Genomic DNA, 113,846 nt, shown 5'->3' on the forward strand with positions numbered 1-113,846 from the left:
GCCCCGGTCGTGGGTGTAGATCGTCGGAGGGCCGTCCGCATCGAGCAGCGACAGGTAGAGATTGTGGTAGCGCTCGTCCTCCATGCCTATCACCTTCCACACCACCGTGTTGAAGGGGGCGGCGATGGCGAAGACCCGGTCCGGCACGATCCCGGCTTCCGCGAAGATGCGACTGGCACGCGCCTCCATATGCGCCTGCAGCCCGACCGTCAGCGCCATATAGGCCGTGCTGAGAGCGAGCGCGGCGGCATTCGCCCGCCCAAGGCGCGGCGACCACTCGCGCCGGGCCAGCGCCCAGATCACGACGGCAAGCAGCGGCAACGTGTAGAGCGGATCGATGATGAAGACCGAGCCGACGCCGACCGGATCGGGAAAGATCGGCCAGAACAGCCGCGTCCCGTAGACCGTCATGGCATCGATCAAGGCATGGGTGGCAAAGCAGAGATAGACCGTCAGCCAGACGCGCAGGTGCTGCTCGCGCAACGAGCGGAACAACCGCACCAGCACCTCGCCGAAGACCGGCGCCGCCAGCGCCTGGATGAACAGCGAATGCGTCGCTCCGCGATGCAGCACGAAACTGTCGACCGGATCGGCAAAGGGCAGCAGGACATCGAGATCCGGCAACGTGCCGAGCACCCCGCCGACCAGGGCCGCCCGGCGCGGACCGAGGGTCTTGCCGAGGCAGGCGGTCGAAACGGCTGCACCGAGCACAAACTGGGTGAGAGAATCCATGGGCGGGTCTTGTCCAAGACAGGCACGCGAGCGGCACGGCGGAGGCGATCTCCACCGCGCCGCTCGCGTGGCATTCGGAAGCGTTGCGTTGCGCCCTCACATAGGGCCGGCGCGCACCGCCTGCCAGTGCGAATGACGGCCCGGCAGGGCGAGGCCAGTCTTACAGCGAAATCCACCGGCCGTTCGCGCGCGAGGACCGCACGCAGGCATCGATGAAGGCCATGCCGGCCATGCCGTCCGAAATGCCCGGATAGAGCACCTCCGGCCCCGCCGTCTTGCCGGCACGTGCGGCGCGGATCGCGTGCGCGGCTTCCTGGTAGATCGTCGCAAACCCCTCCAGATAGCCTTCCGGGTGACCGGCCGGCACGCGGGTAACCCGGCCGGCCGCTGCACCGGCTCCCGCCCCGCCGCGGGTGATCAGCCGCTTGGGCTCCCCGAAGGGCGTGAACCACAGGTGGTTGGGCTGCTCCTGCTCCCACTCCAGCCCGCCCTTCTCGCCATACACGCGAAGGCGCAGGCCGTTCTCGTTGCCGGGCGCCACCTGGCTTGCCCACAGCATGCCGCGCGCACCGCCCCGGAAGCGCAGCATCACCTGGACGTTGTCGTCGAGACGCCGCCCCTCCACGAAGGTGGTGAGCTCGGCGGACAGTTCCGCAAGCTCGAGACCGGAGACGAAACAGGCGAGATTGTAGGCATGGGTACCGATGTCGCCGACGCAGCCGCCGGCCCCCGAACGCTGCGGATCGGTGCGCCAGTCCGCCTGCTTTTGCCCGCTCGCCTCCAGCCGCTCCGTCAGCCAGTCCTGCGGATACTCCGCCTGCACCACACGGATCGTGCCGAGCTCGCCTGCGGCGATCATCTCGCGCGCCTGCCGGATCATCGGATAGCCGGTATAGTTGTGGGTCAGCACGAATAGGGCACCGGAGGTCTCGGCAAGCGCCGCCAGCTTCTTCGCATCAGCCATCGTGGACGTCAGCGGCTTGTCACAGATCACGTGGATGCCGCGCTTCAGGAATTCGCGCGCGGCCGGGTAGTGCATGTGGTTCGGCGTGACGATGGCGACCGCCTCGATACCGTCCTTCAGCCGCGCCTCGCGCTTGGCCATCTCCGCGAACGAACCGTAGCTGCGGTCGGGCGCAAGGCCGAGCGCAGCAGCCGATGCCTTCGCCCGTTCCGGGTCGGACGACAGCGCGCCCGCCACCAGCGCGAACTGGCCGTCGAGCCGCGCCGCCATGCGGTGGACGCCGCCGATAAAGGCGCCCTCGCCGCCGCCCACCATGCCAAGGCGGATCGCTCCTCCGCCCCGCGTTTCCTGTCCTGCTTCGATCGCCATCGCTGCCTTCCTCCCGTTGCTGGCGCTCTCGTGGTGCCGTCAGTCGATCCCCAGCATGCGCCGGTTCGCCGCCTCGTCCGCTCCGCCGGCCGCGAAGTCGTCGAACGCCTTTTCCGTCACCCGGATGATGTGGCCGGAGATGAAAGGCGCGCCTTCCGCGGCGCCGTCCTCGGGATGCTTCAGGCAGCATTCCCACTCCAGCACAGCCCAGGAATCGTAGTCGTAGGCCGCAAGCTTGGAGAAAATGCCCGCGAAATCGACCTGTCCGTCGCCGAGCGAGCGGAACCGCGCGGCGCGGTTCCCCCAGGACTGGTAGCCGGAATAGACGCCCTGCCGGCCATCCGGATTGAACTCGGCATCCTTGACGTGAAACGCCTTGATCCGCTCGTGGTAGATGTCGATGAAGGCGAGATAATCGAGCTGCTGCAGCACGAAATGAGAAGGGTCGTAGTTGATGCAGCAGCGCGGGTGGTCGCCGACCGCCTCCAGGAACATCTCGAAGGTCGCCCCATCGAAAATGTCCTCGCCCGGATGGATCTCGTAGCAAAGATCGACACCGGCCTCGTCATAGGCATCCAGGATCGGGCACCAGCGGCGGGCCAGTTCGGCGAAGGCAGTCTCGACCAGCCCCGCCGGGCGCTGCGGCCACGGATAGACGTAGGGCCAGGCCAGCGCACCGGGAAAGGACACGCTGGCGCCGAGGCCGAGCCGGCGAGAAGCTTTCGCCGCCTTGCGCATCTGGTCGGTCGCCCATTCCTGCCGCGCCTGCGGATTGCCGCGCACATGCGGCGCGGCGAAGCCGTCGAAGGCCGCGTCATAGGCCGGGTTCACCGCGACCAGCTGGCCCTGCAGATGGGTGGAGAGCTCGGTGATCTCGACACCCGCCTCTCGGCAGATGCCCGCCACCTCGTCGCAATAGTCCTGACTGTCCGCCGCCCTGTCGAGATCGAACAGCCGTCCGTCCCAGGTCGGTATCTGCACGCCCTTGTAGCCGAGCGAGGCGGCCCAGCCGGCAATCTCGCCCAGGGAGTTGAAGGGCGCCGTGTCACCGGCGAACTGCGCCAGGAAAATCCCCGGCCCTTTCATCGTTTTCATTGGCTTGTCTCCTCCCGTTTCGCAGCCTTGCTGCCTGTCGTCTTGCCCGCCCGAAACCCGCTCCCGCGGCTCTTGCGCCTCACATCCCCCAGCGCAAGGCAGCCGTGTGGACCGGCGCATCCCAGAGCGCCTTCAGCTCCTCGTCCAGCACCGTGACCGTCAGCGAGCATCCCGCCATGTCCAGCGAGGTCACGTAATTGCCGACCAGCGAACGGGCGATGGACAGGCTTGCGGCCTCCAACTTGTCCGCCGCGGCATCGTACATGACGTAGAGCTCCATCGCCGGCGTCGCGCCGAAGCCGTTGACGAAGAGCAGCACCTCGCCACCCGCCGCATCGCCGAGATCCTTGAGGATAGCACCCATCATCTCGGCGGCGATGTCGTCGGCGCTGGCCAGCTTGACGCGGCGGCGCCCCGGTTCCCCGTGGATGCCGACGCCCATCTCCATCTCGTCCTCGCCGATCTCGAACATCGGCTTGCCGGCGGCCGGGACCGTGCAGCTGGTCAGCGCCACGCCCATGGACCGAGTGCGGGCGTTGACCTTGTCGCCCAAGGCCTTCAGCGCTGCGAGATCGCGCCCCTCCTCGGCCGCGGCCCCGACGATCTTCTCCACCACCAGCGTGCCGGCGACCCCGCGCCGGCCCGTGGTGTAGAGCGAGTCCTCCACCGCGACATCGTCGTTGGTGAGGACCGTCGCCACCTCGCCGGAAGCCATCTCGGCCGCCATCTCGAAGTTCATGACGTCGCCCTCGTAGTTCTTGACTATGAAGAGCACGCCGCCGCCGGTATCCACCGCCTCGACCGCCGCCAGCATCTGGTCGGGCGTCGGCGAGGTGAACACCTGGCCCGGGCAGGCCGCATCCAGCATGCCATGGCCGACCAGCCCGCCATGCAGCGGCTCGTGACCGGACCCGCCGCCGGAGACCAGCGCCACCTTGCCGGCTTTAACGTCCTTGCGGCGGACGAATTTCAGCTCTTCGCCGGCAACGAGAATGTCGCCATGCGCCCGGCAGAACCCGTTGAGGCTGTCGGTAAGCACGGTGTCGACGGAATTGATCAGCTTCTTCATCGCTTCCTCCCGAAAGGCTTATTGGGTCGCGGCCTCGTCGCCATCCTCCTCCAGCAGGTCAGCAAGGTCGCGAATGACATTGTCGAGCAGGACGTCCAGCCGCCGGTTGCGTTCCGGGTCGCCGAGATCGGGCAGCAGCAGCGTGCGCGCCCTCAGCTTCGGGCCTCGGTCGACCAGCGACTGGCGCCGCGGATGGGCCACCGCGTAGGCCTCCAGGAAGGCCTCGCGCTCGCGCGGCGAGAAGTGGCAGACTTCCAGGATCGGCTCGATATGGGCCGCCGGGATCGGCGTCGAATAGGCCGGGTTGGTGATCTGCGAGACGAAGCTCCGGTTCTTGCCCAGCACGGCCGCGATCCGCTGCCGCGTCCCGGAGGGGCGCTTGTCCAGCACCTTCTGCAGCACCGCCTTGTAGACGGCGACCAGTTGCGCGCTCTCGGGCGCCGGGGTCTCGGGCGGTCTAGCCATCGTCGCCAAGCCGCATTCCGGCAATCGCCGCCTTGACCCTTGCAAGGGCCGCCGGTGCCACTGAAACCCGCCGCAGCCCGCAGGCGAGCAGCTTCGGCAGAACGGCAAGGTCGCTGCCCGCATCGCCGCACAGGCTGACCGGAAGGCCAGCTGCCGCACCCCCGCGCAAGGTGGAGGCGACGAGCGCCAGCACCGCCGGATCGTCGGCCCGTCCGAGCGTCGCCACGTCCGGCGAATCCCGGCCCGCCGCCAGCACGTATTGCGTCAGATCATTGGAACCGATGGAGAAGAATGCCGCAGCCGTAAACCGCTCGGGCGTCACCGCAACGGCCGGCACCTCGACCATGATGCCGAGCGGCGGACGCACCGCCTCGTGCCCCTCGGAACGAAGCTCTGCGACGCACCCGTCCAGCAGCCGCGCCGCCTCAGCGATCTCCTCCGGTACGGAGACCATCGGCAGCATCACCTGGAGAGTGCCGTGGCAGCCCGCGCGCGCCAACGCCCGTAACTGTACGCGGAACACGTCCGGCCGCCGCAGGGAGAGCCGGATCCCCCGGCAGCCGAGGAACGGGTTTCTCTCCTCGATGGTGAGGCCGGGAACGGGCTTGTCGCCGCCGGCGTCCAGCGTGCGGATGGTGACGCTGCGCCCGCCCGCCCACTCCAGCACCTTGCGATAGGCGCGGTACTGGCTGTCCTCGTCCGGCAGCCCATCGGGGCCGTGAAAGAGGAACTCGGTGCGCATCAGGCCGATGCCATCGCAATGGGCCGGATCGAGCGCGTCGACCTCTTCCGGCGCCGCGACATTGATCATCACCGAGATCGACACACCGCAGGCGGTCGCCGCCGGACGGTTGAGATAGCTCTTCGCCACCTCCGCCTCGCGTGCCAGTGCTTCCGCCCGCTCGGCATGCTGCCCGCGCGCCGCCTCGTCCGGGTTGAAGCAGACGCGGCCGCTGTCGCCGTCGACCAGCGCGTCCTGGAGATCGCTTGTGTCGAACGCTCCGAGCCCGGTCACCATCGGCACGCCGCGCGCCCGCGCCAGCATCGCCACATGGCTGGAGGGGCTGCCTTCCGCCAGCGCGATGCCACCACCGGCGGACCAGTCCGTCTCCAGGAAACGCGTCGGCGTCAGGTCTTTGCCGACGAGCACGGCTCCTGCGGCGGAAGCCGCGCCCTCCTCGCCCGACAGCGCCCTCAGCACCCGCTCGCGGATATCGGCAAGGTCGGCGGAGCGGGCGCGGAAATACTCGTCGTCCGAGGCGCGATAATCGGCAATCGCGGCATCGAGAGCCCCGGCAAAGGCTGCAGCTGCCGAGGCCCCGCCGGCAATCGCCGCGCGCGCCGGCGCGGTCAGTTCCTCGTCTTCCAGCATCGCCAGCTGGAACTCCAGCATCTCCGCCGCGTCCGGCTCCACCGTCTCCATCAGGGCGGCAATCTGCGCGGAGGCGGCATCCAGCGCCGCCGCGAGGTTTGCGGCTTCCGCGTCCGGATCGCCTGCCGTGCGCGTCCCCGCCACGACCTTGTCGACCACCACGACAGGACCGGCCGCGAGGCCGGGCGAGGCCGCCCTGCCGACAAGCTCTGGTCCCGGTGCTGGCGCTCCTGTCATGCCCCTCACTCCGCCTCGCCCGCGGCTCCGGTTTCGAAGTCGTTGCGCACCAGCGCCACCAATGCGTCGAGCGCGCTGCGCGCATCCTCGCCGGCCGCGCGGAAATGCAGGACGGTGCCCTTCGGCGCCCGTGCCGCCATCACCTTGACGATACTCTTGGCATCGATCCAGGGGCCGTCCGCCCCCGGGCTCACCTCGATGCGCGACTGAAAGGTCTTGGCCAGCTTGGTCAGCTTCACCGAGGGACGGGCATGCAGCCCGACTTCGTGTTCCAGCAGGACCTCGGCGGTCAGCGCCACTTCGCTCATGTCCATTGTCCTCAAAGCGCCGAAAGCTCTTCCGCAGTCCGGCGAACATCCTGCAACGACGCGCCGCCCGAAGCCTCGGTCGCGGCAATCACCGCGCCCTCCACGATCGGCGCGTTGCACACCACCACCTTGCCGCCGCGCTCTTCGGGAAGCATCTCGACAGCCATTTCCGAATTGGTCTCGGCGCCGCCGAGATCGACGAGAAGCGCGACGCCTGCTTCCGACCACGCTTTGTCGATGGCCACAAGGATCGCCTCGACGCTGGTGCCGAGGCCTCCATCCGGATCGCCGCCGCACCAGGCGAGCGGCACCTCGTCGCCCACCATCTGGCGCACCATGTCGGCGGTGCCTTCCGCAACCAGGGGCGAATGCGACACGATGACGATGCCGACATTGCTCATTTCACGTCTCCAAGCTGTGCGGCGACCGCCTCGATGATGATCAGGCTCGACCGGGCGCCGGGATCGATATGACCGATCGACCGCTCCCCCAGGAACGAGGCGCGCCCCTTGGTGGCGAGCATGTCCTTCGTCGCCGCGCAGGCCTTGCGCGCGACCTCCACGATCTCGGCCGTCGAGCGGCCGGCGGCCAGCGCCTCCGACACGGGCACCAGCACGTCGAGCATGGTCTTCTGCCCGGCGCTCGCCTTGCCGCGCGCCATCACCGCCTCGATGGCCGCCTTCAGCGCGGCAGCAACGCCCTCGCGCGTCGGCGGCATGTCCAGCGACTTGCCGAGCGTCATGAACAGCGTGCCGTAGAGCGGCCCCGAGGCGCCGCCCACCTTCATCACCAGCTGCATGCCTGCCGCCTTCAGCGCCTCGTTCCACGGCTTGGCACTCAGCACGTCCAGCTCGCCCAGCACGGCCTGCATCCCGCGCTTCATGTTGTGGCCGTGATCGCCGTCGCCGACGGCGGCATCCAGCTCGGTCAGTTCGTCGGCATGGGCAATGATCGCCTGCGCCACCGCCTCGAAAATCTCCCGCAAACGGGGGTCCGTATCGCTCATCTATCTGATCCGGTTTCCGTCTTCATCGAAGTAGAGTGGCGAGACCGCCTCGACGCGGATCGCCTCGCCGGCGGCAAGCCGGCTTGCGGGATCCGCCAGCGTCGTCAGCCGGAAGTCGCCGATCCTGATATGGAGATGGTTCTGGTCGCCCAGATGCTCGACCCAGTCGAGCCGGGCGTTGGCGCTTGCCCCATCCGCGACCTCGATCCGCAAGTGCTCGGTCCGCGCGCCCAGCGAAAAAGCGCCGCCCGGCGCATTCTCCGCCGGGATCACGCCCATCGGCAGGACGTTGATCGCCGGCTGGCCGAGACGGGCGGCAACATAGACATTGTCCGGGTCCTCGTAGATCTGGCGCGGTGTGCCGATCTGCACCAGGCGCCCTTCCGACAGGATGCCGATCCGGTCCGCCATGGTCATCGCCTCGATCTGGTCATGGGTGACATAGAGGATCGTTGCTGCGAGCTCGCGCTGGATGCGCTTCAACTCCAGCCGCAGGTCGGCGCGCAGCTTGGCGTCGAGCGAGGACAGCGGCTCGTCCATCAGGAAGATCGACGGCTGGCGCACCAAGGCCCGGCCGATGGCGACGCGCTGCATCTCGCCGCCCGACAGCTGGGTGGAGCGGTTGCCGAGCTTGTGGCCGATCCGCAGCATGTTCGCCACCGCCTCGACCGTGCGCCGGATCTCGTCCTCGGGCACGCGCCGCGCCGGCGAGCGCAGCGGGAAGGCGAGATTGTCGAAGACGCTGAGATGCGGATAGAGCGAATATTGCTGGAAGACGAAGGCGACATCGCGCCCGGCCGGCGGTACGTGGGTGACGTCCCGCTCGTCGATGTGGATGGAACCGTTCTCCGGCACCTCCAGCCCGGCGATCAGCCGCAGCGTCGTCGTCTTGCCCGCGCCCGTTGGCCCGAGCAGCACGACGAACTCGCCGGACGCGATGGTGAGGGAGAGATCGTCGACCGCCCGGGTGCGGCCGAACTGCTTGGCAATTCCCGACAGGGCAACGCTTGCCATGGTCTCAGCCTCCCGTCCCGTTGCGCAGGACCGCGCCCGCATCGTCGCGCGCGCTCGCCAGCGCCCTTCCGCTTGCCCGGTCGAACAGCGACAGCCGCGCGGTATCGAATGTCAGGCCGACGCTTTCGCCCTCGCGCACGACGACGTCGGCGGCGATCCGCGCCTTCAGCCGCGCCGCCCCGACCGTGACCGTGACGATCTGCGTGGTGCCGAGATATTCCGCGCCGATCACCTCGCCCCGCAGCGCGGACGCATCGTCGAAGCACACATGCTCCGGCCGCATGCCCAGCACCAGCGAGCCGGCGGCCACCTGTTCCCGCAGTTCGGGGACCGGTACCTGCGCACCGCAGAGCCGGACTTCGGCAGCGCCCGTACCCTGCCCGTCCTCCACATCGAGGAAATTCATCGGCGGCGAGCCGATGAAGTCGGCGACGAACATGGTGGCCGGGCGGTCGTAGATCTCCTGGGGATGGCCGAACTGCTCGATGACGCCGTGGTTCATCACCGCGATCTTGTCGGCCATGGCCATCGCCTCCACCTGGTCGTGGGTGACATAGACCGTGGTGGCCTTGATCGAGTTGTGGAGCTCGCGCAACTCGCGCACCATCAGGTCGCGAAATTCGCTGTCCAGTGTGCCGAGCGGCTCGTCCATCATGAACGCCTTGGGCCGGCGCACGATGGCCCGGCCCAGCGCCACCCGCTGGCGGTCGCCGCCGGCAAGTCCCGAGACCGGCCGGTCGAGGATGTGGTCGATGCGCAGCAACCGCGCCGTCTCCTCCACCCGCGCGCGGATCTCCTGTCGCGGCATGCCCTGGCAGATCAGCGGAAATGCCATGTTCCGGCGCACGTTCATGTGCGGATAGAGCGCGAAAAGCTGGAACACGAAGGCGATATCGCGATGCGCTGCGCGGTTGAACGTGACATCCTCGCCGCCGAGGAAGATCCGCCCGGAGGTCGGCAGCTCGAGCCCGGCGATCATCCGCAGCGTCGTCGTCTTGCCGCAGCCCGACGGGCCGAGCATGACGAAGAACTCCCCGTCCGCCACGGTGAAATCGGACTTCTTCACCGCGGTGAAGTCGCCGAAATTTTTCCTGAGGGCTTCGACCCTGATCTCCGCCATGGCTGACTATTCCGGAAAGTGGCTGACGACGATGAACATCACGGTGCCGGTCAGGATCGTGACGAAGGAATAGGTGAAGAGCGCCAGGGCGAAGGGCTGCATCAGCATCACCACGCCGAGGCCGATCAGCACCGTCGCCAGCAGCTCCCACGGACCCCGGCGGAAGATCCGCGGTCCGGTGGAGCCGGCCGCCGCAGCTACCACCCTTCCGCGTCCCGGCGGATGTGCCCGCTGGTGGGCGATGCGTGCGCGCGCCGCCTCAAGGTCCCGGCCGCTTTCGGCCGCCGGCTTGGTTGGCTGTGACCCGGTCATTTGCGCACCGCTCCGAAGGTGATGCCCCTGAGCAGATGCTTGCGCAGGAGGATGGTGAAGACGAGCACGGGAAGCAGGAACAGGGTGACGCCCGCGCCGATTGCCGGCCAGTCGAGCCCGCCCTCGCCGATGATCGTCGGGATGAAGGGCGGCGCCGTCTGCGCGGTGCCGGAGGTCAGCAGCAGCGCGAAGGCATATTCGTTCCAGGCGAAGATCAGGCAGAAGATCGCCGTCGCGGCGATGCCGGTCGCCATCTGCGGCAGCACCACCTTCACGAAGGCCTGCAGGCGCGTGTAGCCGTCGATCAGCGCCGCCTCCTCGTATTCGCGCGGGATCTCGTCGACGAAACCCTTCAGCAGCCAGACGGAAAGCGACACGTTGACGGCCGTGTAGAGGATGATCATGCCGAGATGCGTGTCGGACAGGCCGAGCGTCCGGTACATGAGGAAGATCGGGATCGCGACCGCGATCGGCGGCATCATGCGCGTCGACAGGATGAAGAAAAGGAGATCATCGGCCAGCGGCACGCGGAACCGCGAGAAGGCATAGGCGGCCAGCGTCCCCAGGAAGACCGACAGGAAGGTCGAGCCGAAGCCGATGATCACCGAGTTGAGGAACCGCTCTCCGAACTTCGACGGCCCCGCGATCACCATCTGCCGCGAGCGCACCAGGTCCTCGTACCAGGTCTGCGGCGGCGGCAGGCTCTCCATGTATTCCGGCGTCTGGCGCGTGCGGGTGGTGAACAGGTTGACGTAGCCCTCCAGCGAGGGTTCGAAGACGACCTTCGGCGGATAGGAGATCGAGTCCGGCGGCGTCTTGAAGCCGGTCAGGAAGATCCAGGCCAGCGGCACCATCGTCACCAACGCATAGACGATCACCAGCGTACCGGCGACGGTCCGCGTCAGGCGGCTCGGCGCCACGACCGAATGGGCGGTTGAGGTGCTCATCTGCTCTTCACCGTGTTGAGAGCCTTGACGTAGATGTTGGCCGCGCCGAACACCGTGACGAAGAGAATGATCGCGAAGGCGGAGGAGAGGCCCGTGCGCCACTTCTCGAACGCCTCGCGCTTGAGATTGATCGAGGCGAGTTCCGTGACCGAACCGGGACCGCCGGAAGTCAGCTCGACGACCAGGTCGAACATCTTGAAGTTCTCGATCGAGCGGAACAGCACGGCCAGCATCAGGAACGGCATCACCATCGGCAGGGTGATCGACCAGAAGGTGCGGAAGGGGCCTGCCCTGTCGACCTCTGCCGCCTCGTAGATGTAGTCGGGGATCGAGCGCAGGCCGGCGAGGCAGATCAGCATCGTGTAGGGCGTCCACATCCAGGTATCGACGATGACGATGGCCCAGGGCGCCAGGTTGACGCTGCCGATCATCTGGAAGGACGAGGGATCGACTCCGGTGAAGAAGCTGATGACGTAGTTGAACAGGCCGATCTGCGGCTGGTACAGGAAGGTCCAGAAATTGCCGACAACGGCCGGCGACAGCATCATCGGCAGCAGGATGATCGTCGTCCATACGCCGTGGCCGCGGAAATTCTTGTTGATCAGCCAGGCCAGCGTGAAGCCGATCAGCACCTGGAAGAACATCGTCCAGAACAGGAAATGCGCGGTCACCAGCATGTTGTGCCAGATGTCCGGATCCGTCAGCACCCGCTCGTAATTGCGCAGGCCCACCCACTCCACCGCGCGGTTGAGCCGGTTGGCGCGATAGTCGGTGAAGGACAGGTAGACCGTCCAGATCAGCGGGAAGACGTTGATCGCCAGCAGCAGCACGATGGTCGGCGCGATGAAGAGCCAGGCAATCGCCTTGTCCGACAGGCCGCGCACCTTGCGGGCCACGCCGGGCGGCGTGCTGCGGGCGAGCCGGTCGGCGGCGCGCTGGCTGATCTGCGTTTGAGACATGGTCGGGTTCCGCATGGTCGGCGGCAGGCGCCTTGGCTTGCAGGACGGGGCTTGCCGGACTGGGCTTGCTGGACTTGGGCTTGCAGGACGTGACGGGCGCGGCAGGCACGCAAGGCGGCGTGCCCCCAGGCCTCCTGCCGGACCGGGCGGCGGATGCGGATCCGGGCGGATCCGTCCGCCATCCGGCCTTCCCGCCGCGGGCGCGACGGGAAGACGCGTCGGAAAGGCCTAGAGCTTGCCTTCGTCCTCGAAGGTCTCGGTCCAGTCCTCGATCAGCTTGTCCAGCGCTTCCTGGGCCGTGCCCTGATCGGCAACGATGTAGTCGTGCAGGCGCTTCTGCATGGCCAGCAGCAATTCGGCATAGGCCGGCTCCTGCCAGAAGTCCTGTACCGCGCCCATCGCCTTCAGGAAGTCGGCCGCAAAGGGCTGGCTGTCCTTGAAGCCGGGATCGTTCAGCACCGAGTTATGGGCCGAGTAGCCGCCGAGCGACCACCACTTGGCCTGCACGGCCGGCTGGGCGAACCACTTGATATACTTGAGCGCCTCGTCCTTCTTGTCCGAGTAGGAGATCACCGAGATGCCCTGCCCGCCCAGCGTCGAGGCCTCCACGTTCTGCTTCGGATTGACGAAGAAGCCGATCTTGTCGCCGCCGACCTGCTCGTCCTTGTAAAGGCCGGGGAAGAAGGCGAACCAGTTCATCGCCATCGCCACCTGGCCGGACTTGAAGCTGTCGAGGCTCTCCTGCATGTAGCTGTCGGTGTAGCCCGGCGCCGTGCAGCACTTGTAGAGCTCCTTGTAGAACTCCAGCGCCTCCACCGCCTCGGGCGAGTTCACCGCGCCTTCCATATCGTACTTGCCCGGCGTGTTCTCGTACTTGAAGCCCCAGGCATAGAGCGCGCCGGTCGCGCCCATGGTGATGCCTTCGGAACCGCGCTCGGTGAAGATGTTGATGCCGTAGCGCGTCTGCCCGTCGATCTCGCGGCCCTGGAAGAACCTGGCGATCTCCATCAGCTCGCGCTGCGTCTGCGGCGGGGCGAGATCCCGTCCGTACTCCGCCTTGAACGCTTCCTGGATCTCCGGCTTGGAGAACCAGTCCTTGCGATAGAACCAGGCATTGGCATCGCCCATCGCCGGCAGCGCCCAATAGTTCGGCGTGCCCTTCGGCCAGGTCGAGTAGGCATAGACGGTCGCCGGGGCGAAGTCGTCCATGCTGATGCCTTCGGCCTCGAAGAAGTCGTTCAGCTTGACGTAGTGGCCGTTCTCCGCGCCGCCGCCGATCCACTGGCTGTCGCCGATCAGGAGATCGCAGAGCTTGCCGCCCGAGTTCAGCTCGTTGAGCATGCGGTCGGCGAAATTCGGCCAGGGCACGAACTCGAACTTCATGCCGATCCCCGTCTCGGCGGTGAAGTCCTTGGACAGCTCGACCAGCGCATTGGCCGGGTCCCAGGCGGCCCAGCACAGGGTGATGTCTTCCGCCTGCGCCGATGTCGAGGCGAACCCGCCAAGCATCGTCCCGCACAGGACGGCAGCCCATGTCTTCCGATATCCGTTCACGTGATCCTCCCAAACTTCACGCGGCACTTTTGTCGGAACCGCCCCTCCAGACGGCCGCCGGCCGCACCCGCCTCCCGCGAGAGCGACATCCGTTGTCCGGATGTTTACCGCAGTGTTTAGTAGGAGAACTATAACTAAACAAAGCAAGACAATTCGTTGCTGCAAAGCCACATGCATTCCTTGCATTGCAGCACCGAATACGCGCGAAGGGGGCGTAAAACATCGCCTTGTTTCGCAATTCTATATCAACTCGACAGGATCAATCCTTCGCTGACCGAAATAAACAGCAATCTGATAATAAACATTTTCCCGCGCCGAGGGCGCTGTGCCCGAAAAAAAGCCGGGCCTCGTGGAGGCCCGGCTTCGGCAAAGTCGGCAATCGATCTGGCAGCGCAGCAAGCTGGCGCCAGGAAGGGAAGCCTCAATCGCGCTCGTTGAGCGACGCGAAGGTCTTTCCGTCTTCCGCAAGGCGAACCAGCAGCGGTGCCGGCTCCCAGAAGAACGCATCTTCCGCGCCCAGACGGCGCAACTCGGCGAGCACGGTGTCGAGGCCCAGCCTGTCGGCATAGTGCATCGGCCCGCCGCGCCAGCGCGGGAAGCCGTAGCCGGCCAGCATCGTCACGTCGACATCGAGCGGGCGCAGCGCGATGCCTTCCTCGACGATCTTCGCCGCCTCGTTGATCATCGCCGCCATGTAGCGCGAGACGATCTCCTCGTCGGTGAAGCTGCGCGGCACGATGCCCTTGGCCTCGCGCTCGGCCGCGATGATCGCCTCAACCTCCGGGTCCGGGCTGCCGCGGCGGGCGCCCGCCTCGTAGAGATAATAGCCCCGGCCGGTCTTCTGGCCGAACCAGCCGCGCTCGCAGATGCGGTCGGCGATCCCCACCGTGCGCTCGCGCGGATCGCGCGTCGCCGCCCGCCGCTTGCGCCCGGCCCAGGCAATGTCGAGGCCGGCGAGGTCGCTGACGGCGAAGGGGCCCATCGGGAAGCCGAAGGCAACCAGCGCCGCATCGATCTGGTAGGGGCTCGCCCCGTCCTCGACCATGTAGTCGGCGGCCTTGCGATAGGTGTTGAGCAGCCGGTTGCCGATGAAGCCGTCGCACACGCCGGCGCGCACCGCCACCTTGCGCAGCTTCTTGGCCAGCGCAAAGCCGGTGGCGACCACATCCGCCCCCGTCTTGTCGGCCACCACCACCTCGAGCAGGCGCATGACATGGGCTGGCGAGAAGAAGTGGAAACCGATCACGTCCTGCGGCCGCGCGGTCGCCGCCGCGATCTCGTTGACGTCGAGATAGGACGTGTTGGTGGCCAGGATCGCCCCTGCCTTGGCGATGCCGTCGAGCCGCTTGAACACGTCCTTCTTGACGTCCATGTCCTCGAACACCGCCTCGATCACGAGGTCGGTCTCGGCGAGCGCCGAATAATCCGTCGCGGTAGAGAAGTCGCGCGACAGGATCTGGTCGCGCCGCGCCTCGCTCAGCTTGCCGCGCCGCACGCCGTCGTCGAGCAGCTTGGAAACGATGCCGCGGGCGCGCTCCACGCTCGCCTCGTCCCGCTCCACCAGCGTCACGGGCAGGCCGGCATTCAGCGCAGCAACCGCAATGCCGGAGCCCATCGTGCCGCCGCCGATCACACCGATCGAGGCGACCTCGCGCGGGCTTGCCGCCTCCGCTTCCGGGATCTTGGCAACCGCCCGCTCGGCGAAGAAGGCATGGATCAGACCGGCCCGCTGATCGGAGGCCATCAGCTCCTTGAAGAGCTCGCGCTCGCGCGCCATTCCCTCATTGAACGGCAGGTCGTAGGCCGCCTCGATGGCGTCGATGGCCACCAGCGGCGAGATCTGCCCGCGCGCCGACTTTTTCGTCTTAGCCCGCCAATCCGCGAACAGCGCCTCGTCCTTGGCTCCCGGATCGATCTCGCCCGAGCGCCGGCCGGTCGCCTCGCCCTCGGCAAGACGACGAGCATGGGCAAGGCCGGCGGCCAGCGGGTCGTCCCCGTCGACGACCGCATCGACGATGCCGAGCTTCAGGGCCTCCACCGCGGCCACATGGCGCCCGCTGGTGATCAGGTCGAGTGCGGCGGCAGCGCCCGCAATGCGCGGCAGGCGCTGCGTCCCGCCCGCGCCGGGCAGAATGCCGAGCGTCACTTCCGGCAGGCCGACCTTGGCCGAGGACAGCGCCACGCGGGCGTGGCAGCCGAGCGCGACTTCGAGGCCGCCGCCGAGCGCGGTGCCGTGCAATGCCGCCACCACCGGCTTCCCGCAGGCCTCGATGGCCGCGATCACGTCGGGCAGGAAAGGCTCGGCCATCGGCTTGCCGAACTCGCGAATGTCCGCGCCGGCGATGAAGGTGCGACCGGTGCCGTAGATCACGCCCGCGCGCGCCTGATCGTCTCCGGCGAGCCGGGCGATGGCCTCCGCAAGGCCCGCACGCACCGCTTGCGACAGGGCATTGACCGGCGGATTGTCGACCGCGATCACGGCAATGCCGTCCTGAACGGAATAGCGTACGGGATCGGTCACGGGGCAACTCCTTGGCATGTGGCGAGGGTCCGCAGCCTCTTTTCAGGCTCCGGATTTGAGCCGCAGTTTAGGGAGCGGCCCAACTGTTTCAATCCTAAAATATCTCCGCGCGAACGGCTCCGCCCGCGCACCTCAGCCCGTAAAGGCGATCGCCATGTCGGCAAGCGGCAGCCCGGCGACGCGTGTCTCCCAGGTCTCGCCAGGCGCCACCGGAAAGGCCCGCGTCAGCGTCCCCGTCGTCACCACTTCCCCAGTGGAGACCGTGCTCGCCAGCGCGGTAGCAGGCAGCCCGTCGACCATGGCCTTGAGCGCGCTCAGCGGCCCGCCGAGCACGTTCTCCGCGCGGCCGCTGTCGATGCGCTCGCCATTGCGATGAAGATCCAGCGTGAAGGAGGCGAGCTGTTCCAGCCACTCGGCCCGGTTCACTGCTGTGACCGGCGCGAAGGGGCGGTGGCGCAAAAGGCCGTGCAGGGCGAAGGCGGCGACCGTATCGGCCGCCTGGAACCGCCAGTCCGGATAGATCGACTGGACGATCTCGAAGCCGAGCGCCACCCCGTCGATCCGCTCGAGCAACTGCGCCTCCGAAAGGCCCGCCTGCAGCGGCGCGGCGATCCGGAAGACGATTTCCGGCTCGATTCTCGGCTCGACGAGATGGCCGATGGATGTTTCGGCCGCCCCTTGCGCGGGGGCTTCGGCCAGCGTCGTGTCGTAGACCGGCCCCCAGATCGGCGCATGCACGTCGTATTCGTCCCAGATGGTCCGGTTGGTGAAGCCGATCTTCCAGCCGCGCGGGGTCTCGCCGCGGGCGATACGGGCCGCGCGGATCTCGGCCGAAACCTGATAGGCGCGCGCAAGGCTGAAAGCTTTATCCCCGTCGGTGATCGGCGCGCACGAGCCCACCTCGCCGGCGATCCTCAACAGCGCTGCCGCGTGGGTCCTGTCGCCATCCGAAATCTGCAAGGCCGTTCCTCCCGGTTATCCCCGTTGACCGGCCGACACGATGGCCGCGCGCCGCCGCCATGGCAAGTGGCGTGGCAAGTGGCCTCGTCGGTCCGCACAGCGCCCGCCTTTCCGCGTGGCTGTCCCCGCGCTATCCTCGCCGCCATCAACGCGTGTTATCCTGAAAGACAACCAGATCCGCTAGCGAAAGGCCCCTTCATGCTGCGACTTCTCCAGGCATTTCTCCTGCTGCTGCCGCTGACCCTTGCGGCGCATGCGGAAGAACTCCAGATCCGCGACATCGTCACCGGCACCGGCGAGGAAGCCGTGCCCGGCGCCACGGTGACCGTGCACTACACCGGCTGGCTGATGGACGGCACCAAGTTCGATTCCAGCCTCGACCGCGGCGAGCCCTTCTCCTTCCCGCTCGGCGCGAGCCGCGTCATCCGCGGCTGGGACCAGGGCGTCGAAGGCATGCGCGTCGGCGGCAAGCGCGAACTCATCATCCCGCCGGAGCTCGGCTATGGCGCGCGCGGGGCCGGCGGCGTCATTCCGCCGAATTCGACCCTGCGCTTCGAGGTGGAACTGCTGCGCGTGTCCAAGGCCAATTTCGGCGCGCTCGACACCGAGACCGCCCGCGGCTGAAGACATACGACCGGCATCCGCAGCGATGCCGGTCGACTTCCTCTGGTCCGACTTTTCCGGATTATCTTTTCAAATCAGTCTTTTGCCGCGCCATCCGCAGCCCGCAACAGGGCAACCGCCCGCCGCATCCGCTGCACCGACGTCAGATGCGCCAGCAGCGCGTAGATGCCGAGCCCAACGGCAATCGTCGAAGCCGGCGCGATCCCGGCAAGCGACAGCCCCCCGGCAACCAGGAGCATCGCACTCAGGAAGATGATCCGCTCCAGCCGCTCGAAGAAATCCGGCCACGCCTCGTTGCGGATCGGGATCTCGATGGCCGTGCGCGCCTTGGCATAGCTGGTCAGCACCCCGCCGGAAAAGGCGAGCAGCGCCAACGCCCAAAGGTCGTTGACCGCGGCAAGGGCAGCCAGAACCGCCAGTTCCTGGTAGCGGTCCACCATGGCGTCGAAATAACCGCCCGACTTGGTGCACATCGACCGGCGCCGCGCCACCGCCCCGTCCAGCGCATCGAAGGCGAAAGCAAAGGCCAGCGTCAGTCCGAAGACGGCCGGATTCCCGTGCCACAGATAGAGCGCCGAGGTCAGGCAGATCAGGACGAGACCCGTCGCCGTGACCTGGTTCGGCGTCATCCCCATGCGCACCAGCGGGGTCGCCATGCTCTCCCAGAGCGGGTCGATATGGCGCTTGAACAAGCCGTCGATCATTGGCGCGGTTCCATTTTCGTCAGGATAATCAGCGATATAGGGAAATCAGCTTCGGCCGGTGCCGGTCGAGCAGCGCGGCCCGCCGGTCGGCCCGCGCCATGCCTTCGCCCTCAGGGTCGTAAGTCAGCGCCTCGCCCTGGGTGAGGCTTGCGGCGGCCGCCTCGACGCTCGGATACCAGCCGAGACCGGCCGCGGCGATGGCGCCCGCCCCGCGCACGCCGGCAAGGCGCGGCTGGCGCACCACGACCTGCAGCTTCAAGGCATCGGCCAGCATCTGCGCGAAATGCGGGTTGACCGCACCGCCGCCGACCAGCGGCAGCGGCAGGCCGGTCTTCAACCCCTTCTGCCGGGCCACCTTGCTGAGCGCCCAGCGCATGTTGAGCGCAACGCCTTCCAGCACCGAGCGCAGCAGCGCGTTGCGGTCGTGGCCGACGGAAAGCCCTGTAAAAACAGCGCGCAAGCGGTCGTCGTCAACCGGCACGCGCTCGCCGGAAAGCCAGGGCACGAAGAGCGGATCGCTGTCGCGCAAGGGGCCGATGCCGGCATAGAGCGCCTCCAGCGAGGCGTCGTCGTCGCGCGCCGCGCCGCTCTCCCCGCCGCCGAACAGCCGCGCGGCCCAGGCGAAGGCGGACCCGGCGCTTTCCTGCGTCGCGATCAGCAGCGGCCGATAGTTCACGCTGGAGGATATCGTGGCGTAAGAGTGGAAAATATCGATCCTTCTGGAGGGGAAAAAGCCGCTGAGCCACGCGCTGGTGCCGGCATAGGCGTGCAGTTCTCCGTCGCCCGTCGCACCCGAACCGATGGCCGTCGCCACCACGTCGCCCGCCCCGGCGATCACCGGCAGGCCGGCGGCAAGGCCGAGCTCTGTCCCCGCCTGCGGCAACAGGCCGCCGACGGTATAAGTCCCGTCGACGATCTCCGGCAGCCGGTCGAGCGGGATGCCGAGCCGTCCGGCGAGATAGGGCGACCACCCTTCCCGGCCGGGCCGCGTATCCATCATCCAGGTCAGGTTGGCGCTGTCGGCCGTGGTGACGAAACGCCCCGTCGCCCTGTGCAAAAGCCAGTCCTTGACGTCGAGCAGCCGGGCCGCCGCTTCCCACACGTCCGGCTCGTGCTGCTTCAGCCAGAGCATCTTGGCCGGCGGGTCCATGCCGTTGTGCGAGGGCGCACCGTTGGCGATGCGCGTCCAGGTGTACAACTTGTCGAGCCGGTAGCCGGCGAGCGAGGGAAATCCCCCGTTCATCGCGCGCGACAGGGAGCCTGCCCGCTTGTCCAGCCAGACGATGGCCGGGCGCAAGGGGCGCCCCGAGCGCTCGACCGGAATGACGCCGCACATCTGTGCGCAAAAGACGAGGGCCGAGGCGCGCGCGGATAAATCGGGGATCTGCGCGGCAAGATCGGCGATCCCTTCGCGCAGCGCCGACCACCAATCCTCGGGCTCCTGCTCGGCGCGGTCGGGCCCCGGCAGGCTCAAGGGATAGCGGCGCGTTGCCGTCGCAATGGCGGAAAGGCTGCGATCGAGCGCCGCGATCTTGACGCCCGAGGTGCCGAAATCGGCGGAAATGATCAGGCCGCGCTCATCCGAGCCCGGACCTTTTTCCCCTGCTGCGCTGTCGCCGATCACCTGCCTGCCTCAAGCCTGATGCGGGGGAATTGCCCCTTCGCCGGCAACGGGTTTATAGAGTCCGGGACCAAATGAGAACCGGGAAACGCGCGCGGCGCGCCCCGCAACCGCGTGCCTCGAGGACCGGATGATCGCAGAAACGGGACGGGGACAGGGCGCGGACAAGGGCGAGGCGGTCGACATCGTCTACACCTGGGTCGACGACAGTTTCCCCGGTTATCGCGAGCTGCTGTCCGCCCATGCGGGCACCGCGCATGACAGCAATCCCAACCGCACCCGCGACAATCTCGAGCTTTTGCGCTACTCGCTGCGCTCGCTCGACGCACATGTCCCCTTCGCCCGAAAGATCTATCTGCTGAGCTGCCGGCCGCAGATCCCCGCCTGGCTGGACAGGGATCATCCCGACCTCGTGGTGGTACATCACGATGACATCATGGCGCCGGAGATCCTGCCGACCTTCAACTCCTTCGCCATCGTCAGCCATCTGGCGAAGCTGCCGGGCCTGTCGAGGACTTTCCTCTATTTTGAAGACGATATGCTCGCCTTTTCCCCGCTGAAGCTGGCCGATTTCCGCGGATCGGACGGGCGGGCGAAAGTCTTCCTGACGGGGAAAGCCTCGCCGGTGCTAGCAAGCCTCGACCCGCAGCGCGCAAGCCCCTGGAACCTGGCCATGGCCAATGCCAACCGGTTGCTGGAACAGCGTTTCGGCCCCGGACGGCGGCGCTATCTCGCCCATGGGCCGCAGCTGATCGACGCCGCGCTTTTCGAGGAAATGTGCGAGGATTTCCGCGAGGCGATCGAGGCGACGCGGGCAAGCCGCTTCCGCGCCGGCCACAACGTGCCGCCGGAATACCTCTACCCCCACTTTGCCGCGGAAAGCGGCCGCGCGGTTCCCGTCTCTTCCGCGGAGACCCGGCGCGCGATGGGCTATGCCTCGCTGGAGAATGTCCTGCCCTGGACCTTCGCGCAGCTGCGCTATCTGGAATGGGCGAAACCGCTGGCGGTGACGCTGAACGACAGTTTCGGCAAGGCACCCAACCCGCGGGTCGTCGCCCATATGCGCGCCGTGCTGGAGCGCTGGTTCCCCGTTCCCTCGCGCTTCGAGAAGCGGGGATAGGGGCTCACGGGAGGCCGAGCGCCTCGCGGTAAAGCCTTGCAAAGACGGGACCCGTGCCGCGAATGTCGGCATCTTGCGCGCGGGCATCGGCCCATGCGATGAGCCGCTCGCGGGCGGGCCTGTCCCCGGCAAGGGTGACGATGCGCAGCGCCAGCGCGCCGGCATCGCCCGGAGGCACCAGCAGCTCCGCGCCTTCCCCGCTCATGACGCTGGCATAGCCGGCATTCGCCGCCGCGACCGGCAGCGCGCCCGCCGCCATCGCCTCGACCAGCACCAGGCCGAAGCTTTCGCCGTAAGGGGCAGGCGCGGCGAAGATATCCGCACCCCCGACCAGGGCACGGGCGGTGATGTCGTCCGGCCGGTCGACGAGGCGGATGCGCGCGCCATGAGGGAGGACAAGGGCCTGCTCGACGAGGGGCCGCAACTCGCCGCCGCCGGCAATGGTGAGGCGCGCATCCGGTAGCGCGGAGGCGATCTGCGGCCATGCGGCCAGCAGCACATCGAGCCCCTTACGCGCCTCGAACCGCCCCAGAAAGACGATCTCAAGACTTTGATTCGGCTTCGTCTTTCGCGCCTGCCGCCAGGGCGCAAGGTCGACCGAGGGCGGCACCACCTCCACCCGCGCATCGCGTGCCGCCTCCCCCAGATGCGGCAGCGGCGTCGGCGAGGGAACGACGACGATGCGCGAGTGCGAGAGGAAGTGCCGGGCGGTGATACGCAGCAGCCGCGCGGCAAGTCCGGAGGCATCCGCTGCCGGAAGCGTCGCATGGAAGGTCGTCACCGTCGGCAGGCGCAGCTCCCGCCAGACCTGCCAGGCGACGAAAGGCGTCCAGGGCGTGTGCAGGTGGACGAGATCGGCGCCCCACTCGCGCAGATCGGCAACGAGCCGGCGCCGTTCGGCCCGCGGGGCATAGCTCACCTCGAAGCGGGTGCCAAACATCGACACCATCCGGGATCGACCGCAACACTCTGTTCCGTCAGCGCAAATTCCGTCGGGCGTTGGCGGCGCGACGATGCGCACCTCGTGCCCCTCGCCCCGCAGCCACTGCGAAAGGTCGCGCACATGCGACTGGACGCCGCCGGGCCGGGCCATTGCATAGGGAAGGATCTGAACGATCCTCATGCGCCCTCGCCCGGCCAGTTGCGGAAACTTGTCCACACCGCATCCCCGACATCGAGCAGGGCATAGACCAGAACGAAGACCACCATCGCCGGCAGAGCGCCTGCGAGAGCTGCGATTCCAAGAAAAATCGGCAGGGCACCGCTCATCCCCGCCAGTGCGCGCTCGGCAAGGACGACAAATCCCCCCGGCTGCGCCTCCTGCGGGGGCGGCGCCGCGTCAGCTGCGGGAGAGGCAGGCCGCGCGTCCCGCGCCACCCTCGCATAGAGGCGCAGCCACGCCGCAGCGAGCGCCAGAGGCGTCCAGAAAAAGCCGGTACCGTCCGCCGCGACCATCCGGTCGGCGAGGATGCCGATGCTGGTGTAGAACAGGCCCCATTGCGCCATGTCGATGACGAAATCGAGCGCCGCGCCTTTCGAGGAACTGCGCCCCGTCGCCCGCGCCAGCCCGCCATCGGCGCAATCGAGGATCTGGAAGGCGACGGCGAGCAGCACCGTGCCAAGGACGGCAAACCCCGGCGGCAGCAGCAGGGCGGCGAGCGGCATCGCCAGCGCCACCGGCAGGGCGGCCAGGGTCACCGCGGTCGGAGAAATCCCCGTCGGCACCAGCCGCGCCACCAGCCACAGGCTCGGCAAGCGGTAGAGCACGGCCACCGCCCAGTCGCTGGCGAGCTCGCTGCGGAACCTCTCGCGGCGGTACTCCCGCCAGAGGGTACGAAACGTCGGATCCGGCTGCATGATGTCGAGATAGTCCCTGCCTGCCTGCGCCCTCGGCCCTCCAGCCAGCCGGCTATTGCCCGCGGCCCGGCGCTCCCCTATTAGTGGACCGCCTTTATCACATTCCGGTCGATCCATGCCCACTATCAAAGCAGTTTTCCTGGCCGCCGGTCGCGGCGTGCGAATGGGCGAGCGCGGCCTGCTGACGCCCAAGGGGCTGATCTCGCTCGGCCACCAGAGCTTCCTGGAAGACGCGGTCGACACGCTGGCCCTCCACGGCATCACGGATATCCGCGTGGTCACCGGCCATCTTGCCGAGCATTACCGCGAATTGGCGGCGAACCGGCGGCCCTCGCTCGACCTGCGCCACAACGGCACCTTCGCCACCAAGGGCTCGCTGCAGAGCCTGATGGTAGGGCTCGAGGGGCTGGACGGGCCCTGCCTTGTCCTCGAATCCGATCTGGTGTTCGAGCCGCGTGCGGTCGCTGCCGCCATCGGCGAGCCGGAGACGCCGGCCCTGCTCACCTCCGGCAAGACCGGGGCGGGCGACGAGGTGCATGTGTGGATCGACGACCGGGAGGGGCGGCCCTGTCTGCGCGACATGTCCAAGCTGGTCGACCGCTGGCACGACGCGCCTTATGGCGAGTTGGTCGGCCTGACCTATCTGACCGGCGAAGCGGTGGCGCGGATGCAGGAGATCGGCCCGCAGCTGATCGCGCTCGACCCGATGGCCGACTACGAGAGCGGCGTGGTCGAACTGGCGCAGAGCCAGCCCGTCATCGTGCCGCGGATCGACGATCTCGCCTGGGCCGAGGTCGACAACGAGGCAATGCTCGCCCGTGCCGCGGAGCTGGTTTATCCCCGCATCGAGGCGGCGCGCCGGCAGGGCTGATCCCCGCCCGAAATTTTGCGACGGATTTTGCAAAATTCCGTCTCGAAATCGCGAAACTTCGAGACGGCCCGCGCAAACCGCTCAATGCGGCCGCGACAGCATCCGCTGCGCCACGACCACCCCGATGAGCGCCAGGAAGATCGACAGCCAGCTGCTGGTGAAGCCGGACAGGACGCCGATCTCCCCCATCGCCCAGGAGACCTTGGTCGCGACCAGCGCGAGATATCCCGCAAGCGCCAGGACGAGGATACGCAGGGGCGCGACGACGCGCCCTGCCCCCGCCACCGGAGCAAGGCTCGCCCCCAGCAGCGCGTAGGCGCCGGGAAGGAAGAACGCCGCCCAGCGCCGCCACAGCGCCGCGTCGACATCCGGCCCCTTCAGCGGGTTGCTGTCGCGCGCCAGCACCTCGAGCGGGGCCTGCGGCAGGTAGAAGGCGGCGATGTCGTAATAGGAGAGCGCCTCGGGCACGATATCGAGCCGCAGCTCCAGGCTCGGATACTGGCTGATGAGGTAAAGCGAGGTCTGGGCGTAGGCGGGCGGCGCACCGTCGCTGCGCGACTGGTCCTCGCCCGGCAGCCGCGCCCACAGGTCGACATCCGTGAAGCGCCAGAAGCCGGGCCGGTCGGCCGGCACGCCGTGGCGGGCGACGATCACGTCGCGCAGGTCGCCGGCGACCACGCCGCGATAGAGCTCGACATCGGCGAGCTCGGGCTTGGCGCTGCGGATGACCCGCGCCTTCAGCACCGCGCCGTTGACGACGAACCAGCTCGGCTCGCCGAGATCGCCGTCGGCAAAGCGCCGGCCGTAGCCGCCGAGCTGCAGCTCGGCCTGGGCGAAGACCGCCGCCGGCCGCCACCAGCGCTCCAGCGAGAACTGCAGCGCGCCGGTGACCAGCGCGAAGACGCAGACCACCAAGAGCGTCTGGCGCGGCGACCAGCCGGCGGCGGCGATCACCGTGGTCTCGCGGTTGAACAGGCGCATCAGCTCGGCCGCGAAGACGCCGATGAAGCAGGCGACGGGAAACAGGCGCGTCGCGATGTCTACCGCGCGGTAGCCGAGATAGGCCGCGACCAGAAGGACGCGGGAGCGCCCCAGCTCGTCGGCCCGCGCCAGCACCCCGTCGAGGCTCTGCGCCAGGTCGATGGCGAAGGCAACGATCAGGAACATCGTCATGACCAGCGCCGCCGCCTTTAGGTGCGTTGCCAGGATCCGCCGGCCGATCAGGCCGAAGACGGGCGTGCGCCGCCGGGCGAGCGGCAGACCGCCGGCAGTGAAAAGCGGAAGGGTGGAGCCGGGCGCGCGCATCGATCAGGCCCGCGAACTGACGGGGCGCAGCAGCACGGCGGCGCGGGCGCGAATGCCGGCGACCGCGACCAGCAGAACCAGCAGGGCGGCGGCAAGGCCGACCATCGCCAGCGCCTGCGGTTGGTCCGCTGCCAACCGGCCGAGAACGCCGCGCAGCACGATGTCGAAGGCGAGCAGCGCGCCGCAGGCGAGCGGCAGCGACAGGAAGCCGAAGACGCCGCGTCCGGCAAAGACGCAGGCGAGCAGCGCCAGCAGCGGCGCGACGAAGACGGCAATCGCCCGCGAGACGCGCTCGCCGGCGATCTTCAGCGCCTCCCGCCCGGTCTCGCCGGCACCTTGGCCCTCGCTCAGGGCCTCGAACACGGTCCACTCTCCGGCAACGTCGGTGCGCAGGGCATGGTTGAGGATGTTGTCGAGGCTGACCGGCAGCGACACGTTCTCGACCTTGACCTGGGGGAGCGCGGGAATATTGGCGACGTCCGGCCGGCCGACGGCGAAAAGGTTCGGCCCGCGGCCCTGGCGCAGCATGCCGGCGCCCTCGCGCGCCTCGACCCGGATGAAGTCGTAGGCGATCACCCGGCCGAGCCCGAGACTGTAATTGCCTTCCCCGTCCGGCCCGGCCAGCTTCCAGTCGGCGGCCTGGGTGACGCGCCAGCGGCCCGCCTCGCCCGGCTGGTGGACGAAAAGGCTGTCGTGCGGCGGGGTGACGGACGTGTCGGAGAGGGCGGCGAAGGTCCGCCCGCGAATGGTCTCGACCAGGGTGCCCTCGCTCGGCCCGGTGATGCGGGAAAACAGCAGCTCGCTCTTCAGCTGGAAGATCACCGTGCGGGTGGCGTGGCGGGCCAGCGGATCGATGACGCCGGAAACCGCAAGGCTGGCGACAAAGGCGAGCGCGCCGAGCGACAGCGCGACGCGCACCGGCAGGCCCCAGGAGACGCCGGCCGCCGACAGGGCGACGAGCTCGCGCTCCTCGCGCGCGGCGACGAAGGCGAAATAGCCGCCGATGACGCAGGCGAGCGCCAACGCGAAGTCGAAGATCTCCGGCGAGGTGAGGCCGAGAACCGCGAGCGCGTAGAGAAGGTTGCCGCCATTGCCCAGCACCTCTTCCAGGATGCCGGTCAGCTTCTCGGCGAGGAACACGACCTCGATGATGGCGACGACGAGCACCACCCGGCCGAGCACGCGCGCGAACAGGGACCGCGCGGCGAGAGAGGCAAGCGGTCTCACCTTACCCCGCACTCCGTCCGGCACGTCGCCCCGTTCCGCATCTCGCCCTGCATCGCTCTCCGTCGTGTTTCATGCTAGTCACCCGAATCTGAAGTTCGTCACATTTGGCAGCAAGCTCTGTACGAACTTCAGATTCAAAAGAGTGACTAGTAAGTTTATGTTTCTAGTGTGGTTTTCGAATTTGAAATACGCTCCGACGGTTGCCGCAAAACGAGGCGTATTTCAAATTCACCACACTATAGCCCGGCCTGCCGCGCGGCATCCCGCCCGGCGGTTCCGATTCCGATCCTCATCATAGGCCGGCCGCAATGTCCCGTCTTGTCCATAAGCCCAGCCAGCGGCTCGGTCATGTCCTGGCCCTGTCCTTCGGCGCCGGCCTGTCGCCGGTCTGGCCGGGCACGGTGGGTGCCATCGTCGGCCTCGTCCTGGCCGCCGGGCTGGCGATGCTGTCGGTGCCGCTGCAAATCGCCGGCCTTGCCGCCCTGTTCTTCGTCGGCGTGTGGGCCTCCGGCGTCGTCGCGACGGCGACCGGGACCGAGGACCCGCAGATCGTGGTGATCGACGAGAGCTTCGGCGCCGCCGCCGTGGTTCTGGCGCTGCCGGCCGAGCCGCTGTGGTGGATCGCCGGCTTCATCGCCTTCCGCGCCTTCGACATCCTCAAGCCGTTCCCGGTCAACTGGGTCCAGGACCGCGTGAAGGGGGGCACCGGCATCATGCTGGACGACGCCGCCGCGGCGCTCTACGCGATCCTGGTCCTTGCGCCCATCGCCTGGGTTCTCGCCGGCTGAGGCTGCTTCACGGGGCAAGGCGCAGCAGCAGAACCAGCGCGGGACCTGCGATCAGCCAGGCATCGACGATGTCGAGCAGCCCGCCCTGTCGCGGCAGCACCTGCGGGTAGTCCTTGACGCCGGAGGCGCGCTTCAGCCGCGAGCCGGCAAGGTCGCCCACCACCGCCGCAACCGCAATGACGCCGGCAGCCGCCAGCGACAGGCCGAGCGACCAGCCGAGCAGCAGGGGCCCGGCAATCGCCGCCGTCAGCGCCAGCATGGCCGCGCCGATGGCAAGGCCCTCGACGGTCTTGCGCGGGCTGAGCCGCGGGAAGGCCGGATGCCGGCCGAACAGCTTGCCGCCGAACAGGGCGTAGCTGTCGTAGGTCTCGACCAGCAGGAAGGCGAGCACCAGCACGCCGGCATTGGCCGGCTCGACGCCGGCGGCAACGAACAGCGCCAGCGGCAGGCCGGGGAAGAGCAGCACCTCGGCGACAAGACGCACTGTTCCGGCCGTCCCGCCGGCGCGCAGGTGCCGACGCCAGGCAACGGCAACCGCCTCATAGGCGACGCGCGTCGCAAGGGCGGCCAGCGCCAGCGAGAGCACGAGGCCGCCGGCAACGAAGGGGCCGAGCCCGCCGCCGACGATCACCAGTTCCGTGCCGTAGACCGGCCAGAGCGGGCGCGCCTGCGCTGCCGTTGCGGGCACGAGGCTGCCCAGCGCCAGCAGCACGGCGCCGATGGCAAGGCAGACGAGAACGGCGAGCGCCGCAATGTCGAGGGGAACGAGGGCCGGCATCATGGCAGGGGGCATCATCGCGCCGCGCTCAGTCCCGGTGCGAGCGGGCAACGCGCGCCTGCCACAGCCGGAGTGCGGGCGACAGCAGGCTGTGGCCATGGGCGAGAAGCTGCATCTGCAGGCCGGGCGCCACGGTGAAGCGGCCCTTCTCGGCAGCGAGGATGATCTTTTCCGCCACCCGCTCCGCCTGCCAGAGGCCGCCGCCGGCGGTGATCGCCCGGGTGGCCGCCGGCTTGGTCGCGTTCTCGGCGACAAGCTGCGGCGTGTCGGTGTCCGGCGGATAGGCAAGGGTCACCGAGATGTTGCGGTCGGCGAGCTCCACCCGCAGGACCTCGGCAAGGCCGCGCATGGCGAATTTCGACGGCGCATAGGCGCCATAGCCGTAGATGCCGAAGAAGGCCGCGCCCGAGGAGACGAAGACCATCCGCCCGCCGCCCGCGCCCGCCATCTCCGGTGCCAGCGCATGGGCGACATGCAGCGCGCCGAGATAATTGGTGCGCATCTGCATCAGGTGGTCGTCGAGCGGCTGCTCCAGAAAACGGCCCGGACGGGCAACGCCGGCATTCATCACCGCCCAGCGCGGCACGCCGAGTTCGGTGGTGATGCCGGCAATGGCCTCGCGCGCCTGATCGGCATCGCCGACATCCGCAGCGCGCACTGCGATGCGTGCTTGCGGCACGGCGGTGGAGATTTCGGCGCGGGCGCTTTCAAGCCGCTCGGCCCCGCGCGAGACGAGGGCAAGGTCGAAGCCCTTGCGCGCCAGCGACAGCGCCATGGCGCGGCCGATGCCGCTGCTGCCGCCGGTGATCAGGGCGACGGGGCGCCCGGCGGCGCCGAGCAGCCCTGCGCCCGTCGCACCGCCGGTCATGGTCAGGCCGCCTCGCCGTTGGCGAAGGCGAGCAGGCGGTCGTAGCCTTCCGCATCCTCGATCTGCAGAGGCGGATGCTTGAACAGGAACGCGCTCGCATCCTCGATCGGGCCGGCAAGACCGCGGTCGGCGGCGATCTTGGCGCAGCGGATGGCGATCAGCGCCATGGCCGCGGCATTGGGGGAATCCTCGACTTCCAGCCGCATCTCGACATGGGTGCGCACGCCGCCGAACAGCCGGCCCTCGAGGCGGACATAGGCGACCTTGCGATCGTTGAGCCACGGCACGTAGTCCGAGGGGCCGATGCGGATCTCGCTGTCGGAGAGCCGCGCGTTCATCGCGGTCTGCACGGCCTCGGTCTTGGACTCCCGCTTCATCGCGAGGCGGTCCATGTCCATCATGTTGAGGAAGTCGGTGTTGCCGCCGACATTGAGCTGGTAGGTGCGGTCGACCTTGACGCCGCGCATGTCGGCGAGCCGGGCCAGCGCCCGGTGGGTGATCGTCGCGCCGAACTGCGCCTTGAAGTCGTCGCCGACGATCGGCACGCCGGCCTCGCGGAAGCGGGCGGCCCAGACCGGATCGGAGGCGATGAAGACCGGGATGCCGTTGACGAAGGCGCAGCCGGCTTCCAGCGCGCATTCGGCGTAGAACTGCGTCGCCTCGACCGAGCCGACGGGAAGGAAGTTGATCATCACGTCGGCCTTGGCCTCGCGCAGGGCGGCGACGATGCCGGCCTTGTCGAGCGCCGGCGCGCTGGAGACGACGAAGCTGCGGTCGGGCGCCTGGTTGCGCATGAAGGCGGAAACGCCGTCGAGATCCGGCCCGCGCAGCACCGGCGCGGTCATGCCGGAAAGATCCTTGTGGAAGATCTCGGTGCAGTTCGGCAGGGCGACCGCCGCCTCGCCCACCGTGCGTCCGACCTTGCGTGCATCGACCTCGAAGGCGAGCACGATGTCGACGTCTTCCGGCCTGTAGCCGCCGAGCACCGGGAACGGCACGCCCACCGCCTCGTCGCCCAGCGCCCGGCAATAGGCCACGCCCTGGATCAGCGAGCTTGCGCAATTGCCGGCACCGACAATCGCGGTACGGATCGTTTTCGCGGAAGAAGCGCTCATACTGTCTGGTTACCCCCGAACCCTGCCCGGACGGGGTGACCGTCCGCTTCTCTGGCTGTTGTCGCGCGCGGCAGTCCCGCGCGCCTGATGCCTGCCGCCGGCCTCGCCGACGCGGCAAGCGTTACTCGATCTCGATCCGTTCGACCAGCGGCTTGCCGGTCTCGGCGTCATGGCCCATCACCAGCACCTCGCGCACGCTCGGCATCAGCCCGCTCTCGTCCACATCCGCATAGGCAGAGGCCATGCGCATGGTCCGCCCGCCGACGGGAAGCAGAAGCTCGGCCCGGCCCGGCTCGACCAGGCGCAAGGTCGCCGGCCGCTCGGAATAGGACACGATGTGGATGCGGAAGACATCCGGATCATCGGTCGCGCGCGCCCTGACGCCGAAGGCGAAACTGTCCTCGATCATCTTCAGCGGCAGCTGCTCGCCGGTGGTGTTGAAGCGCCGCCAATAGGCGACGATCGGCTCGCGCGGGTCGAGCCTGCCGTCCTGCGTGAAGCGGGCGGCATAGACCACCGTGTTGGAATTGCTGGACCGCTGGAGATAGAAGACCTGGCCCGGGTCGCTGGGCACCGGAAAATCCGGGCGCACCACCGGCAGGCTCGCGACCTCGGTGACCACGGAGCCTCGCGGCTTCTGCGCGTTGCCCGGCGTGATGCGGGTTCCCTCGATGGCCATGGCCGCCGGCGCCAGGACGACCAGCGCCGCCAGCACGGCACAAAGGAGGCGAAGCGAACGCCCGGCATGGGTCGTCCGCGAGTGACCCGGCTTCATGCCGGCCCTTTCGTCAGCTGTCATGGCGATGCCAACTCCGCTCGGTGCGCGCCCCGTGCCCCGATTGTTCCGGCCCGGCCGGCGTCAGGCGCCGACGACGGCCTGTTGCAGCAGCTCCGCCTGCGCCGAGCCCTCGCCATGCGCCACCGCGGCGGCAATGGCGATGGCCTTGTCCATCTGCTCGTGCGTATGCGCGGCCGACAGGAAGAAGCGGATGCGCGGCTGGTCCTTCGGCACGCCGATCTGGACGATGGGCGGGGCATAGACGCCCTGCTCCAGCAGCACCTGGGAGGCGATCATCGTCTGCATCGGGCTGGAGAACAGGATCGGCACCACGCCGCAACCGATGGCCGGGCCGGTGTTCAGCCCCATGGAGCGGGCGCGATCGCGGAAATAAAGCGAATTCTCGTGCAGGCGGGTGACGCGCTGCGGCTCGGCCTTCAGCTGCGTCAGCGCGCCATGGGCGCTGCCGAGCGTCGCCGGCGACAGGCCGACGCTGTAGACGAAGCCGGGCAGGGTGAAGCGCAGCCAGTCGATCACCCCCTGCTCGGCGCAGATGAAGCCGCCGGAGGAGACGAAGGACTTGGACAGGGTGCCGACCGTCAGCTCGATGCGCCGCGGATCGATGTCGAAATGCTCGCACAGGCCGCGCCCGGTGGCGCCGAGCACCCCGTAGGAATGCGCCTCGTCGACGAGCAGCCAGGCGTCATGGGCTTCCTTCATCTCGACCAGCCGCGGCAGGTCGGGAATGTCGCCGTCCATGGAATAGAGGCCTTCGACGACGATGAGCACGTTGCGATACTGGCCGCGCACCTCTTCCAGCTGGCGCTCCAGATCGTCGAGATCATTGTGGTTGAAGACCCGGTGATCGTAGCGGCCGTTCTTGGCGCCGACGAAGATCGAGTTGTGGGCCAGCTCGTCGATCAGAACGAGATCGCGCGGCCCCATCAGGAAGTTGATGAGCGAGACGTTGACCAGATAGCCGCTGACCAGCGACATCACGTCGCCGACGCCGAGGAAATCCGCCAGCTCGCGCTCGAAAGCGCGGTGGCCGGCACGCTCGCCGCCGACGAGGCGCGAGGCGCCGACGCCGGTGCCGAGCCGGTGCAGCTCGATGCTCGCCGCCTCGATCACGTCCGGGTGGTTGCTCAGGCCCAGATAGTCGTAATGGGCGAAGCTGACGAAGGGAATGCCGTTGCGCTCGCAGGTTTCACGCTGCTGGTCGACGGGGAGAAAATACGGATTGTGCTGCTCGATGATCGCCTTGCCGGCCAGACGAAAGCGGCGCTCAGCGACAACGGAAAAGCTCGGCCGATCAGGCTTCATTCTTGATTACCCCCAAACCCGAACCCGGATCGAAGACCGTTCGAGCTGTCTCAATTTATCAGGAGCCGACACCTGCAGCACAGTCGGCGCACCCAGAAAGGCGACCTGGACAGGCGACCTGCAGGACATGGCAAGCCCGGCTCCCAAAATTCCGGGCAGTCATCGAGGTCATCGGCGTTCCGGCACGGGTGGTACAGGGGCGGCGACTGCCCGCTTGTCCTGCAAGCCCCCTTGCAAGGAACAGTCTGCCGCCGAGCCCCCACTCAGACGGAATTCGCTAAATAGCCGAAAGGTAGGAAACTGTCGAGTAAGCCGACGAAGAGAGAGGGGTGATACGGACGCATGGCCGGTCCTCCCCGCCCAGCACGCCCCGCGCAAAGGGCGCGACAGGCCCTCCCCGAGGCATCCGCGCGGGCCGGGAGTTCACCCAGCGGAACATCGCCGGCCCGGCACCGCCGCAAACGAACGCAGGGGCGCGCATCTCCACCGGTTTCCCTCGCAAATGCACCGGCCGCGGCCGCAGGCGAGGCATGGCGGGCGGCCGCCGCCTTCGCGCGCTGCGGCACCGCCGGAGGTCGATAACCCACGGCAGCACAACCGCTTCGCCCCGCCCCCGGATCAGCGGATCAATTTCTGTTTCAGGTCTGTCACAACTGCCTGCACCGACGCGAGGAAGCGCTCGATCACCAGAGAATCGATGGCGCCGATGGTGCCGACCCGGAAGGTGCCGAGCGCCTTCATCTTGCCCGCGTAGATGGCAAAGCCGCGCGCCTCCAGCGCGTCGTAGAAGGTGGAAAACTCGTACCAAGCCTCGCGCGGCTCCAGGAAGGAGACGATCACCGGCGCCTGCAGCGCGGGGTCGAGCGCCGGGACGAAGCCGAGCCGGGCCATGCCGGCGATCAGCGTGTCGCGGTTCGCCGTGTAGCGATTGAGCCGGGCGGCCGGGCCGCCCTCCTCGGCAAGCTCCTGCAAGGCCTCGTGCAGGGCCGCGACCACATGGGTCGGCGGCGTGAAGCGCCACTGGCCGTCGCCGGCAAGCGCCCGCGCCTGGTCCTCCAGATCGAGCGCCAGCGAGGGCGAGACGCCGGCCCGGGCGGCAAGCTCATCCGACCGGCAGACCACGAAGGCAAGGCCGGGAACGCCCTGCAGGCACTTGTTGGAACTGGCCGCCAGCGCCGAAATGCCCCAGCCGGAGACATCGACGGCGAGCGCGCCGAAGCTGCTCATCGCATCGACCAGCAGCCGCCGTCCGGCGGCCCTCGCCACGGCGGCGATCTCCTCAAGCGGATTGACGAGGCCCGAGGTCGTCTCGCAATGGACGATGGCGACAGCGGCAATGCCGGGGTCCGCGGCGAGCCTGCCAGCAAGCGCCGCAGGGTCGTGCGCCTGCGTCTCCGCGACCTCGACCACCTCGAACGGGCGGCCGAGCCGGCGGCAGATTTCCGCCATGCGCCGGCCATAGGCGCCGTTGACCAGCAGCAGCAGGCGCTCGTCCGGGCGGAGCAGGCTGCCGAGCATCGCCTCGACCGCGAAAGTGCCGCTGCCCTGCACGGGCACGCAGACATGATCCTCAGGCCTGCCGCCGGCAAGATCGCGGACGCGCTCAAGAACCTCGCCGGCAAGGCGGGTGAAGGCGGGATCGCGCGAGCCCCAGTCGCGCAGCATCACGGCCTTGACCCGGTCGCTGGTGGTCAGCGGGCCGGGCGTCAGCAGGACGGGACCAGCAGATGCGCTCATGCGGCACCGGCGAGATGGGCGCGGAAGCGGCGGGCGACCTCGCGCGGCGCAATGGTCGGACGGCCGAGGCCGGCGACCTCTTCGGCGGCGACCTTCACATGCACGAAGCGCGGCCCCGGCACGGCGAGCGCCGCATCGAGCGCAGCTCCCGCCTCCGCAAGACCGCTGGCGCGGGCGGCGAACCGGTAGCCGCAGGCGGCCGCGACCGAGGCAAAGTCCACATGCGCGGAGACCGTCGCCTGGCCGCCGGTCGACAGGTGCCGGCCGTTGTCGAGCAGGACATGGGTGAAGCGCACCGGCGCCTCGGCGCCGATGGTCGCCATGTTGCCGAGCTTCATCAATGCCGCGCCGTCGCCGTCGAGCACCGCGATCTCGCGCTCGCAGTTGAGCGCAGCGCCAAGGCCGATGGCGCTGGCCCCGCCCATGGAGCCGACGCAGTAGAGATGACCGGCATGGTCCTGCAGGGTGAAGAGCTCGCGCCCGGTATGGCCGGTGGTGGCGACAAGGCCGGCGCTTTCGGGCAGCTTGTCGCGCAGCAGCGCCAGCACGTCCATGCGGCGCGGCAGGCTCGCCCCGCCGCCGAACTCGGCCGGTGCAACGCGCGGTGCCGGCTCGGCCCGCGCCTCATCCAGCGGACGCGGCGCGATCGCGCCCTTGGGCTGCACCAAGCCGACCGGCTGGCCGGTCGCCCGCATATGGGCGACGGCCCGCGCCAGCACCGGCTCGATGTCGGCGGCTGCAAGCGGGAACGGCTCGCCGTGAACGCCGGCGAGCGCCAGCAGCTGCGAGGTGATCTGGCCCATCAGCTCGTGCTGCGGCTCGTCCTTCACCCCCGGCTCGCCGCGCCAGGTGGCGATCACCAGCGTCGGAATGCCGAAGGGATGGTTGAGCGAGGTCAGCGGATTGACCGCGTTGCCGAGCCCGGAATTCTGGAACATCACCGCGGTCTCGCGGCCCGCGCACCAGGCGCCGGCGGCAATCGCCACCGCCTCGCCCTCGCTGGTCGCCCCGACATAGCGCGCCGTCCGGTCGGAGATCACCGCGTTCATCAAGGGCGTCAGGAAGCTGCAGGGCACGCCGGTGAAGAAGTCGATGCCCTGGCGCTTGGCCGCGGAGAGAAAGTCGCCAGCCTCGATCATCGCCCGTGCCTCCAGGCTCTCCGGTCAGACCGCATCGCGCGCCTGCGCCAGGTCCATGAGGTCGTTGACGTTGCGCCAGAAGCCGGTGACATAGACGACGCCGATGCGCTCGCCGGCCGCCGCCATGCGGGTCAGCACCGCGCCGAGATCGGCGCTGGCAAGGCTGCCCTCGGCCGCCATCTCGTCCAGCGTGCGGCGCAGGCGGGCAGCGCCCGCGGCACTCGCCCGCATCAGGCCGACCCACTCGCCGTCGCCGCCCTCGCCAACGAAGCCCTTGAGCAGCGGCGTCTCGGCGTCCGGGTCGAGATCGTCGGAGAAGGGAAGCGTGCAGGCGACGGCGTCGCGGCCCGCGCGCCCCGAAAGGCGCGGATCGACCGCAAGCACGATGTCCTCCTCCCGGTCCTCCAGCATCGCCAGGAAGAACGGGCGGTAGAGAATGTCGCCATAGGAGACGATGGTGTCGCCCTCGCCGAGCGCCAGCGACAGGGACTGCGCCTCGCCGCTGGTCTGGTACTCCGCGTTCTCGACCAGCGAGATGCCCGGCGCCTCGACCGCATCGGCCTTGTAGCCGACGACGACGCGGATATCGGCAACGCCGTGGCGCGTGAGCGCCTCGACCTGGCGGCCGAGCAGCGAGGTGCCGCGCACGGGCAGCATGCATTTCGGCCGGTCCAGCGTCAGGTCGCCGAGCTCCTCGCCGCGGGTGGCGGCGAGAACGATGGCGCGGCGCGGCGCGGTGGCGGCAAGATAGCGCTTCTCCGCCTCTTCCAGTTCCTGCGAGCCGGCGAGCGAGAACACGTCGCCGAGCGGCGCCACGTCGCTTTCCACCTCCAGGAGGGTCTGGTGCTCGCGCAGGACCGCGCAGGTGTCGCGCATGGCGCGGATCGAGGCGCGCAGGTTGTGGTTCGCCCAGATGATCATCGAAGCGCCGGCCTCGCGCAGCTTCTCGGTCGGCGTGCGGTAATACTTGGTCGGGATCAGGATCACCGGCGTCCGGTCGCCGAACTCCCGGCAGAACTCGATGATCTCGTCGGCCGTGCTCTTCTTGGAGTGGATGACGATGGCATCCGCCCCCGCATCCGCATAGGCATGGGCGCGCTTGAGCGCCTCCTCCAATCCGCGCCCGGCGATCAGCGCCTCGACCCGCGCGACGATCTGGAAATCCGGATGGCTCTGGGTGTCCTTGCCGGCCTTGATCTTGCCGCAGAACTCGTCGATGTCGGCGAGCGGCTGGTTCTCGCCCAGGAACGAGTTGGTCTTGGGGAAGATCTTGTCCTCGATGCACACGCCGGCGATGCCGCGATCGCACAGCTTGGCGACGAAGCGGCGGAAATTGTTGAAGTTGCCGTAGCCGGTGTCGCCGTCGACGAGGATCGGCAGGCTGGAGGCGTCCGACATGTATTCCAGCATGTCGAGGACCTGGGTCCAGGACAGCTCGTTGTTGTCGCGCACGCCGAGCGCCGCCGACATGGACAGGCCCGAGGCCCAGATGCCCTCGAAGCCGGCTTCCTCGACGATCTTGGCGGACAGGCCGCTATGCGCCTCCATCAGGAAGGCGAGATCCGGACGCTGCAACAGCTCGCGCAACCGGGTGAACCTGGAGACCGGCGCCGATGCGCGGTCGAGTGCGACGTGCTTTTGCAAAACAACTCCTTTCGGCCGGCCTGCCGGCGCCCGTTCTTAAGGCGGCTCATCCCTGAGGCGGCTCATTGGTAACGAAGGCCCGTGGGAAAGGGAAGACGGCCAGAGCGGAGGGAGAACTTCTAATCGCGACGGCAGGATGGTACACTGCAACCTTTAGGGGAATTCGCAGATGACGAGGGGACCCGAAAATGAGTTTCGCAAACTGGGGAAAGACCAAAGAGCAGATTGAAGAAGAAAAAGCGGAGACCGAGAAATTTCATCGGGAAATCCGCGAAGATCTCAAGGCCCATTCACGCAAGCTGCATGAAGAGAATATGGAACGGATGCGCAAGAGCAGCGAAAAGCAGCTGAAGCAGTGGCGGCTTGCGCAGAAGGGCATCTATTACGAGGAATTCTAGGGCCGGATTCCGGCGCCGGCACGCAGCGCGATATGGCCTCCAGGGTCGCGTGCAAGGTCGCAGTCCGAACCGGCCCGGAGCACGTGAGCGCCGGGCTCAGGTCCGTATTGACACCTGCGTCAGGCGTTGACGTCGACGACGACGCGCCCGCGCACCTCGCCGGCAAGGATCGCCTTGCCGAGCTCCGGCAGGTCGGCAAGGCGCGCCGGCACCACCATCCCGGTGAGCTTGTCCATCGGCAGGTCCGCCGCGATCCGCGACCAGGCCCGCACCCGGTCCTCATAGGGACGCATGACGGAATCGATGCCGAGCAGGTTGACCGCCCGCAGCAGGAAGGGAACGACGGTTGCAGGCAGGGCAGCCCCGCCGGCCAGACCGACGGCGGCAACCGAAGCGCCGTATTTCATCTGCCCCAGCACCCGCGCCAGCATCGTCCCGCCGACCGCATCGACGCATCCCGCCCAGGTCTCGCTCTCCAGCGGCCGCTTGACCGTTTCCGCGATGTCCGCGCGCGCAACGATGCGCGAGGCGCCCAGCCCCTTGAGATAGGCTTCCGTCTCCGGCCGGCCCGTCACCGCCACGACCTCGTGGCCGAGTTTTGCAAGGATCGCGGTCGCGACCGAGCCGACGCCGCCGGCCGCCCCCGTCACCAGCACCGGGCCACCTCCCGGCTTCAGCCCGTGATCCTCCAGCGCCATCACCGCGAGCATGGCGGTGAAGCCGGCGGTGCCGACCGCCATGGCATCGCGGGTGGTGAGACCCTGCGGCAAGGGGACCAGCCAGTCGGCCATCACCCGCGCCTTCTGCGCATAGCCGCCCCAGCGCACCTCGCCGACGCGCCAGCCGGTCAGAACCACCTTGTCGCCGGGCGCATAGCGCGGATCGGAGGAGGTCTCGACCGTGCCGGCAAAGTCGATCCCCGGCACATGCGGCCAGGCGCGCACCAGCCCGCCGCCGGAGCCGAGGCACAGCCCGTCCTTGTAGTTCAGCGTCGAATACTCGACCGCCACGGTGACGTCGCCCTCCGGCAGACGGTCTTCCGTGATCGCCTCGACCCCGGCCGATACGGCCCCCGCCTCGTCCTTGTCGACGACCAGCGCGTTGAAGCTCATGGCTTTCCTCCCCTTGAACCTGTCCTGAACCTGTTCTGGACCTGTCCTGGGACCTGCCCTTCATCTCTCCGCCCATTGGTACCGGCCAACAGCGGGGATGAAAAGCGGCGCAGCGATGGGGCAAGCCTCTACCTGCCGGCTTGCGCGACGGGGCGGGCCGGGTAAAACGGTAAGGACAGGGAGAGGCGAGCACGCATGCAATCCACGGTCGAGGCGTTCATCGCGAAATGGCAAGGCGTCGAAGGCGGCCAGGAACGGGCCAACTACGCCCTGTTCCTGACCGAACTGTGCGACGTGCTGGGCGAACCGCATCCGGACGGCGCCAGCGCGACCCATTCGGGCAACGACTACGTGTTCGAGCGCGTGGTCCGCGAGGAGACGCGCGACGGCCGCGTCTCGGACAAGCGCAGCTGTTTCGCGATCATGCAAGTTAAGCGTGATGCCTAAACGGACCTTGAGATCGGAGCAAGAAACATATCTGTCTGGGCGCTCCCCCTGATTGCCCCCATGTCTGCCTGCCTGTCTTCAGTGTGCAATAGTTCTGGTTGACCAAATTTCTTGATAGCTTCGATAACATCCAAGACACCAAACTCACGACGCTCGACGAGAATACGAACAACTTCCCGGTGAACTGGCGAAGGCAAATCAACTTCTTTTGGCATCTTCGCATCCGCATCAATAAATGCCTGTATGGCGCGCCACCCCTCATAGAATACTTGCATAAAATCGCCATCATGATGAAGAGGGCACAGGACCAGATTTTTAGAATCATCTTTACGAACTGCGTCTGATCGCCCTTGACGTGTAGGTATTATGCCAATCCTAAGCCCTGCCGCACCTTCAAGCTGAGAAGGATTGATCTTTACGCTCGTTCCAACCCAACGATCAGTATCATCATATCCAACGAACAAGTCTGCTTTCCATAAGCCTCTTATGGAGTACGGCAAGGCAAGTCTGGTGCGTCGATTTCGAAAAGCTCCAGCCAGAAAGTTTATATGACGCCGTAATTTTGCTGGCTGACCTCGAGTTCCATAAAGAACTCTCGAGTCTTCTGTGAGAATTTCCTCGGCAGTAGCAATCAACTGCTGAGCACCGGTCTTCTCCAACCCAAATAAGAGCGACTTTAAATTAGCGCCAGGGACATTGCATAGCCGAGCAGCGTCATTGATACGCTCCAAAACCCTGGGGTCACCAGAGTTTAATGCCTCGTGGACTGCATACTCAAAGCAAATGCCGCAATCGCCGTCCCCTGCGCGGTACAGCCTAGGAAGCATTTTAAGCAGAACGTTTTCGTACCCACCCGCCTCACCTACGATGTCAGATTTGAGCGCATATAGAAGGCCGCGCAAAATCGGGCGGATAACAGCTGTAAGGGCGAGCACCTCATCGCTGACGGCGTTGAGTTGTCTCTCTTCTTGAACTCTCATTAGCCCCCTCCAAAAATTGCGTTAATCATTATGTCCGTAGCACCATCCAAGCGCGAGTCCCCACCTGAAATTTTCACCCGAGGCACTGCCGATCGAACTGCTCTTTTTCGCAAACGAGGAGCCTAACGCGGGTCCCCACCCGCCGGAATGACGTTCTCACGCCAAGTCATTGGACGCATGGCGATGCCGGGGCTATGACCGGGGGAAGCCTGCTGCTCTTCGTGATGAAGGAAAGCAGGACAGACGTTCAGGAAAGAAGGCGTTTCCCGATCATGACCGCCCCGCTGTCGCATCTGCGCGTGCTCGATCTCTCCCGCGTCCTGGCCGGCCCCTGGTCGACGCAGGCGCTGGCCGACATGGGCGCCGACGTCATCAAGATCGAGCGGCCCGGCAGCGGCGACGATACGCGCGGCTGGGGCCCGCCCTTCGTCGCGGACGGGGCGGCGGCCGGCGAGAGCGCCTATTTCATGGCCGCCAACCGGGGCAAGAAGTCGGTCGCCGTCGACATCGCCAGCGAGAGGGGGCGCGCGCTCATCATTGAGCTGGCGAAGAAGTCCGATATCCTGGTGGAGAACTACAAGGTCGGCGGCCTGAAGAAATACGGCCTCGACTACGACAGCCTGTCGCAGATCAATCCGGGCCTGATCTACTGTTCGATCACCGGCTTCGGCCAGACCGGGCCTTACGCCCAGCGCGCCGGCTACGACTTCATGATCCAGGGCATGGGCGGGCTGATGTCGGTGACCGGCGAGCGCGACGCGCTGCCGGGCGGCGGGCCGCAGAAGGCGGGCGTGGCGCTTGCCGACATCCTGACCGGGCTGAACGCCACCATCGCCATTCTCGGCGCCCTCGCCCACCGCGAGCGCACCGGCGAGGGCCAGCATCTCGACATCGCGCTGTTCGACGTGCAGGTCGCCTCGCTCGCCAACCAGGCGCTGAGCTATCTGGTCTCCGGCACCTCGCCCGTGCGCATGGGCAATGCGCACACCGCCATCGTGCCTTACGAGGTCTTCGCCAGCTCCGACGGCCACCTGATCCTCGCCGTCGGCAACGACGGCCAGTTCGTCCGCTTCTGCGAGGTCGCCGGCCGGCCGGAGCTGGCCGCCGATCCGCGCTTTGCCGTCAACCGCGACCGGGTCGCCCACCGGGAGATCCTGGCGCCGATGGTCGCGGAGATCATCGCGGCGCGCACGACCCGCGAGTGGATCGCCGATCTGGAGGCCGCCGCCGTGCCCTGCGGCCCGATCAACACCATCGCCGAAGTGTTCGAGGAACCGCAGGCCAAGGCGCGCGGGCTGATGAACCCGGCCCTGCCGCATGGCAGCGGCGGCACCGTGCCGGGGGTCGCCAGCCCCTTGCGGTTTTCCAGGACGCCGGTGAACGACAAGGTCGCCCCGCCGATGCTGGGCGAGCACACCCGCGAGGTGCTGGCCCGCGTTCTCGGCCTGGACGAGGCCGAGCTCGACGCGCTGGAGGCGGGCGGGGCCGTGCAGTCGCGCAAGGGCTGACGGGCGGGCCTCTCCCTGAACAAATTTTGAGCACATTTTTGCCGCGATGCACAATTGTGCAATTTCATTGTGCGCTGCGAAATCGGCCAGCGCGCGGGGCGGCTGACGCTGCGTTCCCCGCAAGTCGCGGCGTTTCCGGCATTTTTGCGCCGCAAGCGGCGCCCGCGCCAAACTGGCACGCATCTTGATCTTCCTTGTCGTGGCTCTTCCTCCCGGGGAGACGCGACAGAGGGGAAACAGATGACAATGTTCAGCAAGAAATTCTTCGCCGGAATGGCGCTTTCGGGCCTGATGGCCTCCACCGCCGTCACCGGCGCCTTCGCCCAGGAGGAGACCATCAAGGTCGGCATCCTCCACTCGCTGTCCGGCACCATGGCGATTTCCGAGACGACCCTCAAGGACGTCATGCTGATGCTCATCGACGAGCAGAACAAGAAGGGCGGCCTGCTCGGCAAGAAGCTCGAGGCGGTCGTCGTCGACCCGGCCTCCGACTGGCCGCTGTTCGCCGAAAAGGCCCGCGAGCTGATCCAGGTGAACGGCGTGTCGGCCGTATTCGGCTGCTGGACCTCGGTGTCGCGCAAGTCCGTGCTGCCGGTCTTCGAGGAGCTGAACTCGCTGCTGTTCTACCCCGTCCAGTACGAGGGCGAGGAGAGCCAGCGCAACGTCTTCTACACCGGCGCCGCGCCGAACCAGCAGGCCATTCCCGCCGTCGACTACCTGATGAACGAGGAAGGCGTCGAGCGCTGGGTGCTGGCCGGCACCGACTATGTCTACCCGCGCACGACCAACAAGATCCTCGAGGCCTACCTCAAGGCGAAGGGCGTCGCCGAGGAAGACATCATGATCAACTACACGCCGTTCGGCCATTCCGACTGGCAGACGATCGTGTCCGACATCAAGGCCTTCGGCTCGGCCGGCAAGAAGACCGCCGTTGTCTCCACCATCAACGGCGATGCCAACGTTCCCTTCTACAAGGAACTGGGCAATGCCGGCATCAAGGCCGAGGACATCCCGGTCGTCGCCTTCTCGGTCGGCGAGGAGGAACTGGCCGGCCTCGACACCGGACCGCTGGTCGGGCACCTGGCCGCCTGGAACTATTTCCAGTCCGTCGACACGCCGGTCAACGGCGAGTTCATCGAGGCGTGGAAGGCCTATATCGGCGACGACAAGCGCGTCACCAACGACCCGATGGAGGCCCACTACATCGGCTTCAACATGTGGGTGAAGGCGGTCGAGAAGGCCGGCACCACCGATCCGGATGCGGTGATCGACGCCATTGTCGGCGTTTCCGTGCCGAACCTGACCGGCGGCTATTCGGCGATGATGCCGAACCACCACATCACCAAGCCGGTGCTGATCGGCGAGATCCAGGAAGACGGCCAGTTCGAGACCGTGTGGGAGACCTCCGGCCTCGTCGTCGGCGACGCCTGGTCCGACTTCCTCGACGGCTCCAAGGACCTGATTGCCGACTGGCGCAAGCCCTTGAACTGCGGAAACTTCAACACGGCCACGGGCAAGTGCGGCGGGTCGGGAAGCTAAGCTCCCGTCCGTCGCAACCAGAGGGGGAGGGAGGCGGGCGCAGATCCGCCTCCTCCTTACCCCTCCTCTCCTACCGCATTCCGCACCCCAGCCCGGACGGTCCCCAGTGAAAGCATCGGCGAACGCATACGCTCCGCGCCCTCTCCCGGCCCCGCGACTGGCCCCGCGACTGCCCCTGTGGCTGGCGCTGTTGCTGGCCCTGCTGCCGCTGGCGCTGCTGTCCTCGGCAGCGGGCGCGCAGGACCATGCAGCCCTGCGCCCGCTCATTGATGCGCTCGGGAAAGGCTCGTTCGGCGACACGGAAGAGCAGATCGCCGCGCTCGCCGCCACCGGCGCTCCGGCCGTGGTGCCGGCGCTGGAAGCGCTGACCAACGGCGATCTCTATGTGCGCAAGGCCGACAAGGCCGTGGTCATCGGCAAGCGGGCGGGCGGAAGCCTTGCGCTCACCGACCCGCTGACCGGCGAAGCGCTGGAAAGCACCGCTTCCAGCGCGCTCGACAAGATCCGCGTCAACAACCGCCTGCGCCGAACGATCCGCGCAGCGCTCGGCGGGCTGACCCTGCGCGCCGCGGATGCGACCACCCGCCGACAGGCGGCCGAGGCGATCTTCAAGGCGCAGGACGCCGAGGGCATCGAGGCGCTGGACGCGGCGATTGCCGCCGAGACGGATACCGGCGTCGCCAAGCTGATGCGCGAGGCGCGCGCCGCCGCCGTGCTCGCCTCCGACCGCCCGACCGAGGACAAGATCGCCGCCATCGACACGCTGGCCGAACGCGGCGACCGCGACGCCCTGTCGATGATCACGGCGGTGCAGAACAGCGACGCGAGCGAGCTGCACGAGGCGGCAGGTGCCGCCCTTGCCCGGATCCAGAAGCTGCAGGCGGCCTGGGACACGGCCCGCAACGTCTGGTTCGGCCTGTCGCTCGGCTCGGTGCTGCTGCTCGCCGCCATCGGCCTTGCCATCACCTTCGGCGTGATGGGCGTCATCAACATGGCGCATGGCGAGATGGTGATGCTGGGCGCCTACACCACCTTCGTGGTGCAGAACCTGTTCCGCACCCACGCGCCCGACTTCTTCGACTATTCGCTGCTGGTGGCGCTGCCGGCCGCCTTCCTCGTCGCCGGCCTCGTCGGCATCGGCATCGAGCGCGGCATCATCCGCTTCCTGCACAACCGCCCGCTGGAGACGCTGCTCGCCACCTGGGGCGTGTCGCTGATCCTGCAGCAGGCGGTGCGCTCGATCTTCGGCCCCACCAACCAGGAGGTCGGCAACCCGGCCTTCATGTCCGGCGCCTTCGAGATCGGCCAGCTGACCATCACCTACAACCGGCTGTGGATCCTGGTCTTCGCGCTGACGGTCTTCGCCGCGCTGCTGATCGCGATGAAATTCACCCGCTTCGGGCTGAACGTGCGCGCCGTCACCCAGAACCGGCGCATGGCCGCCTCCATGGGCATCCGCACGCCGCTGGTCGACGCGCTGACCTTCGGCCTCGGCTCGGGCATCGCCGGCATCGCCGGGGTGGCGCTGTCGCAGATCGACAACGTCTCGCCCAATCTCGGCCAGTCCTACATCATCGACAGCTTCATGGTCGTGGTGTTCGGCGGCGTCGGCAACCTGTGGGGCACGCTGGTCGCGGCGATGAGCCTCGGCGTTGCCAACAAGTTCCTGGAGCCCTTCGCCGGCGCGGTGCTGGCCAAGATCCTGGTGCTCGTCTTCATCATCCTGTTCATCCAGAAGCGTCCGCGCGGCCTGTTCGCGCTGAAGGGCCGGGCGGTGGAGGCATGAGCCCCCGTCCCGCCCGCATCCCGCGGAGCCGCCCGTCATGATGGTCCGTTTCCTCGCCGGCGGGTTGACCGGCACCCGCCTCGCCATGCTGGTACTGCTTGTCGGCGCGGCCGTGCTGGTGCCCGTCCTCAATCTTGCCCTGCCGGCCGATCACCCGCTGCACGTGCCCACCTATGCGGTGACGCTGATGGGCAAGTACCTCACCTATGCCCTGCTGGCGCTGGCGCTCGACCTGGTGTGGGGCTATTGCGGCATCCTCTCGCTCGGCCATGCGGCGTTCTTCGCCCTCGGCGGCTATGCCATGGGCATGTACCTGATGCGGCAGATCGGCACGCGCGGCGTCTATGGCGACCCGCTGCTGCCCGACTTCATGGTGTTCCTCAACTGGAAGGAACTGCCCTGGTACTGGACCGGCTTCGACGCCTTCCCCTTCGCAATGGTGATGGCGCTGGCCGTGCCGGGGCTGCTGGCCTTCGTCTTCGGCTGGTTCGCCTTCCGCTCGCGCGTCACCGGCGTCTATCTGTCGATCATCACCCAGGCGATGACCTATGCGCTGCTGCTCGCCTTCTTCCGCAACGACATGGGCTTCGGCGGCAACAACGGCCTGACCGACTTCAAGGACATCCTCGGCTATTCGGTGCAGTCCGACACGACCCGCGCGGGCCTCTTCGCCGCCTCCGCGCTGGCGCTCGCCGCAAGCCTGGTGCTCGCCATCGCCATCACCGGCTCGAAGCTCGGCAAGGTGCTGGTCGCGGTGCGCGACGCGGAAAGCCGCACCCGCTTCCTCGGTTACCGGGTGGAGCACTACAAGCTGTTCGTGTGGACCGTCTCGGCGATGATGGCCGGGCTTGCCGGCGCGCTCTACGTGCCGCAGGTCGGCATCATCAATCCGGGCGAATTCGCTCCGGCCAACTCCATCGAGGCGGTGATCTGGGTGGCGGTCGGCGGCCGCGGCACCCTTGTCGGCCCGATCATCGGCGCGGTGCTGGTCAACTTCGCCAAGAGCTGGTTCACCGCCGCCCTGCCCGAGATCTGGCTGTTCGCGCTCGGCGCGCTGTTCGTCGCGGTGACGCTGTTCCTGCCCAAGGGCATTCTCGGCCTCGCCGCGACGCTCCGCGCCCGCCTGCCGAAGCGCAAGGACAAGACCTCACCGGCGGACGTGTCGGCGGGTGCGCCCATCGCCCCCGCCCCTGCTCTCGCCCGCAACCAGGCCGCGGAGTGACACGATGACCGCCACGGGCTCCCTGCTCTATCTCGACGGCGTCAGCGTCTCCTTCGACGGCTTCAAGGCGCTGAACAACCTGTCCTTCCTGATCGGGCGCAACGAGATGCGCGCGATCATCGGCCCGAACGGCGCCGGCAAGACGACGATGATGGACGTCATCACCGGCAAGACCCGGCCGGACACCGGCACGCTGCTGTTCGGCGAGAAGCTGGACCTCACCCGCCACGACGAGGCGGAGATCGCCGGCTTCGGCATCGGCCGCAAGTTCCAGAAGCCGACGGTCTTCGAAAGCCACACGGTGGAGGACAATATCGCGCTGGCGCTGAAAGCCCCGCGCGGGCCCTTCGCCACCCTGTTCCACCGGCGCGAGCGCGAGGAGAGCGCCCGCATCGACGCGCTGCTGGAGCTGGTGCGGCTCGACAGCCGCCGCGAGGATCTTGCCGGCGATCTCAGCCACGGCCAGAAGCAGTGGCTGGAGATCGGCATGCTGCTGGCGCAGGACCCGCAGCTGCTGCTGATCGACGAGCCCGCCGCCGGCATGACCGATGCGGAGACGGCGGCGACCGCCGACCTCCTGCGCGATATCGCCCGGAGCCACTCCGTCGTCGTCGTCGAGCACGACATGACCTTCGTGCGGGCGCTCGACGTCAAGGTCACGGTGCTGCACGAAGGCTCGGTGCTGGCGGAAGGCTCGCTCGACCACGTCTCGTCCGACCAGAAGGTCATCGACGTCTATCTGGGCCGGTAATCGTGGAACGCGCAATGAACTGTGGCACTGCAACCGTCTTGCCGTTTATGTATCCCTCGGTCGAGGGAACCGGACAGGAGACGGATGATGCCTCTATTGGGCCTTCTCGCAACGATCGCCGTGGGTGTGGCGGTCTGGTACTGGCGACTGAAAATGCTCCGCGAGGCGGGGAGCGAAGTGATCGATTCCGTCGAGCGGATGCGCGGCGCCTACAAGCGCAAGCAGTTCCGCAAGAAGGTCGAGGACGCGCCGCTGGCCTCCATCGAGGACCCGGTGATCGCCGCGGTGACCTTCTACTTCTGCCTGGCCAAGGAAAAGCCCGCCTACAAGGACGAGGCGAAGGCCGTCATCCGCGAAGGGATGCAGGGGATCGTCCCGCCCGGCGATATGGACGAGCTGCTGATCTTCTGCGACTGGATCGCCCAGAACGTCATCAATGCCGACGACCCGGTCCAGCGGTTCCACAAGCTCTGGAGAAGCCGTCTCGACCAGGGCGAGCTGCACCAGCTGATTACCATCGCCCGGGCGGTCTGCGACGTGGGCGGGGGACCGGACGAGGAACAGGCGCGGGTGCTGCAGCTGCTGAACCGCAAGCTGCTGAACTGACGCGCAAGACCGTAATGGAGGTTGCATGCTGACCGTTGAGAACATCGACCTCCATTACGGCGCCGCGCAGGCGCTCAAAGATGTCAGCCTGAGTGCGGAGGTCGGCAAGGTCACCTGCGTGATGGGCCGCAACGGCGTCGGCAAGACCTCGACCCTGCGGGCCATCGCCGGCCAGCAGCCGATCTCCGCCGGCAGCGTGCGCTGGGAAGGCGAGGACATTTCCCGCATGACGCCCTATCAGCGCGCCCGCAAGGGCATCGCCCTGGTGCCGCAGGGGCGCGACGTGTTTCCGCTGCTCAGCGTGCGTGAGAACCTGGAGACGGGCTTTGCCGTGCTGCCGCACGGCCAGCGGCGGGTGCCCGACACGGTGTTCGAGCTGTTTCCCGTGCTCAAGGACATGCTGTCGCGGCGCGGCGGCGACCTGTCGGGCGGCCAACAGCAGCAGCTCGCCATCGGCCGGGCCATCGTCATGCGCCCGCGCCTTCTGATCCTCGACGAGCCGACGGAGGGCATCCAGCCCTCGATCATCAAGGATATCGGCCGCGCGATCTCGTTCCTGCGCGACACCGGCGAGATGGCCATCGTGCTGGTGGAACAGTATTTCGAGTTCGCCCGGGACCTGGCCGACCGCTTCGCCGTGATGGACCGCGGCGAAGTGGTGCTCGCCGGCACCCGGGACGAACTGGAGGAGAGCGCGGTCCGCGCCCACCTCACCGTCTGACCAGAGCTCTGCTCAGCCGCGGCCGATATAGGGCATGGTCGTTGCCATCACCGTCATGAACTGCACATTGGCATCGAGCGGAAGGCTCGCCATGTGCAGGACGGAGCTCGCGACATTCTCGGCCGCCATCACCGGCTCGGCCCGCACGCTGCCGTCCGGCTGGGCAACGCCCTCCTGCATGCGCACCGTCATGTCGGTCGCCGCATTGCCGATATCGATCTGGCCGCAGGCGATGTTGAACGGGCGCCCGTCCAGCGAGATGGAGCGGGTGAGGCCGGTCATCGCGTGCTTGGACGCCGTATAGGCGGCCGAGCCGGGACGCGGCACATGGGCGGAAATCGAGCCGTTGTTGATGATCCGCCCGCCCTGCGGGTCCTGCGCGCGCATCATGTTGAAGGCGCCGCGCGCGATCAGGAAGGCGCCGTCCAGATTGACGGACATCAGCTTGCGCCATTCCTCGAAGGAAAGATCGCCGATGGGCTTGCCCAGCACGGTGGTGCCGGCATTGTTAAAGACAACGTCGAGCCGCCCGAACGCATCGTGCAGGGCGCCGAACAGGTCGTCCACCGCCGCCGGCTCGCTGACATCACAGGGAACGCAGAGGGCACCAGCCGGGTCGACGCCGGACATGGCCACGGTCTCTTCCAGCTTGTCGCCCCGGCGCCCGGTCAGCACAGTGCGATAGCCCGCCTTGAGAAAGGCGATGGCGCAGGCACGCCCGACGCCCGCGCTCGCCCCCGTCACCAGCGCCACGTTCCCCGTCCGATCTCCCGTCATGGCCATGCCGTTCCTCCGCTGCAAGCCGTTCCATCATTGTGGCAACAATGGCCGGGTCGGGACGGAAAAGGCAAGCCGCAAGGGCACTTGGTCAAAAGATCGAGCCGGAAGGTCTCTAGACGAAATTGCGGGCGACGATGTAGCCGACGGTTGCGGAAAAGCCGGTGACGAAGGTGCCCCAGGCGACGTCGACCACCGTCACCACCACCGGCCAGTCGCGCAAGGTGGCAAGGTTGGTGAAATCGTAGGTCGCATACGCGAAGAAGCCGAAGAGACAGCCGTAAAGCGCCGCGTCCTGCCAGTTGCCCGAGCGCAGCGCCGGGGCGACGGCGAAGATGACGATGCCGACCACGTAGACCAGATAGAAGACGCCGGCGACCGTGAAATTCACCTGCTCGGCCATCAGCCCGGCAAGGCGCTCGCGGTAGAACGAGCCCGCCACATGCGCCAGCCAGATGTAATCCAGCGCCAAGAAGATCAGCGCCGTGGCGCCATAGGCGATCGCATGCGACATATCCGGGGCCTTCCTGTTTTCCACACGTCGTTAAACGCAGGATCGGCGCGAGCGGTTCACCTTGCCGCCACAATGCGCGGGCTCAATCGCAAGATCCTTGCGCAAACCCGCTGTTCCCCTCTTCACACAGGATTGGAATTATTCTAAACTGCGTGCAACTGATCGCTTCGCAAAGCCGAAGCGACCGTGGTGGTGCGGCCGGAACGGCGCACACAGAATACAAGGAGAGCATCGAATGAAAGGCAGCGCAAAGGTTATCGAACGGCTCAACGAGGCGCTGTTCCTCGAGCTCGGCGCGGTGAACCAGTACTGGCTGCACTACCGCATGCTTGACGACTGGGGCCTTACCAAGCTCGCCAAGAAGGAGCGTGCCGAGTCCATCGAGGAGATGCAGCACGCCGACAAGATCATCGCGCGCATCCTGTTCCTGGAGGGTCACCCGAACCTGCAGAAGGTCGCGCCGCTGCGCATCGGCCAGGACGTCAAGGAAGTGCTGGAAGCCGATCTTGCCGGCGAGCACGAGGCCCGCACCTCCTACTCCAAGTCGCGCGACATCTGCCACGACGAGGGCGACTACGTTTCCATGAAGCTCTTCGAGGAGCTGCTGGCGGACGAGGAAGGTCACATCGACTTCCTCGAGACCCAGCTCGAGCTGCTCGAGAAGATCGGTGTCGAGCGCTACTCGCTGCTGAATTCCGGCTCGGCCGACGAAGCCGAATAAGCTCCCTGCTTCGCACCACTGCACAGCCGCCGCGCCTCCCCGGCGCGGCGGCTTTTTCATGCCCGCCCGGCCCGGCGTGCGATGCGGCGGGCACGGACGCGATTTTACAACCCAAGATTGGATATCCGGACTATCCTGCTCTTCTCGGCAGATCGGGAGGATGGCATGGCTTTCACCGCAGGCTTCGATTTCACCGAGGCGGAGGCCGCGCTCGCGCTCTCCCAGTCGATCTATGGCGCGCCCGCCATTCCGGTGCCGACGCCCGATCCGGTCGCGCTCGGCTGGTCGAAGGTCGACGGCCTGTCGCCGTCCGGCCCGACGCTGCTCGACAATCTCTGGCAGATCTGGCGAAGCGATGCCGCCCCGAACCGCTATGCGCTCGTCGTGCGCGGTACGGTCGACACGGACGCCAGCATCCTGGCCGACCTGCTGTTTCCGCTGATCGATGCAAGGCTCGACCTGGAACTCGATATCGGCGGCACGACGCTCGACATTCCCTTTCATCTCGCCCGCGACGAAACGGGCAGCGCCGTCGTCGCCGGCACCCATCTCGGCTTCACGCTCGGCCTGCTTTTGATGCTGCTGACCACCGACCGGCCGCTGCTGGCGAGCCTTGCCCGCCTGTCGCTGCTGCCGGACACGGAGCTGCTGGTCACCGGACACAGCCAGGGCGCCTCCATCGCAACGCTCGCCACCTCGTTCCTGCGCCACGCATCCGGGCCGTTCGCGCCCTTCCGCACGCTCTCTGCCAAGACCTATGTGCTGGCGCCGGCAAAGCCCGGCAACGACCACTATGCCGCCGACTACGCGGGCATCGCCGGCATGGCCGGGTTCGGCTGGACCATCGCCAGCACGCAAGGATGGGTGCCGCAGGTGCCCTTCACGCTGCAGGGACCGGGCGATCTCAACACGCCCAACCCCTTGCGCGCCTATGCCGGCGAGACGATGCCGGACAGCGATCCGCGGGTCGCGGCGATGGCACTGACGGCCGCGACGGCGGCCGAGGCCGCGCATGTCCAGGCGCTCGCGCATGCGCAGGCGAGCATCGCCGCGCTGAAGGCGGGCCTTGCCTCCATCCGCCTTGCCCCCGACGCGCTGCCGGGCGGCGGCGGCGGCGCGACGCCGGTTCCCGGCACGGCCCTCTCGCCGGTGCTCGACACGCTGCTGTCGCGGGTGCAGCTGTCGCTGAACTATGCCCCGGCAGGCGCCCTGGTGCCGCTCTTCGCCCGGCCCGGCGGCAACCCGCAGGACCCGAAGGACTATTTCTGGCAGCACCATCTCGGCAATTACTGGATCTACCTGCAGGAGCAGTACGGCGGCATGTGAACGGCCCCTGCCCCGGCGCGGGCTGGCGCTTGCAAGGCGTGCCGTGCCCCGGCACTCTTGCGCCCGGCGCAGTTGCGCCTTTCGGGAGGAGTTTCATAAATGCATTCCAATCGCTCGGCACTTGCCCTTGGTGCCTCGCTTCTCGTCTCGCTGCTTCTGGTACCGGGCGCGGCCCAAGCCGCCTGTCCGGACGATGCCGCCATCGACGCCTTCCTGGCCGCACGCGCCAGCGCGGCCCCGACGCCGCCGCCGGTCGCCGCCGGCGGATCGATGGCGGATGCCCTGTGCGCGCAAGGCAAGATCCTCGCCCGCCTGGAAACCGATCTCGGCCCGGTCGTCGGCTACAAGGCCGGCCTGACCTCGCCCAAGTCGCAGGAAGCCTTCGGCGTCACCGAGCCGGTCTTCGGCACGCTGCTTCAGGGCATGATCGTCAGGGGGAACGCCACCGCCCGCCCGGCGGAGGCGGTGCGCGCGCTGTTCGAGGCGGACCTGGTGGTCGAGATCGCCGATGCCGCCGTCAACGAGGCGGCGACGCCGGAAGAGGTGCTGGCCCATATCGCCGGCGTACGCCCGTTCCTGGAGCTGCCCGCGCTCGTCGTCGGCAAGGACGACAAGCTCGACGGTCCTGCCATCACCTCGATCAATGTCGGCGCCTGGAAAGGCGCGATGGGCGAGCTGATCGAGATCCCGCAAGGGGCCGAGGGCGTTGCCATGCTCGCCGATTTCACCGCGAAACTGACGGATGATGCGAGCGGCGAGACCCTGTCGGCAGCGCCCGGCAAGGCCGTGCTCGGCCACCCGCTCAACGCGGTCGCCTGGATCGCCGGCGTGCTGAAGGCGCAGGGCAAGGCCTTGAAGCCCGGCGACCTTGTTTCCGTCGGCTCCATCGGCCCGCTGCATCCGATGAAGCCGGGCCTGAGCGTCACGCTCACCTACGAGGGACTGCCCGGCACGCCGAAGATCGGCGCCCGGTTCGAATAGAAGCGGCGCGCCGGCCCCACAGCCCGCTCCGCTGTCGTCCCGGTTCCGGCGAAGCCGGAGACCGGGAACCAGTAACCCCAGGTCGTGCGGTTGGCGCCTCGACGCGGCCAAGATGGGAGGGCTTCACCGGAGCGTCGCCACGTGCCCCGGCGGATACTGGATGCCTGCCTGACGCAGGCATGACAACCGAGGAGCGGAACGACCGCCCTCACGTCTCGGTGCCTTTTTGCACCGCCCCTCCCCGATCAGCCCTTCTTCTTGTTGAAGGCGGCTGCAAGGGCTGCGGCCATGGCTCCGTCGCCACCGCCCTGCGGGGGACGCGAACCGCCAGAACCGCCGCCACCGCCGGGCCCGCCGCGACGCGGACCGCCGGGGCCGCCCTTCGGCCGGTCGCCACCGCCGCCAGGACCACCAGAACCACCGGGACCGCCGCGCGGCCGGTCGGAGCCGCCGGCACCCCGCGCGCCGGCCTCCGCGCCGCCGTCCTTGCGCATGGTGAGGCCGATGCGCTTGCGCGCCATGTCGACCTCCACGACCTTCACCCGGACGATGTCGCCGGCCTTCACCACCTCCGCCGGATCGCGCACGAAGCGGTCGGCGATCTGCGAGACGTGGACAAGGCCGTCCTGATGGACGCCGATATCGACGAAGGCGCCGAAATTGGTGACGTTGGTGACCGTGCCTTCCAGCACCATGCCGGGGCGCAGGTCGCTCATCGTCTCGACGCCATCGGCAAGCTTCGCGGTCTTGAACTCCGGACGCGGATCGCGGCCGGGCTTTTCCAGCTCGGCGAGGATGTCGCGCACCGTCGGCAGGCCGAACGTGTCGTCGGCAAAGAGCGAGGGATCGAGCCCCTTCAACAGCGCCGGATTGCCCATCACCTCGGACAGCGGCCGGCCGCAGGCCTGCACGATGCGGCTCGCCACCGGATAGGCCTCCGGGTGCACCGACGAGGCATCGAGCGGATTGTCGCCGCCGGGAATGCGCAGGAAGCCGGCGCATTGCTCGAAGGCCTTGGGCCCGAGCCGCGCCACCTTGAGCAGCGCCTTGCGGTCGCGGAACGCGCCTGCCGCCTCGCGGTGCGCAACGATGGCCTCGGCAAGGCCGGCGGAAAGGCCCGAAACGCGGGCGAGCAGCGCCACGGAGGCGGTGTTGAGGTCGACGCCGACCGCGTTCACCGCATCCTCGACCACCGCGTCCAGCGCCTTGGCGAGCTTGGTCTGGTTGACGTCGTGCTGGTACTGGCCGACGCCGATGGACTTCGGCTCGATCTTGACCAGCTCGGCCAGCGGATCCTGCAGGCGGCGGGCGATGGAGGCCGCCCCGCGCAGCGAGACGTCGACGCCAGGCAGCTCGCGCGAGGCCAGCTCGCTCGCCGAATAGATCGAGGCGCCGGCCTCGTTGACGATCACCTTGATCGGGCGGTTCGCCGGCGGGATCTCGCCGAGCAGATCGGCGACCAGCCGGTCGGTCTCGCGGCTCGCCGTGCCGTTGCCGATGGCGATGAGCGAAATGCCGTGCCGGGCGATCAGCGCCTTCAGCGCCGCCGTCGAGCCCACGATGTCGTTGCGCGGCTGGAACGGGTAGATCGTCGTCGTCTCGACCAGCTTGCCGGTGGCATCGACCACCGCCACCTTGACGCCGGTGCGGATGCCGGGATCGAGACCCAGCACCGTCTTGTGGCCGGCGGGCGCGGCCAGCAGCAGGTCCTTGAGATTGCGGGCGAAGACGTGGATCGCCTCTTCCTCGGACTTTTCGCGCAGCGCGTTCATCAGGTCGAGTTCCAGATGCAGCGCCAGCTTGACCCGCCAGGCCCAGCGCGCCGTCTCCGCCAGCCAGCGGTCGGCCGGCCGGCCCCGGTCCTCGATGCCGGCGGCCCTCATCACCATCAGCTCGACCGGCTTGAAGGTGCCCTGAGCGTCTTCGTCGACGGCGAGTTCCAGCGCCAGCACACCCTCGTTGCGGCCGCGCAGCAGCGCCAGCGCCCGGTGGCTCGGCACGTCGGCCCATTTCTCGCGATAGTCGAAATAGTCGGAGAACTTGGCGCCGGCCTGCTCCTGGCCCTCGACCACGCGCGAGCGCAGCACCGCGCCCGAGGTCATGTGCGAACGCAGCCGCCCGACCAGCGCGGCATCTTCCGCAAAGCGCTCCATCAGGATCTGGCGCGCGCCGTCGAGCGCCGCCTTGGTGTCCTCGACGCCCTTTTCCGCGTCGACGAAGCGCGCCGCCGTCTCCTGCGGGTCGTGCGAGGGATCGCCGATCAACAGGTCGGCCAGCGGCTCCAGCCCCGCCTCACGGGCGATCTGCGCCTTGGTCCGCCGCTTCTTCTTGAACGGCAGGTAGAGATCTTCCAGCTGCGCCTTGGTCTCGGCCGCGTGGATACGCCCGGCAAGCGCGTCGTCGAGCTTCCCCTGCTCCTCGATGGAGCGCAGGATCGCGCCGCGCCGCTCCTCCATCTCGCGCAGGTAGGTCAGCCGTTCCTCGAGCCGGCGCAGCTGCGTGTCGTCGAGACCGCCGGTCGCCTCCTTGCGGTAGCGGGCGACGAAGGGAACCGTCGCCCCGCCGTCGAGCAGCTCCACCGTCGCGGAGACCTGCTCCGGCCGACAGACGAGCTCGGCCGCGATGGCGCGGGCGATGCGGGCGGAAATCTCCGGCGGCAGCGCCGTCTTCGCGGAGGCCGGGCGGGAAGCCGGAACGTCCGGCGCGAAGGAGGAAAAATCGGTCATCTTGCGGGCCTGTCGACAAATCGGGCCGCCGGGCGGGGCCGGTCGGCGGGCCGCGAACATTACGCGCGCTGCGCGCGCCGCGCCAGTGCGGGACGCGAAGACGGACGGCCGGAAGTGGAAAACCGCGCGAACGGGGCGGGACCGGGGCCCAGGCTGAGGCTCGGGCTCAGCGCACCACGGTGATGCGCTGCGCGGCGCGGGTCACCGCCGTATAGAGCCAGCGGTCGCGATATTCGCGGAAGGCCCAGCTCTCGTCGAACAGGACGATATCGTCCCACTGCGAGCCCTGCGCCTTGTGGACGGTGAGCGCATAGCCGTAGTCGAACTCGTCGGAGCGGCGCTTGAGGGCGTAGGGGATCTGGTCCGCGCCCTCCTCGAACAGGCCCGGCAGCACCTTGACCTGCACCCGGCCCTTGCCGGCGGCCTCGTCCTCCGGGCGCACGTCGAAGCGCAGCGTGTTGCCCTTGGACGGGCGCAGCCGCTCGACGGTCCACAGCCCGCCGTTGAGCAGGCCCTTGGCCTTGTCGTTGCGCAGGCACACCAGCTTGTCGCCGACCGCCGGCATCTGCGTGGTGTAGCCCTTCAGCTCGCGGATGCGGCCGTTATAGAGCCGCCGCGTGCGGTTGGTGCCGACCAGCACCTGGTCGCTGGCGAGGATCGAGGCGGCGTCGATCTCGCGGCGCGAGATGATGCGGCTGTCGCCGTAGCGGCCTGCCTCAAGCTCGCCGCCCTCGCGGATCAGCATCGACATGTGGACGATCGGATTGTCGCGCGCCTGGCGGTGCACCTCCGACAGCATCACGTCCGGCTCGGCCTCGGTGAAGAAGCCGCCGCCCTTGACCGGCGGCAGCTGCGCCGGATCGCCGAGCACCAGCACGGGCGTGCCGAAGGACAGGAGATCGCGGCCGAGATCCTCGTCGACCATCGAGCATTCGTCGATGACGATCAGCTTGGCCTTGGAGGCGATGCTGTCGCGGTTGATCGAGAAGCTGAGGCTTGCCTCATCGTCCTCGGTCTCGTCCTTGCGCCCGCGCGGCCGGTAGATCATCGCATGGATGGTGGTGGCGTCGTCGCAGCCCTTCTGGCGCAGCACATGGGCCGCCTTGCCGGTGAAGGCGCCGAAGGCGACATCGCCGTTGATGCCCTCCGCCAGATGGCGGGCGAGCGTCGTCTTGCCCGTGCCGGCGAAGCCGAACAGGCGGAAGACCTGCTTGTCTTTCGATTTCAGCCAGCGCGCCGTCTCGTCGAGCGCGTGCTGCTGCTGGGGCGACCAGTCCATGAAGCGAATCGGATCCCGAGTTGGTTCGTTCCCTTCCTACAGGCTTCGCGCCCGCCTGTGCACCCGCTTAAGCCGGGCTCACGGGCGCGGGTAGAGCTTCACCCCCGTGCCGGTGACCGAAAAGCCCGTCATGTAGGGGTCGCGCTCGTCCAGCGTGATGGTGGAGGTGCCGGTCTTCACCGCCCAGCCCTCGATGGTGGGCACGATGGCCGGCCGGCCGCCGACGGTGGTCTCGCTCTTCACCCCGCCGGTAAACAGCGAGCCGATGACGCTCTCGTGCACGAAACGGTCGCCGACCGTCAGCCGGCCGCGCGCATGCAGCTGGGCAAGGCGGGCGGAGGTGCCGGTGCCGCAGGGGCTGCGGTCGATGGCCTTGTCGCCGTAGAAGACCGCGTTGCGCGCATCCGCCCCCGGCTGGGTCGCCGGGCCCGACCACTGGATGTGGGTGATGCCGCGGATGCGCCCGTCCTCCGGGTGCACCATCTCGTACGCCTCGTTGAGCGCGATCCGAAGCGCCGGGCTGATCGCCACCAGCCGGTCGACGTCGATGGCGCCGACGCCCGCGAAATTCTCCTGGGGCTCGATGATCGCGTAGAAATTGCCGCCATAGGCGACGTCGAAGGTCAGCCGGCCGAACTCCGGGCAGTCGATCTCAAGATCCTGCGCCGCAAGGAAGGAGGGCACGTTGGTCAGCCGCACGGAGGCGACGTGCTCGCCCTCCATCTCGTAATCGGCAAGCACCAGACCTGCCGGCGTTTCCAGCCGCGCCTGGCCCGGCGTGCGGGGCACGAGAAGCCCCTCCTCGATCGCCATGGTGACGGTGCCGATGGTGCCGTGGCCGCACATGGGCAGGCAGCCGGAGGTCTCGATATAGAGGACGCCGATGTCGCAATCCTCGCGCGTCGGCGGATAGAGGATCGAGCCGGACATCATGTCGTGGCCGCGCGGCTCGAACATCAACCCGGTGCGGATCCAGTCGTAGCGCTCAAGGAAATCCGCCCGCCGCGCCAGCATGCTGTCGCCGGCAAGGTTGGGTCCCCCGCCCGCGACGAGCCGCACCGGATTGCCGCAGGTATGTCCGTCGATGCAGAAGAACGTATGCCGCGCCACGGCTGCCTCCTTAAGAAAGAACCCAGACTTCAAAAAACCCAGACTGTCAGAACCTGTCGACCGCGTAAGGGGCAAGGTCGATGGAGGGCTGCTCGCCGGCAACGAGCGCCGCGACGAGTTCGCCCGTCGCCGCCGCCTGGGTCAAGCCGTGATGGGCATGGCCGAAGGCGTGGATCAGGCCCGGAACGCGGCGGCTTGGCGAGATCACCGGCAGGCTGTCGGGCAGCGAGGGACGGAAACCCATCCAGCGCTCGCCGGTCTCGGCCCTGAGGTTCGGCACCACCTTGCCGGCGCGCGCCACCAGCGCATCGACACGCCGCCAGTCGGGCGCGGCCGCAAGCCCGCCGAACTCCACCGCCCCGCCGATGCGCAGGCCCTTCGCCAGCGGCGACAGCACGAAGCCGTAGCCGGCCAGCATGATGAAGCGGCGGAAGGAGACGCCGGGTTCCGGCACCGTGATGTTGTAGCCGCGCTCTGTGTCGAGCGGCACGTTCTCGCCGATGCCGGCGGCAAGCCGGCGCGACCAGGCCCCGCAGGCCAGCACCACATGCGGCGCACGGCGCACCGGCCCCTCGCGCATGCGCAGCACGACACCCTGGCTGCAACGGGCGATCGCCGCCACCTCGCCGCGCTCGATGGTGCCGCCGCGGGCGCGCACATGGGCGGCAAGGTCGAGGCACAGCCCGTGCGGGTCGTCGACCTGCACCCAGCCGGGAAGGAAGGCGCCGCCGGCCACCGTCGACCCGAGATCGGGCTCCATGTCGCGCAGCTCGGGGCCGCCCAGCTCGCGCACCTCGATGCCGTGGTCGCGCTGCAGCTGCCAGCCGGCCCGTGCCCGCGCGATTTCCGCCGGCTTGTCGAAGACGTCGAGACAGCCCTCGCGCTTCACCCGGTGCAGCGTGCCGCTGTCCTGCCACAGCCGCTCCCAGGCAGGCAGCGCGGCGGCATTGAGCGCGGCGATGGCCGAGATCGAGCGGCGCCAGGCGGCTGGCCGCGAGGCCTGCACGAAGCGCAGCATCCAGGGCAGGATGGACAGGGCATAGGAGGGGCGGATGGCGAGCGGCCCGAGCGGGTCGAGCAGCCAGCCCGGCGCCTTGCGCCAGATGCCGGGCGAGGCGAGCGGGGCGACATCCGTCCAGGCGATGCCGGCGGCATTGCCCCGCGAGGTGCCGCTGCCCGGCTCGTCCCGGTCGATCACCGTCACCGCATGGCCGCGCGCAAGCAGCGCCGCCGCCGTGGCAAGGCCGACGATGCCGGCCCCGATGATGGTCACTTCGGACCTGTCGTCCATCCGTCCTTCACGCCCCAATAGATCCTGTCGCCGAACCTTGGCCGGACCCGGCCGGCGCCGCTCGCCGCATCAGAGCGCCGGCAGTTGCGGCCGCGTGTCCAGCGCAGCGCGGATGATGCCGTCGACCCGCTCGGCCTCGGCACCCGACAACGCCATGCGCGGTGCGCGGCAGCGGTCGTTGGAGCCGATGGCATGCACTTCGGCGCGCTTGATGTTCTGCACCAGATTGGTCGAGACATCGAGATCCAGCAAGGGGCGGAACCAGCGGTAGATCGCCCGCGCTTCCTCGATGCGGCCGGCCTGCGCCAGCTTCCAGATCGCCACCGTCTCCTTCGGGAAGGCGACGACGAGACCGGCGACCCAGCCGGTGGCACCCATGACGAGGCTTTCCAGCGCCAGATTGTCGACGCCGGTGAAGACGTCGAACCGATCGCCGAAGCGCGAGATCACCTCGCTGACGCGGCGGATGTCGTCGGTAGACTCCTTCATCGCCACGACGAGCGGCTCGCCGGCCAGTTCCTCGAACATCTCCAGCGTCACGTCGACGCCGTAGGCGACCGGGTTGTTGTAGATCATCGACGGCAGGCCGGACCCGCGGATGACCGCGAAGAGATGCGCCAGCGTCTCGTGCGGGGCCGAGCGATAGGGTACGCCCGGCAGCACCATCAGGCCGTCCGCCCCGGCCTTCGCCGCGGCCTGCGCGGCAGCAACCGCGCGGCGGGTGGAGCTTTCGCACACGGTCATCAGGACGGGTCGGCTGCCTGCGACGGACTTGGCCAGCTTGAGGATCTCGAGCTTTTCTTCTGCCTCCAGCGCCATCGCCTCACCGAGCGAGCCGCAGACGATCAGCCCGTCGACACCCGCCTCGACCTGAAGCGCGAAGCAGCGCTCCATCTCGGCCATGTCCAGCCGGTCGTCGCTGGTGAACTTGGTCGTTACCGCCGGAAACACACCGCGCCACATGATCGAAACTCCCTTGCCGCCATCTGATATATCAGTTGTCGAGCGCACAGTCCCACGCGGCTTTCCTTCTGTCAACGACTGATATATCAATAGAGGCCAGTGTGGTGAATTTGAAATACGCCTCATGTTGGCAGCACCCTCCAGGGCGTATTTCAAATTCGAAAACCACACTGGAAATATAAGCCTGCCAGTCACCCTCTTGAATCTGAAGTTCGCTCAACGCATGCCGCGAGATGTGACGAACTTCAGATTCAGGTGACTGGCGAGAGGAGACCACCATGACCGCCAGCCCCGCCGGAGGCGAACGCGCCGGACCTGCCGAGCTCGGACCCGCCAGCCAGGAGGGCGAGGAAAGCCGGGCGGCCCGCGCCTATCGCGCGCTGGAGGAGCAGATCGTCACCCTGCGGCTGGCGCCGGGCACGGCGATGACGGAAAGCCGCATCGCGGCGCTGCTGGACATGGGCCGCACGCCGATCCGCGAGGCGATCCAGCGCCTCGCCTGGGAAGGGCTGGTAACGATCCGCCCGCGCCTCGGCATTCTCGTCGCCGACATCAACCCGGCCGACTTCGCCCGGGTGCTGGAAACCCGCCATGCGCTGGAGATCCTGCTGACCGGCTCGGCCGCGCATCTGGCGAGCCGCGACGAGCGCGACCGGCTGGGCGAATGCGCCCGCGCCATGCGGGACGCCGCCGCCGCCGGCGATGTCGACGGGTTTCTGCGCGAGGACAAGACCTTCGACGAGATCGTCGCGGTGGCCGCGTGCAACCCCTTCGCCGCCCGGGTGGTGGCGCCGCTGCAGACCCATTCGCGGCGGTTCTGGTTCCGCTATTTCGGCGAGAGCGACCTCAACTCCGCCGCCTGGCACCACATGGAACTGATGCAGGCCATCGCCTCCGGCGACGTCGCCCTCGCCCGCGCCCGCGCCGACGACCTGATGCACTACCTCCGCCGCCAGGCGATGACGCTGACGAGTGGGTTGGAGCGGTAGGGGGGGGCACACCGAACTGCACAGCATGAGTAGGTGCAGGCGACCCGTGAATGGAGGGCACTGAAGGACCCGGCGGCCGATTCTCTTTTGGCGCACTCTCAACTGTTGAGCGAGGGCCACCTCGGCGGTAACGTCCGTGCCGCGCTAGAGTAAGCCATTGATCTATTAAAAGATTTTTTAGAAGAAGCCTAACTAGCGCTATCTGCAAAGAGAAACATTCCGCCTCAGTTTGGCATTCTATTTTCACGGCAACCGAAAGAGAGGGGACATGAGGGATAAAACCAAACCGCAATTATTTATCATCGAGACATTGACCCTGGCGGACGAACGAGCGCAGCGCCAGGAAGGAGAGCTTATATCACGCATGCTTCATCTCGCCGGCAAGAGTGAGACTGTATACTATTATATTCGCACACGGCGCGAGCTTGGGGAAATTGTCGATATCTTTGGCCAGTCGCAATATCGCTATCTTCATATTTCCTGTCACGCCGACAAGCGGGGGATGGCGACAACGTTCGACGACATTGGTTATGCGGATTTAGGGGGTATGCTTTCCCCACACCTAAAAGGCCGACGCGTATTCGTTTCGGCCTGCCAAATGGCTACCTTCGGCCTAGCTAAGCAAATACTGCCCGATACGGGATGCTACTCCCTGATCGGCCCGAAGCGCAGCATCAGGTTCGATGACGCAGCTGCGTTCTGGATCTCGTTCTATCACCTGATGTTCAAGCTCAATGACCGGAGCATGAAAAGGGAGGGACTGCGCCAGCGCATCAAGCAGCTATCTCGACTCTATGAAGAGCCGATCAACTATTTCGCGTCATCAAAGAACGAAGAGCGCGGTTATGTTCGCGTTATTTGAGAACAGCATGTACAGCAACGTTATTTACCTGACAGCTCCGTGTTTCGGAGCCGATGAGGCGGCGCGGGTTTCTTGGGTTATTGAACCCTGCTTCGGGTCGATTGTCAGCCTGTTCCTTTCGGTTTCCGCCGTGGTGGCGACAACCTGCCGGGCAGGCCGGCGATGAAGCATCGCCGCGGCATTCGCCCTTTCATGCGGCGGCCCTGGTACGCGTTGGTATTGTCTGTAACCAACAAGGCATCGCGGATATTCTGCGTCTCGTCGATAATCTCGAACCAATTCATTCGGTCTCATCAGGCGATGACGCTGACCGGCGGATTGGAAAGGTAGGGGCACCGCCCCCCTACCCCGGCAACGCCGCAAGCAAGGCCTTGCCGGCTTCCTCGATATGGGTGCGCAGGATCACTTCCGCGGCCACAGCATCGCGGCGGCGGCAGGCGGCGAGGAGTTCGCGGTGCTCGCGGTCGGAGCGCACCGCGTAGTCGAGCTGGCGGATGGCGATGCGCAGGTAGCGGTCCGCCGCATCGTGCAGCAATGAGATATGCGCGAGCAGGCGCGGGCGGGCACAGGCCTCGTAAAGCGTCATGTGGAAGCGCTTGTTGAGCGCGCCGAACGCCTCGATGGGCGCGGTTTCCAATTCGCCCTGGATGCTTTCCGCCCGGTCGATCCGGCTTTCGGTCAGTTCGGGGATCGCATGGCGCAGGGCAAGGCACTCGGCCAGCACCCGCATCTCGTGGATCTCGGCGAGATCGCGCGCGTCGATGGCGGCGACGCTGGCGCCGCGATTGCGGACCATCTCCACGAAGCCTTCCGCCTGCAGCAGGCGCAGCGCCTCGCGCACCGGCATGCGGCTGACGCCGTAGGCCTCGGCAATCGTCTCCTGGCGCAGCGGCTGGCCGGCGGCAAGCTCCCCGGAAATGATCCGCGCGCGCAGCCGGTCGGCGACGGACTGCGTCTGGTCGCGGCCCCTGGCGCCCGTTGCCTGCATCCCCTGCCCGCTGTCGCCCGATCCGCTCGCCGTCATGACCCGCCTGCCTGTCTTGCTGCCCGTCTTGCCTGTTGGCAGCAAGGGCGAAACGCGCGCCTTGCCGCGACCCGCCCCGATTCCCTTTCGCCTTCGACAATTGACATAGCCCGCCGGGTTCTGCATTCAATATCTTAAATTGGATCCAATAAGGAGAATCGTATGACAGTTTCTCGCTTGCGCCACATCCCCGGCATCAATGTCGACAAGATGGGCAATGCTGCCGACGCGCTCGGTGATCCGGACATGCTGCGGCTGGAGAACCTCGACACGGATATCGCCCCGCCGCGCGCTGCGCTGGAGGCGACCCGCGCCGCGGTCGATGCGGACGCGGCCAACAGCTACCTGCCGTTTCTCGGCATCCACGCCTTGCGCGAGGCGGCCGTCGCCCGGATCAAGGCCGACACGGGCGTCGCGTATGATCCGGAAGGAGAATGCATCGTCTCGGCCGGCGGCCTCTCCGGTATTCTCAACGTGCTGCTGGCGATCCTGGAGCCGGGCGACGAGGTGATCATCACCGATCCGGCCTATGCCGGCCTGCTCAACCGCATCCGCCTTGCCGGCGGTGTGCCGCGCCTGGTGCCCTTGAAGGTGACGGAGGGCGGCTGGCGGCTGGACCTCGACGCGCTGGCTGCCGCCCGCTCGCACAAGACGCGCGCGGTGCTGACCATGAGCCCGTCGATGCCGTCGGGTATCGTCCATGACCTTGAGGAATGGCAGGCGATCTGCGATCTGGTGCGGCAGACGGGCGCCTGGCTGCTGCATGATGCGGCAATGGAGCGGATCCTCTATACCGAAGCGCCGCTGCTGCATCCGCTGCAATGTCCGGACATGCGCGAACGCACCGTCACCGTCGGCAGCGTCTCCAAGGAATACCGGATGATCGGCTGGCGCGTCGGCTGGATCGTCGGCCCGCGCTCCTTGATGAACGATGTCGGCCTCGTCAGCCTGTCCAATGTGGTCTGCCAGGTCGGCATCGGCATGCCGGGCGCGGCCGCCGCCCTGACGACCAATGACGACGGGGTGGCGCAGGCGACCGCCCGCTGGCGCGCGCGGCGCGACCTGATCCTTGCCGAGCTTGCCGACCTTCCTTGCGTCAGGCCCGACGGCGGCTGGTCGCTGCTGATCGACACGGCCGCGCTCGACCTGCCGCCGGAGCGGGCCTCGGCGCTGCTGCTGGACAAGGGACGGATCGCCGCCACCGCGATGACCGGTTGGGGCGCGCCGGACCAGGCCGGGCGCTACCTGCGCCTCGTCTTCGCCAACGAGCCGCGCGCCCGCCTTGCCGGCATCCGCGAGCGCTTCCGCGCCGCCTGGGGGATGTGAGGCACGGCGCAAAACGACACAGCCAGAAACGACGAAGGCCCCGCCGGATGGCGGAGCCTTCGATCGGATCTCAAGATCTCAGTCGCAGGGAAGGCCGGCTCAGGCCGCCTTCTCTTCCGGCTCGCGCAGCACGTAGCCGCGACCCCAGACGGTCTCGATGTAGTTCTTGCCCGACGTGGCGGCTGCCAGCTTCTTGCGCAGCTTGCAGATGAACACGTCGATGATCTTCAGCTCCGGCTCGTCCATGCCGCCATAGAGATGGTTCAGGAACATCTCCTTGGTGAGCGTCGTTCCCTTGCGCAGGGAAAGCAGCTCCAGCATCTGGTATTCCTTGCCGGTCAGATGCACGCGCTGTCCGGAAACCTCGACCGTCTTGGTGTCGAGATTGACCACCAGGTCGCCCGTGGTGATGACCGACTGGGCATGACCCTTCGAGCGGCGCACGATCGCATGGATGCGGGCGACGAGCTCGTCCTTGTGGAACGGCTTGGTCATGTAGTCGTCGGCGCCGAAGCCGAGGCCGCGAACCTTGTCCTCGATGCCGGCAAGGCCGGACAGGATCAGGATCGGGGTCTTCACCTTGGACACGCGCAGCGTCCGCAGGACCTCGTAGCCCGACATGTCGGGCAAATTGAGATCCAGCATGATGATGTCGTAATCGTATAGCTTGCCGAGGTCGATGCCTTCCTCGCCAAGATCCGTCGTGTAGACGTTGAAATTCTCGGACTTGAGCATCAGCTCGATGCTTTGCGCCGTTGCGCTGTCATCCTCGATCAACAGGACACGCATGCCAATCCCCTATGTCTGCCTATCCTGGGCAAGCCGCGCCGGCCAGTACGCTCCCGGTGCTAAGGACTGCGGTTAACCTCGACTCACTGTGTGAGACAATGGTTAACAAATTCTGATTCACACCTGCAAGCGCCGATGAGGCGAGTTTGGAAAACTTTTCCAAATGCTTGAAAATTCAATGGAAATCCTTTCCATAAAATCTTCAAGCGTCACATTAACAAGCCGCTATAAACGACTCAGGTGACTCAACCTCTACGCCGAACGCGGGACCCAGGATGGCTCGCCATCCAGAACCCTCGACATTAAGATTAACCAAACTTGTAAACGATAGGTTACCGTACCCTCGCTTTCTGGGACCTTCTTTACCGAGCCTTGAGGATCAGATGGACCCGCTCTTTGCCGAACTCGAAGCCCTGATGCCCGCGGAGATCTACGGCCGGGTGGTCGCCGTGCAGGGCCTCCTGGTCGAGGTGGCCGGCCCCGTGCACGAGATGAGCGTCGGTGCCGTGCTCGCCGTGGAGAGCGGGGAAAACGGTCCGGCCGTGCCGGCCGAGGTGGTCGGCTTCCGCGACGAACGCGCGCTGTGCATGCCCTTTGCCGGGCTGGAAGGCGTGCGGCTCGGCTGCCGCGCCGTGCTGATGGCACGCGAGAGCCTGGCCCACCCTTGCGACGCCTGGCTCGGGCGCGTGGTCAACGCCATGGGCGAGCCGATCGACGGTCTCGGCCCCCTGCCCGCCGGCGGCGAACCGCGGCGGCTGCGCACCAACCCGCCGGCGGCCGGCGAGCGCGGCCGCGTCGGCCCGCCGCTCGATCTCGGCGTGCGCGCGCTCAACACCTTCGTCACCTGCTGCGAGGGCCAGCGCATGGGCATCTTCGCCGGCTCGGGCGTCGGCAAGTCGGTGCTGATGTCGATGATCGCCCGCAACATGGCCGCCGATGTCGCGGTGATCGGCCTGATCGGCGAGCGCGGCCGCGAGGTGCAGGAATTCATCGAGGACGACCTGGGACCGGAAGGCCTTGCCCGCTCGGTCGTCGTCGTCGCCACCTCCGACGAAAGCGTGCTGATGCGGCGTCAGGCCGCCTATCTCACCATGACGGTCGCAGAGCATTTCCGCGATGCCGGGCGCAACGTCATGTGCATGATGGACTCGGTCACCCGCTTCGCCATGGCCCAGCGCGAGATCGGCCTGTCCATCGGCGAGCCGCCAACCTCCAAGGGCTATACGCCGACCGTCTTCACCGAGCTGCCCAAGCTGCTGGAGCGCGCCGGGCCGGGCCGTCCGGGATCGGGCTCGATCACCGGCCTCTTCACCGTGCTGGTGGAGGGCGACAACCACAACGAGCCGGTCGCCGACGCGGTACGCGGCATTCTCGATGGCCATATCGTCATGGAACGGGCCATCGCCGAGCGCGGCCGCTATCCGGCGATCAACGTGCTGAAGTCGGTCTCGCGCACCATGCCGCGCTGCGTGCCGGACGAGATGCAGCCCATCCTGCGCAAGGCGCGGGCGCTGATGGCGACCTATTCGGACATGGAGGAGCTGATCCGCCTCGGCGCCTATCGCCGCGGATCGGACCCGGTGGTGGACGAGGCCATCGCCCGCCACGACCGGCTGGAAACCTTTCTCGGCCAGTCGAAGGGCGATGCAAGCACGATCAACGCGGGCTATAATGAACTTGCCAACCTTTTGGAAATGACTCTCGCTTAAGTTGGCGTGCGCAACGGGAGTACTGAGTAATGAAGTCGCGTGAGAGTCTCATTCGCCTGAAGCAGTTTCAGGTCGACGAGCGCCGTCGCCAGCTGGCGCAGATCGAGTCGATGGTCGACGAGTTCAAGCGCATGGCCCGCGAGCTGGACGACCAGATCCTGGCGGAGCAGGAGCGAGTCGGCATCACCGATGTCGGACATTTCGCCTATCCGACCTTCGCCAAGGCCGCGGCCCAGCGCCGCGACAACCTGCTGAACTCCGCAGAGGAACTGAACGGCCAGCTGGAGGCCGCGCGCGAGGACCTGCGCGAGGCGCTGGAAGAGCTGAAGAAATTCGAGCTGCTGGAAGAGCGCGACCAGATCCGCGAACGCCAGGAGCGCGATGCGGCCGAGCAGGAGGACCTCGACGAGGTCGCCTCCCGCCGCAAGACCCGGATCTGACTGCCGGACGGCACATCGCAGAGCCAGGTTTCGAGACCTCTTTCAAGGGGCCCGCAGCGCGGGCCCTTTTGCATTTGCGCTCCCCCGCCTTGCGTGGGATAGCAGCGCCATGTGGACGATACGAAACGCAGGCGCGAACGAAAGCGCAACGGCCATCGCGATCTGGCGCCGCGCCGTCGCGGCCACCCACGACTTTCTCTCGCCCGAGGATTTCGCCGAGATCGAGGAGATGGTGCAAGGCTTCCTGCCCGAGGTGCCGCTGACCCTCGCCGTCGGCCCGGACGGCACGGTGGCCGGCTTCATGGTGCTGAGCGAGGGGCATCTCGACGCGCTGTTCATCGATCCTGCCGCCCATGGCAAGGGCGCAGGACGCGCGCTCGTCGCCCATGCGCTGGCGCAGTTCCCGCGCCTCGTCACCGACGTCAACGAGCAGAATGCGGGTGCCGCCGCCTTCTATGCGCGCCTCGGGTTCACCGTCGCCGGCCGCTCCGAGCGCGACGACCAGGGACGCCCCTATCCGCTGCTGCACCTGGTGCACGAGGCGGCCGAGGCCGCCGCGGATGCGGCCCTGCAGGACGGCTGACCCATGCGCGTGCTTCTTGCCCTGCTGCTGCCGGCCGCCACCACCTGCTTCATCCTCGGCCTGACGCTGCCGCTGCTCGAGCTGGAGCGGCTCTACTTCCTCACCGACCGGCCGGCGCTGCTGGCGCTCGTCGCCGGCCTGTGGCGCGAGCAGGAAACCTTGCTGGCCGTGGTGGTGGGCCTCTTTTCCATCGCCTTCCCGGCCGCCAAGATCCTCGCCCTGCATGTGGCGGCCATCGCCGGCCGCTCGGGGATCGGCCACGCCCTGATGCACGCGCTCGGCAAGTGGTCGATGATGGACGTGATGCTGGTGGCGCTGGTCGTCTTCGCCGCCAAGACCAGCGGACTTGCCTCGGCGACCAGCCTGCCGGGCCTGTGGTTCTATGCCTCGGCCACGGTGATGACCGCGCTCGCGGCCGCCATCGTCTCGCGCGGCCGCTGAACGGACGCTCAGGACAGCGGCGCGCCGTTCGGACGGTGGCTGCGCGGCTGGCTCGGCCCGCCGCCGGTGGTTGTCGCGCGGGTGCGGCGGTAGGCATCGAGCCAGCGCATCGCCTGGGTCTCGGGAATGCCCAGATGCTTGCAGCGCAGATGCGCCAGCGCCAGGAACACCTGGTCGGACGTGCCGGAGACCCGGCACAGGCCGATCAGCTCGTCGATGCCGGACTGGTACACGGCCCGCTGGACGGCGGCCACGCTCTCGCCGGTCTTGCGCGCCAGCAGCTCGAACGCATCTCCGTTGCGCCCCTCGGCCAGCAGCACCAAGAGGATCGAGCCGAAGCCGTACTTGCCCTCCTGCACCAGGCGCCAGGCCTCGTCCACGTCGCAGGACTCCATGAACAGGTTGTACCTCGCCCGCAGCTCTTCGCTGTCCGCCTCGGGCGTCGTCAGGTCGCCCGGATCCGCGCCGCTGAGGATCGCCTCCAGCCGGACACGGGTCGCGGCGTTCACATGCGGGATCAGCCACTCGCAGATCAGCGGCGTCAGGTCGCCGCGCGCCGCCATGCTGGAGCGCAGGCGCGTATCGGAGAACGAGCGCTTGGCCAACGTCCTCAGCGCCCAGTCGGACAAGCCGCTGCGCCTGTTCTCCGCCACCGCCCGCCAGACCTTGGTCGGGCCCCGCTCCACCAGGGCATCCGACACCCGGCCCGGCAAGGCCTCGCGCCGGGCGACGACCAGGAGATGGGTCTCCGGCATGCGCCGGGCGATCTTGACGAGGTCGGCTTCCGTCAGCGCGGGGCTCAGCTCCAGCATCGGCGTTGCCACGACGATCTCGTCGGTGGCGAGGCGATAGGCGATCTGGTGCGGCGTCTGGCTCCACGGCGCCATGCGCTGGGACAGGTGCGCGCGCACCTTCAGCTCCGCCCCGTCGAGCAGTTTCATGATGATCTCGCAGAACAGCCGCAGCTCCTCGTCGCTGTGCTCTCCGACGCGATCCAGAAAAAGATCGGCGACGCGCTGCAGCAACCTGCTGCGCGCCTCGCGATTCGGGTTGCGAGCGAGCTTCAACAGTTCGTTGAGCATCCGGTGTCCTTTTGCGGCTCTTTGAACCTGACACGTTGAGGTTACCAATCCCTTGCCGGACACGGCTGGAGCGCAGGCTTGATTCCAGGCTGATATATCAGTAGTCGAGTAGATGGGCAGCTACGCTGGCCTGCCCCATGCCTTTCGTTCCTGACGCGCTGGAGACTCCCATGCCGAACGGTCATCACCTCGTCGCCGGCGACTGGATCGCCGGTCACGGTGCCTTCCACGCGCTCGATCCGGTCACCGGCGAGCAGCTCGCCCCCGGCTTCGCCGAAGCCGACGCGGCGCTGGTCGACAAGGCCGCACGTGCGGCGGAGGCCGCCTTCCCCGACTATGCCGCCCGTCCTGTCGGCGAGCGCGCCGCCTTCCTGCGCCGCATCGCGCGGGAGATGGAGATCGACGGCGAGGCCATCGTCGCCCGCGCCATGCGCGAGAGCGGATTGCCCGAGGCGCGCCTGACCGGCGAGCTCGGCCGCACCACCGGCCAGCTGCGCTTCTTCGCCGACTGGATCGAGACCGGCCACTGCTTCGACGCCCGCATCGACACCGCGCAGCCGGACCGCAAGCCGCTGCCGCGTCCCGACATCCGCTCGATCCTGCGCCCGCTCGGGCCGGTCGCCGTGTTCGGCGCCTCGAACTTCCCTCTCGCCTTTTCCACCACCGGCGGCGACACCGCCTCGGCCCTGGCCGCCGGCTGCCCGGTCGTGGTCAAGGGGCACCCCGCCCATCCCGGCACGGCCGAGCTGGTCGCGCGCGCCGTCGCCGCCGCGATCCGCGCCTGCAACATGCCGGCCGGCACCTTCTCGCTGCTGCAGGGTGCGGGCCACGCCTCGGGCGCGGCGCTCGTCGCCCATCCGCTGATTGCCGCCGTCGGCTTCACCGGCTCGCTGCGCGGCGGCCGTGCGCTCTTCGACGTCGCGGTCTCGCGGCCGCAGCCGATCCCGTTCTACGGCGAACTCGGCTCGATCAACCCGGTCTTCGCCCTGCCGGCCGCCCTTGCGGCGCGCGCGGCAACGCTCGGCGCCGACTGGGCCCGCTCGCTGACGCTGGGCACCGGCCAGTTCTGCACCAATCCCGGCGTCGTGGTGGCGCTGGAAGGCGAAGCACTGGAGGCCTTCCTGGATGCGGCCGACGAGGTGCTCGCGGGCGTTCCCGCGCAGGCCATGCTGACCCCCGGCATCGCCGGCGCCTATCGCCGCGCCGTCGACGCACGCACCGGGGAAGCGGCGCTTTCGAAGCGCGCATCTGCAGCGTCTGCGAGCGAGACGCCTGGCGCCTGCCACGTCACGCCGGCGGTCTTCGAGACGACGGCAGCCGCCTTCCTCGCCTCGCACGCCCTGCAGGAGGAGGTCTTCGGGCCCGCCGCCGTGGTCGTGCGCTGCCGCAGCGAGGACGAGCGGCTGGCAGTCGCCGCCGCGCTGGAGGGCCAGCTGACCGCGACGCTGCTGATGGAGCCGGGCGATGCCGGCGACATGGCAACCGCCCGCAAACTCGTTCCGGTGCTGGAGCGCAAGGCCGGCCGGCTGCTGGTCAACGGCTTTTCCACCGGCGTCGAGGTCTGTCATGCGATGATGCATGGAGGCCCGTATCCTGCTTCCACCGACACCCGCTCCACCTCGGTCGGGTCGCGTGCCATCCTGCGGTTCCTGCGGCCGGTCGCCTACCAGAACCTGCCGACGGAGCTGCTTCCCGAGGGCCTCGGCGACGATACCGAAGGCCCGCGTCTGGTTGACGGCACGCCTCGATAGGGTAGGTAGGAGGGGAAACCTCCGGGAAACGGCCGACATGCCGGCCGTTTCCCAGACCGCTGTCTGGCGTCCTGCCTGCCCGCTTGCAGGCGGCACGGGCTGCCGACGCGGCAAAAAGAAGGACGCCGCATGCCCTGCAACGGACGCTTCGCCCGTCTCCTCCCCCTCCTGCTTGCCGCCCTCCTGCTGCTGCCTCCGAGCCTGGCAGGACCGGTTTTCGCGCAATCCGGCCAGCCGGCAACGCAGCAAACAGGCGAACAGGCGTCGGGCAGTCCGGCGGGAGCCGCGCAAGCCGTTGCACAGACAAGGCAGGACGCGGAAGCGCTGATCCGCCTGCTGCAGGATCCCGGCGCGCGCGGCGCGCTCATCGACTATCTGCAGCGCGATCCCGCGGCCGCTCCAGCCGCAGGGGCGCCCTCCGGCGCACCGGCAAGCCCGCCCGCCGGAACCGCGCCATCCGAAGCCTCGCCCGCCGCAGCGGAAGGGGAAGTGGCGCCGGCCGAGGTCGAGCGCCAACCGACGCATATCGCCCTGCGCATCGCCAATGCGACGCAGAACGTGCTCGCCGAGGGCATGGTCTATGTGGAGCGGATCGCCCGCTCCTTCACCTCGCTGCCGACCGCACTGTCCTACAGCGCGGGGGCCAACTGGGAGCGGGTCCAGAGCATCCTGCTGCAGTTGGCGATCATCGCCCTTGCGGTCTTCGCCATCGTCTCGCTGCTGCACCGCCTTGCCGACCGGCTGTTCGCGCGGCTGATCGGCCATGACCAGTCGATGACCGTGGTGAAGCGCGTCACGCTGCTGGTCCTGCACCTCGTCGCGGAAGCTGCGGTCGTGGCCGTCGCGCTCGGCGCCGGCTATGCGATTGCGCTCTATACGGGCGAGAACCCGCGCCATGTCGAGCTGGTGGAATCGCTGTTCCTCAACGCCTTCTTCTTCATCCAGGCGGCGAAGGTGCTGACGCGGTTCGCGCTGAGCCCGGAATTCGCCGCCCTGCGCCTGGTGCCGCTCGACGACGAGCAGGCGCTCTACTGGCGCCGCTGGCTGTTCACCATCTACAACGTGCTGGGCTACGGCACGATGGTGGTGGTGCCCCTGATCGCCAACAACATCTCCTTCCTGCTCGCCGACTCGGTGCGCATGATGATCGTGCTGGCCAGCGTCGCGATCGCCATTTCCGCGATCATGCGCAACCGCCTGGCGACCCGCGAGCGCATCCTCGGCTATGGCGAGCGCCAGTCGAACCTCGTCACCACCGGCCTCGTCGAGATCGTCGCACGCACCTGGCACATCGTCGCCATCATCTACGTTCTGCTGCTGCTCGGCGTCTGGCTGTCGCGCCCCTTCGACGCGGTCACCTTCATGGTCCGCGCCACCGCCATGTCGGTGCTGACGGTGATGGTCGGCACCATCGTCTCGCTGGCGCTGACCCGCACCATCTCCGGCGGCGTGCGCCTGCCGCAGAACGTGCACGAGCGCCTGCCGATGCTGGAACGGCGGCTCAACACCTTCGTGCCGCGGGTGCTCTCGCTGGTGCGGCTTGCCGTCTTCGTCGGCGTCATCCTCGGCATCCTGCATGCCTGGGGCATGATCGATGCGCTGTCGTGGTTCAGCACGACGGACGGCCAGGACTGGACCAGCCGTATGGCCTCCGCCGGCATCATCCTCGGCGTCGGCTTCCTGATCTGGCTTGCCGTGATGAGCTGGGTGGACCTGCGCCTCAATCCGCGCGGACGCCTGCCGACCTCGCGCGAGAAGACGCTGTTCAACCTGTTCCGCAACGCCTTCTCGATCCTGCTCGTGGTGATGATCACGCTGCTCGCCCTGTCCGAGATCGGCGTCAACATCGGCCCGCTGATCGCCGGTGCCGGTGTCTTCGGCCTCGCCATCTCCTTCGGTTCGCAGAAGCTGGTGCAGGACATCATCACCGGCGCCTTCATCCAGTTCGAGAACGCCATGAACGAGGGCGACGTCGTCACGCTGGGCGGCGTCACCGGCACGGTGGAAAAGCTGACGATCCGCTCGGTGCGCCTGCGCGACATCGACGGCACCGCCCACATGATCCCCTTCTCCACCGTCGACCGGGTCGCCAACTTCATGCGCGGCTGGGCCTATCACGTGGCGGCGATCGGCGTTGCCTACGACAGCGACCTGACCGAGGTGAAGCTGGCCATGCATGCCGCCTTCGACCGGCTCATGCAGACCGACTACAAGTCGGAGATCCTGGAACCGCTGGAGATGCACGGCATCACCATGTTCGGCGACAGCGCCATCACGGTGCGCGCCCGCATCAAGACGCGCCCGGGATCGCAGTGGGCGGTCGGCCGCGCCTATAACGAGTACATCAAGGCCGTGTTCGACGAGCGCGGAATAGAGATCCCGTTCCCGCAGGTCACCTATCACATGCCGCCGAAGGCCATGACCGGCGAGGAGGACGAGAAGGTGATCGAGGCGACGGCCAAGCCGGTGCGCGGCAAGGGGGCAGCCGGCGAAGACGAGGCTCAGGCCGCCCTGCCCGATGCCGCCTCGCCCGATGCTGCCGGCTCCAAGGCCCCGCGCCGCCGGCGCAAGAAGAAGCCGCAGGACATCCCCTCGGAAGACGAGGTCTGATCCCTCCGCGATCTCCCTGCCGACCACGTGCAGCCGGGCGCCATGCGCCCGGCTGTCGCATTTTGGGGAAGCCCGGAAAGGCGCGACGTATTGCAGGAAACGCACAACCGGATCATCATGCCGGGGCATGAAGTTCGGTTGAAACCAAGTATCCGGAACACCTGCCAATTGTGACGAGCAAATTCCTCCGCCATCGGCTCGGCAGGTTTTTTATCCCAAAACACCGCGAAAATAGAAAGCGCCATCCTGTTGTAACCCGTTTCGGGCGCGACTAATGTGCCCTCAAGGCCGCTTGCGGAAAAACAACCTTCCCAAAGGGAAGCACGGGCCGCGGCGCGCCGAATCTTCAACGGGAGAGTATCAATGATCATTCGCCGCAGCATGAAGGCCGCCCTTCTGGGCGTCAGCCTTGCCCTGTTCGCGACAGGCGCGGCCTCGGCCAAGAACCTCGTCTATTGCTCGGAAGGTTCGCCGGAAGGCTTCGATTCGGCGCTCTACACCGCCGGCACCACCTTCGACGCCTCGTCCAAGCCGGTGTTCAACCGTCTCGTCGAGTTCAAGCGCGGTACCACCGAGGTCCTGCCGGGCCTGGCCGAGAGCTGGTCGGTCTCCGAGGACGGGCTGGAATACACCTTCAACCTGCGCAAGGGCGTCAAGTTCCACACCACGTCCTTCTTCACGCCGACCCGCGACTTCAACGCCGACGACGTGATCTTCTCCTTCGAGCGCCAGCGCGACCCGAACCACCCGTGGCACGCCTACACCGCCGGCGCGTCCTGGGAGTATTTCAACGGCATGTCGATGCCCGATCTCATCAAGGAGATCGTCAAGGTCGACGACCACACGGTGAAGTTCGTGCTGAACCGGCCGGAAGCGCCGATGATCGCCAACCTCGCCATGGACTTCGCCTCGATCCTGTCGGCCGAATATGCCGACAAGCTCGCCGCCGACGGCAAGATGGAGATGATGAACCAGGAGCCGGTCGGCACCGGTCCCTTCTCCTTCGTCGGCTACCAGAAGGACGCGGTCATCCGCTATCAGGCCTTCGCCGACTACTGGGGCGGCAAGCAGCCGATCGACAACCTGATCTTCGCGATCACGACGGACGCCTCGGTGCGCCTGCAGAAGCTGAAGGCCGGCGAGTGCCACGTGATGCCCTATCCGGCACCGGCCGACATCGCCGACATCAAGGCCGATTCCAACCTGAACCTGATGGAGCAGGAAGGCCTCAACGTCGGTTACCTCGCCTACAACACCCAGATGGCCCCCTTCGACAACCCGAAGGTCCGCAAGGCCCTCAACATGGCCATCAACAAGCAGGCGATCCTCGACGCGGTGTTCCAGGGCGCCGGCCAGGCGGCCAAGAACCCGATCCCGCCGACCATGTGGTCCTATAACGACCAGATCGTCGACGATCCGTACGATCCGGATGCGGCCAAGAAGATGCTGGACGAGGCCGGCGTCTCGGGCCTGAAGATGAAGGTCTGGGCGATGCCGGTGCAGCGCCCGTACAACCCGAACGCCCGCCGCATGGCCGAGCTGATCCAGGCGGACTTCGCCAAGGTCGGCGTCGAGGTCGAGATCGTCTCCTACGAGTGGGGCGAGTACCTCAAGCGTTCGAGCGAGAAGGACCGCGACGGTGCCATCCTGCTCGGCTGGACCGGCGACAACGGCGATCCGGACAACTTCCTCGCCGTGCTGCTCGGCTGCGACGGCGTCGGCGGCGCCAACCGCGCCCAGTGGTGCCACCAGCCCTTCGACGACCTGATCCAGAAGGCCAAGACCATCTCGGACAAGGCCGAGCGCACCAAGCTCTACGAGGAGGCCCAGGTGGTCTTCAAGGAGCAGGCGCCGTGGGCCACCATCGCCCATTCGGTCGTGTTCATGCCGATGTCGGCCAAGGTGTCCGGCTATGTCATGGATCCGCTCGGCGGCCACTGGTTTGACGGCGTCGACATCGCCGAGTAAACCGCGCGCCGCCGCGGCTTGAGCGCTCCGGAGACGACCCCGGGGCGCACAGGCCCGGCCAACGCCATCCCGCACCGGCCCGGATCCAGTCCGGGGCCGGTGCGGTCGTTTTGGACGCATCCGATGATCCGTTTCCTGTTCGCCCGTCTGGCGCTGCTCGTCCCGACCTTCATCGGCGTGACGATCGTCGCCTTCGGCTTCATCCGCCTGCTGCCGGGCGATCCCGTCCTGCTGCTGGCCGGCGAGCGCGGCCTCAGTCCCGAGCGCTACAACCAGCTGATGGAGCAATTCGGCTTCTCCGAGCCCATCTGGCGGCAATATCTCGACTATATCGCCGGCGTTCTCACTGGCGATCTCGGCAACTCCATCGTCACCAAGAAACCGGTCTTCGACGAATTCATGGCGCTGTTCCCGGCGACCGTCGAGCTGGCCTTATGCGCGATCGTGATCGCGGTGGCGCTCGGCATCCCCACCGGCATCCTCGCCGCCGTCCGCCGCGGTTCGGTCGCCGACCAGGCGATCATGGGCACCGCGCTGATCGGCTATTCGATGCCGATCTTCTGGTGGGGCCTGCTGCTGATCATCCTCTTCTCCGGCATCCTGCAATGGACGCCGGTCTCGGGCCGCATCTCCCTGATGTACTTCTTCCCGCAGGTCACCGGCTTCATGCTGATCGACAGCCTCCTGTCGGGACAGAAGGGCGCCTTCCAGTCAGCCCTCAGCCACCTGATCCTGCCCTCGATCGTGCTGGCGACGATCCCGCTGGCGGTCATCGCCCGCCAGACCCGCTCGGCCATGCTGGAAGTGCTGGGCGAGGACTATGTGCGCACCGCAAGGGCCAAGGGCCTCGCGCCGCTGCGCGTCGTCGGCCTGCATGCCCTGCGCAACGCGATGATCCCGGTGCTGACCACCATCGGCCTGCAGGTCGGCGTGCTGCTGGCCGGCGCCATCCTCACCGAGACGATCTTCTCCTGGCCGGGCATCGGCAAGTGGATGATCGACAGCATCGCCCGCCGCGACTACCCCGTCGTCCAGGGCGGCCTGCTGATGATCGCCCTCATCGTGATGATCGTGAACCTGACGGTCGACATGCTCTACGGGCTTGTCAATCCGCGCATCCGCCACACCTGAGCCGGAGCCGAAGCATGACCGACACACCCACTCCCGCCGTCTCCGTCGAAGCCGAAAGCCGCAATGCCACGCGGCAGATGCTCGCCGAGTTCTGGTTCTACTTCTCCCGCAACCGCGGCGCCGTCGTCGGCCTCGTGGTCTTCGTCACCCTGGTGCTCGTCGCACTCGCCGCACCGATCGTCGCGCCGCACGATCCCGACATGCAGTATCGCGACAGCTTCCTCACCCCGCCTTTCTGGTCGGAAGGCGGCAAGACGGCCTTCCTGCTCGGCACCGATGCGGTCGGCCGCGACATCCTCTCGCGGCTGATCTACGGCGCGCGCTTCTCGCTGTTCATCGGCCTCGTCGTGGTGACCATCGCCCTGACCGGCGGCATCGTGCTCGGCCTCGTCGCCGGCTATTTCCGCGGCTGGGTCGACACCGTGATCATGCGGGTGATGGACGTGGTGCTCGCCTTCCCCTCGCTGCTGCTGGCGCTGGTGCTGGTCGCCGTGCTGGGACCGGGCCTCGTCAACGCGATGATCGCCATCGCCCTGGTACTGCAGCCGCATTTCGTCCGCCTGACCCGCGCCGCGGTGCTGGCCGAGCGCAGCCGCGACTATGTGGTGGCGGCACGGCTCGCCGGCGCCGGCAACCTGCGCCTGATGTTCAAGACGATCCTGCCGAACTGCCTGGCGCCCTTGATCGTGCAGGCAACCCTGTCCTTCTCCAACGCGATCCTGGACGCGGCCGCCCTCGGCTTCCTCGGCATGGGCGCACAGCCGCCCACCCCCGAATGGGGAACGATGCTGGCCGAGGCGCGCGAGTTCATCCTGCGCGCCTGGTGGGTGGTGACCTTCCCCGGTCTTGCAATCCTGATCACCGTGCTCGCCATCAACCTGGTCGGCGACGGGCTGCGCGATGCCCTCGACCCCAAGCTGAAGCGGAGCTGACCGATGAGCCTGCTCGAAATCCGCAATCTCAGCGTCGAGTTCGACACCGCCAACGGCCCGTTCCGCGCCCTTGCCGGCGTCGACTACACGGTCGAGGCGGGAGAGGTGCTCGCCATCGTCGGCGAGAGCGGCTCCGGCAAGTCGGTCGCCATGCTGGCGCTGATGGGCTTGCTGCCCGACACCGCGACGGTCACCGCCGACAAGATGACCTTCGAGGACATCGACATTCGGTCCCTGTCGGCGGCGCGCCGCAGAAAGGTCATCGGCAAGGACATCGCGATGATCTTCCAGGAGCCGATCGCCAGCCTCAATCCGTGCTTCACCGTCGGCTTCCAGCTCGACGAGGCGCTGAAGACCCACACGAGCCTCGACCGCCGGCAGCGGCGCGACCGGGTGATCGAACTGCTCACCGCCGTCGGCATTCCCGAGCCGGAGCGCCGGGTCGGCGCCTTCCCGCACCAGATGTCGGGCGGCCAGTGCCAGCGGGTGATGATCGCCATCGCCACGGCCTGCAATCCGAAACTGCTGATCGCCGACGAGCCGACCACGGCGCTCGACGTCACGATCCAGAAGCAGATCCTCGACCTGTTGACCGGCCTGCAGCGCGACCACGGCATGGGCCTCATCATGATCACCCACGACATGGGCGTCGTCGCCGAGACCGCCGACCGGGTGGTCGTCCAGTATCAGGGCCGCCAGATGGAAACCGCCGACGTGCTCACCCTGTTCGAGAACCCGAGCAGCCCCTACACCAGGGCGCTGCTGTCGGCGCTGCCGGAAAACGCCACCGGCGACCGGCTGCCGACGGTGGCGGACTTCGCCAGGGACTACGCCAAGGAAACCCAGGCCGGCACGGGGGCTCGTCCATGAGCGATGCGATCCTGAAGGTCCGCGACCTCAAGCGCGACTACGAGATCGGCGGCGGCCTGTTTTCCGCCTCGCGCCTGCTGCATGCCGTCAAGGGCGTCAGCTTCGACGTGGAACGCGGCACGACGCTGGCCGTGGTCGGCGAAAGCGGCTGCGGCAAGTCGACCCTTGCCCGCATGCTGACGATGATCGACAGGCCGACCTCCGGCTCCATCGAGATCGACGGAAAGCCGATCGACATCGCCCGCCGCGGCGTCACCCGCGAGATGCGCCAGGCGGTACAGATCGTCTTCCAGAACCCCTACGGCTCGCTCAATCCGCGCCAGAAGATCGGCGCTGTACTGGAAGAGCCCCTGCTGCTCAACACGTCGATGAGCGCGGCCGAGCGGCGCGATGCGGCGCTCGCCATGCTGGAAAAGGTCGGGCTCAAGCCGGAGCATTACGGGCGCTACCCGCACATGTTCTCCGGCGGCCAGCGCCAGCGCGTGGCGATTGCCCGCGCGATCATGCTGCGCCCGCGCCTGCTGGTGCTGGACGAGCCGGTTTCCGCGCTGGATCTCTCCGTGCAGGCGCAGATCCTCAACCTGCTTGCCGACCTGCAGGACGAGTTCGGCCTCACCTATGTCTTCATCAGCCACGACCTGTCGGTCGTGCGCTACATCGCCGACAAGGTGATGGTGATGTATTTCGGCGAGGCGGTCGAATACGGCACGCGCGACGAGGTCTTCGAGAACCCGCAGCACGACTACACGCGCACGCTGTTCGCGGCGACGCCCAAGGCCGATGTCGCCAGCATCCGTGCCCGTCTGGAAAATAAGAAGGCCGCCGCCGGCTGAATGCCGGGGCGGCCGTTGCACCTGGTTGCGGCGGTCGGATCAGCCGCCGGCCTTGGCCTTGCCGCGGGTTGCCCGCTCGGGGGCCTTGGGCGGAGGCGGCGCGCCGTCCCCGGCCTGCGACTTGCGCTCGCGCACCGCACGGATGCGCGCGGCAAGCGACTGGGTGACCGCGCTGCCGGACGCCCTGTCGTCGTCGGCGGAGGCGGCCTCGGCCCCGGCAAGCACGGGCGCCAGATCCTCGTCCGTTCCCAGCGATGCGGCGACGGAGGCGGCAAGACCAGCAAGCTCCGAGCGCAGGGCGACAAAATCGTCATTGCCGCGCAGTTCCGCCCGCAGCCGTTCGTTCTCGGCGCGCAGCCGCGCCGCCTCGCCGGCCAGCGTCTCGTCGCCCTGGGCGCCCTCGGCCAGTACCGACAGGCGGGTGATTTCCGCCTGGGCGGCGATCAGGCGCGACTCCGCCTCGAAAAGCCGGTTGTCCCTGGCCCGCAATTCCTGCCGGCTGAGACCTGCGCTGCGGGCCGCCTGCGCACCGTCGGCGGCGGCCTCGGCCGTGTCGACGGGGCGGGCGGCGCGCTCCTCGGCGCGCTTCAGCTTGCGCTTGAGGGAGGCGATCTCGACCTCCAGCGCGGTCACCTTGGCAAACTCCGACGCGCGGCCCAGCGGATCCTCGCCGGCCTCGTCCGTCTGCGCGGCAAGCCGCTCGCCCGCCCGGTCCGCCGGCTGAGGGGCGACCACCAGCAGCGGCGTCCCGCCGTCCGCAAGCGCCTCGTCGCCCTCCGCCCTGTCCGCCGTCTCCGCCGCCGCCATCAGCCGCTTGACGCTGCGCTCCAGCTCGCGGATGCGGGCTTTTGCCCGCGCCAGCGCCTCGCCGCCGTCATGGATCTCGCGGCGCAGCTCTTCCTCCTGCGCCATGGCATCGCCCAGCGCCTGGTCCTTGGCCCGGAATTCGGCGCGCAGGTCGTTGGCCAGCGCCTCGGCACGGTCGCGCGCGATGCGGTTTTCCGTCGCCTGCTGCTGCAGCCGCTCCAGCCCCGCCTCGAGTTTCCGGTACTCGACCGCGTGCCGGGCGCGCAGGCCGGCGATCTCGCCGCGCACATCCGCGTGGGTCATCGGCGTGGTCGCCTCGACCGCGGCACGGGTGAGCCGCACCGCCCGGCGCCAGACGGTCGGCATGAGCGCCACCGACAGCAGGCCGGCCAGGCAGAAGCCGAGGGCCACATACATTGCCGCTTCAATCAAGACCGCTCACCACCGTCTGGTCCCCTGCCGCCACGAACCCGCATGCGCGCTCCGGACCCGCGTGCCGCAAGGGCTTCGCCCCGGCACGCCTGCATGTTTTACCATGCATCCTGATACAAGACGCCGGGTCATGCGCCAAGCATCTCGCAGGGGAAGCGATCAAAAAGGATTCCAGGTCGGCTGGTCGGTGAACTTGAGATAGCCGATATTGACGCCGAGACGCGCACCGACGCCCGCCCGCACCGGAACCACATAGATGTCGTGGTTGGACAGCACCGTCATGCCGAAGCCGCCGATCAGGTAGGCTGAGCCGTTGACGCCGACATAGCGGCGGTAGATCGCCGAAGTGTCGGGCAGATTGTAGACCAGCATCATCACCCGGGCGCCGTCGCCGCCGATGTCCCAGCCGAAGGAGGGACCCTGCCAGAACACCTTGTGGGTGCCGGCATTGCGCGTGTAGAGCTGCCCCTCGCCGTAGCGCGCACCCGCCAGCAGCGCGCCCGAGCCTTCCTCGCCGAGGATGTAGCCGTTCGGCTGGCCATATTCCGAAACCGCACGCTCCACCACCGAGGCGAGCCCGCCCGACAGCTGGCCGAAGAAGCGATGGCCCGTGTCGACCAGCTCGCCCTGGCTGTACTGCTCCGGCTGCTGCGCGCGCGCCTGCGGCAGGCCGGCGGCGAGCAGCGCGACGAGGCCGAGAACCAGCGTCGCGGCAAAGGCGGTCGCCGAACGACCGGTACGGAAGTGGGGAAGTCGCGTCATGATGGTCCGTCCTCAACGCTCTCATGCAAGGGACCGGCGCGAGCCTTGCGGGCGGGCGGCCGGCACGACCGGCGCCGGACGCGGGCCGCGCCGGAAACCTCCGCGGTTGCCCCCGGGCCCACCTTGCAGGCACAGTCGTCGTCCGGGGATCGCGGGACTGATTCGATGTCAGAGTGTAGTCGAAATCGGAAAAGATTATGGTGGACGGCAGGCGGCGGCCTGCGCATCGTCCTGGCCGGCCTGGCGCTCGTCTGCGCGGCGGGTCCGGCGCGTGCCATCGACTATGCCACCGACCCCGTGTCGGGCTATGCGCTCGGCGGCCGTGACCCGGTCGCCTATTTCATCGACCGCATGCCGCGCGAGGGCGATCGGCGCCATGAGCTGCGCTGGGACGATACGGTGTGGATGTTCGTCAATGAAGGCAACCGCGCCGCCTTCGAGAAGGATCCGCAGATCTATGCGCCCCACTTGCGGGGCTGCGATCCCCTGGCGCTGGCGGAAGGTTTCGTCACCATCGGCAACCCGTTGATCTTCGCGCTGCATGAAGGCCGCCTGCTGCTCTTCCATTCGGAGATCAACCGCTTCCTGTTTCTCTCCGATCCGGCCAGCCTGCTGGCCGAGGCGCAGACGCGGGCGCGGGCGCAAGGGTGCAGCCGCTGAATTCCGCCATCGCCCGATGGCTTGGCAGCGTGGGAAGGGCGGTGTAACCCTTTTCCAAGGGCCGAATCGTGCCGCCCGGCGGGTCTGCGCCAGCACTGTGCCGGCCCTGACCGCCGCCCGCGACTGCCGGCACGACCACCGGCAGCGACTAACGGCCAAGAATACCGGCCACGAATACCGGCCACGAATACCGGAAAGACCGTCAGGCACACTGCCAGGACATCCGCCAGGGACTCCGCCAAGGACCACAGCATGACCGCCATCGACGAACTCAGCGCCCTCGATCTTGCCGCCCTGGTGGCGAGCCGCGTCTGCCACGACATCATTTCCCCCGTTGGCGCGATCACCAACGGCCTCGAAGTCCTCGATGAGGAAAATAACGAGGACATGAAGGAGTTCGCGATGGACCTGATCCGCAAAAGTGCGCGTCAGGCCTCGGCGAAGCTGCAGTTCGCGCGCCTCGCTTTCGGCGCCGCCGGATCCGCCGGCGCGGAGATCGACCTCGGCGATGCCCATTCGGTGGCGGCCGGCTTCCTGGCCAACGAGAAGGCGGATCTCGACTGGCAGGTGCCCCGCCTCTTGATGGCCAAGAACCGGGTCAAGCTGCTGCTCAACCTGATCCTGCTGGCCAATCAGTGCGTCCCGCGCGGCGGCCTGATCACCGTCACCATGGACGGCGATGCGCAGACGCCCACCTTCCGGTTGAAAGTAACCGGATCGACAACCAAGGTTCCCGCACTCGTCCTCGAAATGACGTCCGGCAAGGAGCCGGAGAGGATCGACGCCCATACCGTCCAGCCGGTCTATGCAGTGCTTCTGGCACGCGAGTCCGGCATGGATTTAGAAGTCGTTAAGGAAGACGACGGAGTGCGGATTACTGCGGCCTGCATAGGTTAAACTGCTTCAAAAGCACCCTACGCTGCTTCAGTCTATCTTAACTGTTTAAGCCGCATTGTCTCTGACAGGGATGGGTGGTCCGGATACAGGGTCCGGATCGTGTACCAGTAACCAGTCGGGTGAGTGTGGCCATGGACGACCTGCTTAGCGAGTTCCTCACAGAAACGAACGAGAGCCTGGATGTCGTCGACGTCGAGCTCGTGAAGTTCGAGCAGGAACCGAACAACGCGAAAATTCTCGATAACGTTTTCCGGCTCGTTCACACGATCAAGGGCACGTGCGGCTTCCTTGGCCTGCCCCGGCTGGAGGCCCTCGCCCATGCCGGCGAGACGCTGATGGGCAAGTTCCGCGACGGCGCCAAGGTGACGCCCGACGCGGTCTCGCTCATTCTCTCCTCCATCGACCGGATCAAGGAGATCCTGGCCGAGCTGGAGGCCGCCAACGGCACCGAGCCCGCAGGCAGCGACCACGACCTGATCTCCGAGCTGGAGCGCATGGCGCTGGAAGCCGACACCCGCGGCAGCGCTGCCGCCGACGACACGGCCGAGGCCGAAGACGACGGCGTGGCCCGCGGCGAACTGGTCGAGCAGGTGCTGGAGCGCCCGCTGCGTATCGGCGAAGTCTCGCTCGACGAACTGGAGCGTGCCTTCCGCGAGGCCGAAGTCGAGGTCGAACTCCCCGTTTCCGCTGCCCTGACCGAAATCGAGGCCGATGCCGAGATGGAGGCGGAAGCCGCCCCGCCGGCACCGCTCGCCCCCCGCGGCCGTGCCCGCGAGGAAGACGCGGCTCCGCGCGAGACCGCCGACAAGGGCGAGAAGAAGGCCTCCGTGTCGAGCCAGTCGATCCGCGTGGCGGTCGAGACGCTCGAGCATCTGATGACGATGGTCTCCGAGCTGGTCCTTACCCGCAACCAGTTGCTCGAGATCTCCCGCCGTCACGAGGATTCCGAATTCAAGGTGCCGTTGCAGCGCCTGTCGAACGTCACGGCCGAGCTGCAGGAAGGCGTCATGAAGACGCGCATGCAGCCGATCGGCAATGCCTGGCAGAAGCTGCCGCGCATCGTCCGCGATCTCAGCCAGGAACTCGACAAGCCGATCGAGCTGGAGATGATCGGCGCCGAGACCGAGCTCGACCGCCAGGTGCTCGAGCTGATCAAGGACCCGCTCACCCACATGATCCGCAACTCCGCCGATCATGGGCTGGAGATGCCGTCCGACCGCCGTGCCGCCGGCAAGTCGGAGAAGGGCACGATCACCCTGTCCGCCTATCATGAAGGCGGCCATATCATCATCGAGGTCAAGGACGACGGTCGCGGCATCGATGTCGACCGGGTCAAGGCCAAGGTGCTGGAGCGCGGGCTCGCCACCGAGGCCGAGCTCGACAAGATGACGGATCAGCAGATCCACAAGTTCATCTTCCACGCAGGCTTCTCCACGGCGCAGAACATCACCAGCGTTTCCGGCCGCGGCGTCGGCATGGACGTGGTGCGCAACAACGTGGAGCTGATCGGCGGCACCATCGACCTGCGCTCGGTCCCGGGTCGCGGTTCGAGCTTCATCATCAAGATCCCGCTGACGCTCGCCATCGTCTCGGCCCTGATCGTCGAGGCCGGCGGCGACCGCTTCGCCATCCCGCAGCTGTCGGTGGTCGAGCTGGTGCGCGTCCAGTCCAACTCCGAGCACCGCATCGAGCGCATCAAGGACACGCCTGTCCTGCGCCTGCGCAACAAGCTGCTGCCGCTGGTGCACATGTCCCAGCTGCTCGGCGTCGGACCCAATGACGGCGACCAGGAGATCGAGTCCGACACCGGCTTCATCGTGGTGATGCAGGTCGGCAGCCAGACCTTCGGCGTCGTCGTCGACGGCGTGTTCCATACCGAGGAAATCGTCGTCAAGCCGATGTCCTCCATGCTGCGCAACCTGACCATGTTCTCCGGCAACACCATCCTGGGCGACGGTGCGGTGATCATGATCATCGATCCGAACGGCGTCGCCTCGGCCATGGCAAGCCATGCCTCCAGCGTCGTCGCCGAGAACGAGCGCAAGGAAGCCGAGGAAGCCATGACCTCCGCCCTCGACGGGCAGTCGACCGTGTCGATGCTGCTGTTCCGCGCCGGCTCGCCCGAGCCCAAGGCGGTGCCGCTGTCGCTGGTCACCCGTCTGGAGGAGTTCGAAGTCTCCAAGATCGAGCATTCCAACGGCCGGGACCTCGTCCAGTATCGCGGCTCGCTGATGCCGCTGGTCTATATCGAGGCCTCCCAGACCCGCCGCGGCGAAGGCACCCAGCCGATGCTGGTCTTCTCCGACGCCGGCCGCTCCATGGGCCTCGTCGTCGACGAGATCGTCGACATCGTCGAGGACCGCATGAACATCGAGGTCGGCTCCGACCGGGCCGGTATCCTGGGATCGGCGGTCATCAAGGACAAGGCGACCGAGATCATCGACCTCGGCTACTACCTGCCGCAGGCCTTCGAGGACTGGTTCATGCGCAAGGAGATGGACATCGCCGCGCTGACCAAGAAGGTCCTTCTGGTCGACGACAGCGCCTTCTTCCGCAACATGCTGACGCCCGTCCTCAAGGCGGCCGGCTATGACGTCACCGCCGTCAACGGCGCGCGCCAGGCCTTCGAGCTGCTGGAGAACGGCGACACGTTCCAGGCGATCGTCAGCGACATCGAGATGCCGGAAATCAACGGCTTCGAGTTCTGCGAGGCCCTGCGTCGCGATCCGCGCTTCCGCAAGATGCCGGTTCTGGCGCTGTCGGCCGTGGTCTCCCCGGCCTCCATCGAGCGCGGCCGTCAGGCCGGTTTCGACGACTATGTGGCGAAGTTCGACCGTCCGGGGCTGATCGCCTCGCTGAAGGATCTGTTCGCTGGTGAAATGGGAATTGCGGCATGAGGCACAACGACAATCTCGCGGCCGGTATCGACGATACCATCCAGTATGTCACCGTCATCATCGGCGGCCAGCTCTTCGGCCTGCCGATCAGCCAGGTGCATGACGTCTTCGTTCCCGAGAGCGTGACCCGCGTGCCGCTGGCCGCTCCGGAAGTGGCCGGCGTGCTCAACCTGCGCGGCCGCATCGTCACGGCGATCGACATGCGCAAGCGCCTGCACCTGCCGGCCAGGGACGCAAACGCCCAGGTCATGGCGGTCGGCATCGAGCACAAGGGCGAGAGCTACGGCCTCGTCATCGACCAGGTCGGCGAGGTCCTGCGCCTGTCGAACGACTCGATGGAGCCGAACCCGTCCAACCTCGACAAGCGCTGGGCTGAGATTTCCGGCGGCGTACACCGGCTCGACGGCAAGCTGATGATCATTCTCGACGTCACCCGCCTCTTCGGAGCGATGTTCGAGCCCATGGCTGCGGCCTGACGCGACCACACCGCCGAAAAGAAACCCGGCACTCGGGAGAACAGAAATGAAGCACTGTCTGGTCGTCGACGACTCAAGCGTCATCCGCAAGGTCGCCCGCCGCATTCTCGAAGACCTGTCCTTCGAGATTTCGGAGGCCGAGGACGGACTGAAGGCCCTGCAGGCCTGCCGCGAGCGCATGCCCGACGCGATCCTGCTGGACTGGAACATGCCGGAGATGGACGGTTTGGAGTTCCTGCTGGCGCTGCGCAAGGAGTATGGCGGCGAAAAGCCCGTCGTGGTCTTCTGCACGACAGAGAACGACGTGGCCCATATCACCCGCGCCATGCGCGCCGGCGCCAACGAGTACATCATGAAGCCGTTCGACAAGGACATCGTGGAAGCGAAGTTCCAGGAAGCCGGGCTGCTGTAACCCCTCTGCAGGGCTGTACCACATGAACGCCAGTTCTTCAGCGCCGGCCCCAAGGGACGGCGCCAGGGCGGATTGTATCCGCGTCATGGTTGTCGACGACTCCGTCGTCATCCGTGGACTGCTCAGCCGCTGGGTCGAGGCGGACCCGGCTTTGCAGCTCGTCGCCTCCCATCGCAACGGCAAGCTCGCGGTCGACGACATCGAGCGCTCGAACCCGGACGTGGTGGTTCTCGACATCGAGATGCCGGAGATGGACGGGCTGACCGCCCTTCCCCTGATGCTGCGCAAGAAGCGCGACCTCATCGTCGTGATGGCCTCGACGCTGACCCGCCGCAACGCCGAGGTCAGCCTGCGCGCCCTCTCGCTCGGGGCCCAGGACTACGTCCCCAAGCCGGAATCGACCAGCGAGGTCACGACCTCGATCGACTTCCGCCGCGAGCTCATCGACAAGGTGAAGGCGCTCGGCCAGCGTCGCCGCGGCGGCGGAGCCTCTGCCGGCGGACGCATGATGCGCGCCCAGACGGCCGCCGGGCGGACCGCCTCGCAGGCCCCGGCCGGTGCGACGCCGGCCGGCTATACCCGCCTTGCAGCCGGCGCGGCGGGCGCGCCCGCAGCCCCTGCAATCCGCACCCGCGCCTATTCCAGCGCCCGCCCGCGCATCCTTGCCATCGGCTCGTCGACCGGCGGTCCGCAGGCGCTGCAGCAGCTCTTCACCGACATCGGCACCTCGATCCGCGAAGTGCCGGTGGTGCTGACCCAGCACATGCCGCCGACCTTCACCGCCATTCTCGCCGAGCACATCGCCAAGGCGGCGCTCCGCCCGGCCAAGGAAGCCGACAACGGCGAGGTGCTCAAGCCCGGCCATATCTACGTGGCGCCGGGCGGCCTGCACATGACGTTGGACAAGGACGGCGGCCAGGTCGTGGCGCGTCTGAACGACAGCCCGCCGGTGAATTTCTGCAAGCCCGCGGTCGACCCGCTGTTCGACAGCGTCGCCAAGATCTACGGCTCCGCCACCCTGGCGGTGGTGCTGACCGGAATGGGACATGACGGCGCCGCCGGAGTGCGCACCATCGCCGCCGGCGGTGGCAGCATCATCGCACAGGACGAGGCGACCAGCGTGGTATGGGGCATGCCCGGCGCGGCAGCGCAGACGGGCATGTGTTGCGAGATCCTGCCGATCACCCGCATCGGCCCCAAGATCTCCGGATTGTTGAGTGGAGGCCCCAGGTGATTGCGTCACAATTCGAGTATCTCAAGCAGTTCCTGAAGGCCAAGTCCGGGCTGATCCTGACCAACGAGAAGCAGTACCTGGTGGAAAGCCGGCTGCTGCCGGTGGCACGACGTCACAATCTCGCCGGTCTGTCCGAGCTCGTTCAGGCGATGCAGAAGCCGACCGGGGCACAGCTGTGCGTCGAGGTGGTCGAAGCCATGACCACCAACGAGTCGTTCTTCTTCCGTGACGGCACGCCGTTCCAGCATTTCCGCGAAGTGATGCTTCCGGCCATGCTGAAGGCGCGCGCCGACCGCCGGACCATCCGAATCTGGTGCGCGGCCGCCTCCACCGGCCAGGAGCCCTACTCGCTCGCCATCTGCCTGAAGGAGGCCGCGCAGAAGATCGCCGGCTTCCGTGTCGAGATCATCGGCACCGACCTGTCGAACGAGGTCCTGGAAAAGGCGAAGACCGGCATCTACAGCCAGTTCGAGGTCCAGCGCGGCCTGCCGATCCAGATGCTGCTGAAATATTTCACCCAGAAGGGCGACCTGTGGCAGGTCAACCCGGAGCTGCGCTCCATGGTGCAGTGGCGCAAGCTCAACCTGCTGGAGAATTTTTCCACGCTCGGCTCCTTCGACATCGTCTACTGCCGCAACGTGCTGATCTATTTCGACCAGCCGACCAAGGTGGACGTGTTGCAGCGGATCTCCAAGCAGATGCCGGCCGATGGCTACCTGGTGCTGGGCGCGGCCGAGACCGTTGTCGGCCTGACCGACGCCTTCCGGCCGGTGCCGGAGTTGCGCGGCCTCTATCAGCCCTCTGCCGCGACCGGGACGCAGGGACTTGCCGCGCGCTCGCGCTTCCAGGTCGCCGGCTGAAGCGCCCGCAAACCACGCTTGCACGAACACGAAACGCCGGCGCCCTGCGCCGGCGTTTTGCATTGCCCAGCGTTTTGCACTGCCCGGCGTTTGCATTGCGAGGAATGCCTGCACGGAAAAGACCCGCCGCGCCGCATGCATTCGGCGGACGCGCGGAAGTTCGCCCCGGAAGGGGAAGTTGCCATCGATTTTTCGGAAGTTTCGTGGAGCCGGCGGCAAGTCGCTTGTCGTTCAAGCGCTCGCTGGAAAAGTTGGCACCCCCAAGGGGACTCGAACCCCTGTTTCCGCCGTGAGAGGGCGGCGTCCTAGACCGCTAGACGATGGGGGCGTCGGCCGGTCAGTTACGAACAGGACGCGTAGGTAGAACGCCCGCGCGCCGAATGCAAGCCCCATTTTTCGCAAAGCCTGTGGACAATGGAAAAAGAGGCGTTTTCGCGCGCCCGCGCCCGGCGCGGGGATGCGCCCTGCCTGCCGGGCGCCCGAGGGACGCATGCGGCAGGCAGGCCGGCAGATATCGGCTTGGTTCGGTTCGGGTCCGGTTTACTGCGCGACGAACGCGGTCTCGCCGATGAGGCGGCCGGTCGCCGCTTCCAGATGCAGCAGCTTGCTGGCGGTGCCGTCGCGCACCAGCAGGATCAGCCGGTCGCCCGACAGGACCATGCTTTCCACCCGCCCGTCCTTGCCGATAGCCACCGTTGCGGCTATATCGCTTCCGTCCGCCCGCTTGCCGCTTTCGGACAGCTTGTAGATGATGGCCGCGAGAACGGCCATGAAGCCGAGCACCATGACGAGGCTAGAGACGGCGAGCAGCCGCTTCAGCTTCGTCTGAACCCGTTCCATCGCCGGATCCAGCGGGGCTTCCGCGTCGCGGTCTTCGTCGTCCATTGCCGGATGTGTCATGTCTATGTCCATTGAAGAGGAAGGCGATGCCGACGGCGTCGCGACCGCAGCCCTTGCCGTTTCCGATGAGGATGCCGGCAGCCGCCTCGACGCCTGCCTTGCCCGCCACCTGCCGGAAATCAGCCGCAGCCGCATCCAGTCCCTGATCCGTCAGGGCCGGGCGCGCGTCGGCGGGCGGACCATAATGGAGCCCAAATACCGGGTCAATTCGGGCGAGGATCTGGCGCTGGAGCTGCCGGAGCCGGAGGAAGCCGAGCCTACTCCGGAAGATATCCCGCTGACGATCGTCTACGAGGACGATCACCTTGTCGTGATCGACAAGCCCGCCGGCCTCGTCGTCCATCCCGGGCCCGGCAACTGGAGCGGCACGCTGGTCAACGCGCTGCTGCACCATTGCGGCGACAGCCTGTCGGGCATCGGCGGCGTCAAGCGCCCGGGCATCGTCCATCGCCTCGACAAGGACACCAGCGGCCTGCTGGTGGTCGCCAAGACCGATCTCGCCCATCAGGGGCTGGCCGCCCAGTTCGCCGACCACGGCCGCACCGGCCCGCTGGAGCGCGAATATGTGGCACTGGTCTGGGGCGCGCCGATGCAGCTGCGCGGCACCGTCGATGCCGATCTCGCCCGCTCCTCGGCCAACCGGCAGAAGATCGCGGTGACCAAGTCCGGCGGCCGCCACGCCATCACGCACTGGCAGGTGCGCGAGCGCTTCGGCGCGAAGGACGCGCCCCCGATTGCCGCCCTGATGGCCTGCCGCCTGGAAACCGGGCGCACCCACCAGATCCGCGTGCACATGGCACATATCGGCCACCCGCTGGTCGGCGATGCCGATTACGGCGCGCATTTCCGCACCAAGTCGGCGCGCCTGCCCGACGAGGTCCGCGACGTGGTGGATGCTTTCCCGCGCCAGGCCCTGCATGCGGGCCTTCTTGCCTTCGCCCATCCGGCGACCGGCGAGACGCTGCGTTTCGAAAGCCCCCTTCCCGACGACATGGACACCCTGCTCAAGGCAATCCGGACGCTTTCGCCGTCATAATTTGCAAAATTATGTCCTGATATTGCCGAAATGAACCCTATATTGGGAAGTCCGGCGTGCCATTCGGGCGCCGAAACAGAATGCCCTGCGATGGCGGTCGCGCATCCGGCTCGGGCCGGCGCGACCCCGGAGGGATCGTTGGGAGAAAGGGTGCATTCATGGCCCAGAACATTCCGGCGCTGAGTTCCGGCGAAGGCGGTCTCAGCCGATATCTGGACGAAATCCGGCGGTTTCCGATGCTGGAACCGCAGGAAGAATACATGCTCGCCAAGCGCTACAAGGAGCATGGCGACCCGGCCGCAGCCGAGCGGCTGGTGACTTCGCATCTGCGCCTCGTCGCCAAGATCGCCATGGGCTATCGCGGCTACGGCCTGCCGATTTCCGAGGTCGTGTCGGAGGGCAATGTCGGCCTGATGCAGGCGGTCAAGCGCTTCGAGCCCGACAAGGGCTTCCGTCTCGCCACCTATGCCATGTGGTGGATCAAGGCGGCGATCCAGGAGTACATCCTGCGGTCCTGGTCGCTCGTGAAGATGGGCACCACCGCCAACCAGAAGCGTCTCTTCTTCAACCTGCGCCGGCTCAAGGGCCGCATTCAGGCGCTCGATGAGGGCGACCTTCGCCCCGAGCACGTGACCCAGATCGCCACCAAGCTCGGCGTCAGCGAGGAGGAGGTCGTCTCGATGAACCGCCGGCTCGCCGGCGACGCCTCGCTCAATGCGCCGATCCGCGCGGAGGCCGACAGCGGCGAGTGGCAGGATTGGCTCGTCGACGAGAGCGACAGCCAGGAGGCAATCTTCGCCCAGCAGGAAGAGCTGGACCAGCGGCGCAAGCTGCTCGGCGACGCGATGGAGGTCCTGAACGACCGCGAGCGGCGGATCTTCGAGGCCCGGCGCCTGTCGGAGGATCCGATCACGCTCGAGGACCTGTCGACCGAGTTCGGCGTCAGCCGCGAGCGCGTGCGCCAGATCGAGGTTCGCGCCTTCGAGAAGGTCCAGAAGGCGGTGCGCCGCGGCGCCCGCGAGCTGGAACAGCCGCAGGCCCAGATCGCCGGCCAGGCCTGACGGGCAGCAGCCCGTCCCGCCTCAGGTCGTTCTCCGGTCAATCGCAGTCCCGCGCCCCAGGCGCGGGACGCGCGTTTCCCCCAAGCCGATTCCCCTTTTCGGCCCGATGCTCTAACCTTCCCGCCAACGCGGTGCACCGCGGCAGGGGAGACGGAAGAGCACATGCGCATCACGCAACGCAAGCACCTGCTCGTGGCTGTGGCCGGGTGCCTGTTCCTGTTCGTCGTGACCGCATTGCGGGCCTACGATCCGTCCTTCGTCTCGACGATCCGTCTGATGGGCTTCGACGGATACCAGCGTTTCTGGCCCCGTCCGCAGGGTGATTTTCCCGTCCGCATCGTCGACATCGACGAGCGCTCGCTGGCCGTGCACGGCCAATGGCCCTGGCGCCGCGACACGCTGGCAGACCTGACCCGCGCGCTGACGGAACTGGGTGCTGCCGCCATCGCCTACGACGTGATCTTCGCCGAGCCCGACCGCCTGTCGCCGCATCGCTACGTCCCGGATCTGAAGCTGGGAGACGACGCGGCGATGGAAGGGCTCGCCGGACGCCTGCCCGACACGGACAAGGTCTTCGCGGAGGCGATTGCCGAGGCCCCCGTGGTGCTCGGCTTTGCCACCCTGCCGAACGCCGACGGCGGCAAGCCGGCCACCAAGGCCGGCTTTGCCCATGCCGGCAGCGACCCGACCGCCAGCATTCCCTCCTTCGCCTCCGCCCTGGTCAGCCTGCCGGTGCTGGAGGCGGCCGCAACGGGAAGCGGCGGCGTCAGCCTGTCGAGCCGCGACACGATCGGCATCGTGCGCCGCGTGCCGATGGTCTTCACCGACGGCACGGGTCTCTATCCCAGCCTGGTGATGGAAGCCCTCAGGGTCGCCCAGGGTGCCGGGACCTTCATCATCCGCTCCGCCGATGCGAGCGGGGAGCTGGGCGCCGGCGCCGCCGCGGTCACGGACATCAAGGTCGGCGCCCTGCCCTTCCCCACCACCGCGCAGGGCGAGCTATGGGTGTATTTCAACGAGGACCGGCCGGACCGCTACGTCTCGGCCGCCGACGTCCTCGATCCCGAAACGCGCGCAAGCCTGGCGCCGCAGATCGAGGGGCAGATCGTCTTCATCGGCACCTCGTCCGTCGGCCTCTACGACATCCGCGCGACGCCCCTCGGCGATCTCGTGCCGGGCGTTTCGGTGCATGCGCAGGCCGCCGAGCAGATCCTCGCCGGCACCTTTCTCAGCCGGCCAGACTGGGCGGACGGCGCCGAAATCATCGCCACCTTCCTGCTGGGCCTTGCGGTGATCGCGCTGATCATCGCCTTCGGCTCGATCTGGGCCGCCGTGGTCGGCGGGGTAATCGCCTTCTCGCTCTATGCCGGGGCCATCCACCTGTTCCGCACCCAAGGACTGCTGCTCGATCCGGTCTATCCGACCGCCGTGAACCTCTTCGTCGTCTATGCCGCGGCGACCGCCCTGCTCTACTTCCTGACCGAGCGCGAGAAGCGGTTCGTGCGGGCCGCCTTCGGCCAGTATCTGGCACCGGAAATGGTCAAGCGCCTGGAGACCGCGCCCGATGCGCTGCGGCTCGGCGGCGAGATGCGCGACATGACCATCATGTTCATGGACGTGCGCGGCTTCACCCCGATCTCCGAACAGCTGACGCCGACGGATCTGGTCGCCTTCCTCAATGCCCTGCTGTCGCCGCTCTCCGACGAGATCCAGGCGCATAGCGGCACCATCGACAAGTATATCGGCGACAGCATCATGGCCTTCTGGAACGCGCCGATGGACGTGGACGACCATGCCGCCAAAGCCTGCCGGACGGCACTGGAGATGGTGCGCATCGTCGACCGGCTGAACGCCGAGGACGCCTTCCACTTCCGCGAGCGGGGCCTGCCGACGCAGAGCGTGCGCATCGGCGTCGGTCTCAACACGGGCGAGGCCTGCGTCGGCAACATGGGCTCCAGCCGCCGCTTCAACTATTCGGTGATCGGCGATGCGGTGAACGTCGCGGCGCGGATCGAGTCCAGTTGCAAGGCGGTCGGCGCCGATTGCGTCGTCTCCGAGGATACCGCACGCGCGGCCAGGGGCTTCGCCTTCCTGGAGGCCGGCGCCATCCCGCTGAAGGGCAAGAGCGTGCCGATCCGTCTGTTCGCCCTGGTCGGCGATCCCGACTATGCGGCCGGCGACGAGTTCCAGGCTCTGTCGCAGGCCCATGCGGCAATGGTCGCGGCCATCGATGCCGGCGATCGCGAGGCGGCCCGAGCGGGCCTTGCCGCCTGCCGTAAGCAGGCGCCCGAACGGCTCGCCGACGTCTACGAGCGCTTCGCCGAACGCATCGAGGTGATGCCGCAGCAGGCGCCGGCTTAGGGACGCTCTCGTCCGGCCGCCCGGCGCTGCACCCTGTCGAAGGGGGCGAGAATGCGCCCGTCCAGCAGCACAAGCCCGAACAGCAGCACGCCCATCCCGGCCACCTGCAGCAAGGACAGGGCCTCGCCCAGCAGGCTTGCGGAGATCAGCACCGCCGAGACCGGGATCAGCAAGGTGACCAGCGAGGCGTTGGTGGCTCCGGCCTCGCTCAACAGGCGGAAGTAGATGAGATAGGCAAGCGCGGTGCAGGCCGTGCCGAGCGCCACGACCGAAGCCCAGGCGGCCGGCCCAGCCATGGCCGGCGTCCAGCCGCCCGGCACCGAGACCGCCTGCCACAGGGCAAGCGGCAGCAGCAGCAGGCTGGAGCCGGTGAGCTGTCCCGTTGCAGCGACCATGACCGGAACACCGCGAAAGCGGCGGGCGAAGGCGGCGGCAAAGGCGTAGGACAGCGCCGCGCCGAGGCACAGGGCCTGCGCCCAGGCCGGCTCGCCCGAAAGACTTGCCAGCGCCCCGGTCTCCAGCCCCGGCAACAGGAGCAGCGCCACGCCCGCAAAGCCGACGGCAATGCCGGCGACCCGATGCGCCCGCAGGGCCTCCTGGCGGAAGAGCACGGAGGCGACCAGCACCGTGAAGATCGGCGTCGTGGCGTTGAGGATCGAGGCAAGGCTCGCCGAAATGCCGGTCTGGCCCCACAGGATCAGCGAAAAGGGGATGGCGTTGTTGAGCAGCCCCATCACCAGGAACGCCGCGAGCATGGAAGGATCGCGCGGAAAGGCGAGCCCGCGCATCGCCAGCACGGCGTGCAGCACCAGCGCCGCCAGCAGCACCCGCAGAAAGGCCAGGACGAAGGGAGGGATCTCGACCAGCGCGATCTTGCCGAAGGGGAAGGTCGCGCCCCAGACGAGCGCGAGCACCACGAGCAGCAGCCAGTTCTTCCAGGTCATCTTCTTCCCTCGCAACCGGCATGTTCGCGCAAGGGCTACTCCGGGTGCCGACCTCCGCCCACCCGATTTGCGACGACGGCTGCCCATCCAGGTTGAAAAGTCGAAACAAGGGCTTGTGGCGAACGGCAAGCGGGGTCAGGATCGAATTTCCCGCCGCTGCCAGGAATGCTGGCTCGAATGCCCGACAATCCCGCCTCCCTCGCCTCCCGTCCGCTGCTGTTCCGCCTCGTGCCGCTGCTCGTCGCGGCCGGTCTGCTGCTTGGCGCCAACGGCGTTGCGATGACAGTGATCGCGGTGCGCGGCCGGCTGAACGGACTTTCCGACACGACCATCGGCCTGTTCGGCTCGGCCTATTATGCCGGCTTCATTCTCGGCGTCCTGGTCACGCCGATCCTGATCCAGCGGGTCGGCCATATCCGGGTGTTCTCGGCTCTTGCCGCGCTGAGCGCCATCTCCGTGCTGCTGTTGCTGCTCACCGCGCCGGGCCTGTCCTGGGCGGGCCTGCGCTTCGTCAGCGGTATCGCCTTCTGCGGCACGGCCATGGTGCTGGAAAGCTGGCTGAACGCGCTGTCCTCCAATGCCGAGCGCGGCCGGATCCTCAGCATCTATCGCATCGTCGACCTTGGCGCCGTGACCGGCGGCCAGTTCCTGCTGCCCGCCTTCGGGGCCGGCGGCTTCGAGATCCTGGTGGTCATCGGTCTCGTCTTCTGCGCCGCGCTGATCCCGGTCTCGCTCGCCCGCGAAGGCAACCCGCCGGTCTCCGACACGACGGGGATCAACTACCTGTCGATCTGGGTGATCTCACCTGTCGCCGCCGTCGGCTGCCTGACCATCGGCCTGACCAACGGCGCCTTCAGAACGGTCGGCCCGGTCTATGCCGAAGGCGTCGGCCTCGATGCCGACGGGCTGGCGCTCCTGATCAGCCTGTGGGTGATCGCCGGTGCCATCTTCCAGTTCCCGCTCGGCTGGGCCTCGGACCGCATCGACCGGCGCTACGTGCTGATCATGGCGACGCTGGGCGCCGGCCTCTCCTGCCTGTTCCTGTCGGGCGTCACCGCGGAGGCGGCGATCTTCCTCGGCGCCTTCCTGTTCGGCGGTTTTGCGCTGCCGCTCTATTCGCTCTCCGCCGCCCATGCCAACGACCATGCCGGCCCCGGGCAATATGTCGAGCTCGCCGCCGGGCTCACCATGTTCTTCGCGCTGGGCGCCATGGTCGGCCCGCTGATCGCTTCGGCGGTGATGGACCGGTTCGGCCCGACCGCCTTTTTCGTCTATACGGGCGGACTGCACCTGGCCTTCGTCGCCTTTGTCGGCCTGCGACTTCTCGTCCGGGGCGCGGCCCCGGCAAGCCATCGCGGCCGCTTCGTCTGGCTTCTGCGCACATCGCCGGCGATCTTTCGCCTGGCAAGCAGTCAGAAGGGCCAGGACAAGCCGGACCGGGAGTGACTTTTCCGCCGCGCCGGCGTGGAAAGCGGGTCTTGGGGCTCGTCAATGCGGACTGTCGCCGTTATAGTCCGCCTCGCAGTGCCCCGGTCGGCTGAACCGGGGTTTTTCGTGTGCGCTGGTGCCGCTGCCAGCCATGTTTGCCTGATCGAAGGAACGTCTCGCATGGCCAATGTCGTCGTCGTCGGATCTCAATGGGGTGACGAAGGGAAGGGCAAGATCGTCGACTGGCTGTCGGAGCAGGCCGACGTCGTCGTGCGCTTCCAGGGCGGCCACAATGCCGGCCACACCCTGGTGATCGACGGCATCAGCTACAAGCTGTCGCTGCTGCCCTCGGGCGTGGTGCGCGGCAAGCTGTCCGTGATCGGCAACGGCGTGGTGATCGACCCGCATGCGCTGGTGGCCGAGATCGGCCGGCTGGCCGAGCAGGGCATCCAGGTGTCGCCGGAGACGCTGGCCATCGCCGGCAACGCGACGCTGATCCTGTCGCTGCACCGCGAGCTCGACGCGCTGCGCGAGAACGCCGTCACCGGCACCAAGATCGGCACCACCAAGCGCGGCATCGGCCCCGCCTACGAGGACAAGGTTGGCCGCCGCGCCATCCGCATCATGGACCTTGCCAACCTGAAAAGCCTGCCGGCCAAGATCGACCGGCTGCTGGCGCATCACAACGCGCTGCGCCGCGGCCTCGGCGAGCCGGAAATCGATCCGGAGGCGATCTTCGGCGAGCTGGAAAGCGTCGCCGGCCAGGTTCTGCCCTACATGCAGACCGTCTGGGCGCTGCTCGACAATTGCCGCCGCGACGGCAAGCGCATCCTCTTCGAGGGCGCGCAAGGAACGCTGCTCGACATCGACCACGGCACCTACCCCTTCGTCACCTCGTCCAACACGGTGTCGGGGCAGGCGGCGGCCGGCAGCGGCCTCGGCCCGAACTCCATCGGCTATGTGCTCGGCATCACCAAGGCCTACACGACCCGCGTCGGCGAAGGTCCCTTCCCGACCGAACAGGACAACGAGGTCGGCGAGTTCCTCGGCACCCGCGGCCGCGAGTTCGGCACGGTGACCGGGCGCAAGCGCCGCTGCGGCTGGTTCGACGCCGTTCTGGTGCGCCAGAGCTGCAGCATCAACGGCATCAACGGCATCGCGCTGACCAAGCTGGACGTGCTCGACGGCCTCGACGAGATCAAGATCTGCGTCGCCTACGAGCTGGACGGCCAGCGCATCGACCACCTGCCCGCCTCCCAGGGCGCACAGGCCCGCGTCAAGCCGATCTACGAGACCCTGCCGGGCTGGAAGGAGTCCACGGAAGGCGCCCGCAGCTGGGCCGACCTGCCGGCGCAGGCGGTCAAGTATGTCCGCCATGTCGAGGAGTTGATCGGCGCCCCGGTTGCGCTGCTCTCGACCTCGCCCGAGCGGGATGACACAATCCTTGTCCAGAATCCGTTTCAGGATTAAGCCTTAAGACCGTGGACCGCGCCCTTGTGCGGTCCTGTGTGCGGCGATCACGAGTGGCGATATGGCAGATTACTACCCGGTTTTGAAAAAAACCGTCGCAGCGCTTCCAGAGAACACCGGAGCAGCCCGGCGCGAGATCTACCAGCGTGCGCGCAAGGCCATCGTCGCTCAGCTCAAGGCCTATGATCCGCCGCTCTCGCCTTCGGAAATCACCTCCGAGCAGCTGCGGCTGGAGGAGTCCATCCGCAAGGTGGAGGCGGAAGCCGCGCGCGAGACCCTCGGGTTTTCCGCAAGCCAGCAGCCTGTCGCAACGCCCCGCCCGACCGCACCGCAGCCGGCAGCGGCGCCCAAGCCGCCGCAGCCAGCAGCACGGCCTGCAGCAACCGACACGCCTGCGCAAGCCGCCAGCCCGGCGGCGCCCGCACGACCGGCTCCGGCACCATCCGCTGCGCCGGCGGCACGAGCCCCGGCCGCTGCCGAGCCGCCGCGCGACACGCTGAAAAGCGCCATCGAGGAAGCCCGCAAGCTGGGCGACGCCGCCGACCAGGCTGGACGCTCCGCCCGCGGCGCGCTGGACGGCGAACCGGCCCGCACCGCCCCGCCGAAGCGCGAGCCGACGCTGGGCTCCGACCCTTCCATCGGCGACGACACTGCGGGGCGCGGATCTTCTGCGCGCGGCAACCGCCTGCCGACGCCGGCGCGCGACAATGGTCGCTCGCTCCCCTATGACGGCGATCTGCGACCGTCGCGCCTTCCCGCTATTCTCGGCGGCGTCGCCCTCTTGCTGCTGGTCGTCGGCATCGGCGCCATCGGCTATTCGCAGCGCGACACGCTGATGAGCCTGTTCGCGGGCGACGACAGCGAGACCCCGACGAGCCAGCCGACGGCGACCACGGGCACCGACACACCTGCCCCCGCTTCCGACACCGGTACGGACGGAGCCTCTGCCTCGCGCAAGGATACCGCACGCCTGCTCGACGGGCCGGCACCGGATGCACGCCCGGTCACCACGACCCGCATCACCCCCAACGGTCCGCAAACCGATACGCTGGCACCGAGCGCGCCTGCTGCCGGTCAGGACAGCGGCGGCGTGCGCACCGTGGAGCCGCAGGAGCCGGCCTCCGCCCAGCCCGATGCTGCCGAGACGACCGAAGAGCCGGATGTCGTCGAGACGCCGCAGGACACCACCGCCGAAACGCCGGCCGACACCGAACCGCAGCAGGAGCAGGATACGCAGACGGCCGCGACGACCCCGGCGCAGCCCGACCCGACTGCAGCCAGCGATGCTCCGGTTGCCCAGCGCGCCATCCTTTATGAGGAAGGGGCAACGGGCGGCAGCGCCGGACAGGCCTCTGCCGGCCGCTCCGTGTGGAGCGTGACGGAAGAGACGATCGACGGCCGCGTCGAGACGGTGCTGCGGATGCGCATCGAGGTGCCGGATCGCAACATCGCCGCCAACCTGACCCTGAAGCCGAATCGGGACGAGACGCTGCCGGCGAGCCATCTGCTCGAAGTGCAGTTCGAACTGCCGGAAGGCTTCTCCGGGCAGGGCGTCGCCGAAGTCCCCGGTCTCGTGATGAAGACCACCGAGGAAGCCCGCGGCGATGCGCTGATCGGCGCCTCGGTCAAGGTCGCCGACGGCTATTTCTGGGTGGCGCTGTCGAACCTGCCGGATGAGCAGGAGCGGAACCTGACCCTGCTGCGCGACCGCGGCTGGATCGATATCCCGATGCTCTACGAGAACGGCAAGCGTGCCATCCTGACGCTGGAAAAGGGCACGCCGGGCACCCGCGCGGTGCAGCAGGCAACGGACGCCTGGCGCGCCGGCTGACGCGCAAGCAGCGCGCTGCAGACAAAGAGAAAGGGCCGGAGCGGCGATCCCGCTCCGGCCCTTTTTTCATGTCATGACGGGGCGCTGCTCGGCGCCGCCGGATCAGAACTGCAGCGGCTTTGCCTGCTTCACATGCGGCAGCGCCACGATCTTCGCCAGCACCGCCTCCGGCACCTCGCCATCCACCTCGACCAGGCAGATCGCATCCTCGCCCGGCGCCGTGCGGCCGAGGTTGAAGGTGGCGATGTTGACGCCCGCCTCGCCCAGCAGGGTGCCGAGCTGGCCGATGAAGCCGGGCTTGTCCTCATTGGTGACGTAGAGCATGTGGGGGCCGAGTTCGGCCTCCATGTTGATGCCCTTCACCTGGATGATGCGCGGCTTGCTGTCGGAAAAGACCGTGCCGGCAACGGAGCGTTCCTGGCGCTCGGTCTTCACGGTCAGGCGGATGTAGTTCTCGTAGGCGCCGGCCTGGGCGCGCCGCACCTCCTCCACCAGGATGCCGCGCTCGCGCGCCATCACCGGGGCCGAGACCATGTTGACGGTCTGCAGCAGCGGCTGCAGCACGCCGGTCAACGCTGCCGCCGTCAGCGCCTTGATGTTCATCTCGGCGACATCGCCCTCGTATTCGAGGCGAATGCTGCTGAGGCCGGTCTCGGTCAGCTGGCCGGCAAAGGAGCCGAGCAGTTCCGCCAGCTTGACGAAGGGCGTCAGGCGGGGCGCTTCCTCGGCCGTGATCGAGGGCATGTTGAGCGCGTTGGAGACCGCACCCTTCATGAGATAGTCCGACATCTGCTCGGCGACCTGCAGGGCGACATTCTCCTGCGCCTCGGTGGTCGAGGCGCCCAGATGCGGCGTGCAGACCAGGTTCGGCGCGCCGAACAGGACGTTTTCCGTCGCCGGCTCGTCGACGAACACGTCGACGCCGGCCCCGCCGACCTTGCCGCTCTCGAGCGCGGCACGCAGCGCCGCCTCGTCGACCAGCCCGCCGCGGGCGCAGTTGATGAGGATGACGCCTTCGCGCATCTTGGCGATCGCTGCCGCGTCGATGATGTTGCGCGTCTTCTCGGTCAAGGGCGTGTGCAGCGAGATCACGTCGGCGCGCGCCAGCAGCGTGTCGAGATCCACCTTCTCCACGCCGAGATCGATGGCACGCTCGTCGGACAGGAACGGATCGAAGGCCACCACCCGCATCTTCAGCCCGATGGCGCGATCGGCGACGATGGAGCCGATATTGCCGCAGCCGATCAGGCCGAAGGTCTTGGAGGTGATCTCCGCGCCCATGAAGCGGGATTTCTCCCACTTACCGGCCTGGGTGGACGTATCGGCGGCAGGGATCTGGCGGGCGACGGCGAACATCATCGCGATGGCGTGCTCGGCCGTGGTGATGGAATTGCCGAAGGGCGTGTTCATCACGATGACGCCCTTGGCGGAGGCCGCCGGAATGTCGACATTGTCGACGCCGATGCCGGCACGGCCGACAACCTTGAGCCGGTCGGCGGCTTCGAGCAGCTTCGCCGTTACCTTGGTGGCGGAGCGGATCGCGAGGCCGTCATACTCGCCGATGGCGGCGAGAAGCGCGTCCTTGTCCTTGCCCAGATCGGGGCGGTAGTCGACCTCGACGCCGCGCGAGCGGAAAATCTCGACTGCCGCCTCGGACAGCTTGTCGGAAATCAGAACCCTGGGGGCCATTGGCTAGTCTCCCTGGCTTGCCGACCGGCGGCCCCTTGCAAGTCTGCTTGCAAGGGAACCGCGATCGGTCATGTCTGTCTGTCGTGTGGGAAAGAGGCTCAGGCGGCCTTGCCGGGCGCCTGCAGCTGGCGCTCGAACGCCCAGTCGAGCCAGGGCAGCAGCGCCTCGACATCGGACTGCTCGACCGTGGCACCGCACCAGATGCGGAAACCCGAAGGAGCATCGCGATAGGCACCGATGTCATAGGCAACGCCGGCCGCATCGAGAGCCGTGGCCATCGCCTTGGCAAAGGCGGCCTGCAGCTCGGCATCGAGCCCGGTCACGCGCGGATCGACGATCCGCAGGCAGACGGACGTGTTGGAGCGGGTCGCCGGGTCGCTCGCCAGGAAGTCGACCCAGTCGGTGCACGCCACCCAGTCGGCGACCGCGCCGGCATTGCCGTCCGCCCGGGCGATCAGCGCCTTGAGGCCGCCGATCTCCTTCGCCCATTTCAGCGCGTCGATATAGTCCTCGACGCAGAGCATGGACGGGGTGTTGATGGTCTCGCCCTTGAAGATGCCCTCGATCAGCTTGCCGCCCTTGGTCATGCGGAAGACCTTCGGCATCGGCCAGGCGGGAGTGTAGCTCTCCAGCCGCTCGACGGCGCGAGGGCTCAGGATGAGCATGCCGTGCGCAGCCTCGCCGCCCAGCGCCTTCTGCCAGGAGAAGGTGACGACATCGAGCTTGGCGAAATCCAGCGGCTGCGCAAAGGCGGCCGAGGTCGCATCGCAGATCGTCAGGCCTTCGCGGTCGGCCGGGATCCAGTCGGCATCCGGCACGCGCACGCCGGAGGTGGTGCCGTTCCAGGTGAAGACCACGTCGCGCGTGAAATCGACGGTCGACAGGTCGGGCAGCTCGCCATAGGGCGCCTCGATGGTCCGCGTGTCGGCGAGGCGCAGCTGCTTGACCGCATCGCTCACCCAGCCGGAGCCGAAGCTTTCCCAGGCCAGCAGATCGACGCCGCGCGGACCGAGCAGCGACCACATGGCCATCTCGACGGCACCGGTGTCGGAGGCCGGAACGATGCCGATCCGGTAATCCGCCGGCACCTGGAGAACCTCACGGGTCAGTTCGATCGCCTCGGCGAGCTTGACCTTGCCCGGCTTGGCGCGGTGGGAGCGGCCCAAAGGCGCGTCGGACAGCGCCGCGGCCGACCAGCCGGGACGTTTTGCGCAAGGACCAGAGGAAAAACGGGGATTTTCCGGCCGAACGGCCGGTTCTGCATGCTGCGTCATCTGACTACCCTTTCAGATAGGTGCTCCTCGTTGGGGAGGAGTGTCCCGTCGACCGAGATATCCGAAGGGCGGGTCGCCTGCAAGCGGTCAAAAATGACGGAGGGGGACGGTGCGTCCTGCAAACCGGGCAGACAAACGAAAGGGACCGAGCGTAACGCTCGGCCCCTTGCAGTCTCGGCAAAACCGGTGCGGCACGAAGCCGCGCGGGGTTTGCTCAGTATTTCGCCATGATCGGCTCCGGCAGGAAGGCCGGGCCCGAATTGAACGTGTAGCGCATGCCGACGCGGAACTCGTGCGCAGCCAGATCCTCGTAGCGGATCTTGTAGGACGGGTTGGCGCCGCCCGTGCTGAAGCTCTTGCTGTAGGCATTGCCGATGTTCAGGTAACGATAACCCGCATCGATGGCCCAGTTCTGGCTCAGCTCGTAGGAACCACCGGCCATCAGGGCCCAGGAGAAGTTCCAGCTGCTGTCGCCCGGATAGGAGCCGGAGGTGCCGTTCGGATTGACGAACTTCACGTCCTTCGCGGTCACGTAGGACGTACCGATACCGGCGCCGACATAGGGCGTGAAGCCGGCCCAGGTGCCGAGGTCGATGTAACCGTTGACAAGGAAGGTCAGCACGTCGATGTCGGCCGTCTCCGTGGAGAAGCCGCCCACGCCGGGGCCGCCGCACGGTGCAGGGCACGGCGCGTAGCCCGTGACCTTGGCCGGGAATTCGTAGTCAACCGTCACGTCGGCACGCAGATAGTCGCTGAACTTGTAGCCGACGCCGACGCCGATCATGCCGGTGCGGTCCATCTTCTCGTTGGCGAAGTTGGACGGCCCGTAGGCGACGCTCGGCGCCTGGTAGACCTTGTAGCCGATGTCGCCACGCAGATACCAACCGCCCGTCACAACCGGCACTTCGGGAACGTGCTCGATCACCGGGATCGGCATGTCCGCTGCATGGACGGCTGACGAGACGATTATCGCGACGCCAGCCAGGCACATTTTCTTGATATGGCTGCTCATGTCTCGGTCCTCGTAAGGTGCGTCCGAACAGTCATCCTTTGCCGGTCGCGCACGTGAAACACGAGGCTAGATTTGCCGAAAATGCTTAAGGCTGGCTTAACCGTAAAATTTAACCGTGATTTTTTACCTTAATGAATAGTAAACGAAAACGAATACACGTTGCGATCGGCAACAGTTCTCCCCCGATCTTTGCAAATGATTAACCATGTGCAAGAGGCCGCCGCCCGGCTGGGCAGCGGCCTCCGCATTGCAGAAGGTTCGGGGGGCCGGCTCAGGCGGCGGCGCGGGCCACGGCCTCGGCGATCCGGTCGACCACGCCGGTGAGCACATCCTCGTTGTCCGCCTCGCCCATCACGCGGATGAGCGGCTCGGTGCCCGAGGCACGGATCAGCAGGCGCCCGCTGTTGCCGAGGGTCTTGCGGCCGTCCTCGATCGCCGCCTGTACGCTGGGATCGTCCAGCGGCGTCGCGCCGGAATAGCGGACGTTGCGCAGGATCTGCGGCACCGGATCGAAGCGGCGGCAGACCTCGGACACGGGACGGCCGAGCTTGGACACGCAGGCCAGCACCTGCAGCGCCGCGACGAGACCGTCGCCGGTGGTGGCGAAGTCGGACAGGACGATGTGGCCCGACTGTTCGCCGCCGACATTGTAGCCGTGCTGGCGCATGTGCTCGACCACGTAGCGGTCGCCGACCTTGGTGCGGGCAAGCGTCAGGCCGAGGCCGCCGAGATAACGCTCCAGGCCGAGATTGGACATCACGGTGGCGACGATGCCGGAGGCCGCCAGACGGCCGTCCTCCAGCCAGGACTGGGCAACGACGGCCATCAGCTGGTCGCCATCGACCACCTTGCCGTTCTCGTCGACGATGATGACCCGGTCCGCATCGCCATCGAGCGCGATGCCGATATCCGCCCTCACTTCGTGCACCTTGCGGCACAGGGCATCGGTGTCGGTGGAGCCGCATTTCAGGTTGATGTTGTAGCCGTCCGGATCGACGCCGATGGCGATCACCTCCGCGCCGAGCTCCCACAGGACCTCCGGGGCGACCTTGTAGGCCGCGCCATTGGCGCAATCGACGACGATCCTCAGGCCCGCCAGGCTCATCTCGCGCGGCAGGGTGCGCTTGGCGAATTCCACATAGCGGTCGCGCATGCCGTCGATGCGCTTGGCCCGGCCGAGCTCGGACGGCGAGGCCAGTTGCCGCGACAGGTCCTGCTCGATCAGCCGCTCGATCTCGCTCTCCACCTCGTCCGAAAGCTTGTAGCCGTCGGGTCCGAAGAACTTGATGCCGTTGTCCTGATAGGGATTGTGCGAGGCCGAGATCATCACGCCGAGATCGGCGCGCACGGAGCGCGTCAGCATGGCGACGGCGGGCGTCGGCATCGGTCCCAGCAGCAGCACGTCGAGACCGACGGCGGTGAAACCGGCAACCAGGGCGTTCTCGATCATGTAGCCGGACAGGCGCGTATCCTTGCCGATCACCACCCGGTGGCGGTGGACCCCGTTACGGAAGGAGAGGCCCGCAGCCATGCCCACCTTGAGAGCGATATCCGGCGTCATCGGCGCACGGTTGGCCGTGCCGCGAATGCCGTCGGTTCCGAAATACTTGCGCGTCATGTCGACCCTGTCTTCTGCCGCGGGAGGCCTGCCGAACCGGCACCCATGCAACTGCACTGCGGACAAGATCCGATCCGGCAGCCGCGCCCGGCGCTTTTGCCGGTCCCGCTTCTCGCGCGCCGGAAGACAGTTCTGCCTCGCCGACGGCCTCTCCATGTAGCACCAAGCTGCCACAAAGGAGTTCAAAATTTGTTTTCGTTCGTTACAGGCAGGGCCCCCGGCGCCCGGCACGAAAACGGCCCGGCAGTCGCCTGCCGGGCCGTTTGTTTCACAAGCTGCCGATGCCCTCAGCCCTGCGGCTGGGGCTCCATGCCGCCGGTCGGGGCATCGCCCTCGCCGCGGCGCTTGGCGCCGGTCTTCGGCACTGCCGAGGCCCGCGCAGTCGGATGGTCGTCGTCGGTCTCGCGCACCGGCGGCTTGCCGTCGAGCAGGTCGCGGATCTCGTCGCCCGACAGCGTCTCGTATTCGAGCAAGCCGTTGGCGATGATGTGGAGCTGTTCCTCATGCTCCGACAGGACGCGCTTGGCGGTCTCGTAGCCGGTGTTGACGAAGGACTTGATCTCCGCATCGACGATCCGCTGGGTGTCTTCCGACACGTGCTGGCTCTTGGCGACGGAGTGGCCAAGGAAGACCTCTTCCTGATTCTCGCCATAGAGCAGCGGGCCGAGCTTGTCGGACATGCCGAACTGGGTCGCCATGGCCCGCGCCAGACGGGTCGCCATCTGGATGTCGCCCGAGGCGCCCGAGGTCACCTTCTCGTAGCCGAAGATCATCTCCTCGGCGACGCGGCCGCCCATCGCCACCGCAAGGTCGGCCTTGCACTTGGCGCGGGTAAGCGAGACCTGGTCCTTCTCCGGCAGGCGCATGACCATGCCGAGCGCGCGTCCGCGCGGAATGATCGTCGCCTTGTGGATCGGATCGGATGCCGGCATGTGCAGCGCCACCAGCGCGTGACCGGCCTCGTGATAGGCGGTGAGCTTCTTCTCTTCCTCGGTCATGACCAGCGTGCGGCGCTCCGCACCCATCATCACCTTGTCCTTGGCGTCCTCGAACTCGGCCATGGTGACGAGCCGCTTGCCGCGGCGAGCCGCCAGCAGCGCGGCCTCGTTGACCAGGTTCATCAGGTCGGCGCCGGAAAAGCCCGGCGTACCGCGCGCCAGCGTGCGGACATTGACGTCCGGCGCCAGCGGCACCTTGCGCATGTGGACCTTGAGGATCTTCTCGCGGCCCGTGACGTCCGGGTTCGGCACGACGATCTGCCGGTCGAAACGGCCAGGCCGCAGCAGCGCCGGGTCGAGCACGTCCGGACGGTTGGTCGCGGCGATGATGATGACGCCTTCGTTCGGCTCGAAACCGTCCATCTCCACGAGCAGCTGGTTCAGCGTCTGCTCGCGCTCGTCGTTGCCGCCGCCAAGGCCGGCACCGCGATGGCGGCCGACCGCGTCGATCTCGTCGATGAAGATGATGCAGGGCGCGTTCTTCTTGGCCTGCTCGAACATGTCGCGGACGCGGCTGGCGCCGACACCGACGAACATCTCGACGAAGTCGGAGCCCGAGATGGTGAAGAACGGAACGTTCGCCTCGCCGGCGACGGCACGCGCGGTCAGCGTCTTGCCGGTGCCCGGGGGACCGACCAGCAGCACGCCGCGCGGAATGCGGCCGCCCAGGCGCTGGAACTTCTGCGGATCGCGAAGGAACTCGACGATCTCCTGCAGGTCTTCCTTGGCCTCGTCGATGCCGGCAACGTCCTCGAAGGTGACGCGGCCATGCGCCTCGGTCAGCAGCTTGGCCTTGGACTTGCCGAAGCCCATCGCCTTGCCGCCCGAGCCCTGCATCTGACGCATCACGAAGATCCAGATGCCGAGGATGATCAGCATCGGGAACCAGGAAATAAGCGCGCCGAGCAGCGAGAAGCTCTCCTGCGGCGGGCGGGCGATGATCCGCACGTCCTTGGAGCGCAGCATCTCGACATATTCGCCGGCCGACTCGGGTGCGTAGGACTGGAAAGAGCCGCCGCTGTTGTACGAACCGATGATCTGCTGACCCTGGATGGTCACCTCGCGCACATCGCCCTGCTCGGCCTGGTTCAGGAACTGCGAGAAGGGAATGTCGTTCGACACGGTGCGCTGTCCCGGGCTCTGGAAGAGCTGGAACAGGGCGATCAGCAACAGGCCGATGATCACCCAAAGGGCGAAATTGCGAAAATTGGCGTTCATGAGCGGTTCCTTCACCGCGCCAAGGCGGCGGTCTGCGCTGGAAAGAAGTCCTTCAAAGCCAAGATAGGTCCGCGGGAACGGGCTGCCAAGGCGACGAAGGAGATTCACACGAAACAGGTCTCATTTTTCTTAAATTTCCCGCCAGCCGAAGGGATTTGTCCCAAGTTCCGGCCGGAACAGGCTTTCCCGCTGCGTGAGCGGGACGAGCCGCACCCCGGCAGGCGCTTCGCCGGCGAGGCCGGGACAATAGGCCGCATCAGTGGGACCAAGCAGAAGCGGTGCGCCGGCAAAGGCCTGCGGCGGCCAGTCGCCGGCCGCCTTGCGTTCGATGCCGTGCTCCGAAAGCGTCCCCAGGGGCACGACGCGAAACGCTCCGCCCCTCTCCGCCTCCACCAGGAAGCGCCGGTCGAAGACGGCCCGGCCCGGTCCCGTGAGCTCGACAGGCGCAAGGCCCTCGCGTCCCGGTTCGCGCCAGAAGACGATCTCGCCGCCGCGCCGGCGCGCCACCACGCCGGACAGCGTCGACTGCGCAACCTCGCGCGCTGCAAGCCGGTCCACGAACCCCTCCAGCCGGACGAGACGCGGCGGATAGGCCTGCCCACCGACGTCTGCCAGCAGCCTTGCGACGAGCCGCAGCAGCGTCTCGCGCGGAAGCGAGGTCAGGGCCTCGACGGACAAGCGCGCCGGACCGGCCGGATGGAAAACGGCACAGGATGCCAGCACCGCATCGACCTGATCGTCGATCGCGGCAGCAGCCGAGGCAAGACGGGCCGCCGTGGCGGCAAGGGTTGCGGCATCCAGCCCCTCGCCGGCCAGCGCCGGCATCAGCTGCCGAAGCCGCGTGCGTGCGTAAGCGGGGTCGTCGTTCGAGGGATCTTCGGCATAGGCCTCGCCCGCCGCCGAGCAGGTGGCGACGAGGCTCGCCTTGGACACCGCCAGCAGGGGCCGCAGCACGGTGACGCAAGCCCCCTCGCCGTATTGCCACAGACCGCGCGCAGGCATCGCCGCAAGACCGTAGACGCCGCTGCCGCGGGCAAGGCGCAGCAGAAAGGTCTCGGCCTGGTCGTCCAGGTGATGGGCAAGCACCAGCGCCTCGATGGCGAGATCGGAGCACGCCGTCACGAGCAGTCCCCGTCGCAGGTCGCGCGCAGCCGCCTGGCGATTGGCGGAGGGCTTGGGTGCGGTGGATGTCAGGATACGGCAGGGCAGGCCGAGCCGTTCGGCAAGAGCTGCAACGGCGCGCGCTTCCGCGGCGGCTTCGGGTCGCAGGCCATGGTCGACAGTCAGGACGTGAATCTCGGGAGGATCGGTCCTGCGCGCGCGCCAGGCGGCGACAAGCAGCAGCAGGGCCGTGGAATCCGGTCCGCCCGACACGGCCAGCGCGAGGCGGCGAAAGGGGATCAGTGCGGCAAGGAGGGCGTCGGCCTGCGTCTCGCAGACGGGCCGCACGCGGTCAGACGCAGCCACCGCTCTGCTGCTGGGCCTGGGCTTCGGCGCGGATCGAGGTCGGCGCGCCCGGATATTTGGTCAAAAGCTCGCTGAAGGTGGCGCAGGCGGCGTCCTTCTGGCCGATGCCCTTGAGCGACAGGCCGAGCTTCAGCAGGCTGTCGGTCACCTTTGAACTGTCGGGATAGTCGGTATAGCTCTTGAGGAACGCATCGGCCGCATCGCGGTACTGCTTGCGGGCATAGAGGCTTTCGCCCAGCCAGAACTGCGCATTCGCCGCCAGCGGATCGTTCGGATGCTGCTGCAGGAAGCCCTTGAAGCCGGCTTCGGCCCCGGCATAGTCGCCCGCCATGATCATCGAATAGGCACTGTCGTAGGACGCCCGCGGCGAACTGCCGGACGAGGGCGCAGAGGCCATGCCGAACGTGTCCTGCTGCACGCCGCCGGAAACGCCGGGAGGCAGGTCGCCCTGCCCTCCGCCGGTTGCAAGACCGCCGGCGCCCGACTGGCCGCGCGCGAGCGCGGACAGGTCCAGCGGGCCGGCACCGAGCGAGCCGGAGCCGTCCTGCGTATAGCCGCCCTCGGCGCCGAACTCGGCGTCGCCCGACCCGTCCGCCGGGAGCTGGCCGAGCGTGCCGGACGCCGGGCCGTAGCTCTCGCCTCCGCCCTGGAGACCGGCAAGATCGCCGGCCTGGCCGGAAGGTTGGCCGGACGGCTGGGCGGGAGCAGCGTCCGACCGCTTACGTCCGCCCTGTTCCAGCTGCTGGAAGCGGTACTCGTTGTCTTCCTGCATCCGCTGGAGCTGCTCCTGCAACTGCCGGATCTGGTAGTTGAGCTGTTCGATCTGTCCGGTGAGGTTGCGCATCTGCTCCTCGACCTGGTTGATCCGTACCGCAGCATCGCTGTCGCTGCGCGAGCCGAAAAGCTGCGCCGACGCCGCCTGCGGCAACGCAAGCAGCATCACCAGCGCGAACACGCCGGTCAGACTTCTGAAAGCCATGGGTTTCAATCGATTCATGCCTGTCCTCCGCCCGCGCGGCAGCCGGGCGATTGCCCGACCGTCCGCCTGAACGCCATAGCACAGGGCGCTGCGACTTCGGCCAAATTTTGACGCCGCAGCAGGCATCCGCCCTGCCTGCCGGCCACAAACGCACCGGACACAAACGCAAGGGCGGCCGCGACGGTTTCCCGTCCGGCCGCCCCGAAGGCAGGTCGTCTCAGGTCCGGCCGCGCGGCCGGTCAGCTTCCGGCGTTGTCGAGCACGGTCACCGCACGACGGTTCTGCGTCCAGCAGCTCTCGTCGTTGCAAACTGCGACCGGACGCTCCTTGCCGTAGGAGACCGTCTTGATGCGGTTGCCCGGAATGCCGCGGGCAACCAGATAGTTGCGCACCGCGTCGGCACGCCGCGCGCCGAGCGCGATGTTGTACTGGCGTGTGCCGCGCTCGTCCGCATGACCCTCGATGGTCACCGTGTAGCGGCTGTAGCTGTTCAGCCACTGGGCCTGCTTGTCCAGCGTCGCTGTTGCCTGCGGCGAGAGCGTCGTCTGGTCGTTGCCGAAGAACACGCGATCACCCACGTTCACCACAAAGTCCTGACCGGTGCCGGGCTGGACGTTGCCAGTCAGGCCATCCGGCTTGGTCTGCGCGCAGGCTGCCAGAAGCATCGCGCCTGCGACAACGGAGGCAATGCGCGCGCCACGGCTCCGCATCCCGAAATTCATCATGAAACTCACTCCTGATCCCCACCACCCCGACAGGGTAAACGCTTCTACAGCGAAACCGGTTAAGCGCGCGTTCATCAACATGGTTAACGAAATCCTGCGCGCCCCAAAAGCTGGGGGCTGACCCCCAGCCTAGCCGTGAGCGCCTATTCCAGCAAGGGAGACCAGGCCGGGTCCGAGCCGAAGGCCGGGGTCGGCACGCGCTGCTCGTTGTAGCCGGTCAGGTCCACGGTCCACAGCTGCGGTCCACCATTGGCCCCCGGGGTGTCGCGGAAGAACACCAGCACGCGGCCGTTCGGCGACCAGGCCGGCCCCTCGTTGTGATAGCCCTCGGTCAGGATACGCTCGCCCGAACCGTCCGCCCGCATCACGCCGATCATGAAGCGCCCCTGATTCATCTTCGTGAAGGCGATCAGATCGCCGCGCGGCGACCAGACCGGCGTCGAGTAGCGGCCCGGCCCGAAGCTGATGCGCTGCGGATTGCCGCCATTGGCGTCCATCACATAAAGCTGCTGCGTGCCGCCGCGGTCGGACTCGAAGACGATCCGGTTGCCGTCCGGCGAATAGGACGGGCTGGTGTCGATGGCCGGGGTGTTGGTCAGCCGGGTGGTGCGGCGCGAGCGCAGGTCCATCTCGAAGATGTTGGCATTGCCGCCCTGCTGCAGGCTCATCGCCACCCGCTGGCCATCCGGCGAGAAGCGCGGCGCGAAGGTCATGCCCGGGAAGTTGCCGACCATCTCGCGCTGGCCCGTCTCGATGTTGAGCAGGTAGACGCGCGGTTCGTTGCCGGCATAGGCCATGTAGGTCACTTCCTGCCGCGAGGGCGAGAAGCGCGGCGTCAGCACCAGGTCGCTGCCATTGGTCAGGTAGCGCACATTGGCGCCGTCCTGGTCCATGATGGCCAGCCGCTTGACGCGTTTGTCCTTGGGGCCCGTCTCGTCGATATAGACGATGCGCGTGTCGAAATAGCCCTTCTCTCCGGTCAGACGCTCATAGATCGCGTCGGCGATGATATGGGCCATGCGGCGCCAGTTGTCGGCCGTGGTGTAGAACTGCTGGCCGAGCATCTGCTGGCCGGCAAAGACGTCCCACAGGCGGAATTCGGCGCGGATGCGCCCGTCCGACTGCCGCTCGATCGCACCGACCACCAGCGCCTGCGCGCCGATCGGGCGCCAGGAGCCGAACTCCGGCGGCGTGTTCACGTTGACGCCCTTCTCGATGAAGCTGGCCGGGTCGAGCGGCCGGAAGAGACCGGACCGGGCAAGATCGGCTTTGATCACGTCGGTGATCTCGGACGCGAGCTTCGCTTCGCCGCCAGCCCCCGAAAAGGCCGGCAGGGCGATGGGCAGTGGCTCGATATTGCCCTGCGTGACGTCGATTTCGACGACTGCCGACGCGCGCTCGGCCGGAAGCAGTCCGAAGCTCAGCACGACCGCTGCAAGCAGCAGGGCGGCCATTCGCGAGCAGGAGCGTGCAATGCTGGCAGATGCCTGTCTGATCATACTCTAGGCTCCGTCGGTCCTTGTGTCGCGGCGCACCGCGAATGCGGAGGCGCCGGTGTCCGGCCCATCCGTCGCGTGAGAATTCGTCATTTTCGCGTCCCTTGCAGATCTTGGCATATCCGCAAAGGCTGCAGGACGTCCCGATCCGTGCTCAACCGCCGAGCAGTTCGCGCGGATCGAAATTGATGATCACTTCCCGCCAGGTGTCATATTTCGCCGAGGGGAGCGAATAGGGAGCGCAGCGCAGGACCGCCCGCCGGGCGCTCTCCGCCGCAATACCAAAGGACGGGTTCGCGCTGGAGTTCATGACTTCCGGACGCTGGTCCACCTGCCCGTCCGGGGTCAGGAACACCTTGAGCCGGACAGTGAGATCGCCGGCGCCGGCCGCACCCGCAGGCGGGTTCCAGCAGCGCGAGATCTGCCCGCGCAGTGCATCCAGCTCAGACTGGCTCATCGTCACGCCGCTCTGGCCGAGGCGACTGCCGAGCGACGCCGGCTGGGTCGAGTTCGAGCTCGATCCGCCCGCCGGCTCCACCTTGTTGAGCAGCGCGGCGATCTCGTTCGGATTGAAGTTCTCGCGCGGCGGCTCGCGTCGCGGCTGCGGCGGCGGGGTCGGCTTGGACCGCGGGCGCACGTTCGGCGGCGGCGGCGTCTCCGCCACCTTCTTCTCGGGCTCGGGGGTCGGGGCAGGTGCCGGCTCGGGCTCTGCTCGCGGTGCGGGAGGCTCCGGCGCGGGCGGCTCGGGCTGCGGCGCCGGCGGCTCGGGTGTCGGCGGCTCGGGCGCTGGGGCCGGCTCGGGGGCAGGCGCCGGCGTCGGCTCGGGCGCTGCCTGGTTCGGCCGCTTGGCCTCGGTTTCGGCCGGCTTTTCTTCCGCCTTCGGCTCCTCGACAGGCTTTTCCGTCGGCCGGGTCGCCTCGACCTCGCGCACTTCCGCCGTCTTCTCGCCGATGCGCAGGCGCGTCAGCTCCGAGACGGGAACGAGATCGACGGGCAGGGTGTCGACCGGGCCGATGTCGAACGGCTTCGCATCGGGGAATGAGACCACTCCCCAAAGCAGCACGGCCAGATGGCCCGCAGTCGATGCGATGAGCCCGACACGCATGTGCCTACTGCTGCTCCTCGAGCGTCACGAGGCCGAGCCGCTTGTAGCCGGCCGCGTTGATGCGCCCCATCACGCCCATGATCGTGCCGTAGTCGGCATTCCGGTCGCCGCGCACGAAGATGCGCTCGTCGTAGCCGTTCTGGGCGATCGCCTCCAGCTTCGCCACCACTTCGTCGGCGGCGATCTCCGTGTCCTGGATATAGATGCGCCCGTCGGCGGCGACCGAAATCGTGATCGGCTCCGTCGCCCCTTCCAGGGGCTTGGCCTGCGTCTCCGGCAGGTCGAGCGGCACGCCGACGGTGAGCAGCGGCGCCGCGACCATGAAGATGATCAGCAGCACCAGCATCACGTCCACGAAGGGCGTGACGTTGATCTCGCTCATCGGCTGGTGGCGCTTTCGGCGACGGCGGCGACCGGCCTCTTCGGGCGCCGCACCGGCGGACTGCATGCCCATGGGGTCAGCTCCTCTCGTCGATCTGACGCGACAGAATGGCAGAGAACTCGTCGGCGAAGCCTTCCATGCGGGCGGACAGCTTGCCGGCATCCGCCGACAGCTTGTTGTAGGCAATCACCGCCGGAATGGCCGCGAGCAGGCCGAGCGCGGTCGCGAGCAGCGCCTCGGCGATGCCCGGCGCGACGACGGCCAGATTGGTGTTCTTGGAGGCGGCAATCGCCTGGAAGCTGGTCATGATGCCCCAGACAGTGCCGAACAGGCCGATGAAGGGGGCCGCCGAGCCGACGGTCGCCAGCACCAGGAGCCTTGCCTCCAGGCGTTCGGCCTCGCGGGCGATGGTCACGTCCATCACCCGGTCGATGCGCTGGCGCAGGCTGGCGATGGCCGGGCGCGCGCCCTCATGGCTGCGCTTCCACTCGCGCATCGCCGCAATGAACAGCGCTGCCATCGAATGGTTCGCCCGCCCCGACAGGGTGCGATACAGCTCCTCGAGCGACTGGCCGGACCAGAACACGGTCTCGAAGCGGTTCATCTGGCGCTTGGTGCGCGTGAACAGCAGCCACTTGTCGACGATGATCGCCCAGCACCAGATGGATGCGACGACGAGGCCGAGCATCACCAGCTTGACGACGAGATGCGCCTGAAGAAACAGCGCGAAGAAGGACATGTCGCCCTGCGGAGCCGCGAGGGTCGTTTGTGCAAGTTCCACGGGATTCATCTAATTCAGGACCTCTTGCCCGAT

The 113,846-nt window shown here is 67.5% G+C and carries 103 protein-coding genes and 1 tRNA gene (1 of these 104 cut by a window edge); 43 read left to right on the forward strand and 61 right to left on the reverse strand.

Annotated elements, in window-relative coordinates:
• The 17 genes from GH266_RS09550 to GH266_RS09630 all read right to left on the reverse strand — a co-directional run.
• Positions 1-732 carry the 5' portion of a metal-dependent hydrolase gene (locus GH266_RS09550; RefSeq protein ID WP_158193705.1) on the reverse strand. It extends 357 nt beyond the left edge of the window, so the window shows 732 of its 1,089 coding nt (coding positions 1-732); the start codon lies at positions 730-732; the stop codon falls past the left edge of the window.
• 160 nt (positions 733-892) lie between these two features.
• Complete coding sequence (locus tag GH266_RS09555; RefSeq protein ID WP_158193706.1) at positions 893-2,065, reverse strand: Gfo/Idh/MocA family protein; 1,173 nt, start codon at positions 2,063-2,065, stop codon at positions 893-895.
• A gap of 39 nt (positions 2,066-2,104) precedes the next feature.
• The gene (locus GH266_RS09560; RefSeq protein ID WP_158193707.1) at positions 2,105-3,160 is read right to left on the reverse strand and encodes a sugar phosphate isomerase/epimerase family protein; all 1,056 of its coding nucleotides are present in this window, start codon (positions 3,158-3,160) and stop codon (positions 2,105-2,107) included.
• A gap of 79 nt (positions 3,161-3,239) precedes the next feature.
• Positions 3,240-4,229: a dihydroxyacetone kinase subunit DhaK gene (gene dhaK, locus GH266_RS09565; protein WP_158193708.1), complete on the reverse strand. Its 990-nt coding sequence runs from the start codon at positions 4,227-4,229 to the stop codon at positions 3,240-3,242.
• Between the two features lie 18 nt (positions 4,230-4,247).
• On the reverse strand, positions 4,248-4,694 hold the full coding sequence (locus GH266_RS09570; protein WP_158193709.1) for a hypothetical protein: 447 nt from the start codon (positions 4,692-4,694) through the stop codon (positions 4,248-4,250).
• Complete coding sequence (gene ptsP, locus GH266_RS09575; protein ID WP_158193710.1) at positions 4,687-6,303, reverse strand: phosphoenolpyruvate--protein phosphotransferase; 1,617 nt, start codon at positions 6,301-6,303, stop codon at positions 4,687-4,689. The genes GH266_RS09570 and ptsP overlap by 8 nt, the downstream gene beginning before the upstream one ends.
• Positions 6,304-6,308: 5 nt before the next feature.
• Positions 6,309-6,611 (reverse strand): HPr family phosphocarrier protein, encoded by a 303-nt coding sequence (locus tag GH266_RS09580; protein ID WP_158193711.1) that lies wholly within the window; start codon positions 6,609-6,611, stop codon positions 6,309-6,311.
• An 11-nt stretch (positions 6,612-6,622) separates the two neighbouring features.
• Positions 6,623-7,012 (reverse strand): dihydroxyacetone kinase phosphoryl donor subunit DhaM, encoded by a 390-nt coding sequence (gene dhaM, locus GH266_RS09585; protein WP_158193712.1) that lies wholly within the window; start codon positions 7,010-7,012, stop codon positions 6,623-6,625.
• Entirely contained in the window at positions 7,009-7,617 is a 609-nt protein-coding gene (dhaL, locus tag GH266_RS09590) for a dihydroxyacetone kinase subunit DhaL (RefSeq protein WP_158193713.1), read from the reverse strand. Before dhaL ends, dhaM begins: the two co-directional genes overlap by 4 nt.
• Entirely contained in the window at positions 7,618-8,631 is a 1,014-nt protein-coding gene (locus GH266_RS09595) for an ABC transporter ATP-binding protein (protein ID WP_158193714.1), read from the reverse strand.
• 4 nt (positions 8,632-8,635) lie between these two features.
• Positions 8,636-9,751 carry an ABC transporter ATP-binding protein gene (locus GH266_RS09600; RefSeq protein ID WP_158193715.1) on the reverse strand — a complete coding sequence of 372 codons (1,116 nt, stop codon included), beginning with the start codon at positions 9,749-9,751 and terminating at the stop codon, positions 8,636-8,638.
• A gap of 6 nt (positions 9,752-9,757) precedes the next feature.
• A complete protein-coding gene (locus tag GH266_RS23360) occupies positions 9,758-9,955 on the reverse strand; it encodes a hypothetical protein (RefSeq protein WP_158196129.1) in 198 nt (65 codons plus the stop codon).
• A gap of 104 nt (positions 9,956-10,059) precedes the next feature.
• Positions 10,060-11,010: a carbohydrate ABC transporter permease gene (locus tag GH266_RS09610; protein ID WP_158193716.1), complete on the reverse strand. Its 951-nt coding sequence runs from the start codon at positions 11,008-11,010 to the stop codon at positions 10,060-10,062.
• On the reverse strand, positions 11,007-11,969 hold the full coding sequence (locus GH266_RS09615) for a carbohydrate ABC transporter permease (protein WP_158193717.1): 963 nt from the start codon (positions 11,967-11,969) through the stop codon (positions 11,007-11,009). The genes GH266_RS09610 and GH266_RS09615 overlap by 4 nt, the downstream gene beginning before the upstream one ends.
• 228 nt (positions 11,970-12,197) lie before the next feature.
• Complete coding sequence (locus GH266_RS09620; protein ID WP_158196130.1) at positions 12,198-13,478, reverse strand: extracellular solute-binding protein; 1,281 nt, start codon at positions 13,476-13,478, stop codon at positions 12,198-12,200.
• 466 nt (positions 13,479-13,944) lie between these two features.
• A complete protein-coding gene (locus GH266_RS09625) occupies positions 13,945-16,062 on the reverse strand; it encodes a 3-hydroxyacyl-CoA dehydrogenase NAD-binding domain-containing protein (RefSeq protein ID WP_158193718.1) in 2,118 nt (705 codons plus the stop codon).
• 114 nt (positions 16,063-16,176) lie between these two features.
• Positions 16,177-17,004: a 2-keto-4-pentenoate hydratase gene (locus GH266_RS09630; protein ID WP_158193719.1), complete on the reverse strand. Its 828-nt coding sequence runs from the start codon at positions 17,002-17,004 to the stop codon at positions 16,177-16,179.
• A gap of 198 nt (positions 17,005-17,202) precedes the next feature.
• On the opposite strand from GH266_RS09630, the gene GH266_RS09635 reads away from it, so the two are divergent.
• A complete protein-coding gene (locus tag GH266_RS09635) occupies positions 17,203-17,628 on the forward strand; it encodes an FKBP-type peptidyl-prolyl cis-trans isomerase (RefSeq protein ID WP_158193720.1) in 426 nt (141 codons plus the stop codon).
• Between the two features lie 74 nt (positions 17,629-17,702).
• Here the strand turns inward: GH266_RS09635 and GH266_RS09640 are convergent, their stop codons facing one another.
• Complete coding sequence (locus GH266_RS09640) at positions 17,703-18,332, reverse strand: CDP-alcohol phosphatidyltransferase family protein (protein ID WP_158193721.1); 630 nt, start codon at positions 18,330-18,332, stop codon at positions 17,703-17,705.
• Between the two features lie 28 nt (positions 18,333-18,360).
• Positions 18,361-19,956, reverse strand: coding sequence for a xylulokinase (locus GH266_RS09645; RefSeq protein WP_158193722.1), 1,596 nt, complete (start codon positions 19,954-19,956; stop codon positions 18,361-18,363).
• Between the two features lie 127 nt (positions 19,957-20,083).
• On the opposite strand from GH266_RS09645, the gene GH266_RS09650 reads away from it, so the two are divergent.
• Positions 20,084-21,073 carry a stealth conserved region 3 domain-containing protein gene (locus GH266_RS09650; RefSeq protein ID WP_158193723.1) on the forward strand — a complete coding sequence of 330 codons (990 nt, stop codon included), beginning with the start codon at positions 20,084-20,086 and terminating at the stop codon, positions 21,071-21,073.
• Positions 21,074-21,077: 4 nt separating this feature from the next.
• Here GH266_RS09650 and GH266_RS09655 read toward each other — a convergent pair whose 3' ends face one another.
• Positions 21,078-22,196, reverse strand: a complete 1,119-nt coding sequence (locus tag GH266_RS09655; protein WP_158193724.1) for a glycosyltransferase family 4 protein — start codon at positions 22,194-22,196, stop codon at positions 21,078-21,080.
• Positions 22,193-22,930, reverse strand: a complete 738-nt coding sequence (locus GH266_RS09660; protein ID WP_158193725.1) for a CDP-alcohol phosphatidyltransferase family protein — start codon at positions 22,928-22,930, stop codon at positions 22,193-22,195. The genes GH266_RS09655 and GH266_RS09660 overlap by 4 nt, the downstream gene beginning before the upstream one ends.
• 115 nt (positions 22,931-23,045) lie before the next feature.
• Between GH266_RS09660 and GH266_RS09665 the strand changes: the two genes are divergently transcribed.
• On the forward strand, positions 23,046-23,801 hold the full coding sequence (locus tag GH266_RS09665; RefSeq protein ID WP_158193726.1) for a phosphocholine cytidylyltransferase family protein: 756 nt from the start codon (positions 23,046-23,048) through the stop codon (positions 23,799-23,801).
• Positions 23,802-23,882: 81 nt separating this feature from the next.
• Here GH266_RS09665 and GH266_RS09670 read toward each other — a convergent pair whose 3' ends face one another.
• Both GH266_RS09670 and GH266_RS09675 read right to left on the reverse strand, forming a co-directional pair.
• Positions 23,883-25,106, reverse strand: a complete 1,224-nt coding sequence (locus GH266_RS09670; RefSeq protein ID WP_158193727.1) for an LptF/LptG family permease — start codon at positions 25,104-25,106, stop codon at positions 23,883-23,885.
• A gap of 3 nt (positions 25,107-25,109) precedes the next feature.
• Positions 25,110-26,333 (reverse strand): LptF/LptG family permease, encoded by a 1,224-nt coding sequence (locus GH266_RS09675; protein ID WP_158193728.1) that lies wholly within the window; start codon positions 26,331-26,333, stop codon positions 25,110-25,112.
• A gap of 308 nt (positions 26,334-26,641) precedes the next feature.
• Between GH266_RS09675 and GH266_RS09680 the strand changes: the two genes are divergently transcribed.
• Positions 26,642-27,121 (forward strand): phosphatidylglycerophosphatase A family protein, encoded by a 480-nt coding sequence (locus GH266_RS09680; RefSeq protein ID WP_158193729.1) that lies wholly within the window; start codon positions 26,642-26,644, stop codon positions 27,119-27,121.
• A gap of 7 nt (positions 27,122-27,128) precedes the next feature.
• Here the strand turns inward: GH266_RS09680 and GH266_RS09685 are convergent, their stop codons facing one another.
• From GH266_RS09685 to aepX, 8 genes are all read right to left on the reverse strand, one after another.
• Entirely contained in the window at positions 27,129-27,917 is a 789-nt protein-coding gene (locus tag GH266_RS09685; RefSeq protein WP_158193730.1) for a phosphatidate cytidylyltransferase, read from the reverse strand.
• Between the two features lie 10 nt (positions 27,918-27,927).
• On the reverse strand, positions 27,928-28,767 hold the full coding sequence (locus GH266_RS09690) for an SDR family oxidoreductase (protein ID WP_158193731.1): 840 nt from the start codon (positions 28,765-28,767) through the stop codon (positions 27,928-27,930).
• A 2-nt stretch (positions 28,768-28,769) separates the two neighbouring features.
• Positions 28,770-29,882 (reverse strand): inositol-3-phosphate synthase, encoded by a 1,113-nt coding sequence (locus GH266_RS09695; protein ID WP_158193732.1) that lies wholly within the window; start codon positions 29,880-29,882, stop codon positions 28,770-28,772.
• A gap of 121 nt (positions 29,883-30,003) precedes the next feature.
• Positions 30,004-30,681 (reverse strand): DUF4833 domain-containing protein, encoded by a 678-nt coding sequence (locus tag GH266_RS09700; protein ID WP_158193733.1) that lies wholly within the window; start codon positions 30,679-30,681, stop codon positions 30,004-30,006.
• Between the two features lie 60 nt (positions 30,682-30,741).
• Entirely contained in the window at positions 30,742-31,983 is a 1,242-nt protein-coding gene (locus GH266_RS09705) for an aminotransferase class I/II-fold pyridoxal phosphate-dependent enzyme (RefSeq protein WP_158193734.1), read from the reverse strand.
• Between the two features lie 618 nt (positions 31,984-32,601).
• Positions 32,602-33,720 (reverse strand): 2-aminoethylphosphonate--pyruvate transaminase, encoded by a 1,119-nt coding sequence (locus GH266_RS09710; RefSeq protein WP_158193735.1) that lies wholly within the window; start codon positions 33,718-33,720, stop codon positions 32,602-32,604.
• The gene (aepY, locus tag GH266_RS09715; RefSeq protein ID WP_158193736.1) at positions 33,717-34,859 is read right to left on the reverse strand and encodes a phosphonopyruvate decarboxylase; all 1,143 of its coding nucleotides are present in this window, start codon (positions 34,857-34,859) and stop codon (positions 33,717-33,719) included. The genes GH266_RS09710 and aepY overlap by 4 nt, the downstream gene beginning before the upstream one ends.
• 24 nt (positions 34,860-34,883) lie before the next feature.
• Positions 34,884-36,503, reverse strand: coding sequence for a phosphoenolpyruvate mutase (aepX, locus tag GH266_RS09720; protein WP_199270491.1), 1,620 nt, complete (start codon positions 36,501-36,503; stop codon positions 34,884-34,886).
• Positions 36,504-36,691: 188 nt separating this feature from the next.
• Between aepX and GH266_RS09725 the strand changes: the two genes are divergently transcribed.
• Complete coding sequence (locus GH266_RS09725) at positions 36,692-36,901, forward strand: hypothetical protein (protein ID WP_158193737.1); 210 nt, start codon at positions 36,692-36,694, stop codon at positions 36,899-36,901.
• 119 nt (positions 36,902-37,020) lie between these two features.
• Here the strand turns inward: GH266_RS09725 and GH266_RS09730 are convergent, their stop codons facing one another.
• Positions 37,021-38,013 carry an MDR family oxidoreductase gene (locus GH266_RS09730; RefSeq protein ID WP_158193738.1) on the reverse strand — a complete coding sequence of 331 codons (993 nt, stop codon included), beginning with the start codon at positions 38,011-38,013 and terminating at the stop codon, positions 37,021-37,023.
• Between the two features lie 195 nt (positions 38,014-38,208).
• Between GH266_RS09730 and GH266_RS09735 the strand changes: the two genes are divergently transcribed.
• Entirely contained in the window at positions 38,209-38,460 is a 252-nt protein-coding gene (locus GH266_RS09735; RefSeq protein ID WP_199270492.1) for a hypothetical protein, read from the forward strand.
• On the opposite strand, the gene GH266_RS09740 is transcribed toward GH266_RS09735, so the two are convergent.
• Positions 38,457-39,440, reverse strand: coding sequence for a hypothetical protein (locus GH266_RS09740; RefSeq protein WP_158193739.1), 984 nt, complete (start codon positions 39,438-39,440; stop codon positions 38,457-38,459). The genes GH266_RS09735 and GH266_RS09740 overlap by 4 nt on opposite strands.
• A gap of 272 nt (positions 39,441-39,712) precedes the next feature.
• Between GH266_RS09740 and GH266_RS09745 the strand changes: the two genes are divergently transcribed.
• The 7 genes from GH266_RS09745 to urtE all read left to right on the forward strand — a co-directional run bounded on the left by GH266_RS09745 (position 39,713) and on the right by urtE (position 47,573).
• Positions 39,713-40,948 carry a CaiB/BaiF CoA transferase family protein gene (locus tag GH266_RS09745; RefSeq protein WP_158193740.1) on the forward strand — a complete coding sequence of 412 codons (1,236 nt, stop codon included), beginning with the start codon at positions 39,713-39,715 and terminating at the stop codon, positions 40,946-40,948.
• A gap of 246 nt (positions 40,949-41,194) precedes the next feature.
• On the forward strand, positions 41,195-42,487 hold the full coding sequence (gene urtA / locus GH266_RS09750) for an urea ABC transporter substrate-binding protein (RefSeq protein WP_158196132.1): 1,293 nt from the start codon (positions 41,195-41,197) through the stop codon (positions 42,485-42,487).
• Positions 42,488-42,674: 187 nt separating this feature from the next.
• Positions 42,675-44,273: an urea ABC transporter permease subunit UrtB gene (gene urtB / locus GH266_RS09755; RefSeq protein ID WP_425329568.1), complete on the forward strand. Its 1,599-nt coding sequence runs from the start codon at positions 42,675-42,677 to the stop codon at positions 44,271-44,273.
• A gap of 85 nt (positions 44,274-44,358) precedes the next feature.
• Entirely contained in the window at positions 44,359-45,495 is a 1,137-nt protein-coding gene (gene urtC / locus GH266_RS09760; protein ID WP_425329569.1) for an urea ABC transporter permease subunit UrtC, read from the forward strand.
• Positions 45,496-45,499: 4 nt separating this feature from the next.
• Complete coding sequence (gene urtD, locus GH266_RS09765; protein WP_158193742.1) at positions 45,500-46,246, forward strand: urea ABC transporter ATP-binding protein UrtD; 747 nt, start codon at positions 45,500-45,502, stop codon at positions 46,244-46,246.
• Between the two features lie 84 nt (positions 46,247-46,330).
• On the forward strand, positions 46,331-46,852 hold the full coding sequence (locus GH266_RS09770; RefSeq protein ID WP_199270493.1) for a hypothetical protein: 522 nt from the start codon (positions 46,331-46,333) through the stop codon (positions 46,850-46,852).
• Positions 46,853-46,877: 25 nt separating this feature from the next.
• Positions 46,878-47,573: an urea ABC transporter ATP-binding subunit UrtE gene (urtE, locus tag GH266_RS09775; protein ID WP_158193743.1), complete on the forward strand. Its 696-nt coding sequence runs from the start codon at positions 46,878-46,880 to the stop codon at positions 47,571-47,573.
• 12 nt (positions 47,574-47,585) lie between these two features.
• Here urtE and GH266_RS09780 read toward each other — a convergent pair whose 3' ends face one another.
• Together GH266_RS09780 and GH266_RS09785 are read right to left on the reverse strand one after the other, a co-directional pair.
• On the reverse strand, positions 47,586-48,350 hold the full coding sequence (locus GH266_RS09780) for an SDR family oxidoreductase (protein WP_199270494.1): 765 nt from the start codon (positions 48,348-48,350) through the stop codon (positions 47,586-47,588).
• A gap of 115 nt (positions 48,351-48,465) precedes the next feature.
• Complete coding sequence (locus tag GH266_RS09785) at positions 48,466-48,864, reverse strand: DUF2177 family protein (RefSeq protein WP_158193745.1); 399 nt, start codon at positions 48,862-48,864, stop codon at positions 48,466-48,468.
• A 235-nt stretch (positions 48,865-49,099) separates the two neighbouring features.
• On the opposite strand from GH266_RS09785, the gene bfr reads away from it, so the two are divergent.
• The 3 genes from bfr (at position 49,100) to GH266_RS09800 (ending at position 51,892) form a co-directional block, all read left to right on the forward strand.
• The gene (bfr, locus tag GH266_RS09790) at positions 49,100-49,585 is read left to right on the forward strand and encodes a bacterioferritin (protein WP_158193746.1); all 486 of its coding nucleotides are present in this window, start codon (positions 49,100-49,102) and stop codon (positions 49,583-49,585) included.
• A 165-nt stretch (positions 49,586-49,750) separates the two neighbouring features.
• Entirely contained in the window at positions 49,751-50,911 is a 1,161-nt protein-coding gene (locus GH266_RS09795; protein ID WP_158193747.1) for a lipase family protein, read from the forward strand.
• A 99-nt stretch (positions 50,912-51,010) separates the two neighbouring features.
• A complete protein-coding gene (locus GH266_RS09800) occupies positions 51,011-51,892 on the forward strand; it encodes a 2-keto-4-pentenoate hydratase (protein WP_158193748.1) in 882 nt (293 codons plus the stop codon).
• 245 nt (positions 51,893-52,137) lie between these two features.
• Here the strand turns inward: GH266_RS09800 and GH266_RS09805 are convergent, their stop codons facing one another.
• The 5 genes from GH266_RS09805 to GH266_RS09825 all read right to left on the reverse strand — a co-directional run bounded on the left by GH266_RS09805 (position 52,138) and on the right by GH266_RS09825 (position 59,261).
• A complete protein-coding gene (locus GH266_RS09805) occupies positions 52,138-54,618 on the reverse strand; it encodes a Tex family protein (RefSeq protein ID WP_158193749.1) in 2,481 nt (826 codons plus the stop codon).
• Between the two features lie 166 nt (positions 54,619-54,784).
• A complete protein-coding gene (locus GH266_RS09810) occupies positions 54,785-55,897 on the reverse strand; it encodes an ATP-dependent DNA helicase (RefSeq protein WP_158193750.1) in 1,113 nt (370 codons plus the stop codon).
• A 78-nt stretch (positions 55,898-55,975) separates the two neighbouring features.
• Complete coding sequence (locus tag GH266_RS09815) at positions 55,976-57,007, reverse strand: 4-hydroxyproline epimerase (protein ID WP_158193751.1); 1,032 nt, start codon at positions 57,005-57,007, stop codon at positions 55,976-55,978.
• Between the two features lie 46 nt (positions 57,008-57,053).
• Entirely contained in the window at positions 57,054-58,298 is a 1,245-nt protein-coding gene (locus GH266_RS09820) for an NAD(P)/FAD-dependent oxidoreductase (protein WP_158193752.1), read from the reverse strand.
• A 69-nt stretch (positions 58,299-58,367) separates the two neighbouring features.
• Entirely contained in the window at positions 58,368-59,261 is an 894-nt protein-coding gene (locus tag GH266_RS09825) for a dihydrodipicolinate synthase family protein (protein ID WP_158193753.1), read from the reverse strand.
• A 278-nt stretch (positions 59,262-59,539) separates the two neighbouring features.
• Between GH266_RS09825 and GH266_RS09830 the strand changes: the two genes are divergently transcribed.
• On the forward strand, positions 59,540-60,250 hold the full coding sequence (locus GH266_RS09830; protein WP_158193754.1) for a GntR family transcriptional regulator: 711 nt from the start codon (positions 59,540-59,542) through the stop codon (positions 60,248-60,250).
• Positions 60,251-60,518: 268 nt separating this feature from the next.
• Positions 60,519-61,112, forward strand: coding sequence for a hypothetical protein (locus tag GH266_RS09835; RefSeq protein ID WP_158193755.1), 594 nt, complete (start codon positions 60,519-60,521; stop codon positions 61,110-61,112).
• Positions 61,113-61,216: 104 nt separating this feature from the next.
• Here GH266_RS09835 and GH266_RS09840 read toward each other — a convergent pair whose 3' ends face one another.
• A complete protein-coding gene (locus tag GH266_RS09840) occupies positions 61,217-61,396 on the reverse strand; it encodes a hypothetical protein (RefSeq protein WP_158193756.1) in 180 nt (59 codons plus the stop codon).
• A 59-nt stretch (positions 61,397-61,455) separates the two neighbouring features.
• Positions 61,456-62,136, reverse strand: a complete 681-nt coding sequence (locus GH266_RS09845) for a GntR family transcriptional regulator (protein WP_244953801.1) — start codon at positions 62,134-62,136, stop codon at positions 61,456-61,458.
• Between the two features lie 162 nt (positions 62,137-62,298).
• On the opposite strand from GH266_RS09845, the gene GH266_RS09850 reads away from it, so the two are divergent.
• Complete coding sequence (locus GH266_RS09850; RefSeq protein WP_158193757.1) at positions 62,299-63,462, forward strand: pyridoxal phosphate-dependent aminotransferase; 1,164 nt, start codon at positions 62,299-62,301, stop codon at positions 63,460-63,462.
• A 99-nt stretch (positions 63,463-63,561) separates the two neighbouring features.
• Here the strand turns inward: GH266_RS09850 and ctrA are convergent, their stop codons facing one another.
• A complete protein-coding gene (gene ctrA, locus GH266_RS09855) occupies positions 63,562-64,251 on the reverse strand; it encodes a response regulator transcription factor CtrA (protein WP_067218837.1) in 690 nt (229 codons plus the stop codon).
• Between the two features lie 383 nt (positions 64,252-64,634).
• Here ctrA and fliI point away from each other — a divergent pair, with 383 nt between their 5' ends.
• The 4 genes from fliI to GH266_RS09875 all read left to right on the forward strand — a co-directional run bounded on the left by fliI (position 64,635) and on the right by GH266_RS09875 (position 67,424).
• Entirely contained in the window at positions 64,635-65,960 is a 1,326-nt protein-coding gene (gene fliI / locus GH266_RS09860) for a flagellar protein export ATPase FliI (RefSeq protein ID WP_158193758.1), read from the forward strand.
• A gap of 29 nt (positions 65,961-65,989) precedes the next feature.
• Complete coding sequence (gene fliJ / locus GH266_RS09865) at positions 65,990-66,400, forward strand: flagellar export protein FliJ (protein WP_158193759.1); 411 nt, start codon at positions 65,990-65,992, stop codon at positions 66,398-66,400.
• 109 nt (positions 66,401-66,509) lie between these two features.
• A complete protein-coding gene (locus GH266_RS09870; protein ID WP_158193760.1) occupies positions 66,510-66,983 on the forward strand; it encodes an acetyltransferase in 474 nt (157 codons plus the stop codon).
• A gap of 3 nt (positions 66,984-66,986) precedes the next feature.
• Positions 66,987-67,424, forward strand: coding sequence for a paraquat-inducible protein A (locus tag GH266_RS09875; RefSeq protein WP_158193761.1), 438 nt, complete (start codon positions 66,987-66,989; stop codon positions 67,422-67,424).
• Between the two features lie 8 nt (positions 67,425-67,432).
• On the opposite strand, the gene GH266_RS09880 is transcribed toward GH266_RS09875, so the two are convergent.
• Positions 67,433-68,506, reverse strand: coding sequence for a DUF2336 domain-containing protein (locus GH266_RS09880; protein WP_158193762.1), 1,074 nt, complete (start codon positions 68,504-68,506; stop codon positions 67,433-67,435).
• Positions 68,507-68,676: 170 nt separating this feature from the next.
• Between GH266_RS09880 and GH266_RS09885 the strand changes: the two genes are divergently transcribed.
• From GH266_RS09885 to GH266_RS09915, 7 genes are all read left to right on the forward strand, one after another.
• On the forward strand, positions 68,677-70,257 hold the full coding sequence (locus GH266_RS09885; protein WP_158193763.1) for an aldehyde dehydrogenase (NADP(+)): 1,581 nt from the start codon (positions 68,677-68,679) through the stop codon (positions 70,255-70,257).
• A gap of 129 nt (positions 70,258-70,386) precedes the next feature.
• Complete coding sequence (locus GH266_RS09890; protein ID WP_158193764.1) at positions 70,387-72,867, forward strand: mechanosensitive ion channel domain-containing protein; 2,481 nt, start codon at positions 70,387-70,389, stop codon at positions 72,865-72,867.
• A gap of 363 nt (positions 72,868-73,230) precedes the next feature.
• Positions 73,231-74,835 carry an ABC transporter substrate-binding protein gene (locus GH266_RS09895; RefSeq protein ID WP_158193765.1) on the forward strand — a complete coding sequence of 535 codons (1,605 nt, stop codon included), beginning with the start codon at positions 73,231-73,233 and terminating at the stop codon, positions 74,833-74,835.
• A 123-nt stretch (positions 74,836-74,958) separates the two neighbouring features.
• Positions 74,959-75,966 (forward strand): ABC transporter permease subunit, encoded by a 1,008-nt coding sequence (locus GH266_RS09900; protein WP_158193766.1) that lies wholly within the window; start codon positions 74,959-74,961, stop codon positions 75,964-75,966.
• 14 nt (positions 75,967-75,980) lie between these two features.
• Positions 75,981-76,898, forward strand: a complete 918-nt coding sequence (locus tag GH266_RS09905) for an ABC transporter permease subunit (RefSeq protein WP_158193767.1) — start codon at positions 75,981-75,983, stop codon at positions 76,896-76,898.
• A 3-nt stretch (positions 76,899-76,901) separates the two neighbouring features.
• Entirely contained in the window at positions 76,902-77,768 is an 867-nt protein-coding gene (locus tag GH266_RS09910; protein WP_158193768.1) for an ABC transporter ATP-binding protein, read from the forward strand.
• Complete coding sequence (locus tag GH266_RS09915) at positions 77,765-78,601, forward strand: dipeptide ABC transporter ATP-binding protein (protein ID WP_158193769.1); 837 nt, start codon at positions 77,765-77,767, stop codon at positions 78,599-78,601. Before GH266_RS09910 ends, GH266_RS09915 begins: the two co-directional genes overlap by 4 nt.
• Before the next feature lie 39 nt (positions 78,602-78,640).
• Here the strand turns inward: GH266_RS09915 and GH266_RS09920 are convergent, their stop codons facing one another.
• On the reverse strand, positions 78,641-79,840 hold the full coding sequence (locus GH266_RS09920) for a coiled-coil domain-containing protein (protein WP_158193770.1): 1,200 nt from the start codon (positions 79,838-79,840) through the stop codon (positions 78,641-78,643).
• A gap of 159 nt (positions 79,841-79,999) precedes the next feature.
• Positions 80,000-80,602, reverse strand: coding sequence for a DUF1134 domain-containing protein (locus GH266_RS09925; protein ID WP_158193771.1), 603 nt, complete (start codon positions 80,600-80,602; stop codon positions 80,000-80,002).
• Positions 80,603-80,767: 165 nt separating this feature from the next.
• Between GH266_RS09925 and GH266_RS09930 the strand changes: the two genes are divergently transcribed.
• The 7 genes from GH266_RS09930 to GH266_RS09960 all read left to right on the forward strand — a co-directional run bounded on the left by GH266_RS09930 (position 80,768) and on the right by GH266_RS09960 (position 88,038).
• A complete protein-coding gene (locus GH266_RS09930) occupies positions 80,768-81,262 on the forward strand; it encodes a hypothetical protein (RefSeq protein WP_209001572.1) in 495 nt (164 codons plus the stop codon).
• Between the two features lie 252 nt (positions 81,263-81,514).
• Positions 81,515-82,159 (forward strand): histidine phosphotransferase ChpT, encoded by a 645-nt coding sequence (chpT, locus tag GH266_RS09935; protein WP_067336436.1) that lies wholly within the window; start codon positions 81,515-81,517, stop codon positions 82,157-82,159.
• Positions 82,160-82,290: 131 nt separating this feature from the next.
• Positions 82,291-85,056, forward strand: coding sequence for a hybrid sensor histidine kinase/response regulator (locus GH266_RS09940; protein ID WP_158193772.1), 2,766 nt, complete (start codon positions 82,291-82,293; stop codon positions 85,054-85,056).
• A complete protein-coding gene (locus GH266_RS09945; protein ID WP_067218805.1) occupies positions 85,053-85,532 on the forward strand; it encodes a chemotaxis protein CheW in 480 nt (159 codons plus the stop codon). Before GH266_RS09940 ends, GH266_RS09945 begins: the two co-directional genes overlap by 4 nt.
• A 46-nt stretch (positions 85,533-85,578) precedes the next feature.
• A complete protein-coding gene (locus GH266_RS09950; RefSeq protein WP_158193773.1) occupies positions 85,579-85,944 on the forward strand; it encodes a response regulator in 366 nt (121 codons plus the stop codon).
• A gap of 85 nt (positions 85,945-86,029) precedes the next feature.
• Complete coding sequence (locus tag GH266_RS09955) at positions 86,030-87,178, forward strand: protein-glutamate methylesterase/protein-glutamine glutaminase (protein ID WP_158193774.1); 1,149 nt, start codon at positions 86,030-86,032, stop codon at positions 87,176-87,178.
• Positions 87,175-88,038, forward strand: coding sequence for a CheR family methyltransferase (locus GH266_RS09960; protein WP_158193775.1), 864 nt, complete (start codon positions 87,175-87,177; stop codon positions 88,036-88,038). The genes GH266_RS09955 and GH266_RS09960 overlap by 4 nt, the downstream gene beginning before the upstream one ends.
• A gap of 252 nt (positions 88,039-88,290) precedes the next feature.
• Here the strand turns inward: GH266_RS09960 and GH266_RS09965 are convergent.
• A tRNA-Glu gene (locus tag GH266_RS09965) sits at positions 88,291-88,366 on the reverse strand.
• A gap of 212 nt (positions 88,367-88,578) precedes the next feature.
• Positions 88,579-88,938 carry a hypothetical protein gene (locus tag GH266_RS09970; protein ID WP_158193776.1) on the reverse strand — a complete coding sequence of 120 codons (360 nt, stop codon included), beginning with the start codon at positions 88,936-88,938 and terminating at the stop codon, positions 88,579-88,581.
• On the opposite strand from GH266_RS09970, the gene GH266_RS09975 reads away from it, so the two are divergent.
• From GH266_RS09975 to GH266_RS09985, 3 genes are all read left to right on the forward strand, one after another.
• Positions 88,937-89,974: an RluA family pseudouridine synthase gene (locus GH266_RS09975; RefSeq protein ID WP_158193777.1), complete on the forward strand. Its 1,038-nt coding sequence runs from the start codon at positions 88,937-88,939 to the stop codon at positions 89,972-89,974. The two genes, GH266_RS09970 and GH266_RS09975, sit on opposite strands and share 2 nt — an antisense overlap.
• A gap of 158 nt (positions 89,975-90,132) precedes the next feature.
• On the forward strand, positions 90,133-91,035 hold the full coding sequence (gene rpoH, locus GH266_RS09980) for an RNA polymerase sigma factor RpoH (RefSeq protein ID WP_158193778.1): 903 nt from the start codon (positions 90,133-90,135) through the stop codon (positions 91,033-91,035).
• Positions 91,036-91,197: 162 nt separating this feature from the next.
• A complete protein-coding gene (locus GH266_RS09985) occupies positions 91,198-93,396 on the forward strand; it encodes a CHASE2 domain-containing protein (protein WP_158193779.1) in 2,199 nt (732 codons plus the stop codon).
• On the opposite strand, the gene GH266_RS09990 is transcribed toward GH266_RS09985, so the two are convergent.
• A complete protein-coding gene (locus GH266_RS09990; protein ID WP_158193780.1) occupies positions 93,393-94,340 on the reverse strand; it encodes a DMT family transporter in 948 nt (315 codons plus the stop codon). The genes GH266_RS09985 and GH266_RS09990 overlap by 4 nt on opposite strands.
• A 177-nt stretch (positions 94,341-94,517) precedes the next feature.
• Here GH266_RS09990 and GH266_RS09995 point away from each other — a divergent pair, with 177 nt between their 5' ends.
• From GH266_RS09995 to GH266_RS10005, 3 genes are all read left to right on the forward strand, one after another.
• A complete protein-coding gene (locus tag GH266_RS09995; protein WP_158193781.1) occupies positions 94,518-95,786 on the forward strand; it encodes an MFS transporter in 1,269 nt (422 codons plus the stop codon).
• Positions 95,787-95,948: 162 nt separating this feature from the next.
• Positions 95,949-97,238 carry an adenylosuccinate synthase gene (locus tag GH266_RS10000; RefSeq protein WP_158193782.1) on the forward strand — a complete coding sequence of 430 codons (1,290 nt, stop codon included), beginning with the start codon at positions 95,949-95,951 and terminating at the stop codon, positions 97,236-97,238.
• A 61-nt stretch (positions 97,239-97,299) separates the two neighbouring features.
• Complete coding sequence (locus GH266_RS10005; protein ID WP_158193783.1) at positions 97,300-99,069, forward strand: hypothetical protein; 1,770 nt, start codon at positions 97,300-97,302, stop codon at positions 99,067-99,069.
• Between the two features lie 102 nt (positions 99,070-99,171).
• Here the strand turns inward: GH266_RS10005 and serA are convergent, their stop codons facing one another.
• From serA to tolQ, 12 genes are all read right to left on the reverse strand, one after another.
• Positions 99,172-100,758, reverse strand: a complete 1,587-nt coding sequence (gene serA / locus GH266_RS10010; protein ID WP_158193784.1) for a phosphoglycerate dehydrogenase — start codon at positions 100,756-100,758, stop codon at positions 99,172-99,174.
• Positions 100,759-100,856: 98 nt separating this feature from the next.
• Entirely contained in the window at positions 100,857-102,032 is a 1,176-nt protein-coding gene (locus GH266_RS10015; RefSeq protein WP_158193785.1) for a phosphoserine transaminase, read from the reverse strand.
• Between the two features lie 214 nt (positions 102,033-102,246).
• A complete protein-coding gene (locus GH266_RS10020; protein ID WP_158193786.1) occupies positions 102,247-103,044 on the reverse strand; it encodes an outer membrane protein in 798 nt (265 codons plus the stop codon).
• Positions 103,045-103,315: 271 nt separating this feature from the next.
• Positions 103,316-104,662, reverse strand: a complete 1,347-nt coding sequence (glmM, locus tag GH266_RS10025) for a phosphoglucosamine mutase (RefSeq protein WP_158193787.1) — start codon at positions 104,660-104,662, stop codon at positions 103,316-103,318.
• Between the two features lie 287 nt (positions 104,663-104,949).
• Positions 104,950-106,878, reverse strand: a complete 1,929-nt coding sequence (ftsH, locus tag GH266_RS10030) for an ATP-dependent zinc metalloprotease FtsH (protein WP_158193788.1) — start codon at positions 106,876-106,878, stop codon at positions 104,950-104,952.
• A gap of 129 nt (positions 106,879-107,007) precedes the next feature.
• The gene (gene tilS / locus GH266_RS10035) at positions 107,008-108,345 is read right to left on the reverse strand and encodes a tRNA lysidine(34) synthetase TilS (protein WP_158193789.1); all 1,338 of its coding nucleotides are present in this window, start codon (positions 108,343-108,345) and stop codon (positions 107,008-107,010) included.
• Entirely contained in the window at positions 108,332-109,324 is a 993-nt protein-coding gene (gene ybgF, locus GH266_RS10040; protein WP_158193790.1) for a tol-pal system protein YbgF, read from the reverse strand. Before ybgF ends, tilS begins: the two co-directional genes overlap by 14 nt.
• Before the next feature lie 239 nt (positions 109,325-109,563).
• On the reverse strand, positions 109,564-110,049 hold the full coding sequence (gene pal / locus GH266_RS10045) for a peptidoglycan-associated lipoprotein Pal (RefSeq protein ID WP_067218757.1): 486 nt from the start codon (positions 110,047-110,049) through the stop codon (positions 109,564-109,566).
• Positions 110,050-110,192: 143 nt separating this feature from the next.
• Positions 110,193-111,548 (reverse strand): Tol-Pal system beta propeller repeat protein TolB, encoded by a 1,356-nt coding sequence (gene tolB / locus GH266_RS10050; protein WP_158193791.1) that lies wholly within the window; start codon positions 111,546-111,548, stop codon positions 110,193-110,195.
• 151 nt (positions 111,549-111,699) lie between these two features.
• Positions 111,700-112,650 carry a cell envelope integrity TolA family protein gene (locus GH266_RS10055; RefSeq protein WP_158193792.1) on the reverse strand — a complete coding sequence of 317 codons (951 nt, stop codon included), beginning with the start codon at positions 112,648-112,650 and terminating at the stop codon, positions 111,700-111,702.
• A gap of 4 nt (positions 112,651-112,654) precedes the next feature.
• On the reverse strand, positions 112,655-113,104 hold the full coding sequence (tolR, locus tag GH266_RS10060; protein WP_158193793.1) for a protein TolR: 450 nt from the start codon (positions 113,102-113,104) through the stop codon (positions 112,655-112,657).
• A 4-nt stretch (positions 113,105-113,108) separates the two neighbouring features.
• Complete coding sequence (tolQ, locus tag GH266_RS10065; RefSeq protein ID WP_158193794.1) at positions 113,109-113,822, reverse strand: protein TolQ; 714 nt, start codon at positions 113,820-113,822, stop codon at positions 113,109-113,111.
• Positions 113,823-113,846 lie beyond the last annotated feature (24 nt).

Source organism: Stappia indica (genome assembly GCF_009789575.1).
Taxonomy (GTDB): domain Bacteria; phylum Pseudomonadota; class Alphaproteobacteria; order Rhizobiales; family Stappiaceae; genus Stappia; species Stappia indica_A.

Coding starts and splice junctions, on each gene's coding strand:
- GH266_RS09690 (WP_158193731.1), bottom strand. CDS start 28,767: ATGACCGGCGGTGCGACGGGCGCAGGGCTGCTCGGCGCCGCCGGGCGC.
- GH266_RS09955 (WP_158193774.1), top strand. CDS start 86,030: ATGGTTGTCGACGACTCCGTCGTCATCCGTGGACTGCTCAGCCGCTGG.
- GH266_RS09555 (WP_158193706.1), bottom strand. CDS start 2,065: ATGGCGATCGAAGCAGGACAGGAAACGCGGGGCGGAGGAGCGATCCGC.
- GH266_RS09560 (WP_158193707.1), bottom strand. CDS start 3,160: ATGAAAACGATGAAAGGGCCGGGGATTTTCCTGGCGCAGTTCGCCGGT.
- GH266_RS09990 (WP_158193780.1), bottom strand. CDS start 94,340: ATGACCTGGAAGAACTGGCTGCTGCTCGTGGTGCTCGCGCTCGTCTGG.
- GH266_RS09595 (WP_158193714.1), bottom strand. CDS start 8,631: ATGGCAAGCGTTGCCCTGTCGGGAATTGCCAAGCAGTTCGGCCGCACC.
- GH266_RS09805 (WP_158193749.1), bottom strand. CDS start 54,618: ATGACCGATTTTTCCTCCTTCGCGCCGGACGTTCCGGCTTCCCGCCCG.
- GH266_RS09800 (WP_158193748.1), top strand. CDS start 51,011: ATGCATTCCAATCGCTCGGCACTTGCCCTTGGTGCCTCGCTTCTCGTC.
- GH266_RS09915 (WP_158193769.1), top strand. CDS start 77,765: ATGAGCGATGCGATCCTGAAGGTCCGCGACCTCAAGCGCGACTACGAG.
- aepY (WP_158193736.1), bottom strand. CDS start 34,859: ATGATCGAGGCTGGCGACTTTCTCTCCGCGGCCAAGCGCCAGGGCATC.
- GH266_RS10015 (WP_158193785.1), bottom strand. CDS start 102,032: ATGACGCAGCATGCAGAACCGGCCGTTCGGCCGGAAAATCCCCGTTTT.
- ftsH (WP_158193788.1), bottom strand. CDS start 106,878: ATGAACGCCAATTTTCGCAATTTCGCCCTTTGGGTGATCATCGGCCTG.
- GH266_RS09940 (WP_158193772.1), top strand. CDS start 82,291: ATGGACGACCTGCTTAGCGAGTTCCTCACAGAAACGAACGAGAGCCTG.
- GH266_RS10005 (WP_158193783.1), top strand. CDS start 97,300: ATGGCAGATTACTACCCGGTTTTGAAAAAAACCGTCGCAGCGCTTCCA.
- GH266_RS09890 (WP_158193764.1), top strand. CDS start 70,387: ATGCCCTGCAACGGACGCTTCGCCCGTCTCCTCCCCCTCCTGCTTGCC.
- GH266_RS09875 (WP_158193761.1), top strand. CDS start 66,987: ATGCGCGTGCTTCTTGCCCTGCTGCTGCCGGCCGCCACCACCTGCTTC.
- GH266_RS09655 (WP_158193724.1), bottom strand. CDS start 22,196: ATGAGGATCGTTCAGATCCTTCCCTATGCAATGGCCCGGCCCGGCGGC.
- GH266_RS09570 (WP_158193709.1), bottom strand. CDS start 4,694: ATGGCTAGACCGCCCGAGACCCCGGCGCCCGAGAGCGCGCAACTGGTC.
- chpT (WP_067336436.1), top strand. CDS start 81,515: ATGACCGCCATCGACGAACTCAGCGCCCTCGATCTTGCCGCCCTGGTG.
- GH266_RS09660 (WP_158193725.1), bottom strand. CDS start 22,930: ATGCAGCCGGATCCGACGTTTCGTACCCTCTGGCGGGAGTACCGCCGC.
- GH266_RS09695 (WP_158193732.1), bottom strand. CDS start 29,882: ATGAGCGCTTCTTCCGCGAAAACGATCCGTACCGCGATTGTCGGTGCC.
- GH266_RS09615 (WP_158193717.1), bottom strand. CDS start 11,969: ATGTCTCAAACGCAGATCAGCCAGCGCGCCGCCGACCGGCTCGCCCGC.
- GH266_RS09640 (WP_158193721.1), bottom strand. CDS start 18,332: ATGATCGACGGCTTGTTCAAGCGCCATATCGACCCGCTCTGGGAGAGC.
- GH266_RS09705 (WP_158193734.1), bottom strand. CDS start 31,983: ATGAAGCCTGATCGGCCGAGCTTTTCCGTTGTCGCTGAGCGCCGCTTT.
- GH266_RS10020 (WP_158193786.1), bottom strand. CDS start 103,044: ATGAGCAGCCATATCAAGAAAATGTGCCTGGCTGGCGTCGCGATAATC.
- GH266_RS09665 (WP_158193726.1), top strand. CDS start 23,046: ATGCCCACTATCAAAGCAGTTTTCCTGGCCGCCGGTCGCGGCGTGCGA.
- GH266_RS09840 (WP_158193756.1), bottom strand. CDS start 61,396: ATGAATTGGTTCGAGATTATCGACGAGACGCAGAATATCCGCGATGCC.
- GH266_RS09650 (WP_158193723.1), top strand. CDS start 20,084: ATGATCGCAGAAACGGGACGGGGACAGGGCGCGGACAAGGGCGAGGCG.
- dhaL (WP_158193713.1), bottom strand. CDS start 7,617: ATGAGCGATACGGACCCCCGTTTGCGGGAGATTTTCGAGGCGGTGGCG.
- GH266_RS09905 (WP_158193767.1), top strand. CDS start 75,981: ATGACCGACACACCCACTCCCGCCGTCTCCGTCGAAGCCGAAAGCCGC.
- GH266_RS09975 (WP_158193777.1), top strand. CDS start 88,937: ATGTCTATGTCCATTGAAGAGGAAGGCGATGCCGACGGCGTCGCGACC.
- GH266_RS09985 (WP_158193779.1), top strand. CDS start 91,198: ATGCGCATCACGCAACGCAAGCACCTGCTCGTGGCTGTGGCCGGGTGC.
- urtC (WP_425329569.1), top strand. CDS start 44,359: ATGCTGGTACTGCTTGTCGGCGCGGCCGTGCTGGTGCCCGTCCTCAAT.
- GH266_RS09925 (WP_158193771.1), bottom strand. CDS start 80,602: ATGACGCGACTTCCCCACTTCCGTACCGGTCGTTCGGCGACCGCCTTT.
- GH266_RS09945 (WP_067218805.1), top strand. CDS start 85,053: ATGAGGCACAACGACAATCTCGCGGCCGGTATCGACGATACCATCCAG.
- ctrA (WP_067218837.1), bottom strand. CDS start 64,251: ATGCGTGTCCTGTTGATCGAGGATGACAGCGCAACGGCGCAAAGCATC.
- GH266_RS09635 (WP_158193720.1), top strand. CDS start 17,203: ATGCTGCGACTTCTCCAGGCATTTCTCCTGCTGCTGCCGCTGACCCTT.
- dhaK (WP_158193708.1), bottom strand. CDS start 4,229: ATGAAGAAGCTGATCAATTCCGTCGACACCGTGCTTACCGACAGCCTC.
- GH266_RS09895 (WP_158193765.1), top strand. CDS start 73,231: ATGATCATTCGCCGCAGCATGAAGGCCGCCCTTCTGGGCGTCAGCCTT.
- pal (WP_067218757.1), bottom strand. CDS start 110,049: ATGATGAATTTCGGGATGCGGAGCCGTGGCGCGCGCATTGCCTCCGTT.
- glmM (WP_158193787.1), bottom strand. CDS start 104,662: ATGACGCGCAAGTATTTCGGAACCGACGGCATTCGCGGCACGGCCAAC.
- urtE (WP_158193743.1), top strand. CDS start 46,878: ATGCTGACCGTTGAGAACATCGACCTCCATTACGGCGCCGCGCAGGCG.
- GH266_RS09970 (WP_158193776.1), bottom strand. CDS start 88,938: ATGACACATCCGGCAATGGACGACGAAGACCGCGACGCGGAAGCCCCG.
- GH266_RS09725 (WP_158193737.1), top strand. CDS start 36,692: ATGAGTTTCGCAAACTGGGGAAAGACCAAAGAGCAGATTGAAGAAGAA.
- tolR (WP_158193793.1), bottom strand. CDS start 113,104: ATGGGCATGCAGTCCGCCGGTGCGGCGCCCGAAGAGGCCGGTCGCCGC.
- GH266_RS09700 (WP_158193733.1), bottom strand. CDS start 30,681: ATGACAGCTGACGAAAGGGCCGGCATGAAGCCGGGTCACTCGCGGACG.
- GH266_RS09880 (WP_158193762.1), bottom strand. CDS start 68,506: ATGCTCAACGAACTGTTGAAGCTCGCTCGCAACCCGAATCGCGAGGCG.
- GH266_RS09670 (WP_158193727.1), bottom strand. CDS start 25,106: ATGCGCGCGCCCGGCTCCACCCTTCCGCTTTTCACTGCCGGCGGTCTG.
- GH266_RS09680 (WP_158193729.1), top strand. CDS start 26,642: ATGTCCCGTCTTGTCCATAAGCCCAGCCAGCGGCTCGGTCATGTCCTG.
- GH266_RS09580 (WP_158193711.1), bottom strand. CDS start 6,611: ATGAGCGAAGTGGCGCTGACCGCCGAGGTCCTGCTGGAACACGAAGTC.
- GH266_RS09610 (WP_158193716.1), bottom strand. CDS start 11,010: ATGAGCACCTCAACCGCCCATTCGGTCGTGGCGCCGAGCCGCCTGACG.
- GH266_RS09950 (WP_158193773.1), top strand. CDS start 85,579: ATGAAGCACTGTCTGGTCGTCGACGACTCAAGCGTCATCCGCAAGGTC.
- fliI (WP_158193758.1), top strand. CDS start 64,635: ATGGACCCGCTCTTTGCCGAACTCGAAGCCCTGATGCCCGCGGAGATC.
- serA (WP_158193784.1), bottom strand. CDS start 100,758: ATGGCCCCCAGGGTTCTGATTTCCGACAAGCTGTCCGAGGCGGCAGTC.
- bfr (WP_158193746.1), top strand. CDS start 49,100: ATGAAAGGCAGCGCAAAGGTTATCGAACGGCTCAACGAGGCGCTGTTC.
- ybgF (WP_158193790.1), bottom strand. CDS start 109,324: ATGGCTTTCAGAAGTCTGACCGGCGTGTTCGCGCTGGTGATGCTGCTT.
- GH266_RS09780 (WP_199270494.1), bottom strand. CDS start 48,350: ATGACGGGAGATCGGACGGGGAACGTGGCGCTGGTGACGGGGGCGAGC.
- GH266_RS09825 (WP_158193753.1), bottom strand. CDS start 59,261: ATGTGGCGCGGTGTGTTTCCGGCGGTAACGACCAAGTTCACCAGCGAC.
- GH266_RS09770 (WP_199270493.1), top strand. CDS start 46,331: ATGATGCCTCTATTGGGCCTTCTCGCAACGATCGCCGTGGGTGTGGCG.
- GH266_RS09810 (WP_158193750.1), bottom strand. CDS start 55,897: ATGGACTGGTCGCCCCAGCAGCAGCACGCGCTCGACGAGACGGCGCGC.
- fliJ (WP_158193759.1), top strand. CDS start 65,990: ATGAAGTCGCGTGAGAGTCTCATTCGCCTGAAGCAGTTTCAGGTCGAC.
- GH266_RS09830 (WP_158193754.1), top strand. CDS start 59,540: ATGACCGCCAGCCCCGCCGGAGGCGAACGCGCCGGACCTGCCGAGCTC.
- rpoH (WP_158193778.1), top strand. CDS start 90,133: ATGGCCCAGAACATTCCGGCGCTGAGTTCCGGCGAAGGCGGTCTCAGC.
- GH266_RS09820 (WP_158193752.1), bottom strand. CDS start 58,298: ATGGACGACAGGTCCGAAGTGACCATCATCGGGGCCGGCATCGTCGGC.
- GH266_RS09870 (WP_158193760.1), top strand. CDS start 66,510: ATGTGGACGATACGAAACGCAGGCGCGAACGAAAGCGCAACGGCCATC.
- GH266_RS09835 (WP_158193755.1), top strand. CDS start 60,519: ATGAGGGATAAAACCAAACCGCAATTATTTATCATCGAGACATTGACC.
- GH266_RS09850 (WP_158193757.1), top strand. CDS start 62,299: ATGACAGTTTCTCGCTTGCGCCACATCCCCGGCATCAATGTCGACAAG.
- GH266_RS09795 (WP_158193747.1), top strand. CDS start 49,751: ATGGCTTTCACCGCAGGCTTCGATTTCACCGAGGCGGAGGCCGCGCTC.
- GH266_RS09600 (WP_158193715.1), bottom strand. CDS start 9,751: ATGGCGGAGATCAGGGTCGAAGCCCTCAGGAAAAATTTCGGCGACTTC.
- GH266_RS09735 (WP_199270492.1), top strand. CDS start 38,209: ATGCAATCCACGGTCGAGGCGTTCATCGCGAAATGGCAAGGCGTCGAA.
- GH266_RS09740 (WP_158193739.1), bottom strand. CDS start 39,440: ATGAGAGTTCAAGAAGAGAGACAACTCAACGCCGTCAGCGATGAGGTG.
- ptsP (WP_158193710.1), bottom strand. CDS start 6,303: ATGACAGGAGCGCCAGCACCGGGACCAGAGCTTGTCGGCAGGGCGGCC.
- GH266_RS09900 (WP_158193766.1), top strand. CDS start 74,959: ATGATCCGTTTCCTGTTCGCCCGTCTGGCGCTGCTCGTCCCGACCTTC.
- tolQ (WP_158193794.1), bottom strand. CDS start 113,822: ATGAATCCCGTGGAACTTGCACAAACGACCCTCGCGGCTCCGCAGGGC.
- GH266_RS09710 (WP_158193735.1), bottom strand. CDS start 33,720: ATGAGCGCATCTGCTGGTCCCGTCCTGCTGACGCCCGGCCCGCTGACC.
- GH266_RS09685 (WP_158193730.1), bottom strand. CDS start 27,917: ATGATGCCCCCTGCCATGATGCCGGCCCTCGTTCCCCTCGACATTGCG.
- GH266_RS09995 (WP_158193781.1), top strand. CDS start 94,518: ATGCCCGACAATCCCGCCTCCCTCGCCTCCCGTCCGCTGCTGTTCCGC.
- GH266_RS09930 (WP_209001572.1), top strand. CDS start 80,768: ATGTCAGAGTGTAGTCGAAATCGGAAAAGATTATGGTGGACGGCAGGC.
- dhaM (WP_158193712.1), bottom strand. CDS start 7,012: ATGAGCAATGTCGGCATCGTCATCGTGTCGCATTCGCCCCTGGTTGCG.
- GH266_RS09910 (WP_158193768.1), top strand. CDS start 76,902: ATGAGCCTGCTCGAAATCCGCAATCTCAGCGTCGAGTTCGACACCGCC.
- GH266_RS09785 (WP_158193745.1), bottom strand. CDS start 48,864: ATGTCGCATGCGATCGCCTATGGCGCCACGGCGCTGATCTTCTTGGCG.
- GH266_RS10000 (WP_158193782.1), top strand. CDS start 95,949: ATGGCCAATGTCGTCGTCGTCGGATCTCAATGGGGTGACGAAGGGAAG.
- GH266_RS09620 (WP_158196130.1), bottom strand. CDS start 13,478: ATGCTTGGCGGGTTCGCCTCGACATCGGCGCAGGCGGAAGACATCACC.
- GH266_RS09730 (WP_158193738.1), bottom strand. CDS start 38,013: ATGAGCTTCAACGCGCTGGTCGTCGACAAGGACGAGGCGGGGGCCGTA.
- urtA (WP_158196132.1), top strand. CDS start 41,195: ATGTTCAGCAAGAAATTCTTCGCCGGAATGGCGCTTTCGGGCCTGATG.
- urtD (WP_158193742.1), top strand. CDS start 45,500: ATGACCGCCACGGGCTCCCTGCTCTATCTCGACGGCGTCAGCGTCTCC.
- GH266_RS09845 (WP_244953801.1), bottom strand. CDS start 62,136: ATGACGGCGAGCGGATCGGGCGACAGCGGGCAGGGGATGCAGGCAACG.
- GH266_RS09745 (WP_158193740.1), top strand. CDS start 39,713: ATGACCGCCCCGCTGTCGCATCTGCGCGTGCTCGATCTCTCCCGCGTC.
- GH266_RS09885 (WP_158193763.1), top strand. CDS start 68,677: ATGCCGAACGGTCATCACCTCGTCGCCGGCGACTGGATCGCCGGTCAC.
- GH266_RS09625 (WP_158193718.1), bottom strand. CDS start 16,062: ATGCCAAGGAGTTGCCCCGTGACCGATCCCGTACGCTATTCCGTTCAG.
- tolB (WP_158193791.1), bottom strand. CDS start 111,548: ATGATCAGACAGGCATCTGCCAGCATTGCACGCTCCTGCTCGCGAATG.
- GH266_RS10055 (WP_158193792.1), bottom strand. CDS start 112,650: ATGCGTGTCGGGCTCATCGCATCGACTGCGGGCCATCTGGCCGTGCTG.